A 113,810-nucleotide genomic window follows, 5' to 3' on the forward strand; every position below is an offset into this window, starting at 1 on the left:
CCGCTCCGGTCAGTACCCCGGAAGCGATGCCCTCACGGAGCGATGGGTTTCGTGCGGGCAAGGACGGCAGGAAAGTGTCTGGGGCCGGCGATAGCGGGTCGCAGCGTGCTGGAAGGAAAGTGATATGAGCAAGGTCAGCGGCAGCAACGGCGGCGACTCGAAGAACACCCTCTATTGTTCATTCTGCGGCAAGAGCCAGCACGAAGTCCGGAAGCTGATTGCCGGGCCGACCGTGTTCATCTGCGATGAATGCGTCGAATTGTGCATGGACATCATCCGCGAGGAGAACAAGTCCTCCATGGTGAAGTCCCGTGACGGCGTTCCCACGCCGCAGGACATCATCAAGATCCTGGACGAATATGTCATCGGCCAGAAGCAGGCGAAGAAGATCCTCTCCGTCGCCGTGCATAACCATTACAAGCGTCTGTCGCACTCCTCCAAGGGTGGTGAAGTCGAACTTGCGAAGTCGAACATCATGCTGGTCGGCCCGACCGGTTGCGGCAAGACCTACCTTGCCCAGACGCTCGCCCGCATCATCGACGTGCCGTTCACCATGGCTGACGCGACGACGCTGACGGAAGCCGGCTATGTCGGTGAAGACGTCGAAAACATCATCCTGAAGCTTCTGCAGTCCGCCGACTACAATGTCGAGCGCGCCCAGCGCGGCATCGTCTACATCGACGAAGTCGACAAGATTTCGCGCAAGTCGGACAATCCGTCCATCACGCGCGATGTGTCGGGCGAAGGCGTGCAGCAGGCGCTTCTGAAGATCATGGAAGGCACCGTCGCTTCCGTGCCGCCGCAGGGTGGCCGCAAGCATCCGCAGCAGGAGTTCCTGCAGGTGGATACGACGAACATCCTGTTCATCTGCGGCGGCGCATTCGCCGGCCTCGACAAGGTCATCTCCGCCCGTTCGGAAAAGACGTCGATCGGCTTCGGCGCCAAGGTTGCCGCCCCCGATGAACGTCGCGTCGGTCACATCCTGCGCGATCTCGAGCCGGAAGATCTGGTGAAATTCGGTCTCATTCCGGAATTCATCGGTCGTCTGCCGGTTATCGCGACGCTGGAAGACCTCGACGAGGATGCGCTGATCCAGATCCTGTCCGAGCCGAAAAACGCGCTCGTCAAGCAGTATCAGCGCCTGTTCGAGATGGAAGACGTCGAACTGACCTTCCACGAGGACGCCCTGCGCGAGATCGCCCGCCGGGCCATCATCCGCAAGACCGGTGCGCGCGGCCTGCGTTCGATCATGGAAAAGATCCTGCTCGACACGATGTTCGAGCTGCCGACGCTGGAAGGCGTGCGCGAAGTGGTCATTTCCGACGACGTGGTCAAGGGCAATGCCCGTCCGCTCTACATCTACGCGGACCGTGCCGAGGAAAAGGCCAACGCTTCGGCCTGATAAGAAACAAGGGCAGGGGCGACCGTTATGTCGCCCCACCTGCGGCGCTCCTCTTGCGAGTGACCGGTGTGAGTTGCGCGCGTTCTGGCGCATCGCCGGCTAAAGCCGCCGCCTCTAAAGGCAAACTGTTTTCTCGCGTATCTCCCGTATCGTGTATGACGCAAGCTCGGCTCACGTCTTTTGTGACAGGCTTGAAAACCGCGTTGCGGCACTCCACTTTGATGAGTGGAAACGAAATGCGCCAAGGACTTGGGTCACTCCCTCCGGCTCAGGTTCACGGCAGGCAGGTCCCGGCAAACGGGACGTTGGAAAGGAAATATCATGACGAATGTTACGTCTGCGGATGCCGGCTCGAATCTCTACCCGGTCCTGCCGCTTCGCGACATCGTGGTCTTCCCGCATATGATCGTTCCGCTCTTCGTTGGGCGTGAGAAATCGATCCGCGCTCTGGAAGAGGTCATGGGGTCCGACAGGCAGATCATGCTCGCGACGCAGACCAATGCGAGCGATGACGACCCGACCCCGGATGCCATCTACAAGGTGGGCACGGTCGCGAATGTGCTCCAGCTCCTCAAGCTTCCCGACGGTACCGTCAAGGTGCTGGTGGAAGGCAAGGCGCGCGCCAAGATCGGTGCTTACAGCGAGCGTGAGGAGTTCTACGAAGCCACCGCTGAAGTGCTGGACGAGCCCGAAGAAGACCCGGTCGAAATCGAGGCCCTGTCGCGGTCTACCGTGTCGGAGTTCGAAAACTATGTGAAGCTGAACAAGAAGATTTCTCCGGAAGTCGTCAGCGTCACCGGCCAGATCGACGATGCCTCCAAGCTCGCCGATACGATTGCCTCGCATCTCTCCATCAAGATCACCGAAAAGCAGGAGATGCTTGAGACGGTGAGCGTGAAGGGCCGGCTTGAAAAGGCGCTCGGCTTCATGGAAGGCGAGATTTCGGTTCTTCAGGTCGAAAAGCGCATCCGCTCGCGCGTCAAGCGCCAGATGGAAAAGACCCAGCGCGAGTACTACCTCAACGAACAGATGAAGGCGATCCAGAAGGAACTCGGCGATGGCGAGGACGGCCGTGACGAGATGGCCGAACTGGAAGATCGCATCTCCAAGACCAAGCTGTCCAAGGAAGCCCGTGAAAAGGCGGATGCGGAGCTGAAGAAGCTGCGCCAGATGAGCCCGATGTCGGCGGAAGCCACCGTCGTGCGCAACTATCTGGACTGGCTGCTCGGCCTGCCCTGGGGCAAGAAGTCGAAGATCAAGAGCAATCTGATCCATGCCGAGAAGATCCTCGATGAGGACCATTTCGGTCTCGACAAGGTCAAGGAGCGTATCGTCGAATACCTCGCTGTTCAGGCGCGCGCCACGAAGATCAAGGGCCCGATTCTTTGCCTCGTCGGCCCGCCCGGCGTTGGCAAGACCTCGCTCGCCCGCTCGATCGCCAAGGCGACCGGTCGCGAATATGTCCGCATGGCCCTCGGCGGCGTGCGCGATGAGGCTGAAATCCGCGGTCACCGCCGCACCTATATCGGCTCGATGCCCGGCAAGGTCATCCAGTCGATGAAGAAGGCGAAGAAGGCCAACCCGCTCTTCCTGCTCGATGAAATCGACAAGATGGGCATGGACTTCCGCGGCGATCCGTCGTCGGCTTTGCTTGAGGTGCTCGATCCGGAACAGAACGCAACTTTCATGGACCATTATCTGGAGGTGGAATACGACCTGTCCGACGTGATGTTCATCACCACGGCGAACACGCTCAATATTCCGGCTCCGCTGATGGACCGCATGGAGATCATCCGCATCGCCGGCTACACGGAGGACGAAAAGCGCGAGATCGCTCGTCGTCACCTGCTGCCGAAGGCGATCAAGGAACATGCGCTGCGTGCCGGCGAGTTCTCGGTGTCGGATGATGCGCTGATGGCTGTCATCCAGCGTTACACCCGTGAGGCTGGCGTCCGTTCCTTCGAACGTGAGCTGATGAAGCTCGCCCGCAAGGCGGTCACGGAAATCCTGCGCGGCAAGGTCAAGTCGGTCGAGGTGACGGCGGAGAACATCGAGGACTATCTCGGCGTTCCGCGTTACCGCCACGGCGAAGCCGAGCGCGAGGATCAGGTCGGTGTCGTTACCGGTCTGGCATGGACGGAAGTGGGCGGCGAACTGCTGACCATCGAAGGCGTTCAGATGCCTGGCAAGGGTCGAATGACCGTGACGGGTAACCTGAAGGACGTGATGAAGGAATCGATTTCTGCCGCGGCTTCCTATGTCCGCTCGCGCGCCGTCGATTTCGGCATCGAGCCGCCGCGCTTCGATACGTCGGACATCCACGTTCACGTTCCCGAAGGTGCGACCCCGAAGGACGGTCCGTCTGCTGGTGTCGCCATGGCCACCGCCATTGTTTCGATCATGACCGGCATTCCGGTTTCGAAGGATGTGGCGATGACCGGCGAGATCACCTTGCGCGGTCGGGTTCTGCCGATTGGCGGTCTGAAGGAAAAGCTCCTTGCGGCTCTTCGTGGCGGCATCAAGAAGGTGCTCATTCCGGAAGAAAACGCCAAGGATCTGGCGGAGATTCCCGACAACGTGAAGAACGGTCTGGAAATCGTTCCGGTTTCGCGCATGGGCGAAGTGCTGGCGCATGCTCTGCTGCGCAAGCCTGAGCCCATCGAGTGGGACCCTGCCACGGCGGCCCGCACCGTAGCTGCGGTGGAGGGTGCCGAGGACGGTCAGCCGGGCTTGGCCCACTGAAACGGTGCGGTGTTTCCGCGACTTTTTCTAAAAATGTGTGAAAAAGGCCGGCGTTTACGCCGGCCTTTGTGTGAAAAAAGCCGAAGACCCCTTGTTTTCTGGCGTTTCCAAGCGCTTTTGAAGTTGCAGCGGGCAGGCGGATTCGTATTCTGCCCCGCGACTTCAATCCGAGTCGTTTCATACCGATAGAAAGGGGTGGAAACATGAACAAGAACGAGCTGGTCGCCGCAGTTGCCGAAAAGGCTGGCCTGACCAAGGCCGATGCGGCCTCTGCCGTCGACGCCGTTTTCGAAACGGTGCAGGGCGAACTGAAGAACGGTGGCGACATTCGCCTGGCCGGCTTCGGCAGCTTTACCGTTTCGCGCCGTGAAGCCACCACGGGCCGCAATCCTTCGACTGGCGCTGCCGTTGACATTCCGGCGCGCAACGTGCCGAAGTTCACGCCCGGCAAGGGCCTGAAGGACGCCGTTAACAGCTAATGTTCCGGACACCCTTCGGGTGTTCGCATGGCTGAAATTCGAGAGCCCGGCCACCCAGCCGGGCTTTTTCTTTGTCATCCGCCTGTCACGCAGCTCACGCAAAACCCTCCGGTCACAAATAGCGAATTTGGAGGTTTCATGTCGTTCCGTCTTTCCCGCGCCGCGCTCACTCTGGCCCTGCTGTCTTCAACGGGCGTCGCCATGGCTGCCGACCCGGTGTTCAACCGTGTTGCCGCCTTTCCGGTGGCTGCCAATCTGCCGGCGGACAAGGATGCGAAAACCGTTACCTCCGCCGAAATCGTCACCGCCTCAACAGACGGCAAGGTTCTGATCTATTCCGACAGCCCGCTGGGTGGCATCGGCTTCATCGACATTGCCGACGCAAAGGCCCCGAAGCCGCTCGGCGCACTCACCCTCAGGGGTGAGCCAACCTCTGTTGCCGTCGCCGGCACCAAGGTTCTGGCTGCCGTCAACACCTCCGAGAGCAAGGCCAAGCCGTCGGGCTTCCTCGCCACCGTCGATCTCGCCACGAGGAAGATCGAGAACCAGTGCGATCTCGGCGGTCAGCCGGATTCGGTTGCCGTTGCCAAGGATGAGAGCTTCGCGGCGATCGCCATCGAAAACGAGCGCGACGAAGAGGTGAACGATGGCGCGCTGCCGCAGATGCCCGCCGGCTATCTCGTCATCTTGCCGCTGAAAAATGGCGTCGCCGATTGCGCTGGTCTGAAGAAGGTCGATGTGACCGGCCTTGCCGAGATTGCGCCGGAAGACCCGGAGCCCGAATTCGTTTCCATCAACGATGCCGGCGAGATCGCGCTGACGCTCCAGGAAAACAATCATATCATCATCATCGACGGCAAGACCGCCAAGGTGACCGGTCACTTCTCCGCAGGCAGCGTCGATCTCGCCGGCATCGACACCAAGACCGATGGCAAGCTCGACTTCTCCGGCAAGCAGGAAAAGCGCCTGCGCGAACCCGACAGCATCAAGTGGCTGGGCAATGACCGTCTGGTCGTCGCCAATGAAGGCGACTGGAAGGGTGGCGCACGCGGCTTCACCATCTTCTCGAAGGACGGCAAGGTTCTCTATGAGAATGGCGCGGAATTCGAACATGCCGTCGCCCGCATGGGGCACTATCCGGAAAAGCGTTCCAAGGCCAAGGGTATCGAGCCCGAGGGTCTCGAAGTCGCGACCTTCGGCGACCAGCGCTACATCTTCGTGCTTGCCGAGCGCGCTTCCGTGGTCGGCGTGTACAAGGACACGGGTGCCGAACCGCAGCTCGTACAGATCCTGCCTTCGGGCATCTCGCCGGAAGGTGCTGTCGCCATTCCCGGTCGCAACCTGCTCGCCACCGCCAATGAAGCCGATCTCATCGAAGATGGCGGCGCGCGCTCGCATGTGATGCTTTACGAACTGGCTGCCGGCGAAGCGGCCTACCCGACGTTGGTTTCCAGGGACAAGGACGGCCAGATCATCGGCTGGGGCGCGCTCGGCGCGCTGACCGGCGATCCGGAGAAGGCCGGCACGCTCTATGCCGCGTCCGACAGTGTCTATTCCATGCAGCCGTCGATCTTCAAGATTGACGCCACGAAGAAGCCTGCGGAAATCACCGATGTCATCCGCATCACCCGCGAGGGGCAGGCCGCGCAGAAGCTCGATATCGAAGGTCTGACGACCGATGGCAAGGGCGGCTTCTGGCTGGCGTCTGAAGGTGACAGCGCCAAGCTTGTTCCGCACGCGCTTTATCAGGTCGATGCCAAGGGCGCGATCAAGAAGGAAATCGGCCTGCCTGCCGAACTGCTGGCCGGCGAAACCCGTTTCGGCTTCGAAGGCATTACCCGCATCGGTGAAGGCGACAACGAAACGCTGTGGATGGCCGTCCAGCGCGAATGGAAGGACGATCCCAAAGGCACGGTGAAGCTCGTATCCTACACGCCGAAGACGAAGGAATGGGCGGCCGTCCGTTATCCGCTCGACAAGACGGAAGAGGGCTGGGTCGGCCTTTCGGAACTCGCGGTCAAGGGTGACAGCCTTTACGTTCTGGAACGCGACAACCAGATCGGCGACAAGGCGAAGATCAAGAAGCTTTATCGCGTTGCCCTGTCCGAATTGAAGGGGGCGAAGCTCGGTTCCGAGCTGCCGCTCGTCAGGAAGCTGGAAGTGCATGACTTCCTGCCGGAGCTGAAGGCCGGCAATGGTTATGTAGTCGACAAGATCGAGGGTTTCGCCTTCGATGCCGCCGGCAAGGCCTTCGCGGTGACCGACAATGACGGCGTGGACGACAGCTCCGGCGAAACCTTCTTCTTCCCGGTGGAATTGAAGACGACGAACTGAGCCTTTACCCTTAACGCCTGCACCGCCCGTAACCCTGTTGCGGGCGGTGTTGTTTTTGCGGATGGTGACGGTGCCAAAACGGGGAGGGCGCGATGCCGCAAGTGAGATTGAAGAGGTTGCCGGGCGTCTATGCCGTCTCCCGCCTTGCCTGCACGGCGCCGGTGCCGCAATGGGCGGATGGTCAGGGCTTCGTCAGTATTTCCCGTACCGATGACGAGCTTTCCATCGTATGCGTCGAAGAGCGCGTGCCTGCAGGCACCGAAAGGAGCGAAGGCGGCTGGGTCTGCTTCAAGTTTCAGGGACCGTTCGCCTTCGATGAAACCGGCATCCTCTCGTCCGTGCTGCGGCCGCTGTCGGAAAAGGGGATCGGTATCTTTGCCGTTTCCACCTTCGATACCGATTATCTGCTGATAAAGGCCGAGAACGTGGCGCGCGGGGTCGAGTTGCTGGCTTTGGCGGGACATATCCTGCTTTAGCGGCTGTCTTTTCTGTGCATGGCCGCCAACGCCGCCATGCAATTGCACCCTTCTCGACTAGAGTGCGAATCGATGACCGCTTTTCGCTTTATCCACGCCGCCGACCTGCATCTCGGCAGTCCCTTTCAGGGGCTGGCACTGAAGGATGCGGCGCTCGCCGCCCGTTTTGCCGAGGCAAGCCGCGAGGCTTTCGCCGCACTCGTCACCCGCGCCATCGAGGAAAAGGTCGATTTCCTGATCGTGGCCGGGGATGTCTATGACGGTGACTGGAAGGACAATTCCATCGGCCTGTTCTTCAACCGTGAAGTGGCGCGTCTCGGCCGCGCAGATATTCCGGTCTTCCTCATCAAGGGCAATCACGATGCCGAGAGCGTGATCACCAGGACGATCACCCTGCCGGAGAATGTACACGAGTTTCCGGTGGCCAAGCCCGGTACGTTCAGGCTGGACCGGCTCAAGGTGGCGCTGCATGGTCAGGGCTTCGCCGAACGCTCTGCGCGCGAAAATCTGGCGCTCAATTATCCGAAGCCGGAGCAGGGCTGGTTCAATATCGGCCTGCTGCACACCTCGCTGACCGGCCGCGAGCCGCATGCGCCCTACGCGCCCTGTTCGGTCGAGGATCTGCGCTCGCGCGGTTATGATTACTGGGCGCTCGGCCATGTGCACGAGTTCGAAGTGGTGGCGCAGGACCCGCTGGTGATCTTCCCCGGTAATATTCAAGGCCGCTCCGTGCGCGAGCAGGGGGCGAAGGGCGCGGTTCTCGTCAGCGTCGAGGATCACCGCATTCGCCATGAGCGGATCGTTCTCGACCGCGCCCGCTTCCACGAGATTGCCGTGATGGCTGCGCTGGAGGACGATCTGGCCGCACTGGCGAACCGTGTCGCGGCTGCCGCCGACCCGTTGGCGAAATCGGCGGACGGTCGGGTTGTGGCGCTCAGGCTGCGGCTTTCCGGCGAAACGCCGCTGGCCCGTGATTTCATGGCGCGCGCTGCCGATATGCGCGACGAGATGCAGGCAGCCTTGCACCGGGCCGGCGAGGATGTCTGGCTGGAAAAGCTCGACCTTCGCCTTACCCTGCCGAAAAAACCGGTGGCGGCCGAAGGCATGGCCGATCTCGAAGCGCTGCTTCCTGAAAGGAACTGGAGCCCGGCGATGATCGAGGAGGCGGATGCCCGCATCCGCGAAATCGCCGCCAAGCTTCCCGGCGGGATCGGCGCCGGCGATCTGCCGCTCGGTGCCGATGCGGCGGAACTTCTGGCCGAGGCGCGGGCGCTGCTTCTCGCGCGCAGCGGGGGAGGCGTTTGATGCGTTTTGCCCGGATCAACCTTCTCCGCTATGGGGCACTGACAGAGACCGCGCTGACCTTCCGTCCGGATGCCGCGCTGCATGTGGTCTATGGACCAAACGAGGCCGGCAAGAGTTCCGCGCTCTCGGCTTTTTCCGATCTGCTGTTCGGCTTTCCCGACCGCACGGATCAGGGCTTTTTCCACGATGCGAAGGATCTGCGCATTGCAGCAGAACTGACCGGGCGCGATGGCAGGAGCCTGGCGTTTCGCCGTCGCAAGGGGCGCAAGAACACGCTTCTGGCCGATGACGACAAGGAGGCCGCGCTTTCCGACGATGCGCTGGTTCCCTTCCTCGGGGGGCTCGACCGGCTTGTGTTCGAACGCGCCTTCGGGCTGAACTCCGAGCGGCTGCGCAAGGGGGCCGATGAAATGCTGGAAGCAGGCGGCGAGATCGGCAGCCTGCTGTTTTCGGCGGCGTCCGGCATGATGGGGCTGACCAAGCTGCGCCGGTCGCTCGAAGAGGATGCGGATGCCGTCTACGCTCCGCGCCGCGCTTCCAACCGCAGCTTCTATCAGGCACTCGACCGCCATGAGGAAGCCCGTCGCGCCGAGCGTGACAATGAATTGAAATCTGCCGACTGGAAGCGCCTTGTCGGAGCCATCACCAACGCCGAAACCGATCTGGAGACCCTGCGCAAGACGCGGGAGGAGACCCGTCGCGAACTGGAGCGCCTGCGTACCCTGGGCAAGCTTGCCCCGCTGATTGCCGAAATCGATGGCGAGATCGCAGCGCTTTGTGCCTTCGATGATCTGGAGGCGCTGCCTGCCAGCTTTGCCCAGACCTTGGCGGAGGCGATGGACAAGGCTCGTCTGGCCGCGGTAGCCGAGGAGAAGGCGACGGAGGAGCTGGCGGGACTGAAAAGTGCGCTGGCGGCGCTTTTCGTGGATGAAGCGCTGTTGCGGGAGGCGGCGGCGGTGACGGCGCGCTTTTCGGAAATGGGCGCCTATCAGCAGACCAGCCGTGATTTGCCACGCATCGCGGCCGAGGCTGACGGATTCGATCAGAATCTCATTGAACTTGGCCGTCGTCTCGGGCTGGAGAAAGACGTCGATCCTGCGAGTGTCCAGCCGCCCGAAACCGCGCTGGCGCGCCTGCGCAAGCTGCTGGAGGAGGGCAAGGCGCTGGAGAGCGAGCGGGTGGGCGATGCCCGCCGTCTGGCCGAGGAACGTGATTACCTGCGTTCGCAGACCAGAAAGGATACCGGCGCTCTCATCGACACCGGGCGTCTCTCCGAGCGTTTGAGCGCCTGCCGTCCGGAACTCGGCGATCTCGCCCGCATCGAAAGCCTTTCGGTGCAGCGTGACCGTCTGGCCGAAACGCTGATGGAAAATTCCGCCCGGCTTCGCCCGGAGGTACGAGACCTGAACGTGCTTGCCGCCGCGCCGATGCCGGATGAGGCGACCATCATGCGCCACCGCGACAGGCTGGCCCAGCTTGAGGGCGAATTGCGCGATGCCGGCAAGACGCTGGCTCAGGTCGATGCCGAACGAGCCGAGCTTGCGCAGCAGCTTCTGGCGCTGGAAGGCGGCGTCGAAATCGTTACCCGCGAGGACATCGCTGCCGCCCGCAGCACGCGCGATGCAGCGCTGGCCGACCTCCGCCGTGGTAAGACTGTGCCCGATCTGGAACGGCAAGTGGCTGTCGCCGACGATCTTGCCGATCGCGCGTTGACCGATGCCGACCGGGTCTCCCGCCACATGAGCCTGCGCCTGCGGGCACGGGAATTGCAGGCCGCGCAGGAGCGCGCCGCCCTGCAGCATGAGGTGCTGACAGAAAGGCTTGCCGCTGAAAAGAACGAATATCGCGGGCTGTTTGCCGAATGCGGCGTCACGCCGCTTGCGCCCGATGTGATGGTGGAATGGCGTCGCGATGTGGAGCGCCTGCTGAAGGAGCGTATCCGCTTGCAGGCGGTGGAGGACGAGCGCGCGGCGCTGAAGCGCCGGGAGGCTGCCCTTCGTTCCGTTCTGGAGGACATGGCTGCCACGATCGGCCTCATGGATTGCGACGGCCTGCTTCTTTCCGTGCTACATCGTGAACTGGAGCAGAAGGTCGCGGCGCTGTCCGAGCGCTTCCTCAAGGCCCGTGCGCGGGAGGACGAGTTGCGCAAGACCGAGGAGCGCATCGAGGCGCTGGAGGCACGAGCGGTGGAAATGGACGCGCGTTACGCGGCCTTCCGGGCTCGCTTCGCCGAAGCCTGTCACGCCATCGGCCTTGATGAACATGCCGAACCGGTGGTGGCGGAGACGGCGCTTGATCTCTGGCGCGAAGTGCCCGGCCTCGTCAGCGAACGTGATAACCGCCGCCGCCGCGTGACCGGTATGCGCCGCGATCTCGGGACCTTCGAGGCGGGCGTGGCCACGCTTGTGGATGCACTGGCACCGGATCTCAAGCGCCTTTCCGCCGATGCCGCCATCAGCCTGTTGCAGGAACGCGCCGGTGAGGCCAAGGCCGCAGGCGAGCGCCAGCGGGACCTGCGACAAGCGCTGGCAACGGCGGAGGCCGCCGGCGAACGCGCCAGCCAGGCCGTGGCGGAGGCAAGCGAGCGCCTGGCCGCGCTGATGCCGGAAGGTGGCGATGCCGCCGCAATTGCCACGCGACTTCAGGAGCGGGAGCGGCTGCGCATGCGTCTTGCCGAATCGCGGGCGCGGCTTGCGCTTCAGGCGGAAGGACGGGCCGAGATTGACGTCCGTGCGGCGCTGAAAGGCTTCGACCGGGTGGCCGCCGGGCTCGATATCGAACGACTGGAAGCGGATGACAACGCCGCATTGGAGCAGTTCGGTGACCTGAACGTGCGTCTGGCCGATCTGCGCCGCGAGCGCGAGGTGCTTGAACAGGGTGTGGGGGCAGAGCGTGCCGCCCTTGAACGGTTATCTGCGGAAGTGGAGGCCAAGGACCTTGCCCGGCAATGGGTGGTCCTGAAGCTCGCCGCCGGGCTGCTCAACGCCACCATGGACGGTTACCGCGAGAAGCAGGCCGACCCGGTGATGCGCCGGGCCGGCGATCTGTTTTCCGAAATCACCGGTGGCCGGTTCCGCCGTCTGGTGCAGCTTTACGACGAGAATGATGCGTTGCAACTGCTGGCCGAACGCGCGGGCGGCGAACAGGTGCCGCTAACCGGGCTTAGCGAAGGCACGGGCGACCAGCTTTATCTAGCCCTCAGGCTAGCCTTTATCGAGGATTTTGCCCGACGTAACGAGCCGGTGCCGCTGATTGCCGACGACATTTTTCAGACCTTTGATGAGGAGCGCACCGCTGCCGGACTGTTGACCCTGGCCGATACCGGCAAGGCCTTCCAGACCATCCTCTTCACCCATCAGAAGAGTGTGGCAGACGCGGCCAAGCGCCTTCTGGGCGAGAGGGCGGATGTGATCGCCTTCGGTGCGGTTTGACGCATCCTTAGACCAATAGGCAAGCGCGTCACGAAGCGCTAGGCTTCTCCCGTTCTTTCGCTCCACCCCGCCGGAGTGGAGGGGCAGGGAGGAAATACGCATGCTCATTGCCATACTGTCTGACATCCACGCTAACCGCGAGGCTTTCGAGGCATGCCTTGACGCCGCCCGGGCAGCGGGTGCGGAACGCGTCGTTCTGCTCGGCGATATCGTCGGTTACGGGCCCGATCCCGTCTGGTGCGTCGAGAAATCCCGGGAACTGGTGGCTGCCGGCGCCATCTGCCTTCGCGGGAATCACGACGATGCCGCTGCCGGCGGCACGGTCTCGCTGAACGAGACGGCCCGCGCCGTTATCGACTGGACGAAAGAGCGGCTGGATGCGGCCCAGATTGCCTTTCTGGCAAGCCTGCCGCTGACGGTGGAAGACCAGGACCGACTTTACGTTCACGCGGATGGAAGCAGCCCCGCGCGTTGGCATTACGTTACGGACTCCGAGAGCGCGGCGCTGCATTTCAACGCCACGCAACAACGTGTGAGCTTTTGCGGCCATGTGCATCTGCCCGCGCTCTACAGCCGGTTGGCGCAGGGTCACGTAACGGCATTCACACCGTCTTCCGCAGCGCCGATCCCGCTTCTGCCGCAGCGCCGCTGGCTGGCGGTGATGGGCGCGGTCGGCCAGCCGCGCGACCGAAACCCGACGGCGGCCTTCGGGCTTTACGACGATACGCGCAACGAATTGCGTTACATGCGGGCCGCCTATGACATCGAGGCGACGGCGGCAAAGATAAGGGCGGCGGGCTTGCCTGAAAGCCTTGCGACCCGCCTGTCGACGGGGAGGTGAACATGGCAAGGGCAAAACTCAATCCGGGCGACGTGATCGACGGCTTCACGCTGGTGGAAATGGCGCACAAGGGCGGCATGGCCCGGCTGTGGCGGGTGACGCATCCCGACCACGATTTTCCGATGCTTATGAAGATGCCGGAACTTGGAGAGGGGGCGGACCCCGCCACCATCGTCGGCTTCGAGATGGAGCAGATGATTCTGCCGCGGCTTTCCGGCCCGCATGTGCCGCGCTTCGTAACGAATGGTGATTTCGCGGTGCAGCCCTATGTCGTCTTCGAGGAACTGCCGGGCAAATCCCTTTACCCGCGTCTCGAAAGCCTGCCGCTTTCGCCGGAACAGGTGGCCGATCTCGGTGCGCGGATCGCCACCGCGCTCGTCAGCCTGCATCACCAGAAGGTGGTGCATCTCGACATAAAGCCGTCGAATGTGATGTTCCGCGAAACGGGGGAAGCGGTGCTGATCGATTATGGTCTGGCACGGCATCTGGAACTGCCGGACCTGATGGACGAGGAATTCCGGCTGCCCTATGGCACGGCCCCTTATATGGCGCCCGAACAGATCCTTGGCCATCGAAGCGATTTTCGCTCCGATATCTTCGCGCTCGGCGCGCTGATGTATTTCTTTGCCACAGGCAAGCGCCCCTTCGGCGATCCGCAGCGGCTGAAAGGCCTCAAGCGGCGTCTGTGGCGCGATCCTTATCCGCCGCGGGCGCTGAACCCGATCGTTCCGGCGGCCCTTCAGGAGGTGATTCTCCGCTGTCTGGAAATCAACCCCGCCCGGCGCTATCCGACGGCGGCACAGCTTGCCATGGACCTGCAGAATCTCTCCGGCGTCGCGCTCACGCCACGGGCGACGAAGCTGAAGCGCGATTCGTTCAGCGTGGTGCTGAAGCGCCGCTTCAACCCCGATCCCATGGACATGGTGAAGCCGGAAAACGCTACCGAACAGCTTTTCGATGCGCCTATCGTCGCCGTAGCGATCGATCTCAACGGCTCGACGCCGGAACTGCTGGACAAATTGCGTATCGTCGTGGGCAAGACGCTGGATACCACCCCCAATGCCCGCGTCGCCTGCCTCAACGTGCTGAAAGTGAATCGTCTGACGCTGGATAGCGCATTGGACGAAGAAGGGCGCAACAAGCACGTTCGCAAACTGGTGGAATTGAAAAACTGGGCTTCGGCCCTCGATATGCCGCCGGGTGGCGTCACCTTCCACGTTCTGGAAGCCGTATCGCCGGCACAGGCCATCCTCAATTATGCCCGCGAGAATCATGTCGATCACATCGTCATGGGTGCTCGGGCGGAGGCCGCGATGCGCTCGCTGCTAGGCAGTGTTTCCGGGGAGGTGGCGGCCCATGCGCCGTGCACGGTCACAGTGGTGCGCAACCGGGTCTGGCCTGCGACAGAGTGAAAGCGGTCAGCGGCGCTTGACAGGAATGGGCAAAGGGGAGTGCATAGCGCTTCCCGCAAGGACCATTCAGGACCCCAATCCATGTTCGAAAAGCTTCAGGCTCCGCCGCCCGACAAGATTCTCTCGCTGATCTCCGCCTATGCGGAGGATACGCGCCCCAACAAGATCGACCTCGGCGTCGGTGTCTATCGTGATGAAACCGGCGCCACGCCCGTTCTCGAGACGGTGCGTGAGGCCGAACGCCGCCTGCTCGCAACGCAGAAGACGAAGTCCTATTTCGGCATGGGGGGCGACCCTGCCTTTTGCCGAGCCATCGTGCCGCTCATTTTCGGTACGGATGCGCCTTCTGACCGCATCCGCGCGCTCCAGACGCCCGGCGGTTCCGGCGCATTGTCCATCCTTATGGGCTTTGCCGCCAAGCTCACGAAGCGCATCCATATTCCCGATCCGAGCTGGGGAAACCATGCCGCGATCGCCAAGCATTCACGCCTCGAAATCCTGCGCTATCCCTATTTCGACGCGGCCACCAGTCGGGTGAACTTCCCGGCGATGAAGGCAGCGCTGGAAAAGGCCGAAGCCGGGGATCTCGTGCTGCTGCATGGCTGCTGCCATAACCCGACCGGCGCCGACCTTAGCCGGGAAGAGTGGAGCGAACTGGCCGACCTGCTGATCGAGAAGAAACTTCTGGCGCTGGTCGATCTTGCCTATCAGGGCTTCGGTGACGGGCTGGACGAAGATGCCTGGGCTGTGCGCCATCTGGCGAGTCGCTTGCCGGAAATGCTGGTGGCCTCTTCCTGCTCCAAGAATTTCGGCATTTATCGCGACCGCACCGGTGCGGCCTTCGTGCTGGGCAAGACATCACAGGAAGCGGCCGTGGCCGAGGCGCAGGTGATGATGGAAGCTCGTACCGGCTATTCCATGCCGCCGGACCACGGCGCTGCGGTCGTTCGCATCATTCTGGAAGACGAGGCCCTTTATGCCGCCTGGCGGGCAGAGCTTGAAACCATGCGCAGCCGTATCGCGGACCTGCGCCGGGGGCTCGCCGAATCGTTTCGTCGCCGCACGAATTCCGCAGCCTATGACTTCCTGATGGAAAGCCGTGGCATGTTCTCGCTGATCGGCGTCACGGAAGAGCAGGCGAAGCGCCTGCGCAGCGAATTCGGCATATACCTCGTCGATGACGGCCGAATCAACATTGCCGGCCTCAAGGAAGACCAGATCGACACCTTCGTCGAAGCGGTCGTTACCGTGAAGGGCTGAACGCATAAAGCCGGCGGAGCAATTCGCCGGCATCTCGGCCCGAGTGATTCTAGATGGAAACTTCAGGGGGAATGGTGGGCGATGAGGGATTCGAACCCCCGACTTCTTCGATGTGAACGAAACACTCTACCGCTGAGTTAATCGCCCATTCCTGTAATTGCAGCCCGAACCATGATAAATGGTGGGCGATGAGAGACTCGAACTCCCGACATCCTCGGTGTAAACGAGGCGCTCTACCAACTGAGCTAATCGCCCTTCGCGTTTCGTGCGAGCCGTGAGGTTCGCCGCGTCGGTTGCGGTCATCTAGGCGGAACAGCGAAAAACCGCAAGAGGGATTTCAACTTTTTTCCGGAAATTTGAAATCGCGTGCCGGGGCGCTTAAAAAAGCTGCCTGTGGAAAACACTGAATTCCGAGGCGGCGGGCAGGGGGCAATCGCGCATTTGCGGGGCTTTTTATGTGCTGGCGCGCGATTGTCAGTCGTCTGCTGCGGACTTAGGTATTTTTTGTCGCTGAAAGTCGCTTGACACCTCAGGCTGAACCCCTTAGTTAGCCGCTCATCGAACGGCGAGGCCGCTTCGACGGAGCGCTTCGGTGCTTCGGATCAAGAAAAGTGCGGGTGTAGCTCAGTCGGTTAGAGTGCCGGCCTGTCACGCCGGAGGTCGCGGGTTCGAGCCCCGTCACTCGCGCCATTTCTTGAACCGGTCTCGAACGTATTGATAAAATGCGCGGGTGTAGCTCAGTCGGTTAGAGTGCCGGCCTGTCACGCCGGAGGTCGCGGGTTCGAGCCCCGTCACTCGCGCCATTTCTTCCTTTCTCCTGAGAATGTTGAAATGCCTCGCGGCAACGGCTCGCGTGATTCCCTTTCGTCTGTCCCGCTTCGGATCGGTCTCTTTTCGCATCTGCGTCATTCCCCGGCCTATTGTTTCTTGTGATTCATTTTATTGGGAAATTGTGCGTAGCGGCATGGAATGTGTGTTTAATCAAGACTCTTGAATGTGGCGCTGCTACACTGACCACCGTCAATTGGTCGAAAAGGCGCCACAATCACTTGCGCGCCGACGCGGCCTGCGCTAACCACGGCTCGTTGCAACACGTTTTTTCGGCTTGTCGGTTCGACTAATCCGACCGAGGTGCCGCCCGGCGCCATGCGCAAGCAGGGATGAAAAAGATGACTGAATTGCTCAGTTCCTACATTCCGATCGCTATCTTTATCGGTATTGCCCTTGTTATCGGTCTGGCGCTGCTCATTGCGCCGTTCGCGGTGGCATTCAAGGCGCCCGATGCGGAAAAGCTTTCGGCTTACGAGTGCGGTTTCAATGCGTTTGACGACGCCCGCATGAAATTCGATATCCGCTTCTATCTGGTCTCGATTCTCTTCATCATCTTCGACCTCGAAGTGGCTTTCCTGTTCCCCTGGGCGGTTTCGTTCGGTGAATTGGGCTGGTTCGGCTTCTGGTCCATGATGGTGTTCCTCGGTGTTCTGACCATCGGCTTTATCTATGAATGGAAGAAGGGGGCTCTCGAATGGGAGTGAGCCAGGGCAATACGACGCTCGTCGCGCCGCAGCCGAAGGGCATCATCGATCCGAACACGGGCAAGCCCGTCGGTTCGGACGATGCTTTCTTTGGCGAGATCAACAACGAGTTGGCCGACAAGGGCTTCCTCGTGACCTCGACCGACGAGCTGATCACTTGGGCCCGTACAGGCTCGCTGATGTGGATGCAGTTCGGTCTGGCCTGCTGCGCCGTTGAAGGTCTGATGCAGGCGTCCGGCCCGCGTTACGACATGGAGCGCTTCGGTGTTGCTCCGCGTGCTTCGCCGCGCCAGTCGGACGTGATGATCGTTGCCGGCACGCTGACCAACAAGATGGCGCCCGCGCTTCGCAAGCTCTACGACCAGATGCCCGAGCCGCGTTACGTGATCTCGATGGGTTCCTGCGCCAACGGCGGTGGCTACTACCATTATTCCTATTCGGTGGTGCGTGGCTGCGACCGTGTGGTTCCGGTCGATATCTACGTTCCGGGCTGTCCCCCCACGGCCGAGGCGCTGCTTTACGGCGTGCTTCTGCTGCAGAAGAAAATCCGCCGTACCGGCACGATCGAGCGCTAAGGCGAGGGGAGAACGGCAATGAGTGAAGCTCTCAACGAACTTTCCTCCTATATCGGCGAAGTCGCCGGAAAGCTCATTACGGGTTCGGAAATCCGTTATGGCGAGCTGACGCTGACGACCGAAGCCGGCAAGCTGATCGAACTGATCACCTTCCTGCGCGAAGACGTGCAGTGCGGTTTCGTCAGTTTCATCGATCTGTGCGGTGTCGATTACCCGAAACGGGCCGACCGTTTCGACGTCGTCTATCACCTAATGTCTCCGCGTCAGAACCTGCGCGTGCGCGTGAAGATCACGACTGACGAGGCAACGCCTGTTCCCTCGATCATCGGCATCTTCCCCGGCGCCGGTTGGTTCGAGCGTGAAGCGTGGGATATGTACGGCATTCTCTTCTCCGGTCATCCGGACCTGCGCCGTATTCTCACCGACTACGGTTTCGAAGGTCATCCGTTGCGCAAGGACTTCCCCGTTACGGGTTTCGTCGAGGTTCGCTATGATGACATTGCCAAGCGCGTGGTCTATGAGCCGGTCGAACTGAAGCAGGAATTCCGCAGTTTCGATTTCCTGTCGCCGTGGGAAGGCACCGAATATGTGCTGCCGGGCGACGAAAAGGCAGCGGGGTGAGGGGTATGCTTTCCTTCACCTGCCGTCCCGTAATTTGCTAAAGCGCGGAGCGCGTCGCGATGACAGAACATAACGTCCGCAATTTTACCATCAACTTCGGCCCGGAACACCCGTCCGCGCACGGCGTTCTGCGTCTCGTGCTCGAACTGGACGGTGAAATCGTCGAGCGCGTCGATCCGCATATCGGTCTGCTGCATCGCGGCACCGAGAAGCTGATCGAATCGAAGACCTATCTCCAGGCGGTTCCGTATTTCGACCGTCTCGACTACGTCGCGCCGATGAACCAGGAGCATGCCTATGCGCTGGCCGTCGAAAAGCTGATCGGCGTCGAGATTCCGAAGCGCGGCCAGTTGATCCGCGTTCTCTATTCCGAAATCGGCCGTATCCTGTCGCACATCATGAACGTGACGACCCAGGCCATGGACGTCGGCGCCATGACGCCGCCGGTCTGGGGCTTCGAGGAACGCGAAAAGCTGATGGTGTTCTACGAGCGTGCCTGCGGCGCGCGCATGCACTCGGCCTATTTCCGTCCGGGCGGCGTCCACCAGGACCTGCCGCCGGAACTCGTCGAGGATATCGGCAACTGGTGCGATCCTTTCATCAAGGTTCTGAACGATATCGAGAGCCTGCTGACCGACAACCGCATCTACAAGCAGCGTAACGTCGATATCGGCGTGGTGAAGCTGGAAGATGCCTGGGCCCATGGGTTCTCGGGTGTCATGGTGCGCGGTTCGGGTGCTGCCTGGGACCTGCGTCGCTCGCAGCCCTACGAGTGCTACTCGGAACTCGACTTCGACATTCCGATCGGCAAGAACGGCGACTGCTATGACCGTTACCTGATCCGCATGCAGGAAATGCGCGAATCGGTGAAGATCATGAAGCAGTGCGTCGAGCGTCTGCTCGGCAAGGAGCGTGTCGGTCCCGTCTCCTCGCTGGATGGCAAGATCGTGCCGCCGAAGCGTGGCGAGATGAAGCGCTCGATGGAAGCTCTCATCCACCATTTCAAGCTCTACACCGAAGGCTATCACGTTCCCGCTGGCGAAGTTTACGCCGCAGTGGAAGCGCCGAAGGGCGAGTTCGGGGTCTATCTCGTGTCGGACGGCTCCAACAAGCCGTATCGTTGCAAGATCCGCGCGCCGGGCTTCGTGCACCTTCAGGCCATGGAATTCATGTCGAAGGGCCACCTGCTCGCCGACGTGACGGCCGTGCTTGGTTCGCTCGACATCGTGTTCGGCGAGGTCGACCGCTGATGCTGCGTGCCGCTGCCCACGAGATCGCCCGTTCTCACTGTCCCGCCTTCGTGCGGGCCGTGAAGAGTGGTGGTCTTCAGGCAACCGGCGTTGAATGTGAATTGTCCAGTCGGAAAGACCGGCGGACCTTGGCTGCATCCCTGATGTATGTGGCGGGTCGTCCGTTTCAAGATAAGGCGTGAGGAAGAATGTCCGTTCGTCGATTAGCCGAAGAGAATGTCCAGCCCGCGAGCTTCGCTTTCAGTGCGGAGAATGCTGTCTGGGCTCAGGCCACCATCAAGAAGTACCCGGAAGGCCGCCAGCAGTCGGCTGTCATTCCGCTTCTGATGCGGGCACAGGAACAGGAAGGCTGGGTTTCCCGCGCCGCCATCGAAACCGTCGCCGACATGCTCGGCATGGCCTATATTCGTGTGCTGGAAGTCGCGACCTTCTACACCCAGTTCCAGATCAAGCCGATCGGCACGAAGGCCCATGTTCAGGTTTGCGGCACCACGCCTTGCATGCTGCGGGGTTCCGAGGACCTGATCAACGTCTGCAAGAAGAAGATCCACCACGACCCGCTGACGCCGAACGCGGCTGGCACGCTGTCTTGGGAAGAGGTCGAATGTCAGGGCGCCTGCGTTAATGCGCCGATGGTCATGATCTTCAAGGATGCCTATGAGGACCTGACGCCAGAGCGCCTCGAGGAAATCATCGATCAGTTCGAGGCCGGTAACGGCGAAAGCGTTCCGACCGGTCCGCAGAACGGTCGCCATTTCTGTGCGCCGGAAGGTGGTGTCGTCACGCTGCTGGACGGCGATGCGGCTCCCGTGTCCGCCGCCAAAGGCGCTGACAAGCCTTCGCTGAATGACCCGAACCGCCCTGCTGCCATCGCGAAGCCGGCCACGCCGGACGATCTCGAACTGATCGCTGGCATCGGCCCGAAGATTGCGGCGACGCTGAACGAGCTCGGCATCTTCACCTTTGCCCAGGTCGCGGCTTTCACGCCGGCGCAGGTCGAGTGGGTGGATGCCTATGTCAGCTTCCCCGGTCGCATTGCCCGCGATGAGTGGATCAAGCAGGCCGATGCGCTGGCGCGCGGCGGCGAAGAAGAATATGTCCGTGTTTTCGGCAAGAAGCCGCGGTGAGGAGGTAAGGTATGTTGAAGGATCAGGATCGCATCTTTACCAATATTTACGGCCTCAAGGACAAGTCGCTCAAGGGCGCCATGGCCCGCGGTCATTGGGATGGCACCAAGCAGATCATCGAAAAGGGTCGCGACTGGATCATCGATGAGATGAAGGCGTCCGGCCTGCGTGGTCGCGGTGGCGCCGGCTTCCCGACCGGCATGAAGTGGTCCTTCATGCCCAAGCAGAATGACGGTCGTCCGCACTATCTCGTCGTCAATGCCGACGAATCCGAACCCGGTACCTGCAAGGACCGCGAAATCCTGCGCCACGATCCGCATACGCTGATCGAAGGTTGCGTGATCGCCGGTTTCGCCATGGGTGCGCATACCGCCTACATCTACGTTCGTGGTGAATATATGCGCGAGCGTGAAGCCCTTCAGGCCGCCATCGACGAATGCTACGATGCCGGCCTGCTCGGCAAGAACAACAAGAACGGCCACGATTTCGATATCTACGTTCATCACGGCGCGGGTGCCTACATCTGTGGCGAGGAAACGGCGCTGATCGAAAGCCTTGAGGGCAAGAAGGGCCAGCCCCGCCTCAAGCCGCCGTTCCCGGCCAATATGGGCCTCTATGGCTGCCCGACCACGGTCAACAATGTCGAATCCATCGCCGTTGCCCCGACCATCCTGCGTCGCGGTGCTTCGTGGTTTGCCGGCATCGGCCGTCCGAACAATGTCGGCACCAAGCTGTTCATGGTTTCCGGCCACGTCAACAAGCCCTGCACCTTCGAAGATGCGCTCGGCCTGACGTTCAAGGAACTGATCGACTATCACTGCGGCGGCATTCGCGGCGGTTGGGACAATCTGCTGGCCGTGATCCCCGGTGGCGCCTCGTGCCCCATCGTCAAGGGCGAAGAAATGCAGAATGCCATCATGGACTTCGACGGCATGCGTGACGTCAAGTCGTCCTTCGGCACCGGCGGCATGATCGTCATGGACAAGTCGACCGACGTCATCAAGGCCATCTGGCGTATCGCTGCCTTCTTCAAGCATGAAAGCTGCGGCCAGTGCACGCCTTGCCGCGAAGGCACGGGCTGGATGATGCGCGTTCTCGAGCGCATGGTCACCGGCCATGCCCAGAAGCGCGAAATCGACATGCTGTTCTCGGTGACGAAGCAGATCGAAGGGCACACGATCTGTGCGCTCGGTGACGCTGCGGCCTGGCCGGTGCAGGCGCTTATCCGCAATTTCCGTCCGGAAATCGAAAAGCGCATCGACCAGTATACGCACAAGTCGACGTCGGAAGGCGCCGTTCTCGAAGCGGCAGAATAAGGCGGTCGGGCTGCGGCGCAAAAGGATGCGCCCGGCCATGACGGCTTGAAAGAAATTGAAGACTGAAGGTGGACGATGGCAAAGCTGAAAGTTGACGGTGTAGAGATCGAAGTCCCCGACCATTTCACGCTGCTTCAGGCGTGTGAGGCGGCGGGTGCCGAAGTTCCGCGCTTTTGTTTTCACGAGCGTCTCTCGGTGGCCGGTAACTGCCGCATGTGCCTGATCGAGGTGAAGGGCGGTCCGCCGAAGCCGGCAGCCTCCTGCGCCATGGGTGTGCGCGACGTGCGCGGCGGCCCGAATGGCGAACCGGCGGAAATCTTCACGAAGACACCGATGGTCAAGAAGGCCCGTGAAGGCGTGATGGAATTCCTGCTGATCAACCATCCGCTGGATTGCCCGATCTGCGACCAGGGCGGTGAATGCGACCTGCAGGACCAGGCCATGGCCTATGGTATCGCCGGTTCGCGTTATGCCGAAAACAAGCGCGCCGTCGAAGACAAGTATATCGGCCCGCTCGTCAAGACCGTGATGAACCGCTGCATTCACTGCACGCGCTGCGTCCGCTTCACGACGGAAGTCGCCGGTATTTCCGAACTTGGTCTGATCGGTCGCGGCGAGGATGCCGAGATCACCACCTATCTCGAGCAGGCCATGACGTCGGAGCTTCAGGGCAACGTCGTCGATCTTTGCCCGGTCGGCGCGCTGACGTCCAAGCCCTTCGCCTTCACGGCCCGCCCGTGGGAACTGAACAAGACCGAAAGCATCGACGTGATGGATGCCGTCGGTTCCGCGATCCGCGTCGATACCCGTGGCCGCGAAGTGATGCGTGTCATGCCGCGCGTCAACGAAGCGATCAACGAGGAGTGGATTTCCGACAAGACCCGCTTCATCTGGGATGGCCTGCGCACTCAGCGCCTCGACCGCCCCTATGTTCGCGTCAACGGCCGTCTGCAGCCGGCAAGCTGGGCAGAAGCCTTCTCGGCCATCCGCAACGCCGTGACCGGCGTCAGCGGTTCGAAAATCGGCGCCATTGCAGGCGATCTCGCTTCCGTCGAGGAAATGTTCGCGCTGAAGTCTTTGCTCGCCTCGCTGGGGTCGACCAATATCGACTGTCGCCAGGACGGGACGGCGCTCGATCCGTCGAACGGCCGCGCTTCCTACCTCTTCAATGCCACCATCGAAGGCATCGAGCAGGCCGACGCGCTTCTGATCGTGGGTTCCAACCCGCGCCTCGAAGCCGCCGTTCTTAACGCCCGTATCCGCAAGCGGTTCCGCCGTGGCGGCTTCCCCATCGGCGTGATCGGCGAAGGTGGCGAACTGCGCTACGAATACGACTATCTCGGCGCTGGCACCGATACGCTGACCGATCTCATCAACGGCAACGGTGCTTTCCTCGAAAAGCTGAAGGCTGCTTCCAGGCCGCTCATCATCATCGGTCAGGGCGCTCTTGCCCGTCCGGATGGCGCTGCGGTTCTCGCCGGTGTCGCCAAGCTGGCAAACGATGTCGGCGCCGTTTCGGCCGAATGGAACGGATTCTCCGTGCTGCACACGGCGGCTTCGCGCGTCGGCGGTCTCGATCTCGGCTTCGTGCCGGCTGACAAGTCGGCCAATGCCGCTTCAATCGTCGCTTCCTCGGATGTGCTCTTCCTGCTGGGTGCCGACGAAATCGATCTGTCGAAGAAGGGTGCTGCCTTTACCGTCTATATCGGTAGCCATGGCGATGCCGGTGCCCATGCCGCCGACGTCATTCTGCCGGGTGCGACCTACACCGAAAAGTCGGGTATCTGGGTGAACACGGAAGGCCGCGTCCAGCAGGGCAACCGCGCCGGCTTCGCGCCCGGCGATGCCCGCGAAGACTGGGCCATCCTGCGTGCCCTGTCCGATGCACTGGGTCACAAGCTGCCGTTCGATTCGCTCGGCGCGCTGCGAGCGAAGCTCTTTGAAGCCTATCCGCACTTTGCCGGCCTTGACGAAATTGCCGCTGGCGATGCCGGTGAGGTGGTGAAGCTGGGCAGCGCTCTGGGTCTTCTGGACCGGGCGGCCTTCGCCTCGTCCGTCAAGGACTTCTATCTGACGAACCCGATTGCGCGCGCTTCTGCTGTCATGGCGGAGTGCTCGGCTTTGGCACGTAACAACTTCAAGGCCGCCGCAGAGTAAGGGCAGGGGACCATGGACACTTTCTTTTCGACTTACCTCTGGCCGGTTCTGGTCATGGTCGTTCAGTCGCTGCTGCTGATGGTGGCACTGCTGATCTACATCGCCTACGTCCTGCTGTTCGACCGCAAGATCTGGGCGGCGGTGCAGATGCGCCGTGGTCCGAACGTCGTCGGTCCCTGGGGCCTTTTCCAGTCCTTCGCCGACCTTTTGAAGTTCGTGCTGAAGGAACCGGTCATTCCCGCAGGCGCCAACAAGGGCGTGTTCCTGCTGGCGCCGCTCGTCGCCGTGACGCTGGCGCTCGCAACCTGGGCCGTTATTCCTCTGGCCGATGGCTGGGTGATCGCCAATATCAATGTCGGCATCCTCTACGTCTTCGCGATCTCGTCTCTTGAAGTCTACGGCATCATCATGGGTGGCTGGGCATCGAACTCGAAGTATCCGTTCCTCGGCGCGCTGCGCTCGGCGGCGCAGATGGTGTCCTATGAAGTGTCCATCGGCTTCGTCATCGTCACGGTTCTGCTCACGGTCGGTTCGCTGAACCTGACGGATATCGTCTACGCCCAGAAGGATGGTCTTGGAACGATGCTCGGCCTGCCGAACACCTTCCTCGACTGGAATTGGCTCGCCCTGTTCCCGATGTTCATCATCTTCTTCATCTCGGCGCTGGCTGAAACCAACCGTCCGCCCTTCGACCTTCCGGAAGCGGAATCGGAACTCGTGGCCGGCTTCATGGTGGAATATGGCTCCACGCCGTACATGATGTTCATGCTCGGCGAGTATGCGGCTATCGTGCTGATGTGCTCTCTGACGACGATCCTCTTCCTTGGCGGCTGGCTGCCTCCGGTTGACATCGCCATCCTGAACTGGGTGCCGGGTATCATCTGGTTCATCCTGAAGGCGACCATGGTCTTCTTCATGTTCGGTCTGGTGAAGGCTTTCGTGCCGCGCTACCGCTATGACCAGCTCATGCGTCTCGGCTGGAAGGTGTTCCTGCCGCTGTCGCTCGCCATGGTCGTCATCGTTGCATTCGTTCTCAAACTGACGGGGTGGGCATAATGGCCAGTCTCTCCCAGGCAATCAATTCGCTGTTCCTCAAGGAATTCGTCTCGGCCATCGGGCTGACGGTGAACTACTTCTTCCGCCCGAAGGCGACGGTGAACTATCCGTTTGAAAAAGGCCCGGTCAGCCCGCGCTTCCGCGGCGAGCACGCCCTGCGCCGTTATCCGAACGGTGAGGAACGCTGCATCGCCTGCAAGCTTTGCGAGGCCATCTGTCCCGCTCAGGCGATCACCATCGAAGCCGGTCCGCGCCGCAATGATGGCACTCGTCGCACGGTGCGTTACGACATCGACATGGTGAAGTGCATCTATTGCGGTTTCTGCCAGGAAGCTTGCCCGGTCGATGCCATCGTGGAAGGCCCGAACTTCGAGTTCGCAACCGAGACCCGCGAGGAACTTTACTACGACAAGGCGCGGCTTCTGGAGAATGGCGACCGCTGGGAGCGCGAAATCGCGCGCAACCTCGCACTCGACGCTCCGTATCGCTGATTCATGCATAAGAGACCGCGTGGGAAAGACGTTCCGCGCGGAAAGGAAAACAGGGGGCGCGGCTTCGACTAGACCGCGCAGTACCCCGAAGGGCAGGGAACCCGCCCGAGGGAAGACGAAAAGGCACCAACATGGGTCTGCAGGCTCTTTTTTTCTATATCTTCGCCTTTGTCGCGGTGGCGTCGGCGTTGATGGTGATTTCCGCGAAGAACCCGGTTCATTCCGTGCTGTTCCTCATCTTGACCTTCTTCAACGCCGCCGGCCTGTTTCTTCTGACGGGCGCAGAGTTTCTGGCGATGATCCTGCTGGTCGTCTATGTCGGCGCCGTGGCGGTTCTCTTCCTTTTCGTCGTCATGATGCTTGATGTCGATTTCGCGGAGTTGCGGTCGGGCGTGCTGAAATATGCGCCGGTCGGCTTCCTTGTCGGTGTCATTCTGGCGGTCGAACTGGTTGTCTTCGTCGGTGGCAACATCATTTCGCCGGAAGCGGGCAAGGCAATCACGATGCCGATCCCGGCTCTGACGGAACGCACCAACACGGCCGCCCTCGGCGACGTGCTCTATTCCAACTACATCTACTTCTTCCAGTTGTCCGGCCTCGTGCTGCTGGTGGCCATGATCGGCGCGATCGTGCTGACGCTCCGTCACCGGACCCATGTACGTCGTCAGGACATTGCAACCCAGGTTGCCCGGTCGCCGGAGACTGCCATCGAGGTGGTCAAGGTCAAGCCCGGTCAGGGCATCTGAGGCACAGAGCGAGGTCAAGGAACCACCACTATGGAAATCGGTCTCTCCCATTATCTGACGGTCGCCGCCGTCCTGTTCACGCTCGGTGTCTTCGGTATCTTCCTGAACCGCAAGAACGTCATCGTCATCCTGATGTCGGTCGAACTCATCCTGCTTTCGGTGAACCTCAACATGGTCGCCTTCTCGCACTTCCTGAACGACCTCGTCGGCCAGGTGTTTGCGCTGTTCATTCTGACTGTCGCTGCTGCTGAAGCCGCCATCGGTCTGGCGATCCTCGTCGTCTTCTATCGCAACCGCGGTTCGATTGCCGTGGAAGACGTCAACATGATGAAGGGCTGAGGCGGTCATGATCTACAAGCTTATCGTCTTTCTTCCGCTCCTCGGTGCGATCATCGCCGGCCTGTTCGGCAACCGGATCGGCGCGAAGGCATCGGAATACGTTACGTCCGGCCTGATGATCATCGTGGCGATCCTTTCGTGGATCGTGTTCGTGAATGTCGGTTTCGGCGCCCATGAAGGCGAAGGGGTGATCAAGGTCACCGTGCTGCGCTGGATCCAGGTGGGCGGCATCGATGTGGAGTGGGCGCTGCGTGTCGACACCCTGACGGCAGTGATGCTCGTCGTGGTCAATTCCGTTTCGACGCTGGTGCACCTCTATTCCATTGGTTACATGCACCACGATCCGCATCGTCCGCGGTTCTTCTCCTATCTCTCGCTCTTCACCTTCGCCATGCTCATGCTGGTGACCTCGGACAACATCGTGCAGATGTTCTTCGGCTGGGAAGGCGTGGGTCTGGCGTCTTACCTGCTGATCGGTTTCTGGTTCAAGAAGCCGTCGGCAACGGCTGCGTCCATGAAGGCCTTCATCGTCAACCGCGTCGGTGACTTCGGCTTTCTGCTCGGTATCGGTACGGTCTTCGTCCTGTTCGGTTCGCTGAACTACGAAACAATTTTCGCCGCAGCGCGCACCTATCTTGAAGGCGACAACGCCAACCAGGTTGTCATGAACCTCTTCGGGATGACACTGGATCGTTCGCATGCCGTCACCGCCGCCTGCATCCTGCTGTTCATCGGCGCCATGGGTAAGTCGGCGCAGTTCCTGCTCCACACTTGGCTTCCGGACGCCATGGAAGGCCCGACGCCGGTTTCGGCGCTCATTCACGCCGCAACCATGGTCACCGCTGGCGTTTTCCTCGTCGCCCGCATGTCGCCGCTGTTCGAACTGTCCCATGATGCACTGACCGTCGTCACCATCATCGGCGGCATCACGGCCTTCTTCGCCGCGACCGTGGGTCTGGTGCAGAACGACATCAAGCGCGTTATCGCCTATTCGACCTGTTCGCAGCTTGGTTACATGTTCGTGGCGCTCGGCGTCGGCGCCTATGGCGCGGCCGTGTTCCACCTCTTCACGCACGCCTTCTTCAAGGCGCTCCTGTTCCTTGGCGCGGGCTCGGTTATCCATGCCGTCGACGGCGAGCAGGACATGCGTCACATGGGTGGTCTGCGCAAGCATATCCCGATCACCTTCTGGGTGATGACGATCGGCACGATTGCGCTGACCGGTGTCGGGATTCCCGGTACCCTCATCGGCACCGCCGGCTTCTTCTCCAAGGATGCGATCATCGAGTCGGCCTTTGCTGCCCATGGCGGCGCTGCTCGCTTCGCCTTCGTGCTTCTCGTTGTCGCCGCTCTGTTCACGAGCTTCTACTCCTGGCGACTGGCCTTCCTCACCTTCTTCGGCAAGCCGCGCGCTTCCGCAGACGTGATGCACCATGTCCATGAATCGCCGCCGATCATGACCATCCCGTTCCTGCCGCTCGCCCTCGGTGCGCTGTTTGCGGGTGTGGTCTTCCACGGCGCCTTCATCGGCGAAGCCTATGAAGAGTTCTGGAAGGGCGCGCTGTTCACGGGTGCTGAAAACCATATCCTGCATGCGATGCACGACGTGCCGCTGTGGGTGAAGTGGAGCCCGTTCGCGGCCATGCTGGTCGGTTTCGTGACCGCCTGGTATTTCTACATCGCTTCGCCGGAAACGCCGAAGCGCCTCGCAGAAAGCTTCCGGCCGCTCTACCTGTTCCTCCTGAACAAGTGGTACTTCGACGAGCTCTACGACGTCCTGTTCGTTCGTTCGGCCAAGGCACTCGGCAAGTTCCTGTGGAAGAAGGGCGACGTCGCCGTGATCGATACCTACGGTCCGAACGGTGTTGCTGCCCGGGTTGTCGACGTGACCAACCGCGTCGTTCGTCTGCAGACCGGTTATCTTTATCATTATGCGTTTGCGATGCTGATCGGTGTCGCCGCGCTCGTTACCTGGATGATGCTTGGGGGTGCGAAGTAAATGACCGATTGGCCCATTCTCTCAACGGTCACGTTCCTACCGCTGGTCGGCGTGGCGCTGCTGCTCTTCACCCGTGAAGACGGTGCGTTCGGCCGCCGCAACATCCTGAACGTTGCCCTGCTGACGACGGTCTTCACTTTCCTCGTGTCGCTTTTCGTCTGGATTGGCTTCGACAACTCGAATGCCGGCTTCCAGATGGTCGAAAAGCACGACTGGCTCGGCACCGGTATCGCCTATCACGTCGGCGTGGACGGCATTTCGATGCTCTTCGTCATCCTGACGACGTTCCTTATGCCTTTCTGCGTGCTGGCAAGCTGGAACGCCATCGAGAAGCGTATCAAGGAATACATGATCGCCTTCCTCATCATGGAAACCATGATGATCGGCGTCTTTGTCGCGCTGGATACTGTGCTGTTCTACGTCTTCTTCGAGGCGACCCTCATCCCGATGTTCATCATCATCGGCGTGTGGGGCGGCAAGGATCGCGTCTACGCCAGCTACAAGTTCTTCCTCTATACGCTGCTCGGTTCGGTGCTGATGATGCTCGCCATCATGGCCATGTACTGGCAGGCCGGCACGACGGATGTGCCGACGCTGATGAAGTATTCCTTCCCGGCTGGCCTGCAGACTTGGTTGTGGCTTGCCTTCTTCGCTTCCTTCGCGGTGAAGATGCCGATGTGGCCGGTCCACACCTGGCTTCCGGATGCGCACGTTCAGGCACCGACGGCAGGCTCGGTCATTCTGGCCGGCGTCATGCTGAAGCTGGGCGGCTACGGCTTCCTGCGCTTCTCGCTGCCGATGTTCCCGCTGGCGTCCGATCTCTTTGCACCCTTCGTGTTCACGCTGTCGGTCATTGCCATCGTCTACACGTCGCTGGTCGCGCTGATGCAGGACGATATCAAGAAGCTGATCGCCTACTCGTCGGTCGCCCACATGGGTTATGTGACCATGGGTATCTTCGCGGCCAACAGCCAGGGTGTGCAGGGCGCCATCTTCCAGATGCTCTCGCATGGTATCGTCTCGGGCGCGCTCTTCCTCTGCGTCGGCGTCGTCTACGACCGTCTCCACACCCGCGAGATCGCGGCCTATGGCGGCCTCGTGAACAACATGCCGAAATATGCGGTTGCCTTCATGGTCTTCACCATGGCCAATGTCGGCCTTCCGGGCACGTCGGGCTTCATCGGTGAATTCCTGACGATTATCGGCGTGTTCCGTGTCAACACCTGGGTTGCGCTCTTTGCGGCCACGGGCGTCATCCTCTCGGCCTCCTACGCACTCTGGCTCTATCGCCGGGTCATTTTCGGTGCGCTCGAGAAGGATAGCCTCAAGGCGCTGCTCGACCTTTCCGGCCGGGAAAAGCTGATCCTCTATCCGCTGCTTGCCCTCACCATCTTCTTCGGGGTCTATCCGGCTCCGGTGTTCGATGCGACGGCCGCTTCGGTGGATCTGCTTCTCAACAACTACGAAGCGGCCCTCAAGACCGCTCAGCAAGTGGCGCTTTCGCTGAATTGACGACAGGACGTGATCATGACCGTTGAAACTCTTCTCGCAAGCCTCCATCTTGCCGTTCCTGAATTGATCCTGGCCGTCGGCGCGCTTGCGCTCCTGATGATCGGCGTGTTCAATGGCGACAAGTCCGCACCAACGGTGACGGGCCTTGCCGTGGCGCTCCTCATTGCCTCCGGCCTCTGGCTGCTGATTGCTTCGCCGGAAGGCGAGGCGTTCGGCGGCGCCTACCTCGCGGATCCCTTTGCGCGCTTCATGAAGGTGCTGGCGCTTATCGGCTCCATTGTCGCGATGATCATGACGGTCGGCAACGCCCGCTCGGAACATCTCGATCGCTTCGAATATCCGGTGCTTCTGCTGCTCGCGACCCTCGGCATCCTGCTGATGATCTCGGCGAATGACATGATCTCGCTTTACATGTCGCTCGAACTGCAGTCGCTGGCTCTCTATGTGATCGCCGCCATCAACCGCGACAGCCTGCGTTCGACGGAAGCCGGCCTCAAGTATTTCGTGCTGGGCGCTCTGTCCTCGGGCATGCTGCTTTACGGCATGTCGCTGGTCTACGGCTTCACGGGCAACACCGGCTTCGATGAGATCGCCAAGGTCCTGGCAGGTGAAACCCGCTCGCTCGGCGTTGTGATCGGTCTGGTCTTCGTGCTGACGGGCCTGTGCTTCAAGATTTCGGCCGTGCCGTTCCACATGTGGACGCCGGACGTCTATGAAGGGGCCCCGACACCGGTCACGGCCTTCCTGGCCGCTGCCCCGAAGATCGGCGCGATGGCGATCCTCGTTCGCGTCGTATCCGATGCCTTCCAGCCGGTGATTGCCGACTGGCAGCAGATCATCGTCTTCATCTCGCTTGCTTCCATGTTGCTCGGTTCCTTCGCAGCCATCGGTCAGAAGAACATCAAGCGCCTGATGGCCTATTCCTCCATCGGTCACATGGGTTATGCGCTGGTCGGTCTTGCCGCCGGCAACCAGTCGGGCGTCTCCGGCGTCATCATCTACATGACGGTCTATATGGTGATGACGCTCGGCACGTTTGCCTGCATCATCGCCATGCGCCGCAAGGAAGGTGAAACGGTCGAAGGTATCGACGATCTCGCCGGCCTGTCGCAGACCAACCCCTTCATGGCGGTCGCGCTGACGGCGTTGATGTTCTCGCTGGCCGGCATTCCGCCGCTGGCAGGCTTCTTCGGTAAGTACTTCGTCTTCCTGGCAGCAATCGAAGCCAAGCTCTACGCGCTGGCTATCATCGGTATCCTGTCTTCGGTCGTTGGTGCCTACTACTACCTGCGCGTCGTCAAGGTGATGTGGTTCGACGAACCGAAGGGCGAGTTCGACCGCGTATCCACGGAACTGCGTCTGGTCTTCGGCCTGTCCGGCCTGTTCGTCCTAGCCTACCTGTTCTTCGGTGGTCCGGTCGGTACCGCGGCTGAAGCAGCGGCCAAGTCGTTCTTTTGACCGGGTTGAACAAGGTGGGGCGGAAGTCGCTGTCTGGCTTCCGCCACGAAGCCATCGACGAGGTTGGCTCCACCAACGAGGAATGCCTTGCCCGGGCGCGGGCGGGGCAGGGCGGCGATCTCTGGATCACCGCCGCTCGCCAGACGGGCGGGCGTGCCCGGCGTGGACGGACCTGGGTATCCGAGCGCGGCAATCTCTATGCTTCCCTTCTTCTGATTGACCCGGCGCCGCTGCAGCGGCTCGGGTCATTGCCGCTTGCTGTTGCGGTTGCCTTGCGTTCGGCCGTTCGGCGTGTCTTGCCCGTCGGTGCTCCGCCGCTTGAGGTGAAATGGCCGAATGACCTGTTGATCGGCCGCAAGAAGATGAGCGGCATTCTCATAGAAGGCGAGTTTCTGCCGGATGGCCGGCACGCGGTGGTCGTCGGTATCGGCGTCAACGTGCGCTTCAAGCCGGATAATCCGCTTTATCCCGTCACCTGCCTTTTGGATGAGGGTGCAACGGTTTTCCCCGAGGAACTGTTCGCGCATCTGTTTGAAGCCATGGTAGACGTGTTAAACATATGGAACGAAGGCCTTGGTACCGCCGAGGTGACGGCACTCTGGCGCGATATGGCATGCGGCATTGGCGAGGCGATCACGGTAAATCTCTCGGATCGCGTTCTGCGGGGCCGCTTTGCCGGAATAGACGATCAGGGGCTTCTGCTGCTGGAAACGGATGACGGCCGTCGGGAAACGATTTCCGCCGGTGACGTCTTCTTTGGATGATTGGAAATGTGACTGTAATGGCGAAACAAGAAGAACTGGTGTTCCTGCCGCTGGGCGGCGTTGGCGAGATCGGCATGAATCTCGCGCTCTATGGTTACGGGACGCCGGGCAAACGCCAATGGATCATGGTCGATTGCGGCGTGACTTTCGCCGGGCCGGACCTGCCGGGTGTCGATCTGGTGCTGCCGGATATCCGCTTCCTGGCGGAGGAGCGCAAGAATCTCAAGGGCATCATCATCACCCACGCCCATGAGGACCATTACGGCGCGCTGAACGACCTCTGGCCCGGCCTCAATGTACCGGTTTACGCCAGCGCCTTTACAGCAGGTTTGCTGGAGGCCAAGCGTAATTACGAAGGAAGCCGCGCGGAAATTCCGGTTACACCCTTTAAGGCCGGCGACCGTATCAAGGTCGGACCGTTCGATATCGAAGCCATTGGCGTCAACCACTCGATCCCCGAACCCATGTCGCTGGTCATTCGCACCCCGCTCGGCAACGTGGTGCACACCGGTGACTGGAAAATCGATCTGGAGCCGACGCTTGGGCCGTTGACGGACGAGAAGCGTTTCCGCGAAGTCGGCGATGAAGGTGTGCTGGCACTGCTGTGCGACAGTACCAACTCCATGCGCGAAGGCGTTTCCCCCTCCGAACGCGAAGTGTCGGAAGGCTTGCGGGAAGTGATCGAGAAGGCGGAAGGTCGGGTTGCCATCACCACCTTCTCCTCCAATGTCGGACGTATCCGCTCGATTGCGGAAGCAGCGGAAGCCGCAGGCCGTGAGGTGCTTCTGCTTGGTTCCTCGCTAAAGCGTGTGGTGGCGGTTGCCTCGGAACTCGGCATGATGGACGGGCTGAAGCCCTTCATTGCGGAAGATGAATACGGTTACATTCCGCGAGACAAGGTGGTCGTGATCCTGACCGGCAGTCAGGGTGAGCCGCGGGCCGCACTCGCCAAGCTGGCGCGTGACGAGATGCGCAACGTGGCGCTGACGGCAGGCGACACAGTGGTCTTTTCCTCCCGCGCCATTCCCGGCAATGAAAAAGCCATTCTCGACATCAAGAACGGCCTGATTGAGCAGGGCGTGAAGGTGGTGACCGACAGCGACGCGCTGGTACATGTCTCCGGCCATCCGCGTCGCAGCGAACTCGTGCAAATGTATGAATGGGTGCGCCCGCAGATCCTCGTGCCCGTGCATGGTGAAGCCGCGCATCTGACGGCGCAGAAGGAGCTGGGGCTGAGCGCCGGCATTGCCGAGGTACCGCGCGTGCGCAATGGCGATATGCTGCGTCTTGCGCCCGGTCCGGCAGAAGTGATCGATCAGGCCCATTGCGGTCGCATCTATCGCGACGGCAAGCTCATCGGCGATTTCGACGAGATGGGCATCGGTGAGCGCCGCAAACTCTCCTATGTCGGCCATGTCGCGGTCAATGTCGTTCTGGATGAGCGTTATGATTTCCGCGATGACCCGATCGTCGTTCTGAACGGTTTGCCGACCTACGACGACGAAGGCGAGGACATGGCCGATACGGTCTATGACTGCGTTCTCGGCGCCATTGAAAGCATTCCGCGCGCGCGCCGCAAGGACCTCGACATGCTGCGTGAGGCCGTGCGTCGCGCCGTGCGCGCCACGGTGAACAACGCCTGGGGCAAGAAGCCGCTTGTGACGGTTTTCGTGACCAAAGTCTGAGAAGACACCGGCTCGCCCATAGGTATAGGAAGAGCCGAACGAAACGAAAGTCTTAAGGAGCTTGTCATGCTTGGACGTGTCAACCATGTGGCCATCGCCGTACCGGATCTCGCAGCCGCGACCGCAGCCTACAATACGACGCTCGGCGCGAAAGTGACGGCGCCGCAGGCCCTGCCGGAACATGGCGTGACAGTGGTTTTCGTCGAACTGCCGAACACCAAGATCGAATTGCTGGAGCCGCTCGGTGAAGGCTCGCCGATTGCTGCGTTCCTTGCGAAGAACGCATCCGGCGGCATTCATCACATCTGCTATGAAGTCGAGGACATCATTGCCGCCCGTGATGAGTTGAAGAAGAACGGCGCTCGCGTACTGGGCGATGGCGAACCGAAGATCGGTGCGCATAACAAGCCTGTCCTGTTCCTGCATCCGAAAGATTTCTTCGGCACGCTCATCGAGTTGGAACAGGTCTGAGCGTTTTCTCTTCAAGCCTGAATGTCAGGGCCGCTTTCCCTTGGGGAAGGCGGCTTTTTCACATCAGGCACCTTCATCCGACTGTCATGATTTGCGGTTAAGACGCGGCCAGCGGAAGATGGCTACCGCCTTGGGGGCGGTTGAGAAAGCAAAAAAAAACAAGGCCGAGAGGGCCTTGTTTTCAAGTATCGCGTGATCCTTTTCCGTCGCCGGGGCAGCGAATGAACGCGCCTAAGATCTGATCCTCCCAAGACTTGACCGCGAAGTTTGGCAGAAAATTTAAGCTCTCTGCCTTTTTTGTAAGCTAACGCTACCGTAGTCTCGGGCCGTTGTCACTGGAATTTTTTGCAAAAATGCTACAGTCGAACAAAAAAATCATGTTGACAAAAATGTCGCAACATTGTGGCTCGCTTTTGTGCCAGCCCTGCGACGGTTTTCGCGCCGGTGAAGGTGATTTGTTTGCCTTCGAATAAGCCGGGCACCGGCCTTGCCTAAATTTTAATCAGTAAGTCTTGTGGCTGCAGGCGCCGTTCAATCAGCGCAAACGCGCATGTGGGCAATGGTCGAAGGCCCTGCGGCTTCGGGTTTCCTTCTGTGGCCGAAACGTTTATGAACGCTTCCACAATCGTTCTTGGCTGCCCGATTCCCGCTCGCATGCGCGAATGGCAGGGCACAAAACTGGAAACCCCCATGCGCCTGTCTCGTTTCTTCCTGCCCATTCTAAAGGAAAACCCCAAGGAAGCGGAAATCGTCTCGCACCGCCTGATGTTGCGCGCGGGCATGATCCGTCAGCAGTCCCAGGGCATCTATTCCTGGCTGCCACTCGGCAAACGCGTGCTCGACAAAGTCTGCGACATCGTGCGTGAGGAGCAGAACCGAGCCGGCGCCCAGGAAATCCTGATGCCTACGCTGCAGACCGCCGAACTGTGGCAGGAAAGCGGTCGTTACAACGATTACGGTGAGGAGATGCTGCGCATCACCGATCGCAACAAGCGCGCCATGCTCTACGGCCCCACCAACGAAGAAATGGTGACGGACATTTTTCGGTCCTACGTCAAGAGCTACAAGGATCTGCCGCTCAATCTCTACCATATCCAGTGGAAATTCCGTGACGAGCGCCGCCCGCGCTTCGGCACCATGCGTTCGCGAGAATTCCTGATGAAGGATGCCTATTCCTTCGATCTTACCAAGGAAGACGCGATTCACTCCTACAACAAGATGTTCACGGCATACCTGCGCACCTTCGACCGTCTCGGTCTGCGCGCCATTCCGATGCGCGCCGATACCGGCCCGATCGGCGGCAATCACAGTCATGAATTCATCATTCTGGCCGAGACCGGCGAGTCTGAAGTTTTCTGCCACCGCGATTTCGTGAACTTTGATATTCCCGCCGATAGCACCGATTTCGATAGTGTCGATGGCCTGCAGTCGATCTTCGACAAGTGGACGTCGCTGTATGCTGCGACATCCGAAATGCACGATGAAGCGGCGTTCGACGCCATTCCGGAAGGCGATCGGCTATCTGCCCGCGGCATTGAGGTCGGTCATATCTTTTACTTCGGCACCAAATATTCCGCACCGATGGGTGCCAAGGTGCAGGGGCCGGATGGCAAGGAACACGAAGTGCAGATGGGCTCCTACGGTATCGGCCCGTCGCGCCTTGTTCCGGCCATCATCGAAGCTTCTCATGATGAGAACGGAATCATCTGGCCGGAATCGGTCGCTCCCTTCGATGTGGTGGTCATCAACATGAAGGTGGGTGACGCCGCCGTCGATGCGGCGAGCGGCCGGATTTACGAGGCGCTCTCCAACGCTGGCAAGGATGTTCTCTATGACGACCGTGACGAGCGTGCCGGTGCGAAGTTCGCTACCGCCGACCTGATCGGCGTGCCGTGGCAGGTGATCGCCGGACCGCGCGGCATTGCCAATGGCGAGGTTGAACTGAAGAACCGCCGGACGGGTGAACGCGTGACGCTGTCCGTAGAGGCCGCGATCAACAAGCTCGCTGGCTGAGGAAGGGTGTGAAGGCATGACGGAAGCGGATGCGGGCGCTGTTGCGGTGGCGGAAAAGAACAGGGCGGCACGTCCCTTTTCCACCTTCGAACGGATGGTGGCCTGGCGTTATCTGAGAGCGCGCCGCAAGGAGGCGTTCATTTCCGTCATCGCCGGCTTTTCCTTCGCCGGTATCATGCTGGGCGTTGCCACGCTCATCATCGTCATGGCGGTGATGAACGGGTTTCGCACCGAACTGATTTCGCGCATTCTCGGCATCAACGGTCATATCATCCTGCAGCCGATCGATTCTCCGCTGTCGGATTACCCCGAACTCGCCAAGAAGATTTCAGCCGTGCCCGGCGTTACCATGGCCATCCCCATGGTTGAAGGACAGGTCTTTGCCTCCGGCAAGGTGGGGGCGGGGACCGGCGCTATCGTGCGTGGCGTTCGGGCCGATGATCTGCTTAAGCTCAAGGAAGTCGCCGACAACGTCAAGGCGGGCGATCTGCTCGGCTATGCAGCGGGCGATGGTATCCTGATCGGCACGCGCATGGCAAACTCGCTGGGTGTGACTGCGGGCGACCAGATATCGCTTCTGGCTCCGGAAGGCGACGTGACCCCGATGGGCACGAACCCGCGCATCAAGAGCTACCGCATTTCGGGTGTCTTCGAGGTCGGTATGTCGGAATATGATTCCGGCATCATCTTCATGCCGCTGGAAGAATCCCAGCTCTATTTCAATGCCGATGGCATCGTCCAGCAGATCGAGATTTTCGTCACGCATCCCGATCTGGTCGATGATACGCGTGACGCCATCGAACAGGCGGTCGGTCGGCAGATATATCTGACCGATTGGCGACAGCGCAACCAGACGTTCTTTTCCGCCCTCCAGGTGGAACGCAACGTCATGTTCATGATCCTGACGCTGATCGTGCTGGTGGCCGCGCTCAACATCATTTCCGGCCTCATCATGCTGGTGAAGGACAAGAGCAGCGACATCGCCATTCTGCGCACCATGGGGGCCACCTCGGGTTCCGTCATGCGCATTTTCTTCATGACGGGGGCGGCGATCGGCATTGTCGGCACATTCGCCGGTTTCGTTCTGGGCGTGATCGTCTGTCTGAATGTGGAAAGCATCCGCCAATTTTTCACCTGGCTTTCCGGTACCGTCATCTTCGACCCCGAGCTTTATTTCCTCAGCCAGTTGCCGGCTGAAATGAATGTCGGCGAAACGGTTTCCGTCATCGTCATGGCGCTGAGCCTCTCCTTCCTCGCCACCATATTTCCGGCCTGGCGTGCGTCGCGCCTCGATCCGGTTCAAGCCCTGCGTTACGAATAGAAGCCGAGTTGCCGATGACCTCCGTTCCAGCGCTGAAACTCACCGGGATCGACCGCCATTACGGCGAGGGTGAAACGAAGCTTTCCATTCTGACAAAGGCCGATTTCGCGCTTTCGAGCGGTGAAATGGTGGCGCTCGTGGCGCCTTCGGGAACGGGCAAGTCCACCCTGTTGCACATCGCTGGCCTGTTGGAGCATCCGGATGGCGGCGAGGTCTATCTGAACGGCACTGCCTGCGGCCATCTTCCCGATGAGCGGCGCACGGCGATCCGGCGTACGGATATCGGTTTCGTCTACCAGTTTCATCACCTGCTGCCCGAATTCACCGCGCTCGAGAATGTGATGATGCCGCAGCTTATCGCCGGTCTGACGCGCAAGGAAGCGGCGGAACGCGCGGCAGCCCTGCTCGATTACATGCGGGTTGGGCACCGGGCCGATCACCGCCCGGGCGAACTCTCGGGCGGGGAACAGCAGCGTGTTGCCATTGCCCGCGCGGTGGCCAATGCGCCGCTTCTGCTTCTTGCGGATGAACCCACCGGAAATCTCGATCCGCAGACCGCGCATTATGTTTTCGATGCGCTCGAGGCACTTGTTCGCCAGTCCGGTCTGGGTGCCATGATTGCGACCCACAATCATGAACTTGCAGCGCGCATGGATCGCCGTGTGACGATCTCAGACGGCAAGATCGTCGAGCTCTGAAACTTCCTGACATCGCTGTTCACGAACCGCCGCCAAAAACGGCGAATGCATACCTGCGCCTTCTGCGCAAAAATCCTGTTGACAACGAAACATAATGAGAACAAAATAAAAACATAAGAGAACAGGAGATCGAAATGACTGCCCTTCTTCGTGACGTAGCCGCATTTGCCTCGATTCTCACCTTCATCGCCAGCGTGTCGGTTATCGCGCTTTCCATCTGACCGTCAGCCCGCATGCTCTGGACAGGACCGCTCTGAACGGGAAAACTGGGGAGCGAGTCTCAGGAAGGCTGTGTTCCTCTTGCAGACATCTTTCCAAGGGTTGAAAGACAAGGGTTGAAGGCGCTCCTCGCGGCTTCGCTCGAAAGTGGAGGTTCCGATGGCCGATCTCGGCAAGGCGCAAGCTGACGCAAAGCAGGCGAGCCCTGAATTCGTGCATTTGAGATTGCACTCGGCCTATTCGCTTCTCGAGGGGGCTCTGCCTCTGAAGAAGGTTCTCGGCAAGGCGGTTGCCGATAGCCAACCGGCCATTGCCATTACCGATACGAATAATCTCTTCGTTGCCCTTGAGTTTGCCCAGAAGGCCATTGATGATGGTCTTCAGCCGATTATCGGCTGTCAGCTTTCCATCGATATGGAAGATGACAGTGCCGACCGCCGTTCCGGCGGGCAGGGCCTTGCCAAGCTTCCGGCGATCGTTCTTCTGGCGGCGACAGCGGCGGGTTATGAACGACTGACAAGCTTGGTCAGCCGTGCCTATCTTGAGGGTGAGGGAGGAGGCGTCGTCAAAATTACGGCCACATGGCTGCGTGATGGCGACAATGACGGCCTGATAGCCCTGACCGGTGCGCTGAGCGGTCCGGTGGACATGGCCTTCAAGGAAGGGCATGCGTCGCTTGCCGAGAGCCGGCTTCTGTTTCTGAAGGAGATGTTCGGGGATCGGCTTTATGTCGAGTTGCAGCGTCACGGACGTTACGATCGGCGTCACGAAGCCCGAATGGTGGCGCTCGCCTACGAACACGATCTGCCGCTTGTCGCGACGAACGAGGCCTTCTTCCCGTCGCGCGGCGATTATGAGGCACATGACGCATTGATGGCGGTGGCGCATAACGCCATTGTTTCCGATGATACGCGTTTTCGCCTGACGCCGGATCATTATCTGAAAAGCCGCAAGGAGATGGCGGAGCTCTTCGCCGATCTGCCGGAGGCGCTGGAAAGTACGGTCGAGATTGCCCGCCGCTGCTCCTTTATCCTGAAGACCCGCAAACCGATCCTGCCGCGCTTCACTGGCGGCACCGGTGACACGGAAGAGGCCGAGCAGGCCGAGTCCGACGAATTGAAGCGGCAGGCGTGGGAGGGGCTTGAAGAGCGCATCCGTACGCTCGGCATCGCGCCCGGATACGAAGAGAAGGAATACCGGGATCGGCTCGAATTCGAGCTCATGATTATCGAACGTATGAAATTTCCGGGTTACTTCCTGATCGTTGCGGACTTCATCAAATGGGCCAAGAGTCAGGATATTCCAGTGGGGCCGGGGCGCGGCTCGGGTGCGGGCTCGCTTGTCGCCTATGCACTGACGATTACGGACGTTGATCCGTTGCGTTTCTCGCTGCTGTTCGAACGCTTCCTGAATCCGGAACGCGTTTCGATGCCTGACTTCGATATCGACTTCTGTCAGGATCGACGCGAAGAGGTGATCCGCTACGTTCAGCGAAAGTACGGGCGCGAGCAGGTGGCGCAGATCATCACTTTCGGTTCGTTGCAGGCCCGTGCGGCGTTACGCGACGTCGGCCGCGTGCTCGAAATGCCTTATGGTCAGGTCGACAAGATCTGCAAGCTGGTGCCGAACAACCCGGCCAATCCGACGCCCCTTTCGAAGGCCATCGAGGAAGAGCCGCGACTTCAGGAAGAGGCGGAGAAGGAACCGGTCGTCGCGCGGTTACTGGATATCGCCCAGAAGATCGAGGGTCTCTACCGGCATGCGTCGACGCATGCGGCGGGTATCGTGATCGGCGACCGTCCGCTCTCCCGGCTTGTGCCTATGTACCGAGACCCGCGGTCGGACATGCCGGTCACCCAGTTCAACATGAAGTGGGTCGAACAGGCCGGGCTGGTGAAGTTCGACTTCCTTGGCTTGAAGACGCTGACCGTGCTGAAGACGGCGGTGGATTTCATCGCGCGCAAGGGCATCGAGGTCAATCTGGCGGCGATACCGCTGGATGACAAGAAGACCTACGAAATGCTGTCGCGCGGCGAAACGGTCGGCGTGTTCCAAGTGGAAAGTGCCGGCATGCGCAAGGCGCTGATCGGCATGCGGCCCGACTGTATCGAGGACATTATCGCGCTCGTGGCGCTTTATCGTCCGGGTCCGATGGAAAACATTCCGGTCTATAATGCTCGCAAGCACGGTGAGGAGGAAATCGAATCGATCCATCCAAAGATCGATTACCTCCTCAAGGAGACACAGGGCGTTATCGTCTACCAGGAACAGGTGATGCAGATCGCTCAGGTTCTCTCCGGCTACTCGCTTGGCGAAGCCGATCTTCTGCGCCGTGCCATGGGCAAGAAGATCAAGGAGGAGATGGACAAGCAGCGTGAACGCTTCGTCGACGGCGCGATGAAAAACGGCGTTTCGAAGAACCAGGCGGATATCATCTTCGATCTGCTCGCCAAGTTCGCGAATTACGGCTTCAACAAGTCGCATGCCGCAGCCTATGCCATCGTGTCCTATCAGACGGCGTACCTGAAGGCGCATTATCCGGTCGAGTTTCTGGCGGCGACCATGACGCTTGATATGGCCAACACCGAAAAGCTGAACGACTTCCGGCAGGATGCGCAGCGGCTTGGGATCGAAATCGTGCCGCCATCCGTCCAGAGTTCATTCCGGCATTTCGAACCGGGCGAGAACAAGATTTTTTACGCGCTCGCGGCCGTGAAGGGCGTTGGTGAATCGGCGGTGGAACACATCGTTGCGGTGCGTGGCGACAAGCCCTTCGCCAGCATTGAGGATTTCTGCCAGCGCATCGACCCCAAACAGGTGAACCGACGCGTTCTCGAAAGCATGATGTATGCCGGTGCCTTCGATTGCTTCGGGCGCGATCGCGCCGAAATGGTCGGCGGGCTTGATCGCATTCTCGGTTTTGCGCAACGGGCGCAGGAAAACCGAGTCAGCGGCCAATCGGATATGTTCGGGATGGGTGGCGGGGGCAGTACCGGGCCTGAGGCCATCGTGTTGCCTGCATTCACGCCCTGGCTGCCATCAGAAAAGCTGATGCGTGAATTCGCCGTGCTTGGCTTCTACCTTTCGGCTCATCCGCTCGATTCCTACCGCAACATTCTGGCGAAGATGCGTGTGCAGACCTTTGCCGATTTCTCGGCGGCGGTAAAGCATGGTGCAACGGCCGGACGCCTTGCCGGCACGGTGACGTCGAAACAGGAACGCAAGACGCGGACCGGCAACAAGATGGGCATCGTCACCTTCTCGGATTCGTCGGGTCAGTATGAAGCCGTGCTGTTCTCCGAAGCCCTCAACCAGTATCGCGACCTGCTCGAACCCGGCCAGTCCCTGGTCATCACGGTTGCTGCCGACGAACGCCCGGAAGGGATCGGCCTTCGCATCCAGACGGCGCAGTCGCTGGAAGAGAAGTCGGTTCAGATGCAGAAGGAGCTTCGCGTCTATGCGCGTGATAGCAGCCCCCTCAAGGCGGTCGAAAAGCATTTGGGCGCCAAAGGGGATGGTGTCGTGTCTTTCATTCTGATCAAGGACGAAGGCCGGTGCGAGATCGAAGTCGGCCTGCCGGGCCGCTATCGGATTTCCCCGGAAATTGCCGCTGCGCTCAGGGCCTCGCCGGGCGTGCTGGATGTGGAACTGGTTTGACGCGTTCGCCCGGTATCTCAACGCTCCGGGTGAAGCGGCTGAATCGACTCCTGTTTTGGCAAGCGCATGTGGCCGCAAAACAAGTGGTGGTGATGGCCGGGGCGAACGGCGCGGCTGACCGCATCCCAGTTCAGGCTTGATTGCGGAGAAATTCCCGATTTATCAATGAGTTGACCTGATTGCATGAATCAATATCGCAATGCGGGTGTCAGCTCTTTCGGCCTGCCGCGTCTGGCTTTGTCAGCGTGATGAAGTCCGTTCCCTGTCCGGTCTCCGGCGAGATGCCGTTATCGGTAATGGTGATAGAGGAGCCCTTGCCGAGGCGGCGTTCAATACGTTCGCGCAGGTCGTCGGGGATATCGATGCGATCAAGAGTGTGACCTGCCGCATCCAGGTCGGTGGTATCGGCCCGTTGTGTTATGCCGAGCCGTTTCAGGGTGGCTTCAGGCAACCGGTTCTCCAGCGTCATCGCGGTCCAGTCTGCTGATCCCGTTTGGGCGTCAGCTTCCGTCGCGATGAAGAAATGGGTGCCGAGTTCCTTTTCAGGGTCACGAATGCTGACGGGCCCCTCGAAAAGCGGTTTGAAATTCTGGCGTACGAAAAGCTGACCGTTCGGGAAATCGGCCTTGCCCGCGGCGCTGTAAAGCGCTTGCAGGAACGCTGGGTCCAACACGGTTTTGCCCGCTGGCAGATCGTGCGCAAGCCGGAATTCTGCAATGGCGCGCAACGTGGCTTGTCCCGCGTGGCCATCCGGGATGCCGGCATCGAAGCCAAGCTGGTTGAGCAGGGTCTGCATGTCTAGAATGCGTTCGCGGTCGCCGCGCCGGGTGATGAGAATGCGGATCGGCTCTTCCTGCTCCCTTGGTGCAGCAACTGTGGTTTGCGGCAAGGTCGTCGTCTCGTTCATGGCGACCTCAACCGCCCGTTCGCCGGCCTGCGGACGCGTGGAACGCAGCGGCGTGTCGGTCAGAAGCAGTATGTCGGGTTGCGCCTGGCGGGGGATAAACAGGTTGTTATGGCTGATGTGGACGGGAACGACCGGGGCCTCGGAAATCACGACATGGACGCCCCGCGCTGTCATGCCGAAGAGTTCGCGGGCGAACTTTGCCGGAAGCCGGATACAGCCATGGGACGCCGGATAGTTTGGAACGCGACCTTCGTGCAACGCGATCCCCGACCAGGTGAGCCTCTGCATGAACGGCATGGGTGCGTTCGAATAGATGTTGGATTCGTGATACTTGCGCTTCTCCAGAATGGAGAACACGCCCGTTGGCGTGGAATGCCCCGCCTTGCCGGTGGATACGCGGGTGGTGGCAATCTCTGTCCCGTCACGATAGACGGCCAGCGATTGCTGCGCCTTCGAAACGACGATCTGGAGAATGCTGTCGTCGCCTGCCAGTGCGAGCGACGAAAACGCCACGCCCGGCAGAAGCGCCAGACAGAATACGAGACGCGAAACCATACGAAACTGTCCCTACGCAATACAATGCCGGCCAGTTTAGCCAGGAATGCTTAAGGAAGATTTTCGGGCGTTCGGGCCGGTCAGCGGCGCGGTCTTGTGTTTCCGAACGTGTAGCCTGTCTCGATGGCTTTGTTGCCGAATTTGTTGCGCAGAAGGTCCATTGCGCCTTCGGCGCGCGCGCGCCGGGTGGCCTGTTCGTCCACGAGATCGGGCGGGTCTGCCCGCGCTGGATCGGTGAGATCGCTGACGCCGATGCCGATCAGCCGAAAGGCGTCCGCGCCGGTTTCCTTTTCCAGAAGCGTGACGCCGGTGCGGAAAATGCGGTCGGCAAGCTGGGTCGGGTCTTCGAGACGGCGATTACGGGTGCGCTGTCGAAAATCGCCGGTCTTGAGTTTGAGGACAACGGTGTGCCCCGCCACGCCGGATTTCTTCAGGCGCGCCGCGACCTTTTCGCTGATGCGGCGCAACACGCGGACAAGCTCGTCATGGTTCGAAACGTCGTCGTCGAAGGTTGTTTCGGCGGAAATGCTGCGGGCTTCCTCATCCGGCTCCACACGCCGGTCGTCCTTCCCGCGCGAAAGACGGTAGAGGCGCTGGCCAAGCGTGCCGTAGCGGCGCATCAGATCGCCTTCTTCCATCGTCTGGAGTTGGCCGATGGTGCGGATGCCATCGGCTTCCAGTTGGGCGGCAAAGGCCTTGCCAACACCCCAGATAGAGGTGACGGAGCGTGGCGCCAGAAAGGACAGTGCTTCCGTTTCACCGATGACGGCAAAGCCACGTGGCTTCCTGAGATCCGAGGCGATCTTGGCGAGGAATTTGCAGTAGGACAGCCCGACCGAGACGGTGATACCGACTTCCGCCTCGATGCGCCTCGCAAGCCGCGCCAGTACCCTTGCGGGCGGCTCGTGATGCAGCAGTTCCGTGCCGGACAGGTCCAGGAAGGCTTCATCGATGGAAAGCGGCTGCACAAGCGGGGTGAGTTCCTGCATCATGGTGCGCACTTGCCGGCCGACGCGGGCATATTTGTCCATGTCGGGTTTGATGACGACCGCCTCCGGGCATGCCTCCAGTGCCTTGAACATGGGCATGGCCGAGCGCACGCCGTGGATACGGGCAATGTAACAGCAGGTGGAAACCACGCCACGCTTGCCACCGCCAATGATGACCGGCTTGTCGGCAAGAGTCGGATCGTCGCGTTTTTCAACGGAAGCGTAGAACGCGTCGCAATCGATATGGGCGATGGCAAGACGGTCAAGCTCGGCGTGATAGACCAAGCGCGGACTGCCGCAGCGTCCGCAACGCTTGCGCTCCTCGGATTGCGGGGTCAGACAATCCCGACAGAAGCCGGGCGGAGAGGGGATGCTGGTGCTCATGGCCCGCTGGAACATAAGTTGAACATCGCCACCTTATGCCGCTTGGTCAGCACCTGCAAGATGGGCTACGCGGATATGCAGCCTTGCGCCGTTCAAGGATGCGAGGCGAAATGGGTGTCGATCAGGCGCGCCGCTTCCTGCCAGTCGCAAAACCGGGCCAGATTTTCCGGTGCGCGCGGCGCATGGCGGTGGATTGGTGATTCGGGCAGCATGTGAAGAAGCAGGCTCTGCGGCGCATGTTCCGCGACGGATTGAAGATTGCGCACCATGTCGTCGGCAAAGACAAGCGGCAACGGGCGCCCCTTGTGCAACCGTTCGACCACCGGTCCCTTGGGGCTTTCGGTGGCAATCAGCGGATAGGGCAGGTCGAACCGATCGAGCAGGCGACGCCGCTGGGCGCTGTAGAGCGGCGGCATCGCCGTGAGGAAAACAATATCCGCCTTTCGCGCAAGCGTGTTCAGAACGCTTGTCGCTTCGGTGAAAGGTGTTTGCCAGACCTCTTGCTCGTCGAAGAAGCGCAGAATGGCGGCAGTCACGTCGGCCTCGGAGAGCGGTTCGCCGGTGGCCGTTGAGACGATGTTGCCGAAGAGGCGGAACGAGCGGGGCAAAAGCGCAAGCTCTTGGCCGGCGAGATAAGTCTCGAAGGGAGCAATGAACTGCAGCACGACATCATCGACATCGAACACGGCAAGCGGGCGGTCGCCAAGGTGGATGTGGGCGATGAGATCGTCTTCGCTCATGATAGGTCAGTATTGCCCTGAATCGAGGCCGCCGCCGTAAAGACGCTGCCAGGCATCAGCGATAGCTTCAGGTGCAACACCGGTTGCCGTTGCAAAACGCAGCAGATCAGGTTCATTGCCCATTATAAAGTCGAGAACGCCGCCGAGAAAGCCGCGATCACGGGCAGCATCGGCGATCTGCGTCATCTGCAAGCCGGACAGCGCCAGAAAGCGCGCCAGAAGATCCGGCTCTTCCGACAGCCAGGCAAGTACTGTCAGCGCCAGGATTTCGGGTTCGGCTTCGGCCGGACGGGGTTTTTTGAAGTTGCCGATCATGTACTTGCCGGAATTACCGTTTTCGAAACCAAATGAATGTACTGTCTGCCCGTGGGGACGCGCGATGCTGCGCGAGTGAAGGACATCAGGTATGCCCAAGCAGGTTTTGATTGTAGAGGACAACGAGCTTAATATGAAGCTCTTTCGCGACCTCATCGAGGCATCGGGCTATCGCACGATCCAGACCCGCAACGGCATGGAAGCCCTTGATCTTGCGCGCAAACATCGTCCCGATCTCATTCTCATGGATATTCAGCTTCCTGAAGTATCCGGCCTTGAAGTGACCAAATGGCTGAAGGAAGACGACGAACTGCATGTCATCCCCGTTATTGCCGTCACCGCCTTTGCGATGAAGGGCGACGAGGAGCGCATCCGGCAGGGCGGTTGCGAGGCCTATGTCTCCAAACCCATATCCGTTCCGAAATTCATCGAAACGATCAAGACTTATCTCGGAGACGCATGATGAGCGTCAAGGTAGGACCATGACGGCACGAATTCTGGTCGTAGACGACATTCCCGCAAACGTGAAACTGCTCGAAGCACGGCTTCTGGCAGAGTATTTCGATGTCCTGACGGCTGAAAATGGCTATCAGGCGCTCGAGCTTTGTGAATCGACACAGGTCGATGTCGTCCTGCTCGACATTATGATGCCGGGTATCGATGGCTTCGAGGTTTGCGAGCGGCTGAAGGCCAATCCACGCACCATGCATATTCCGGTCGTGATGGTCACGGCGCTCGACCAGCCGTCCGATCGCGTGCGTGGCCTGAAAGCCGGCGCTGATGATTTCCTGACCAAGCCTGTCAACGACCTTCAGCTCATCTCGCGCGTGAAGAGCCTCATGCGCTTGAAGACATTGAGCGATGAACTGCGCATCCGCGCCGAAACCGCCCGCAAGATGGGGGGCGAGGACGTGTTGAAGGCCTTCGAGGAGCGGCTGGACGAGGCAGCCCAGGTGCTTCTGGTCGATGGTCGCGGAACCTCCCAGGAACGTCTCATCAAGACCTTGAAGCCGGTAGCCAACGTCATGGCGATGTCGGACCCGCAAGCGGCGCTGTTCGAAGCGGCTGAGACGAACTTCGACCTTGTGATCGTCAACTCGAATTTCGAGGATTATGATCCCCTGCGTTTGTGTTCGCAGCTTCGCTCGCTTGAGCGCACCCGTTTTATTCCGATCCTGCTCGTCACGGAGCAGGGCAACGACGATATTGTCGTGCGCTCGCTCGATCTGGGCGTGAACGATTATATCTCCCGCCCCATCGATCCGAACGAACTGATTGCGCGCTGCCTCACGCAGATCAAGCGCAAGCGTTACAATGACCGTCTTCGGGCGAGCCTTGAACAGACGATCGAACTTGCCGTGACCGACCCGCTGACGGGTTTGAACAACCGCCGTTATCTGGATAACCATATCAAGACCTTGTTCGCGCGGGCCGCCGCCAGGGGACGGTCGCTCTCGATCTGCGTTGTCGATATCGACCGGTTCAAGAGCATCAATGATACCTATGGGCACGATGCCGGTGACGAGGTGCTGAAGCAGTTCTCGAGCCGCATTCGGGCGGCGGTGCGTGGCGCTGATCTGGCTTGTCGGTTTGGTGGCGAGGAATTCGTCGTCGTCATGCCGGATACCGATGCGCCATCGGCTGTGGCCATCGCGGAGCGGCTACGCATGGGCATCGAAGGCGAGACGTTCATCCTGCGGGGCAGGGAACAGCGTCTCACCATCACCGCCTCTCTCGGTATCGCTTCCATTGGCCCGGACGTTTGCACGCCCGAACAACTGTTCAAGCAGGCGGATCTGGCGCTTTATGAAGCGAAGAACCGCGGACGCAACATGGTTGTCGCGGCAGCAGCCTGATATCGGCCCGTTGGCAGAATCACTTTTATTGATGAAAAGCGGTTTTATCGGCAGTGAAAACCCGACTTATGGCAGCTTTGGTTGTGGATAATGTTGGTTTTGCCCCAGAACTCGTCAGAATGGCGGATTTCATTCGGGAAATGACGTTCTGATGAAAAAGTCAGTTTTCCGAGCCACGGAATCAATCCTGAAAAGTTACCCTCGATATATTGGCACGTATAGTTCGTGCCACCGTGCTTTCGCATAGGGTGCATCAAGTTGAAAAGACATCGCTTTCGCGCCCTGTTTTTCTGCGCGCGGGCTGTAAACTATTGAAATTGCCGGAATGGACACATTTTGCGCCGCAAGAAATTATGATATACTTTTAATAGTACGAATTCAAATCGGAAATATACTTAGAGAAAAAAGCCACGTTCTTTTGGGTACGATAGAAACGTGTCCCATTTTTAACCATGAGCAATGATTAATTTTTTCGAACGTTAAGAAAATGTTGATTTCTTTTTTGAAATGCGCGACTTTCTAGTCACACAACGTCTCGCATACGCGAGGTGTTCCAGTTACCCCATGATGCTCAGGTCCGCCGCATCTCCTGGGTCGTGGGGCTGGTCGGCTGGTTCGCAGATTATACATGGTTCCTCGTGCCATGATGCGCATCGGTCGACCCCTTATCAAGCGCCGCGCCTTCGGGTTGCGGCGCTTTTTCTTTGCGCAAGCGTCACCGCCGTATCGCCTGGTTCGCCATGCGGGCGGGGACCCGCCTGGCAGGCAAAGCAAAGGGCGCGGCCCGAAGGCGCACGCCCTTGGCGAATGTCCTAAGATCAGGAATTACTTGATCTTGGTTTCCTTGAACTCGACGTGCTTCTTGACGACCGGATCGTACTTCGTCTTGGTCATCTTGTCGGTCATGGTGCGGCTGTTCTTGGTCGTCACGTAGAAGAAACCCGTGTCGGCCGTCGAGAGCAGCTTGATCTTGATGGTCGTTGCTTTCGCCATGGTCGTTCTGCCTTTAGCTAAAAATGAAGCCGTGGACGGCGTGTGGTCCACGGCGAAATCTGGCCGGAAACTACAAATCGCGCCCAAAAAGTCAAGTCTGTTTTGGTCGGAAAAGCAAACGGCCCAAGGAAACCAGCACATACAGGGCAAAAAATCCGGCAATTGCCCATGCAAATCCGTGATTGCCACTTACATCCATGGCCGCGCCGATTCCCTGTGGCCCGCCCACCGTACCCATTGCGTAGCAGAAGACGAAGGCGGCGTTGGCGTTGGCGAGGTCCGAGCCCTTCAGGCGCGAACCCAGATGCGTCAGGCCGATCGTATAGAGACCGGAGACACTGCCGCCCCAGAAGAGCAGGGTAATGGCCATCAGAACCCAGCTCACGCTTAGCAGCGGCAGACAGAGGGCGCCGATGAGGCCAACCACGGCCATGGCCGCCAGAAGCGGCCTGCGGTCGTGCATGCGGTCAGAAATCATGCCGAGCGGGATCTGGAAAACCATGTTGCCGACGCCCATGACGGTGAGCAGCAGCGCGGCCTGCGTTTCCGTGAAGCCTTCGCGGGTGGCGTAGATGGGAAAGAGCGACAGGCCGCCGGCTTCCACGGCGCCAAACACGAAGGCGGCGACGGTCGCAGTCGGCACGAGCAGGATGTAGCGCAGGAAGTGGTGTTCGGAGCCTTCGCCGAGATCGGGGCTTTCGTTGCGGGCAAGGAAGATCGGGATGGCGGCGCAAAGGATGGCGCCGCCGGCAATCAGGAAGGGCACGATGCCCTCGCTGCCGGTCAGGGAGAAGATCAGCGGCCCCATGGCAAAGCCGATGGACAGCACGGTCGCGTAAATGCCGAGCACCAGTCCCCGGCGCGAGGGCGGAGCAGCGGCGTTGATCCAGAATTCGGAGAGAACGAAGAGCGTGGTGATCGCACCGTGGAAGAACAGGCGCAGCGGGAACCAGTACCAGAAGTTCTCCGCGTAATAGAAGCCCATGCCGCTGGCGGTAGCGATGACGACGGCCCAGAGCATCGTGGTGGCCACGCCGAACCGGTGGGCGAACCAGGTGGTCATGGGGGCGGCAATCATGGCGGCAATGCCGGCCATTGCGGAGTTCAGCCCGATCAGCGTGGAGGAGATGCCGCGCTTTTCCAGAATGATCGACAGGAGCGGCAACCCAAGACCGATCGCGATGCCGACGGCTGTGATAGCCGAGATGGCAGCCGCCAGGGAAGGCCAGTGGATACTTTCCGCATGCCCGTGATCGTCAGGCGTCTTCGCCTCATTCATTGCCTGAAATCCTCACAGGATGCTGCGCAGTGCACGACCGTGGAGCGTGCGATAGAAGGGAACCGGGTCTGGGACGGAAAGCGTCGGGCGCGTGGTCAGAAGCGTTCTCACATCCGTGAGTACGGAGCGGGTAATCTTCGGGATGTTGAGACTTGGATCGCCCTCGATGTCAAGCCAGCGCACGTCGTGCAACTCGTCCGAATCCCGTGCCATTGCGGGATCGACCGCCGCTTCGTCGGCGAATGCGACGAAGAACCGCGTATCGTAGCGTCGCACGCGGCCGGGCGGTGTGATGGCGCGTACCGCAAAGCGCAGGCACGACAGGTCGGGGGCCGCACCGGCTGGAACGAGCCCTGTCTCCTCCGTAAGCTCACGCAGGGCGGCCAGCGCCATGGCGCGTGCCCGGGCGGCGGAAAGCCGGGCAGGTGGCCCGATCCGGAGCTTTTCAAGGACGGACGGACGCAGATCGGCGGAAAAGGGCAGGGCATGATCGCCGGGGTCGCAGCGGCCACCGGGAAAGACATAGGATTCCGGCATGAAGACGTGGCGGCTCGAACGCTTGCCCATCAGAACGCGCCAGCGTTCGGCAGATCGGTCGATCAGCACGATCGCCGCCGCGTCCCGCGGTCGCAGATAGGCGCTTCTGCCGCCGGCATCCATTTCATTGGTGTCGATGGTGTTGTTGCCCTGCAAACCTGCCCCCCTTTGCAGTTGCCGCCGTTAGCGCCGCCCGCGCGGTGGCCTTGTGCCGGGCCGCTTCGGGCCGCCGCGACGGGCGGTCTTGTGGAACGAGCGCATGGCCGGCGGCATCTTGCGTCCTTCGCTCAGCATTTCAAAACGCAGAGCGCCAGCCAGCGGCAGCGCCTCCGCCAGCTTCACCTCGACGCTGTCGCCCAGCCGGTAGCCAAGGCCGGTTCGTTCGCCGGTCAGAGCCTGATGGGCTTCGTCATAGATGAAATAGTCCATGCCGAGTGTCGAAACCGGCACGAAGCCGTCTGCGCCATATTCCGGCAGGGCCACAAAGAGCCCGGCTTTGGTGACGCCGGACACACGGCCCTGGAAGCTTTCGCCGATGCGACCCGCCAGATGGTGGGCCACGAGACGGTTGACGGTATCGCGCTCGGCCGCCATGGCGCGGCGCTCGAAGGTGGAGATTTCGGCGGCGATATCGTCGAGCGCCGATTCTTCATCCGGTGTGATACCGCCTTCGCCCAATCCAAGAGAACCGACCAGCGCCCGATGCACGATCAGGTCGGCATAACGGCGAATCGGCGAGGTGAAGTGAGCGTATTTCATGAGGTTAAGGCCAAAATGGCCGATATTCTCCGGGCTGTAGACGGCCTGGCTTTGCGAGCGCAGCACCATTTCATTGACCATGGTCTGGTGCGGCGTTCCCTCGGCCTTCGCCAGAATGCCGTTGAAGGAGTTGGAGCGTACCTGTCCACCCTTGGCCATGGAAATGCCGAGCGTTGCCAGAAACTCGCGCAGGGTTTCCTGCTTGGCAAGCGAGGGCGCGTCGTGCACGCGGTAGATCAGTGGCTGACGCTTCTTCTCCAGCGTTTCGGCGGCGCAGACATTCGCCTGAATCATCATCTCTTCAATAAGCTTGTGCGCGTCGAGCCGTTCCGGCACGAACACCCGGTCGACGGTGCCATCCGGCTTCAGCAGGATCTTGCGCTCGGGCATGTCGAGTTCGAGCGGCTGGCGGCGGTCACGACCTGCCTTCATGATCGCATAGGCGGCCCACAGCGGCTTCAGGATGGGTTCGAGCAGTGGTCCGGTCTTGTCGTCGGGGTTGCCGTCGATTGCCGCCTGTGCCTGATTATAGGAGAGCTTAGCCGCACTCTTCATCATGACGCGGTGGAAGGTATGGCTGGCTTTGCGGCCTTCCTTCGAAAACACCATGCGCACCGCCATGGCCGGGCGGTCCTCGCCCTCGCGCAGCGAGCAGAGGTCGTTGGAAATGCGCTCCGGCAGCATCGGCACGACGCGATCCGGGAAATAGACGGAGTTGCCGCGCTTCAGGGCCTCGCGATCGAGCGGTGAGCCCGGCCGAATGTACCAGGACACGTCTGCAATCGCCACCGTCACGATCACGCCGCCCGGATTGTCGGGCGAGGGGTCCGGTTCGGCATAAACGGCGTCGTCATGGTCCTTGGCGTCCGCCGGGTCGATAGTGACGAGGGGGACGTGGCGCCAGTCCTCGCGGTTCTTCATCGGTGCCGGCTCGGCGGCTGCCGCCGCATCCATCACCGGCTGCGGGAAAATGTAGGGAATGCCGTGATCGTGGATGGCGATCATCGAGATCGCCTTTTCCGAATCGACCGAGCCGATGACGTTCAGCACCTTGGCGCGGGCAAGCCCGTAGCGCCCGCCGCGCGTCACTTCGACCGAAACGAGATCGCCGTTCTTCGCGTCACCGGTGAAATCCGGATCGATCGCCATTTCCTCGCCGCGCCGGTCGATGGGGATGAGACGGCCGGCACCGCCCGGCATGGGCCGGAAAACGCCGAGCGAGGCATTGCGGTTCTTGTCGATGATCTTGATGACCCGGGCCGTATAGGCCGGGCCGGAACGATCCTTCGACGGGAAGATCTTGGCGACGATCCGATCGCCGAGGCCGGCGGTCGGCACCTTGGCGCGGTCGCCGCGATTGGTGGACGATTGGCGGATCAGCACGGCGGGGGCCACGCCATTCTCTTCCGACCACTCCGCCGGGCGACCGATGAGTTCGCCATCCTTGTCGCGGGTGGTAATGTCGAGAACGGTGACGGGCGGCAGCGCGCCAGGGCGGATCAGCGACTTGCGGCTTTTCTGCAAAAGGCCTTCGCTTTCGAGATCGCGCAACAGATCCTTGAGTTCGACGCGGGCGTCTCCCTTCAGGCCGAACGCCTTGGAAATCTCGCGCTTGGACGCCTGTTCCGGATGGTCGGCGATGAAGCACAGCAGCACTTCGCGCGGCGGCACTACGCCATGAACGATCTCGTCCTTGCCGGCGGAGATGTCGGCATCCGCGCGGCCTTTGCGACCGGCCTTGCGATCGGTGCGGTGAAAAGGGTCGCGCGGTAGCTTGCTCACTGGTCGGTCTTCTTCTTTGTTGTGGCGGCCTTGGACTTGGCCGGGGCCTTCGCCTTGGCGGCGGCCTTGGGCTTGGCGGCCTTCTTGGCCTCACCATCCGCGCTGGCCGCCTTCTTGGCGGGGGATTTCGTGGCCGTTTTCGCCGGTGCGGCCTTGCCGCTCTTTTCGGTAATGAGCGCCAGCGCCTCCTCGACGGTCACGCTTTGCGGGTCCTTGCCACGGGGCAGGGTGGCATTCACCTTGCCCCAGTTGACATAGGGTCCATAACGCCCGTCGCGCACGGTGATTGCACCGCCGGAAGGGTGTTCACCCAGCTCCTTGAGTGCGGCAGCGGCCGTGCGGGCACGGCCCGGACCCTTGGACTGCTTTTCGGCCAGAACGGTGACGGCGCGGTTGAGGCCGATGGTGAACACGTCCTCGACCGATTCGAGATTGGCATAGGTGCCGTCATGCAGGATGAACGGTCCGTAACGTCCGATACCGGCGGAAATCATCTTGCCCGTTTCCGGGTGCTGGCCGATGTCGCGCGGCAGCGATATGAGCGCCATCGCCTTTTCGTAGTCGATATCCTCCACCTTCCAGCCGCGTGGCAGGGAGGAGCGTTTGGCTTCCTTGCCATCGCCGCGCTGCACGTAGGGTCCGAAGCGGCCGGAGCGCAGGGTGATTTCCTCGCCGGTCATCGGGTCGGTACCGAGCGCCTTCGGCTCGGTACCGATGGCCTCTGCTTCCGCGCCGCCTTCGTTGGAAAGCTGGCGGGTGTAGCTGCATTCCGGATAGTTCGAACAGCCGACAAACGCGCCGTACTTGCCGAGCTTCAGCGAAAGCTGACCGGTGCCGCAGACCTGACAGACGCGCGGATCGGACCCATCCTCACGTTTCGGGAAGACGAGCGGTGCAAGCGCGTCGTTCAGCGCATCAAGCACGTTGGTGACGCGCAGTTCTTTCGTATCCTCGATCTGCTGGAAGAAGTTCTGCCAGAATTCGCGCAGCACCTGCTTCCAGTCGAGTTCACCGGCGGAAATCTTGTCGAGCTTTTCCTCGAGATCGGCGGTGAAATCGTATTCGACATACTTCGTGAAGAAGTTTTCGAGGAACGACGTTACCAGCCGACCCTTGGTCTGCGGCATCAGCTTCCGCTTGTCGATGGTCACGTAATCACGGTCGCGCAGCGTGGCGAGCGTCGCGGCATAGGTCGAGGGGCGGCCGATGCCGAGTTCTTCCATCTTCTTGATGAGCGAGGCTTCGGAGTAACGCGGCGGCGGTTCGGTGAAATGCTGGGCGGCGTCGATCTTCTGCTTTGCCAGCGCTTCGGCCTGGTTGATCTGCGGCAGGCGTGCGCCGTCCTCGCTGTCGTCGCCCTGTTCGCCATCTTCCTTGGCGTCGGTATAGGCGGCAATGAAACCATCAAAGCGGATGACGGAGCCAACGGCGCGCAGGCCTGCCTTCTCGCCCTTGTTGTCGGCGAGGATTTCCACCGTGGTGCGCTCGATTTCGGCAGAGGCCATCTGGCTGGCGATGCCCCGCTTCCAGATGATGTCGTAAAGGCGATACTGGTCGCTATCGAGGAAGCGCTTCACCTGATCCGGCGTACGGGTGAAGTCCGTCGGGCGGATGGCCTCGTGGGCTTCCTGGGCGTTCTTGGCCTTGGTGGAATAGAAGCGCGGCTTTTCCGGCAGGTAGCGGTTACCGAACTGCTCGCCGATGGCGGAACGGGCGGCATCGATCGCTTCGGGCGCCATCTGCACGCCGTCGGTACGCATATAGGTAATAAGACCGACGGTTTCCCCGCCGATGTCGAAGCCTTCATAGAGCTTCTGGGCGATTTGCATGGTGCGGGAGGCGGAGAAGCCGAGCTTGGAGGAGGCGGCCTGCTGTAGCGTGGAGGTGGTGAAGGGTGGCGAGGGATTGCGCTTGACGGGCTTGGCCTCGACGGTATCGACCACATAGGTCGCTCCTTCGAGCAGCGTCTTGATGCGGTTGGCGTCGTTGCCGTTGGAAATGGAGTTGCGCTGCAGCTTCTTGCCGTCGGCAGAGACAAGCCGTGCCTCGAACTCGTCGCCGCGCGGGGTCTTGAGGAGGGCGGCAATCGTCCAGTATTCTTCCGAAACGAAACGCTCGATCTCGCTTTCGCGGTCACAGACGAGGCGAAGCGCGACCGACTGCACGCGGCCGGCCGAACGGGCGCCCGGCAGCTTGCGCCAAAGAACCGGCGACAGGTTGAACCCGACAAGATAGTCGAGGGCACGGCGGGCCAGATAGGCATCGACCAGCGGCTCGTCGATATCGCGTGGATTGGCCATGGCATCGAGCACGGCCTTTTTGGTGATGGCATTGAAGACGACACGCTTCACCGGCTTGTCGCCGATCACCCGCTTCTTCTTCAATACGTCGAGCACATGCCAGGAAATCGCTTCACCTTCGCGATCCGGGTCGGTCGCGAGAAACAGGGCGTCGGACGATTTGACCGCGTCCGCAATATCCTTGATTCGCTTCTGCGAGGCGCTGTCGACCTCCCAGACCATCTCGAAATCCTGGTCCGGAAGCACGGAACCGTCCTTGGCGGGCAGGTCTCGCACATGGCCGAAAGACGCCAGCACCTTATAGCCCGGACCGAGATATTTGTTGATTGTCTTGGCCTTGGCAGGCGATTCTACCACTACGACGTTCATACGTGCTTCTCTAAGGATACGGAACCGGGAGGGCGGGCTGCGTTCGACATGGCCGCAGGGTTGTAGCCGTGACAGTCTTCCGAAATGGACAGGGATTCGCCTGCGGTCAAGTGTTTTCCGCTATTTTCCCGTTCTCTAAACCTAACGCAACCAAAAAGAGTGGTATTGTAGATTGCAATTGGTGGTGTTTGCGCTATGCTTTTTATGTTGAGTATAAAGGGCGACTCTTGAGTTGCCTGCCAGCATACGGGCGAGAATTGACCATGGTTTCGAAGAAAACGGACGCCGAGACGAACAAGCAATCGGTGCGCGAAAACATCGCCTATATCCGCCAGATGCTCGGCGAACTGAGGCAGGTGGCGCGCGCCGAAGGTGCCGACATGCTCTGCTATCTCATCGAAATGGCCTATGAGGAGGCCGGCGATATCCAGTCCGGTCGTCGCGGGCTGTCAATCGGTCATGGAAAGCGAAACAAGACCCCCGGCGTGTCGCTGTAGGCGACCGGCCAGATCAAGCTCCAGAAGAATGAGATAGACCGCCTGGGCGGCAAGCCCCGTGTGTCGGATGATGTCATCGGTTTCCACCGGCGAGGCACCGAGCGAATCGATCACGCGGGCGCGGTCGCTGTCATCGGGCGGGGCGCTGCCGGGCCGCGCCGTTTCGTATTCCGGTTCCTCGGCGCGGGTGACGCTGAACAGGTCACGTCTTGTGAGCGGCGCAAGCGCGTCCAGAATATCGCCCGCTTCGGTCGTCAGAATGGCGCCGTCCTTGATGAGCCCGTTCGTGCCCTGACACCTCAGATCGAGCGGTGAGCCGGGCACGGCAAAAACGAGCCGCCCGAAATCGCCCGCCAGCCGCGCGGTGATCAGCGAGCCCGAACGTTTCGCGGCTTCGACAATGACGACGCCCAGCGCGATGCCGGCAATCAGCCGGTTGCGGCGGGGAAAATCCCGCGCGCGTGGTTCCCAGCCAAAGGGCATTTCGGAAACGGCCAGTCCATCACCGTTCCAGATTTCATCGAGCAGCCCGAAATTTTCCGGTGGGTAGGGGCGGTCGAGCCCGCCGGCCAGTGCGGCAATGGTGCCGGTTTGCAGGCTGGCCCGGTGGGCAGCCGCATCTATGCCACGGGCAAGACCGGAAACGATGGTGTAGCCGGCGCGTCCGCAATCGCGCGCCAGCATGGCGGCAAATTTCGCGCCATGGATGGAGGCATTGCGCGAGCCAACGATTCCAACGGCCGGCGGTGCGGTGACTTTCGTGTTGCCGCGAACAGCCAGAAGCGGAGGAGCGCCATCGATCTGGCGCAGCGCATCGGGGTAATCCGGTTCGCCTATGCCAACGAACCGTGCGCCGAAGCGCGTGGCGACCTCGATTTCACGCTCGGCTTCTTCCCGGCTTGCCACCCGGACCTGACGGGAGGAGCCACCCCGGCGGGACAGTTCCGGCAGCATGTCGAGTGCGGTTTCGGCGGAACCGAAATGATTGATGAGATCGCGGAAGGTGACGGGCCCGACATTGTCGGAACGAATGAGCCTCAGCCAGGCGATCCGTTGGCGGTCGGTCAGCGCTATGCCCTTGCGATGCGCGCCGACCGTTTCCATCCTACCCCTTCTGACCGATCTTGCTTTCGGTCCCGGCCAGAAGCCGCTTGATGTTATCCTTGTGCTTCACCCAGGAGATGATGGTCATGGCGGCCATCGTCATGGCAAAGGCGTGCTCGGGCAGTATCCACAATACAACCGGAATGACAAGTGTCGCAACCAGAGCGGATAGGGAGGAGTATTTCGTCAGCTTGGCGCAGCCGATCCAGATGACGGCGAAGACCAGTACGGTCCAGGGCATGACGCCCAGCAGAACGCCGATATACGTCGCCACACCCTTGCCGCCCTTGAAGCCCAGCCAGACCGGGAAGAGATGGCCGAGAAAGGCGAAGAAGCCTGCCACCAGGCCGGCCTCGAAGCCCCACACATATCGCGCGATCACCACCGCTGCCGTCGCCTTCAGGGCGTCGAGCAGCAGCGTGGCGGCGGCCAGCTTCTTGTTGCCGGTGCGCAGCACATTGGTTGCGCCGATATTGCCGGAGCCGATCTTGCGAACGTCACCCAGACCCGCAGCGCGCGTCAGGATGAGCCCGAAGGGAATGGTGCCGAGCAGATAACCGAGGACCGCCGCGAGCGCGGCAGTTCCGGCTGAAATGGTCCATGCGTCGAAAACGCCCATGGGAGGCCCTTTGGGTTAGAGGGTGAAGACCGGCTTGCCGGCGACATAGGTCGCCACCGCCCGGCCGCTGAAACGGGCATCCTCGAACGGCGTGTTCTTGGAGCGCGAGGTCAGCGCGTCGCGGGCCACGAGCCAGGGCTCATCGAGGTCAATCAGCGTAATGTCGGCCTTTGCGCCCGGCTTCAGCGTACCGGCGTCGAGGCCGAAGATCTGCGCGGGGCGGGTGGACATGGCGTCGATCAACCGCATCAGCGACACATGGCCGGCATGGTGCAGGCGAAGAGCCGCCGAAAGCAGGGTTTCGAGGCCGATCGCGCCTTCTTCCGCCTCCGGGAAGGGCAGGCGCTTGGTGTCGACATCCTGCGGATCGTGCGCGGAAACGATGATGTCGATTTCGCCCCGGTTCAGCGCCTCGACCATGGCGAAACGGTCGTCCTCAGCCCTGAGCGGCGGCGCCAGCTTGAAGAAGGTGCGATATTCGCCGATGTCGTTCTCGTTGAGCGTGAGGTTGTTGATCGATACGCCCGACGTGACCCTGGCGCCGCGTTCACGGGCAACCTTCACGGCCTCAGCCGATTCGGGCACTGAAATAAGGGCGGCGTGATATTTGCCGCCGGTCAGCGCCGCAATCCGCAGGTCCCGCTCCAGCGGAATGAGTTCGGCTTCCTTCGGAATGCCCGAAAGGCCGAGCCAGCTTGCAAACAGGCCTTCGTTCATGGCGCCGTTGCCGAGATATTTGTCGCGCGGGGCAAGCGAAATCACGGCGCCCAGTTCACGCGCGTAGCTCATGACCCGGCGCAGAACGAGCGAATCGGAAAGCGGCTTGCGGCCGTTGTCGAACGCGACAGCCCCGGCCTGCGACAGAAGACCGATCTCGGTCATCTCGACGCCGGCCAGCCCCTTGGTCAGCGCCGCTGCCGGATGCACGTTGACGATGGCCTGATCGCGCGCGGTCTTGCGCACGAATTCGACCAGCGCGATGTCATCAATGACAGGGTCGGTGTCGGGCATCATGATGAATGAGGTGACGCCGCCGGCCGCCGCCGCGCGGGCGGCGGAGGCGATGGTCTCGCGGTGTTCGGCACCGGGTTCGCCGACATGCACGCGGGCATCGACCAGGCCGGGCGTGGCCACGAGGCCCTTGCAGTCTCTGACGGTCGCGCCTTCGGGAGCGCCCTGGTTCAGCGCGGAGACCCCGGCTTCGACAATCACGCCGTCCTTGATGACGATCGAACCGGTTTCATCCAGGTTGCGGGAGGGATCGACGATCCGGACATTCTTGAGAATGGTGACGCCGCTCATGCGCGTTCTCCATTGTTCTGCGAAAGAAGAAGGGCTTCCATCACGGCCATGCGCACCGCCACGCCCATTTCCACCTGACGTTCGATAACGCTCTGCGGACCGTCCGCCACTTCCGAGGCGATTTCCACACCCCGGTTCATCGGGCCGGGATGCATGACGAGTGCGCCATCCTTGGCCGCTTTCAGCTTTTCGGCATCGAGACCGTAATAATGGAAGTATTCGCGCACCGAAGGTACGAACGAGCCGGACATGCGCTCGCGCTGGAGGCGCAGCATCATCACCACATCCGCGTCCTTCAGGCCCTCCTTCATGTCGTGATAGACCTCCACGCTCATGTCGCGGATGCCGGATGGCAGAAGCGTCGGCGGCGCGACGACACGCACCCGCGCGCCCATGGCGTTGAGCAGGATGATGTTGGAGCGGGCGACGCGCGAGTGCAGCACATCGCCGCAGATGGCAACCGTAATGCCTGACAGCGTGCCGAGCGCGCGGCGGATGGTGAGCGCATCGAGCAGCGCCTGCGTCGGGTGTTCGTGCTGGCCGTCGCCGGCATTGACGACGGAGCAGGAGACTTTCTGTGCGAGAAGGGCGGCGGCACCGCCGGAAGCGTGGCGAACCACCAGCACATCCGGGCGCATGGCGTTCAGCGTCATCGCGGTATCGATGAGCGTCTCGCCCTTCTTGACCGATGAATTGCCGACCGACATGTTCATCACGTCCGCGCCGAGGCGTTTGCCCGCGAGTTCGAAGGATGACTGCGTGCGGGTGGACGCCTCGAAGAACAGGTTGATCTGCGTGAGGCCCCTCAGCGTGGAGGTTTTCTTCTCCCGCTGCCGGCTGATCTTGACGGCTTCGTCAGCCTTGTCGAGAAGGAAGGTGATGTCCTCTTGAGTGAGGCCCTTGATGCCAAGCAGATGGCGGTGGGGAAAAAAGACCATATGACGGCCCTCCTGAGTGGTCCGCCTCTCTTAATCAGGGACGTGGACAAGGGCAAGTAATATGCTGTTAAGAGTTTGGTGCGGTCCCCTGCATTTTCGTGCTAGACGGGCTAAGACGCAGGAATGACCAATATGACCCGGACTGAAGACAAACTGGCCGATCTGAACCAGCCTCCGCTGTGGTCCGGCATCAACGCCTACCGCTCCGATCCGCTGATTGTCGACCTGACAAGCAGCCTCAACCGCAGCGTTCGCGATGAACTGGATACGCTGGGCCGCTACGTGACCTCGCATGAGGCGCAGGAACTGGCGCGCATGGCCAATGAAAGCGCACCGAAGCTGAGAACCCACGGCCCGCGCGGTGAACGTATCGACCAGGTGGAATTCCATCCTGCCTGGCATGCGCTCATGCGCCGCTCAATGGCGGCGGGCCTTCATTCCTCGGCGTGGGAAAGCAACACCGAATCGCGTGGTCGGGAGCATCTTGGCCGCGCAGCGCGCTTTTATCTCACCGCCCAGCTCGAATGCGGCCATCTGTGCCCGCTCACCATGACCAGCGCCTCCGTGGCTGCGATCATGGCGTCGAACCCGGTGCAGAAGGACTGGACGCCGCGCATCCTTGCCCGCAAATACGACAGCACCAACCGCCCGGCCCAGACCAAGAGTGCCGTGACCATCGGCATGGGCATGACGGAAAAACAGGGCGGCACGGATGTGCGCGCCAACCGCACCGCCGCCGAGCGGGTGGGCGAGGGCATCTATCGCCTGTCCGGCCACAAGTGGTTTCTCTCCGCGCCGATGAGCGATGCCTTCGTGATGCTGGCTCAGACCCGCGAGGGCATGGGCTGCTTTCTCGTGCCGCGCCTTCTCGAGGACGGCTCCTCCAACGGCCTGCATCTGCAACGCCTGAAGGACAAGCTCGGCAACCGCTCCAACGCCTCCGCCGAAGTCGAGTTTTCCGATGCTTTCGGCTATCTGCTCGGCAAGCCGGATGCCGGCATCGCCACCATTCTCGACATGGTGACGCTGACGCGCCTCGATTGCTCGCTGGCTTCCGCCGGCATCATGCGGGCCTCGCTGGCCGAGGCAGTTCATCATGCGCGCGGCCGCAGCGTGTTCGGCAAGATGCTGGTGGCGCAGCCGATCATGACCCGCGTTCTCGCCGATATGGCGCTGGACGTCGCCGCCGCCACGGTTCTTTCCTTCCGGCTGGCGTCGGCCTTTGACAAGGCCCGTATCAGCGCCGAGGATGCGGCCTACGCCCGCCTGATGACGCCGATCGTCAAATACTGGACGACCAAGATCGCACCCGCCCTCATCTATGAGGCGATGGAGGTGATCGGCGGTTCCGGCTATATCGAGGAACGCCCCATCGCTCGCCATTACCGGGAGGCGCCGGTGAACGCCATCTGGGAAGGTTCCGGCAACGTCATGGCGCTCGATGTACTGCGCGTCCTCGGGCGCGGCAAGGAACTGTTCGAAACGGTCTTTGCCGGTCTGGAGCGCGATCTCGGTTCCGCCGGGCGCAAGACTGTAGATGTGCTGCGCGCCGCCATGGCGTTGTGCGAGCGCGACGAGGGGGCTGCCCGTCTTCTGGTCGAGCAGATCGCGCTGGCCGCTGCCGCTGCCGAGCTTTATCGACTAGGGGCGGGGCGTATTGCCGATGCCTTCATCGAAACCCGTCTTGCGGGCGGATGGCGCTCGACCTACGGGATGCTCGATAGCCGCTTCGACGCCGGCTACATCGTCGATCTGCTTTACCCGCCGGCAAACTGACGCAGAGTCAGGCGCTGTCCTGAGGCAACCCGGATGAAACAGGCCCGCTTGCAGCGATGCAGGCGGGCCTTTCGTTATCCACACCTGCCGCCCGGCCGTTAACCATAGCCACGGGTTTCCGTTGCGGCAGGCGGGTTAACCGGGCATCTTGGCGTTAATGAATTGTTAACCATCATTCGACTGGACCCGGACATGCATGAAACGCTGTCGCACCGAGCGCCGTTGATCATCATGACGATGTTCTTCGCGGCGCTGGCCATGAACATCGCCGTGCCAGCCTTCGTGCTGGCGGCGATGGGTCTGATCCGTTGGATGATTCTGAGAGGCGGCGAGGGGCCGTTTCTCACTGGGAGGACCGCATGAAGTGGCTTCTTTTCCTCTGGGCCGGGCCGGTTGCGCTGCTCTTTGGCTGGTATTTCCTGTCGCTGAACGACATGAGCTTCGGCATCTTCATGCTGACCCGTGAAGCGCATGACCTGGTCTTCCGGATCTACGGCAATATTCTCGGCATCGATCCCGCGCTGTTGCCGCCAATGGTGCTGCGCGCCATTGCGGTGGACTCGCTGTTCGTTCTGGCGCTGGTGGCGTTCCGCCGTCGCCGGAAGATCGCGGCATGGTGGCGTGCACGCCACGCCGGGTCGGTTGACGAGCCGGTCGTGACCTCGCTGAACGACAACTTGCCGGTCGTTCCCGAACGCGTCCTGACGCGTTAATCCTGCCGTTGCATCGCCGTCAGGCGGTCCAGCGCGCCCTGTAGAATGAAGCTTGCGGCAGCGGAATCGATCCGCTCCTTGCGTTGGGCCCGTGAAACATCCATTTCCAGCAACGCCCGTTCGGCGGCGACGGTAGAAAGCCGCTCGTCCCAGTAGACGAAGGGAAGGTCGGTCTTTTCCGACATCGAGCGCACGAAAGCCCGCGTCGCCTGAACGCGCGGTCCCGCAGAACCATCCATGTTCATGGGCAGGCCGATCACGAAACCGGCGACCTTTTCCTTTTCCGCAAAAGCCAGCAGAAGCTCGGCATCCTTGGTGAACTTCACCCGCTTGAGAACCGGCCGCGGCGTTGCGAAACGTCGCGAAAGGTCCGACATCGCCAGCCCGATGGTCTTGGTGCCGAGGTCGAGCCCGGCAATAGCCTGACCGGGCTTCAGAAACGCGGCCAGTTCCTCTATGGTCAGCGTTGCCATCGGTGGCTCAGCGCTTGCGAACGAATTCGGTGCGCAGCACAAGGCCCTTTACCGCATCGTGCTTGCAGTCGATTTCTTCCGGATTGCCGGTGAGGCGGATCGACTTGATGACCGTGCCCTGCTTGAGCGTGGTCGAGGTGCCCTTGACCTTGAGATCCTTGATGAGCGTGACGGAATCGCCGTCTTCCAGCACGTTACCGGCGGCATCGCGCACTTCCGATGCCTTGGCGGCTTCGGCAGCCAGTTCGGAAGCCGGACGCCATTCGCCGCTCACTTCGTCGTAAACATAATCGTCGTCGGCCATGGTCAGCCTCCTTTTGCGCTCTGTGCGGTTGTCTGGCGCGTCCTATGTCATATATTCCGCGAGAATCCAAAGGGAGAGACCCATGAAAATCACCTGGCTCGGCCATTCTGCCTTCCGCATTGAGACCGCGCAGTCGAAAATCCTCATTGATCCCTTCCTGACCGGCAATCCCGGTTTTGCCGGTCTGGATCTCAAGGATGCGACTGCCGGCGTCACCCATATCCTTCTCACCCACGGCCACGGCGACCATGTGGGCGACGCCATCGCGCTGGCGAAGGAAAGCGGCGCGACGGTGCTGGCCAATGCGGATCTTGCGGCATGGATCGGCGCGAAGGGCGTCAGCCGGATCGAAATGGGCAATACCGGCGGCACGGTACACTTCGGCGATTTTACCGTGACGTTCACCAATGCGCTGCATTCCTCGGCGCAGATTACCGAAGACGGCGTGTCGCACGCGCTCGGCAATGCCAACGGCCTGATGCTGCATGTCGAGAATGGCCCCTCGGTTCTGCACATGGGCGACACCGACATCTTCTCCGACATGGGGCTCATCAACGAGTTGCACCAGCCGGATATCGGTATCGTTCCGATCGGCGATCGTTTCACCATGGGCGGTGCCGTGGCCGCACTCGCCTGCCAGCGCTATTTCAATTTCGCGACTGCCATCCCCTGCCACTACGGTTCCTTCCCGATCATCGATGCCACGCCGGAGAAGTTCGTGACCGGAATGGAAGGGGCAAAGACGAAGGTCGCCGCCCCGAAGGCAGGCGAGACGCTTTCCTTCTGATTACCGTTGCACGGCGCGGGCATGGACATTATAGCGGGTAGGAAACGTCCCATCCGGAGAATGCCATGTCCGTCGATCTCGCCACCGTGAAGCGCGTTGCGCGCCTTGCCCGCCTTGCCGTTACCGAAGAGGAGGCCGAGCGCATGACCGGCGAACTCAACGGCATTCTCGGCTTTGTCGAGCAACTCTCGGAGGTCAATGTCGAGGGTATCGAGCCCATGACCTCCGTGACCCCCATGCAGATGAAGAAGCGCGCCGATATCGTGAATGACGGTGACAAGGCAGACGATATCGTCGCCAATGCACCGTTGACCGACCGGAATTATTTCCTCGTCCCCAAGGTCGTTGAATAAACCGCCTTCGCCTTGCCCGCGCCCCTGATTTCGAAAGCCGTCCACCCATGACCGAACTGACCAGTCTCACCATTGCCGAAGCCCGCGACAAGCTGAAGGCGAAGGCATTTTCCGCCCTTGAACTGACCGAGGCCTATATCGCCGCTATCGATGACGCGAACGAGAAGATCAACGCCTATGTGGCCGTCACGCCGGAGAAGGCCCGCGAGATGGCGAAAGCCTCCGATGCCCGCATCGCTGCCGGCAAGGCGGGCGCACTGGAAGGCATTCCGGTTGGCGTCAAGGATCTCTTTGCCACCGAAGGCGTCCACACGCAGGCTTGCAGCCATGTTCTCGACGGCTTCAAGCCGAGGTATGAGTCGACCGTTACCCAGAACCTGTGGAACGATGGCGCCGTCATGCTCGGTAAGCTGAACATGGACGAATTCGCCATGGGTTCGTCCAACGAAACCTCCTATTACGGCAACGTCATCAACCCCTGGCGCGAGACCGGTTCAGATCGCGCGCTTGTTCCCGGCGGTTCCTCCGGCGGTTCGGCTGCGGCCGTTGCCGCGCATCTGTGCGCCGGCGCCACCGCCACCGATACCGGCGGCTCCATCCGTCAGCCTGCCGCTTTCACCGGTACGGTCGGTATCAAGCCGACCTATGGTCGCTGCTCGCGTTGGGGCATTGTCTCCTACGCCTCGTCGCTCGATCAGGCCGGCCCGATTGCTCGCGACGTGCGCGACGCCGCCATCCTTCTGAAGTCGATGGCCTCCGTCGATGCCAAGGACACGACCTCCGTCGATCTGCCGGTGCCGGATTACGAAGCCGCCATCGGCCAGTCGCTCAAGGGCCTGAAGATCGGTATCCCGAGGGAGTACCGCGTCGAAGGCATGCCGGAAGAAATCGAAAAGATGTGGAATCAGGGCATCGCTTGGCTGAAGGCGGCCGGTGCCGAGATCGTCGATATCTCCCTGCCGCACACCAAATACGCGTTGCCGGCCTATTACATCGTTGCCCCGGCGGAAGCCTCTTCCAACCTCGCCCGCTATGACGGCGTTCGCTACGGCCTGCGCGTTGACGGCAAGGATATTGCCGACATGTACGAGAAGACCCGCGCTGCGGGCTTCGGCATGGAAGTCAAGCGCCGCATCCTGATCGGTACCTATGTGCTGTCGGCCGGTTATTACGACGCCTATTACCTGAAGGCCCAGAAGGTGCGCACGCTCATCAAGCGCGACTTCGAAAATGTCTTCCATGACGGCGTCGATGCCGTTCTGGCGCCGATCACGCCTTCTTCCGCTTTCGCCATCGGCGATGAGGAACTGGCGGCCGATCCGGTCAAGATGTACCTGCAGGACGTGTTCACCATCACCGTCAACATGGCGGGGCTGCCGGGTCTGTCCGTGCCAGCCGGTCTGGACAGCAAGGGCCTGCCGCTCGGCCTTCAGCTCATCGGCAAGCCTTTCGAGGAAGAAACGCTGTTCAAGACGGCCTATGCCATCGAACAGGCGGCAGGCAAGTTCACGCCGGCCAAGTGGTGGTAAACCGACCTGATTGAACGAGAAACGGCGCCCATCGGGCGCCGTTTCCATTTTTCGCCTAGCGATTGTCGGGCTGGGCCCGAACCAGTTCGAGGCCACGCGAGGTGATGCGGTAGGGCTTGCCGCCGGATGAGGCGATGGCCCGCTTGCGCTTCAGCTTGCGGAAGGTGATGAGATCGAGCTGGCTGAAAATCCAGCCCTCCCGTGTATGTAGGAGAAGCCGCTCGATCTTGCGGTCTTCATTGCGGATGAGTTCGATATTGCCGCCCTGGGCGAGCAGGTGGAGAATGCGCTGTTCGGCGCTGGAGATGTCCATGGTTGTAAAGTCCGGATAGCGTCCTGAGGACGCATGAAAACGTATCCGATACCGCATTCGGCATCAGGGTCGATTTCAACAGGGCCCGGCACGCAAGCAGACTTGCGGGCAGGGCCTTTACCGGGACTCCGACAGACTGAACATCCACACTCCTTTGTGTGCACCCAAAGTATGGAGGTGCAACTGCAAGGTCAAGGCGACGTTTTGATGCACGATACGCTAACAGTAGTTATTGCTGGCAGAATCGTGATGCGGGTGTTTAAATTCGCAAACACAAGTCGGGGGTGCAATGATCACAGTCCGCAGTGCGCGACAGGATGAAGCCGCGGTTCTTGCCGAAATCGGCCTGAAGGCGTGGGAATCGGCGATGAGCACGATTGAAGACAGTTCCGTTTTACGGGATGCGGCGGAAGCGGCATTTCTGAGCTTCACCAGCCAGCACTGGCTGACGATAAGTGTCATTGAAGAGGACGGTGTCATTGCCGGCTGGGCGGCGCGGGAACGGTTGGACGAGACGGTGACCGACTTCTGGATCGACCCGCTCTGGCAAAGCCGGGGGCTTGGCACGGCGCTTCTTGCCTCTCTGGAAGCCGATATCCGCCATCAGGGCTTCGACACGGCGCGGCTGGAAACCCACGCCCGCAACGAGGCCATCGCCTTCTTCGAGAAGCACGGCTACACCATCCACTGGCTTACGGTGTCCTATTCGCCGAAACTGGACCGCGACGTCGAGACGGTCGGTCTTTCGAAGCGGCTGGACGACGGCGATGATGATGGATTGCACGGACGCCAAGCCACACTTCAGTGAGAAAGCCTGACGATTATCCTGAATGCCGCGCCAATCCACGCGGATGGCGCGAAGAGCCAGAAGAGCGCCAGCGATAAATGGAGCAGGGCGATGGCAAGAAGTTGGGAACGAAAAGGCTCCTTGCGCGTCTTGTGACGAAAGATTTGCTGGGCGAGTACCGCGCCACTGCTCCCGCCGAGAAACGCGATCCAAAGAAGCGTCGATTCGCGGATGCGCCATTCGCCACGCATGGCGGCCTGTTTGTCCAGCCAGAAAGTCAGGAAGGCGATCAGGTTAAGAGCAAGCAACAGGAAGGCAACGTGTTCGTCGGACATGCCGTTGCCTAGCACGACGCGGTTGACAAAAGCTTGCGCCATGGCGGCAATTGCTCTACCTCAGCAGAATATCCCTTTCAGTCGAGACAAGAGCATACCATGACCCTCGTTGACGTTCGCACCCCCGACCCGAAACGCTTCATTCCCGGTGCCACCGGCGATTGGGAAGTCGTGATCGGTATGGAGGTTCACGCGCAGGTCACCAGCAATTCCAAGCTGTTTTCCGGCGCGTCGACCCTGTTCGGCAATGCGCCGAATGCGAATGTGTCGCTCGTCGATGCTGCCATGCCGGGCATGCTGCCGGTCATCAACGAGGAATGCGTGAAGCAGGCTGTGCGCACGGGTCTTGGCCTGAAGGCGCAGATCAACAAGCGTTCGATCTTCGACCGCAAGAACTACTTCTATCCCGACCTGCCGCAGGGCTATCAGATCTCGCAGTTCAAGGATCCGATCGTCGGCGAGGGCACGATCATCATTTCGTTGGGTCCGGATCGTCAGGGCAATTTCGAAGATATCGAAATCGGCATCGAGCGTCTGCATCTGGAGCAGGATGCGGGCAAATCCATGCACGACCAGCACCCCACCATGTCCTTCGTGGACCTGAACCGTTCGGGCGTGGCGCTGATGGAAATCGTTTCCAAGCCGGACATGCGCTCGTCTGACGAAGCCAAGGCCTATCTGACCAAGCTGCGCTCCATCGTGCGCTATCTCGGCACCTGCGACGGCAACATGGACGAGGGCTCCATGCGCGCCGACGTCAACGTTTCCGTGCGCCGCCCGGGTGGCGAATTCGGCACGCGCTGCGAAATCAAGAATGTCAACTCGATCCGCTTCGTCGGCATGGCCATCGAATACGAGGCCCGCCGCCAGATCGCCATTCTGGAGGATGGTGGCGAGATCGATCAGGAAACCCGTCTTTACGATCCTGGCAAGGGCGAGACGCGCTCCATGCGCTCCAAGGAGGATGCGCATGATTATCGCTACTTCCCCGATCCGGACCTCTTGCCGCTCGAATTCGATGACGCGTTCATCGAAGCGTTGAAGGCCGATCTTCCGGAACTGCCGGATGACAAGAAGGCGCGTCTGGTGGATAGCCTCGGTCTGTCCGTCTACGATGCTTCGGTTCTGGTTTCGGAAAAGGCGATTGCCGACTATTTCGAGGCCGTTGCCGAGGGACGTGATGCCAAGGCGGCGGCAAACTGGGTCATCAACGACCTCATGGGCGCTCTGAACAAGGCCGGAAAAGCCATTGAAGAGACTCCGGTTTCGCCCGCCCAGCTCGGTGGCATCATCGACCTCATCAAGGATGGCACCATCTCCGGCAAGATTGCCAAGGATCTGTTCGAGATCGTCTGGAACGAAGGCGGCGATCCGGCTGAACTCGTCGAAAGTCGCGGCATGAAGCAGGTGACGGACACCGGCGCCATCGAGAAGGCCGTGGACGACATCATCGCCGCAAACCCGGATCAGGTCGCCAAGGTCAAGGCCAAGCCGACACTCGCCGGCTGGTTCGTCGGTCAGGTGATGAAGGCCACCGGCGGCAAGGCCAATCCGCAGGCCGTTCAGGCGCTGGTCAAGGTCAAGCTCGGCATTGAGGAAGAGTGAGGGACAAGCGATGTTCTTTGTCCGCACAGCTTCCAGAAGTGACTTGGAAAAGGTGCGGGCATTGCTCGCGGCCTCGTTTCACGCCACCTATGACGACCTCTACGGGCCGAAAAAGGTGCAGGAACTGATCGACGCCTGGCACAGCACCGCCACGCTCGAAAAGCATCTGGAAGCCAAGGGCGCCGAGTTTCTCGTCGCCGACGACGGCAAGCGCATTGGCGGCATGGCCTATGCGCGCCGCAAGGACGACCGCCCCGAAACGGTCGTTCTGCACCAGCTCTATGTTCACCCGGATTGCCACCGGCAGGGGATCGGTCGGGATATCTTCGCCGAACTCGAAACCTGCTTTCCGGGTGTCGATCTGATGGAGCTTGAGGTGGAGCCGCGAAACACACAAGCCGTCGCCTTCTACTCCGCCCACGGCTTCGTGCCGGTGGAGGAGGTGGAGATCGAAAGCGGCCCTGCCAAGGGGCTGAAGGCGCTCATCATGCACAAGCCGCTCGAAACCTTCTGAGGCGACGATGACCGACAGGCTGCTGATTCGTATCGCGCAGGAAAAGGATGTTCCCGCGCTGGTCGCTATCTATGCCGCCGATGAATTCGGTCACGGCGACAGCACCGATCCCGCACTGTTGCCGGTCTATCAGGCGGCCTTCACCGCCATCACGGCATCCACGGCCGAAACGCTTTATGTCGCCGAAATCGGTGACGTCATCGTTGGCACGTTCCAGACGCTGTCGACCGTGACGCTGACCGGGCAGGGAACGCTGTCGATGATCGTCGAGGCCGTCCAGACCCATCCAGATCATCGTGGCAAGGGCATCGGCGCGAAGATGATGGCCTTCTGCATCGAGGATGCGCGCAAGCGCGGGGCGAAGATTATTCAACTGACGTCGAATGCCTCACGCACTGATGCGCATCGCTTCTACGAGCGGCTTGGCTTTGTCAAATCGCACGCCGGCTTCAAGATGAAACTGGCGTGAATTGAGGACCGGATTCCGCTTTGGAATCACTGGACAACGGGCCTTCGAGGCGGCATAAGCAAAGGGAAACATTCGCGTTGCGCGACTGCGTTGCGCCTTCGAGGACGGGATATGGCAAAGCTTCTCTTGCAGATTTTTACCTGGTGGAATGGCCAGACGATCGGCACGCGCTTCTTCACCTGGCGCAAGGGCACCAAGGTGGGTGAGGACGAGTTCGGCAACGTCTATTACGAAGGCCCCAAGACCACTTGGGGCGAGCCGCGTCGCTGGGTAATCTATAACGGTTACGCCGAGGCGAGCGCCATTCCGCCCGGCTGGCATGGCTGGATGCACTATCGCACCAACACGCCGCCCTCCAAGGAAAACTATGTCGCGCGCGACTGGCAGAAGCCGCATCGCGCCAACCCGACCGGTGGCCCGAATGCCTACCGTCCGGCGGGTTCGCTTGCCGTTCCGGGCGAGCGTCCGCGCGTGACCGGCGACTATGACGCCTGGACGCCCGGCAACTAATCCTTGCCATATTTGTCGGATAGACAAAAAAGAATGGCCGCCGGTAACGGCGGCCTTTGATTATCGAGACGAGGGCAAGATGAGCGCATTTTCCGGACGAACGGTGAAGCACACGGCGGGCGCGCTTGCACTGTCTCTTCTCTGTGCTCTGACATCGGCTATGCCTGCCAGCGCCGAACGGCTCACCAACCCGGTTGCCGTCTTTGCCGGTATCGACAAGATCACCGGTCGCATCACGTCCTTCGACGTCTATATCGATGAGACAGTGCAGTTCGGTGCACTGCAAGTGACGCCGAAGGTCTGCTATTCGCGCGATGACAGCGAAGCCCAGCGCATCGACGCTTTCGTGGAAGTCGATGAAATCACCCTCGACCGCAAGATCCGCCGCATCTTCACCGGCTGGATGTTTGCCGACAGCCCCGGCCTCAACGCCGTCGAGCATCCGATCTATGACGTGTGGCTGACCGGCTGCAAGCAGAAATCCGACGTTCCCGCGCCCGCGCCGTCGAACTGATCGCGACAGTTCTCAAAAATCGATATGCGGAGAGGTCATCGCCTGCTCTAGCAGCGCCAGATACTCATTCTTGGGAATATCGACGGCACCGAACGTATTGAGATGTTCGGTGGTAAACTGGGTGTCCAGCAGCGTGAAACCCCGTTCCCGCAACCGCTCCACCAGCGCCACGAGGCAGACCTTGGAGGCGTTCGTGCGGCGTGAGAACATGCTCTCGCCAAAGAAGGCCGAGCCGAGCGAAACGCCATAGAGCCCACCCACCAGTTCATCACCCTCATAGGCTTCGACACTGTGGGCATGCCCATAGCGATGGAGCGCGCAATAGAGTTCGTAGATCGTGCTGTTGATCCACGTACTCGGACGCTCCGGCGTCGCTTCGGCACAGGCGCGCATCACGGCCGGGAAGTCATGATCGAACCGGATTTCAAAGGGCCGTTTACGGATGAATTTCGCAAGGCTGTGGGAGACGTGAAAACCGTCATCGAGGGGCAAAATGCCCCGAAGCTCAGGGGAGACCCAGAAGATTTCCGGGTCATCCGCCGATTCCGCCATCGGAAACAGGCCGATGGAGTAGGCGCGCAGCAGGATGTCCGGGGTCAGTTCCTCCCGCCCGCTGCGCCGCCTTGCCATGGTCAGGCGTGATCGCCGGCCAGATAATGCTCCAGCCAGTGAATGTCGTAATTGCCTGTCTGGATATCCGGGTTCTTCACGAGGTCCTGGAACAGCGGCAGGGTGGTCTTGATGCCGTCCACGACGAACTCATCGAGAACGCGCGAAAGGCGCCTCAGGCATTCCTCGCGGGTCCGGCCATGCACGATCAGCTTGCCGATGAGGCTGTCGTAATAGGGCGGGATGCGATAGCCCTGATAGGCGCCGGAATCGACGCGCACGCCGAGACCGCCCGGCGTATGCCAAGTCTGGATCGTGCCCGGCGAGGGGACGAAGGTGCGCGGGTCTTCGGCATTGATGCGGCACTCAATGGCGTGGCCGTTGAAGACCACATCCTTCTGTTCCACCGAAATACCCTTGCCGGAAGCGACGTTGATCTGTTCATAGACCAGATCGATGCCGGTGATGGCTTCCGTGACCGGATGTTCCACCTGAAGACGGGTGTTCATTTCAATGAAATAGAACTCGCCGTTTTCGTACAGGAACTCGATGGTGCCAGCGCCGCGATACTTCAGCTTGCGCATGGCAGCGGCACAGACTTCGCCGATCTTCAGACGCTGTTCCTGCGTCAGGGCTGGGGAATTGGCCTCTTCCCAGACCTTCTGGTGGCGGCGCTGCAGCGAGCAGTCGCGTTCACCGAGGTGGATCGCGTTGCCTTCACCGTCGCCCAGAACCTGGATTTCGATGTGGCGCGGCTTTTCGAGGTACTTTTCCATGTAGACAGCGTCGTTACCGAAGGCGGCAGCCGCTTCGGAACGGGCCGTAGACACGGCTTCATCGAGATCGGCCTCGGTGCGGGCCACCTTCATGCCGCGGCCACCGCCGCCAGCGGTCGCCTTGATGAGCACCGGGAAACCGATGGACCGGGCGATTTCCATGGCGTTTTCCGGACGGACTTCGCCATCCGAGCCGGGAACGACCGGAATGCCCAGTTCGACGGCTGTCTGCTTGGCGGTGATCTTGTCACCCATCAGACGGATATGTTCGGCCGTCGGACCGATGAAGGTGATGCCGTGGGCATCGAGAATATCCGCGAACTTTGCGTTTTCCGAAAGGAAGCCGTAGCCCGGGTGGACCGCATCGGCGCCGGTGATTTCACAGGCGGCGACAATCTGGTGGATGTTGAGATAGCTGTCACGTGACGGCGGCGGGCCGATGCAGACGCTTTCGTCGGCGAGGCGCACATGCATGGCGTCGGCATCGGCTGTGGAATGGACGGCAACCGTCGCAATGCCCAGTTCCTTGCAGGCGCGCAGCACACGCAGCGCAATTTCGCCGCGGTTGGCTATGAGGATTTTCGAGACCATTGGCATTCCGCCTTACTCGATGATGACGAGCGGTTCGCCGAATTCGACCGGCTGGGCGTTCGCGACGAGGATGGCGGTCACCTTGCCGGCGCGGGGCGCCGGAATCTGGTTCATGGTCTTCATGGCTTCGACGATCAGAAGCGTCTGGCCTTCCTTCACCTGCGCGCCGATTTCGACAAAGTCGCGGGCGCCCGGAGCCGGAGCGAGATAGGCGGTGCCAACCATCGGCGAGGTCACGGCATTCGGATTGTCCTTGGCGGCAACCGGGGCAGGGGCGGCAGCGGGAGCCGCAGCAGCGGCTGCAACCGGTGCTGCCGGGGCCGGTGCATACACCGGTGCGGCGGCCTGAACGACGGTGGTGTTGCGGGACACGCGAATGCGCAGTTCGTCCTGTTCCACTTCGATTTCGGAAAGATCGGTATCGCGCAGGATGTTTGCGAGGTCGCGGATCAGCGACTGGTCGATGCCGGATTTCTTGTCAGCCATGAAATTCTCCCTGTTGTCTTATTATCCCGTAATGGAATGAAGCGCGGAGAGCGCCAGAGTGTAACTCGCAGGTCCGAAACCGCAGATCATGCCCTTGGCGGCGGGCGCGATCATCGAACGGTGGCGAAATTCCTCGCGAGCGTGAATATTGGAAATGTGAACTTCCACCACCGGCACCGAAATGGCGCGGATGGCGTCGTGAAGCGCAATCGAGGTGTGGGTATAGGCCCCGGCATTGATGGCAACACCGACAGCCTTGTCATTGGCTTCGTGCAGCCAGTCGACAAGGACGCCTTCGTGATTGGACTGTCGGAAGTCGATCTGGAATCCGAGTTCGCGACCCGCAGCGATACAATCCGCCTCGATGTCTTTCAGGGTCTTGCCGCCGTAAATGCCCGGCTCGCGCTTGCCCAACATGTTGAGGTTTGGGCCGTTCAGCACGAAGACTGTCTTCATCATCTGCTGTTCCGTTTCAATTCAGCGAACACCTATAGACCTCAAGGCCGCCAAGGGGAAGCCCCTAGCGGCCGGGCAAAATCTGTCCACAGAAGATGTCTTCAATCGATCTAATCCCGCGCTCAGCAGGTCGCCTTGCCGCAACTGCGGATATTGGCGATCTTCTGGTCAAACGCCTCGATGCCGTAGGCGCCCGGCAGCGTTTCGTCGCCGACGATATAGGCCGGCGTGCCGTTGAAACCGAGCTTCAAGGCCAGTTCGTGGGTTTCGGCCTGGGTCTGCGTGTTCGGGCTGTCCTTCATCGTCTGACGCAGCTTCGCCTCATCCACGCCGAGCGCCACGGCAGCGTCGATGGCCTTGGCCTCGTTGGTGCGGCTGCGAGAACCCATAAGGGCGAGGAAGAAGGCGCCATACTTGTCCGGCGAAACCTTGCGCACGGCATCGGACACGCGGTGAGCGGCATCGGAATCAGGCCCGAGGATCGGCCATTCCTTCAGCACGAAGCGGACATTCTTGTCCTTCTCCAGGATCTCGGTCATCGTGCCGAGACCCTGTTTGCAGTAGCCGCAATTGTAGTCATAGAATTCGACGATGGTGACATCGCCCTTGGGATTGCCAAGCACCAGATCGTTCGGCGACTGGAAGAGGGCGCTGCGGCTTTCATCCAGCACGGACTTTGCCTGCTGGGCGCGCATGTCGGCCACCTTTTTCTCAAGTGCATCCTGCACTTCGAGCATGATCTCCGGGTTCTCGATGAGATATTGCTTCACCAGTGCGCCGATTTCCTTCTTCTCGACATCGGTGAAGGCCTTGGCCGGCAGGGCGGGCAGAAACAGCGCCGTCGCCAGAAGCGGCGCAACAGCGAAGCGGGTGATTTTTCTCATGGGTCTTCCGATCTCTGTCCGAATCCAGTGTGCGGCAAATCTAGTGCAGTTACGAAACCGGCGGAACGGCAAAAAAACACAATTCCCCAGTGTCTCTCCATTGTGAAGACCGCGATAATGCGGCAATTGTCGGGCGAATTTCGTCCCACGGCGCCTGTCTCCAGCGGCTTGCGCCGTTTTTCAGTCTCGTCAGGAGAATTCCGTGATCAAGCCTTCCCTCCGTTCCGCCGTCGAGCCGTTTCACGCCATGGATGTGCTGGCTGAAGCCACCAAGGCACGGCAGGCGGGCCGTCCGGTCATATCGCTCGCCGTGGGTCAACCCTCAGCGCCGGCGCCGCGCGCTGCGCGGGAAGCCGCGCAGGCGGCCCTTGCCGACGGGCGGATCGGTTACACGGATGCGCTCGGCCTGCCGGAATTGCGCAAGGCGATTGCCGGCCATTATGCCCGCCGTCACGGCGTCGAGATCGATCCCGTCCGCATCGCGATCACGACCGGCTCGTCCGCCGGGTTCAATCTGGCTTTTCTCGGTCTTTTCGATGCGGGCGATCAGGTGGCGATCGCGCGCCCCGGCTATCCCGCCTACCGGGCCATCCTCGGTGCGCTCGGCCTGACGGTGATCGAGATCGAGGTCAATGAAGCAACGGGCTTCACCCTGACGCCGGAAAGCCTCGAGGCTGCCGAACGGGAGAGCGGCAAGCCGATCAGAGGCGTGCTTCTGGCAAGCCCGGCCAACCCGACCGGCACGGTGACGGGCAGGGCGCGCCTCAAGGCGCTGGCCGACTGGTGCCGGGCGCGCAACGCGGCTTTCATCTCGGACGAGATCTATCATGGATTGACTTTTTCCGGTGACGAGACGAGCGCGCTGGAACTGACCGATGAGGTCATCGTCATCAATTCCTTTTCCAAATATTATTGCATGACCGGCTGGCGCGTCGGCTGGATGGTGCTGCCTGAAAATCTCGTGCGCCCGCTCGAATGCCTGGCGCAGAGCCTGTATATTTCAGCACCGGAGCTGTCGCAGATTGCCGCGATTGCCGCGCTTGGGGCCGGCGAGGAACTGGACATCTACCGCCAGACCTACGCCGCAAACCGCGAGTTCCTGATCCGCTGTCTGCCGGAAATCGGCCTGCCATTGCTCTCGCCCATGGATGGCGCCTTCTACGCCTATGCGGATGTGAGCGCCTACACCAACGATTCCATGGCGTTTGCCAAACGCATGCTGGCCGAGATTTCAGTGGCGGCAACGCCGGGCCTCGACTTTGATCCGCTGGAAGGCAACCGGGCGCTGCGCCTTTCCTATGCCGGTTCGCAGGCCGAGATTGCCGAGGCCGTCAGCCGCATGGAAGGCTGGCTGAAGCGCTGATAAGACTCTGCATTCAATAGATTGGGCGCTTTTCCGGATTCAGTCTGGCAGGCTCTTGAATCAGTTTGTGAGGGAGGGGCGAATGTCGCGAAAAGGTCTTCTGGGTCTGTGGGTTGTGTCGGTCGCGGTTACCGTCGGAGCGATCCGCTGGAACACGGCGCATTATGCGGCAGATGCGGCTTCACCTTTCCTGACGGCCGTGATGATGGTGGCCCTGCTGGCCTGCCTGTTGCTGACCTTTCTGGTCATCGTTTGCGGGATGGCGGAGCTCACCGTCCACTTCATCGGCGCAGGCTGGCTTTCGCGCCTGACCGGGACGCCCTTTGCCGTCTTGCTGTGGGACGAGTTGCGGCCCGACCGCCGGAACCGGCGTTGATCTTCCCCTGAAACGAAAACGGCCGCCTCGAAAGGCGGCCGTTTCTCCATTTTCTTGCGAAATCCTCAGAGGAAGCCGCGGCGCTGCCACCAGCCGGCCTTCTTGGGCTTGTTCGGGTCGTCACCGTCCTCGCCTTCCGGGCGGTTCGATACGACGACCGGCGCTGAGGATGCGATGTTCTCACCGCGGTTGCCACGCGAAGCCTTCGCCTCTTCTGCCGGGGCTTCGGGCTCTGCTTCTGCCGCCGGCGCCACTTCGGTCACGACGCTAGCACCTTCGACCGCAGCTTCCGCGGCGACGTCCGGAGCGGCTTCTTCGAGGCTGGCCTCGATTGCAGCTTCAGCGACCGCTTCGATGATCGGCTCTTCGACCGGCGAAGCTACGGCCTTTGCCTTGCGGCTACGGCGTGCCTTCGGGGCGGGAACCTCGGATGTCGCGGACTCGATGGCTTCCTGTGCCGTTTCCGGCTCGACGGGGGTTTCCGAAACCGCCTCGACGATCTCGGCTTCCGTCACGATAACGGCCTCGGCGGCTTCGGCACCGTCGTCTTCGCCCTCGGCCTCGCCATTCTCGCCTTCGGCATCGCCAGAGGCTTCCTGGGTTGCGTCACCCTCTTCGCCGAAACGATTGCGACGGCCACCGCGCTTGCCGCGACGACGGCGCTTGCGCTTCTGGTTCTCGTCCTTCTCGGCGGCAATGGCGTCGGCTTCGCCGGAGGTTTCCTCGGCGTCGCCTTCTTCGGCGTCGTCGTCATCCTCTTCGTCGTCTTCGCCGCGGGCAACACCCTGCGTTTCGCCATTCGGCTGGCCGTTGCGGTTACGACGGCGGCGGCGACGCTTGCGCTTGCGGCCCTGCTGGTCGTCACCGGAAGCGGCGTCCTCGCTCGAAGCGCGGGCAGCGGCAGCCGGCACGACCGCCTCTTCTTCTTCCTCGTCGATTTCCTCGGGAACGTATTCGTCCTCTTCCTCGACAATGGTGATCGACTGCAACAGGCTTTCGATCTTCACCGGGTTTTCAACCGGCTCGCCCTTATCGATGGCGAAGTGCTGCGAACCGATTCCATCGTCCGTCTCGATCAGGATCGAGACACCGAAGCGGTTTTCGTAATCGACAATGGTCGAACGCTTGTGGTTGAGCAGGTAAAGCGCTGTTTCCGGCGTCGAACGCACGAGAATGTCGTGCGTGGTGTTCTTGAGCAGATATTCCTCGATGCCGCGCAGCACGTGCAGGGCAACGGAAGACTGCGAACGGACATGGCCCGTGCCGCCGCAATGCGAGCAGATCTGCGTGGTGGATTCGAGCACCGAGGCGCGGATGCGCTGGCGCGACATTTCCAGAAGGCCGAAATGCGAGATACGGCCGACCTGAATGCGGGCGCGGTCATTCTTCAGGCAATCCTTCAGCTTCTTCTCGACAGCGCGGTTGTTGCGCTTTTCTTCCATGTCGATGAAGTCGATGACGATGAGACCGGCAAGGTCGCGCAGGCGAAGCTGGCGGGCGACTTCTTCTGCGGCTTCCAGGTTCGTCTGGAGCGCGGTGTCCTCAATGGAGTGCTCGCGCGTCGAGCGGCCGGAGTTCACGTCGATGGCGACGAGCGCTTCCGTCTGGTTGATGATGAGGTAGCCGCCGGACTTCAACGTCACCTGCGGCTGCAGCATGCGGTCAAGCTGCGCCTCGATGCCGGAGCGCGAGAAGATCGGGTGAATGTCGCGATAGGGCTGAACCACCTTGGCGTGGCTCGGCATCAGCATCTTCATGAAGTCCTTCGCTTCACGATAGCCTTCCTCGCCGGCAACGATGACCTCGCCGATATCCTTGTTGTAGAGATCGCGGATCGAGCGCTTGATCAGCGAGCCTTCCTCGTAAACGAGGCAGGGGGCCGTGGAGTTCAGCGTCAGTGTGCGGACGTTTTCCCACAGGCGCATCAGATATTCGAAGTCGCGCTTGATCTCGACCTTGGTGCGGTTAGCGCCGGCGGTGCGCAGGATGACGCCCATGCCGAGCGGCACGTCCAGGCTGCGAGCCACTTCCTTCAGGCGCTTGCGGTCCTGCGGATTGGTGATCTTGCGCGAAATGCCGCCGCCGCGCGCCGTGTTCGGCATCAGGACCGAATAACGACCGGCGAGTGACAGATAGGTGGTGAGTGCAGCGCCCTTGTTGCCACGTTCTTCCTTGGCCACCTGCACCAGCAGGATCTGGCGGCGCTTGATGACTTCCTGAATGCGGTACTGCTTGCGCGGCTTGCGCACGACACGATCCGGAACTTCCTCCATCGCATCTTCGGCGCCGACTGATTCAATCACTTCCTTTTCGTGGTGATTGTCATCGTCGTCATCATCGTCGTCGCGACCACGGCCGAGATCGGCTTCTTCGGAAATCGAATCCGCATCGACTTCGGCAGCCATGACGCCACCATCGGTCTCATCGTCCGAACCCTCGGTAGCCTCTGCGGCCGGCGCATCGGCATCCGCCTTTTTGGCGCGGGCGCGGCTGCGGCGCGGCTTCTTCGGCTTGGCCGGGGCCTCTTCGGCGGCTTCCACCAGGGTTGCCTCTTCCGCGCCCAGTTCAACGCCGTCCTCGATGGAAACCGGGGCGTCGTCTTCCTTGATTTCGATCACGCCGGCTTCGACGGTATCGTCCTCGTCACGCTCGTCGCGATCCGCGCGGCGATGCTCTTCCGCTTCGGCGCGGAGCAGGGCCTGACGATCAGCAAGCGGGATCTGGTAGTAATCAGGATGGATTTCCGAAAACGCCAGAAAGCCGTGGCGGTTGCCACCGTAATCGACGAAAGCGGCCTGGAGCGAGGGTTCGACCCGCGTCACTTTTGCCAGATAGATATTGCCGCGCAGTTGTTTCTTATGCTGGGATTCGAAATCGAATTCTTCTATCCGATTGCCGCGTACAACGACGACGCGTGTCTCCTCCTCGTGGGAGGCGTCGATAAGCATTTTATCTGCCATTGAAATTCAGCTCCTCGGCAGGAGGAAACGACGACGGGCCGACCGCTGAAAGCGGGAGGCCCGTGAAGAACGTTTGCCGTCATGCCGGATAATGTGTGTCTCGCTGACCGGGGGAGCGTCGGGAACGGAAACGCAGCGGGCCGGATGCTAGACACCCAGTCATTCGCTGTTTCTGAACAAGTCCGCTTCGCCAACATCCAAGACCAAACGAGAAGTCGATTAACCTAGGCCCGTGGGGCCCGATGAAATGCTCCACAGGGAGCGATGGCGGTTGTCCGCCTTCATTTTTCCGGCCACCGCCGGCTTGCGATCGTGTTTCCGGTCAAAGTCTGTTGACGTCGGATGAGGGGTTGGGAGTTCGGCGCCAATTCCTCGTTTCGTTGGCAGCCTGCCGTATCCTCTATCCCGTCGGCACTTTAACCTTATCTCGCCTTTTATGTTTTATCCTCATGAAGTGCAAGGGAAAAGCCGATCCGCCATATTATTGATGGAATTGCGGACATTAACAGAATCGCGGCATTGCATGGGCTCGGCGGGCAGATTCGGGCATGGTTCATCGGCAAAACATCGTAAACGATGCTTCGCCGGCTCAGTTTTCGGTCGGGCCGCGCGCTTTTCGCCGTTGATGACGGAAAGGATGGGAATGCGAAAAAAATCGCTCGATGGCACGGCTTGCGCTCAGGGATGCGTCTCTGGCCGGGTTTGGCGATTCGCAACCTGCGTCGCCCTGGCGCTTGGCGCGTTCATGGTGTTTGAAATTGGGCCGTCGCGGGCACAGGGCGGGGCGGAGCTGGTGGCCTCGGCCGCGCGCATGCTCGGTGACAGGGTGAAGACCCGCGTCGTCTTCGAATTCGACCGTGAATTCTCCTTTTCAACGCACTACGTCACGCAGCCCGACCGCATTGTCATAGATCTTCCCGCAACACGCTTTTCGCTCGATCCCGCAAGCCTGAAGGGCGTCGGGCTTTTTCAGGACGTTCGCTATGGCGCCATGGATGCAGACACCGCGCGCATCGTGCTGACTGGTATCAAGCCTGTGCGCCTTTCCTCCGCGAGTGTCATGAAGAACGAGGACGGCAAGGGTTACCGTCTTGTGCTGGAAGCTGAGGCGACCGATGAGAAGGTCTATCGTGACCTGGTCGCCAAGCAGAGCTGGAGCCGGCCCGAGGACGAGAACCAAGCCGAAAACGCATCCTTTTCCGAATTGTTAGACACGGTAAAGCCCTCGACGGAGGAGTTCATCATTGCCGTGGACGCTGGCCATGGCGGCATCGATGCGGGTGCAACCGGAGCGACGACGGCCACAGCCGAAAAGGAAATCACGCTTGCCGCCGCCAGGGAACTCGTGGAGCGACTGAACCGGGAAACCGGCGTGCGGGCCTTTCTGACCCGCCAGAACGACGAGTTTCTGTCGCTTTCCGAGAGGGTGCATCTGGCGCGCAAGGGGCAGGCCAATCTATTCGTGTCGTTGCATGCCGACATGCTGAAGCAGAAGGACATTCGCGGCGCGACCGTCTACACGATTTCCGACAAGTCATCCGACCGTATGGCCGCCGACCTGGCCCAGCGTGAAAACCTGTCCGATGAACTGGCGGGCCTCAGCCTGCCCGACGGCCCATCGGATGTGGCTGATATTCTGCTCGATCTGACACGGCGCGAAACGCAGGCATTTTCCATCGAGATGGCGCGCTCTGTCGTGTCGTCGTTCGAAGGGCAGGTGGGGCTGATCAACAATCCTCACCGCTTTGCCGGTTTCCGCGTGCTGCAGGCGCATGACATTCCCTCCGTGCTGCTGGAGCTGGGTTTTCTGTCCAATCCGGAAGACGAGAAGCTGCTTCTGGATGCCGAATGGAGAAAAAAAGTGGCCGATCTCCTTGCTGTCGCAATTGCGCGCTATCGCAAGACAGCGGTCGCCGGGGGTGGTTGAGGTTACGTCTCGTGTCCGGCAGGCGTGGAAAACTGGGGACAGGGTGCCAGGTTGAGCGCTTTGAGTCCTATTTTGCCCACATTCACAATGTTGGAAGGGTAACCTTCTTCCAAAGTGATACGCGTCAGATTCGACTTTGGGTCTTCGCTCCGGCATATGGCTTGCCAACGGGGACGTGACGTGCAAAACGCCGCAACACGCGGTATGGGATGATACGCGCCGGTCAAGGGCGGGGAAACGGTAGCACTGCATGATCAGATTGATTGGATACTTCTTCGGGCTGGCCAGCGTTCTGTTTCTGGGCGCAGCCGCCGCAGTTGCCATTTATCTGGCCGGCGTGATGCGCGACCTGCCGGACTACGCGGTCCTGAGCGCCTATGCACCGCCGGTGACGACGCGCGTTCATGCCGGTAACGGTGAATTGATGGCGGAGTATGCCAAGGAAAAGCGCCTGTTCCTGCCGATCCAGGCCATTCCGGATCGCGTCAAGGCTGCCTTTATCGCCGCCGAAGACAAGAACTTCTACACGCATCCGGGTGTCGACCCCTATGGTCTGGCGCGCGCCGTGGTCAACAACCTTCAGAACATCGGCTCTGACCGCCGTCCCGAGGGCGCATCCACCATCACGCAGCAGGTGGCCAAGAACTTCCTGCTGACCGCCGACCAGACGATGTCGCGCAAGGTGAAGGAGGCAATCCTCTCCTTCCGCATCGAGAAAGCCTATTCGAAGGACAAGATCCTCGAACTCTATCTGAACGAAATCTTCTTCGGCCAGAACGCCTACGGCATCGCCAGCGCTGCGCTCACCTACTTCAACAAGTCCGTGACCGAACTGACCATTGCCGAAACCGCTTACCTCGCCGGTCTGCCGAAGGGGCCGAACAACTACCACCCGTTCCGCAAGACCGACGCGGCCATCGCGCGTCGCAACTACGTGATCGACCGAATGGCCGAGGACGGCTACATCACGGTTGACGAGGCGACAGACGCCAAGAAGCAGGATCTCGGCGTCAACATGCGCCGCGGTGGCGCCTATCTCATGGCATCCGATTACTTTGCCGAGGAGGTTCGCCGCCAGATTATCGATCGCTACGGTGAAAAGGCGCTGTATGAAGGTGGCCTTTCCGTGCGCACGTCGCTTGATCCCCGTATTCAGGTGGCTGCCCGCAAGGTGCTTCAGGATGGTCTGGTCGATTACGACGAACGCCGCGGCTTCCGCGGTCCGGTCACCCGCCTCGACGGTGTGAAGGAGTGGGGCGAGGCGCTTGCCGAAGTGTCGGGTCTGCGCGACGTGCCGGAATGGCAGCTCGCGACAGTGCTCGATGCAACGCCAGAGGGCGTACAGATCGGTCTTCAGCCGTCGCGCGACGGCAGCGGTCGCGTCGTAGCCGAGCGAACGACCGGCACCATCGCGCCGGATGCCATGCGCTGGGCCTTCCGTTCCGCAACCGGTGCCTACAAGACCGCGAAGTCGCCCGAGGGCGTCCTGTCGCGCGGCGATGTCATCTATGTCGAGCAGGTCGGCGGCAAGACGTCGCGTCAGTGGCGCCTGCGCCAGCCTCCGAAGGTGCAGGGCGGCCTCGTGGCCATGGACCCGCATACCGGCCGTGTCCTGGCGATTGCCGGCGGCTTCTCCTACGCGCAGTCGGAGTTCAACCGCGCCACGCAGGCCATGCGCCAGCCCGGTTCCTCCTTCAAGCCCTTCGTCTACGCTGCGGCGCTCGACAATGGTTATACACCCGCCTCAGTCATCATGGACGCACCGATCGAGATCGTCTCCGGCGGCAAGGTGTGGAAGCCGGAAAACTATGGTGGCGGTTCGGCCGGCCCCTCGACCTTGCGTCTTGGCATCGAGAAATCGCGCAACCTGATGACCGTGCGTCTCGCCGATGACATGGGCATGAGCCTCGTTGCCGAATACGCCGAACGCTTCGGCATTTACGACAAGATGCTGCCGGTGCTCGCCATGTCGCTGGGTTCCGGTGAAACGACGGTCATGCGCATGGTTTCGGCCTATGCCGTTCTCGCCAATGGCGGCAAGCAGATCAAGCCGACACTGATCGACCGCATTCAGGACCGTTACGGCAAGACCATCTTCCGCCACGAGGAGCGCACCTGTGAAGGCTGCAATGCGCCGAGTTGGAGCGGGCAGGACGAGCCGCAGATCGTGGATAACCGCGAGCAGGTTCTCGATCCGATGACCGCCTACCAGATCACCTCGATGATGGAAGGCGTGGTCAAGCGCGGTACGGCGGCCGGCAAGGTCAATCTCGACCGCGACGTGGCCGGCAAGACCGGTACGACCAATGACGAAAAGGACGCCTGGTTCGTCGGCTACACGCCGGATCTCGTTGCCGGTCTCTATATCGGTTACGATACGCCCACGCCGCTCGGCCGTGGTGGTACAGGTGGTGCGCTGTCTGCGCCGCTGTTCAACAACTTCATGCAGGAAGCCGTGAAGGGCACGCCACCGTCGAAGTTCATCGTGCCGGAAGGCATGGTCATGATCCCGGTCAACCGCAAGACGGGCATGCAGGCATCGGAAGGCGACCCGGACATGATCATGGAAGCATTCAAGCCCGGCACCGGCCCGGCCGACAGCTTCTCGGTGATCGGCATGGAAGGCACGATGGCACCGGAGGAAATTCTCCGCACCTCGCCGCAGGCCCAGCAGGCCGTACAGTCCGGTTCCGGCGGCCTCTTCTGATTGGCCTCCGGTTTCTCGCGAAGATCGACAGAACCGCCACGGTCATGCCGTGGCGGTTTTCGTTTGGCGTCATGAAACGTCGATCTTTCTGAAAACCCTCTGTCACACATGGCGGATAAGTCCGGCGGGTCCACTTCAATCGGATGTGAGGAACCCCCCGATGTTGAAACGCGCCATTATGACCTCCGTTGCGCTTGCCGCACTCAGCCTGTCGGCTGCCGCCGAGGAGAAGGCCTTCCCGTCAAAACTTGCCGGCCATGTCTATCTGCCGGCCCTTTCGCTCATTGCCCCGCCGGCCGATGCGCCGCGTGATGCCTGGATTTCCGGCAAGTTCACCGGCAAGGCCCGCAACGACAAGCCGATGACCGTGCCGGGCGACGTCGGCAAGGCCTATGGCAGCCACCTGACGGGCATTTCGCTGCCGTTTATCGGCCAGCCCATGCAGGGCATGTCCGGTTTCGCCATGAACCGTGCAGAGGACGGCAGCGTCTTCACGTTGACGGATAACGGTTACGGCGCCAAGCTGAACAGCCCGGATGCGCTGTTGTTCTTTCATCGCATGAAGCCCGACTTCGCCGCCGGCAAGATCGAGCGCGCCGAGACCGTGTTTCTGCGTGATCCCGACCGCAAGGTTCCTTTCCGCATTGCCTATGAGGGTACGGACAGCCGCTATCTGACGGGTGCCGATTTCGACCCGGAAAGCATCCAGTATCTCAACGGCGAAATCTGGATCGGGGACGAGTTCGGGCCCTATATCATTCGCGCGAAGGCGGATGGCCGTATCGTGGCCGTTTATCCGACCCTGTTGGACGGCAAGGCCCTGACCGGTCCGGATACGCCCGGCACCGTCGTTCCCGCAGTTCCGGGCAAGGATTTCCGGGTGCAGCGTTCCGGCGGCTATGAAGGCATGGCGCTTCAGCCCGGAACCAACCTGCTCTGGGGCATGCTCGAAAAGCCACTGCTTGGCGACGACGGCAAGCCGGAAGGTGATTACCTGCGGGTCATAACCTTCGATACCGGCAAGGCCGAGTGGACCGGCCAGAGCTTCAAGTTCAAGCTGGCCGAAGGTGCCGCCGCCATCGGTGATTTCAACTTCATAGACGCCACGCGCGCGCTGGTGATTGAGCGTGACAATGGCGAGGGCGATGCCAGCCTTGCCTGTGCAGCGGATGCGCAGGACAAGTCTGCATGCTATCCGGTTTCCGCCAAGGTCAAGCACATCGTTCTGGTCGATACGTCCAGGATCGATGCCGACGGCTTCATTCACCGCATCGGTTATATCGACCTGATGGACGTGAACGATCCGGACGGCAAGGCGCTCAAGTCTGTGACCGGTCGTGAGCCGAACGGCAGGTTCACTTTCCCCTTCTTTACGATTGAAGATGTGATGCGCGTCGATGACACCCACATCATGATCGCCAACGACAACAACCTGCCATTTTCCGGCGGGCGGGAAATCGGCAAGGCCGCCAATAACGAGTTCATTCTGCTCGAAACCGGTGATTTCCTGAACGCGAAGTGATCGCCCTTCGACCGCTTTGAAGGAACTGAGGATACGGGCGGGGGTTTACATCCTCGCCCGTCGCTTTTATGCACGGGGCGTTTTCCGACGACAGGAAGAATGGAACCATGCGAGCTGAAATCGTAAACGTAACCGACGAAATCAAGCAGGCCATAAGCCTGCTGAGGAGGCATCTTTGACTGGGATCAGGCGGTAAGACGACTGGACTGGTTGAATAACAAGGCAGAGGACCCGAACCTCTGGAATAATGCTTCCGAAGCCCAGAAGCTGATGCGCGAGCGGCAGCAACTGGAAGAGTCGATCTCCGGCGTGCGTTCGCTCGAACAGCAGTTGAACGACAATGTCGAACTGATCGAGATGGGCGAGGAAGAGGGTGACGCCGACATCGTCACCGACGCCGAGAATGCACTGAAGGCGCTGCGCGCCGAAGCAAACCGCCGCCAGGTGGAAGCCATGCTCTCCGGCGAGGCTGACGCGAATGACACCTATGTGGAAGTGCATTCGGGCGCAGGCGGCACGGAAAGCCAGGACTGGGCGAACATGCTTTTGCGCATGTACACCCGCTGGGCGGAGCGGTCCGGCTTCAAGGTCGAACTGCTCGAGGTGAGCGATGGCGAAGAGGCCGGCATCAAGTCCGCGACGATCCTCGTCAAGGGCCACAATGCCTACGGCTGGATGAAGACCGAATCGGGCGTGCATCGCCTGGTGCGTATTTCGCCCTACGATTCGAACGCGCGCCGCCACACCTCGTTCTCGTCCATCTGGGTCTACCCGGTGGTCGATGACTCGATCCAGATCGAGGTCAACGAGAGCGATTGCCGTATCGACACCTACCGGTCGTCGGGCGCGGGTGGTCAGCACGTCAACACCACCGACTCGGCCGTGCGTATCACGCATATTCCGAGCGGCATCGTCGTGGCCTGCCAGCAGGAACGTTCGCAGCACAAGAACCGCGCCAAGGCCTGGGACATGCTGCGCGCCCGCCTTTATGAAGCAGAGCTGAAGAAGCGCGAGGAGGCCGCCAACGCCGAAGCCGCGTCGAAGACGGATATCGGCTGGGGTCATCAGATCCGGTCCTACGTGCTTCAGCCCTATCAGCTCGTGAAGGACCTGCGCACCGGTGTGGAAAGCACCGCGCCGGGTGATGTGCTGGATGGCGACCTGAACGAGTTCATGGAAGCGGCACTTGCCCACCGCATCAGCGGCAAGGCGGACGCAGCCGTCGCCGACATCGATTGAGTTCGAACGGTTTGACGAGACAAGAGCCCGGCCATCGCGCCGGGCTTTTTCGTCGCCGGAGTCGTGTCGCAGTCACATCGTCAAAAGCGCGATGCTGGTCTGGCTGACAAGTTCGCCGATGACGAAGACCATTATTGCCGCGAATATCGTGCCCGGCCAACCGAATTGCGCACGCCGGCGGAAAAAGACCATTTCGGCAAAGAGCAGCCACAGGATGGCGACCCCAAGCGCGCCCACGGCCCATACGTCACCACGGCCAGCAAGAATGAGGCAAGGGGAGGTGACGAGGGCGTAGGGCGCCATGATATAGCATTGTTGCGCGAAAGGCAGCCGGAGCGTGTCACGGTTGATGCTTCCAGGCGTAAAGAGATCGTAGATGACTGCGCCGGTGATGGGGAAGAATGTGAAGATCACCATGCGGAAGAGCAGCAGCGCCATCAGGCTTTCGGTAATCGCCTTTCCCATGCGTGAACTGGAGATGGCGGCCACCTCCTGCGGCGTAAGCGGCACGAAGAGAGCGCCGATGGCAAGCGATACGAGCAGGAAAAGCGCTGGCCGCATTGCATTCGCATAGGCTTCCTTTTCGTCCTTGAGGCTTTCGGTCGCCACATAGTCCATCATCCGGCCGGGATTGATGATGACCTTGATGACGGTGAGCGGGTAGAAGAGAACCCACAGCATGAGTTCATAGGCGAACTGCTCGATCGCTCTTGTCGCATTCAGAAAGTCCATACCACCCCCGTCAGCCGCGATAAGCCGAACCCGCGTGACCTGCCGCCTCAGTTGGTCGCCCGTTCAACCCGGATTTCGCCGAGGTCATCAATCAGCACGGTCCAGGTTTCCGGTTCGCGCTGGGCCGGGTCGGTCTTCAGAAACACGCTGGCGAAAAGGCCCGGCTGCGTGGTGACGCCGTTCGAACTTTCCGGACGAATATCGGTCACATAGGGCCGGAGTGCCGAAAGCTCTTCCAGCTCGACGCTTTCGACCAGAGCAAGGCCGGTGTCGGATACCGCAACCTGTTGCAGATAGACCTTGGCCGTGCGGTCTGGCTGGCGCAGTGCGATGAGCTTGTAATAGCCCTTGCGAGGCCGGCTGTCTTGCGCGACATCCGCCGGCGATTCCTCCCAGAATCCGCTGCTCGTTGCAAAAATCGCCTCGACCGGTACGCTTTCGATATCCGCTGCCCGCACTGGCAGGGTGAGCATCACGAGGCTTGCAGCCAGAAATCCGGATGTCATGCGCTGCATTGGCGTCTCCATGGGAGGCTCAGGTTGCGAACTGTTCCGCGAGAATGCGATCGGACCAGGAGCGGTTGGGGTCGGACAGGATGCGAGCCGTCGTTTCGCGCGATTGTTCGATGCGAACCTTGAGGACCGATTTGACCTCGGTGTGATCGGCAACAGCGTTGACGGGGCGCTTGCCGGGTTCGAGGATCTGGATATCCACAACCGCGGTTTCAGGCAGCAGCGCGCCACGCCAACGCCGCGGACGAAACGCGCTGACCGGCGTCATGGCCAGAAGTCGCGATTCCAGTGGCAGGATAGGGCCATGAGCGGAAAGATTATAGGCGGTTGACCCAACGGGGGTGGCGACCATCAGGCCATCGCAGATGAGTTCCTCAAGCCGCACGGTGCCATCAACCTCGACCCGCAGCTTGGCGGCCTGATAGGACTGACGAAACAGCGACACTTCGTTGATGGCGAGCGCAGAGCGCAGAATCCCTTCGCTGTCCTCCGTAATCATCCGCAGAGGATGGAACTTGTTTTCCACGGAGGCGGCGATGCGTTCAATGAGATCGGTCGTGCGGTATTCGTTCATCAGAAAGCCGACGGAGCCGCGGTTCATGCCGTAAACGCTTTGGCCGCTGTTCATTGTGGCATGCAGCGTCTGCAACATGAAGCCATCGCCGCCAAGCACGACGATCACATCGGCTTCATAGAAAGAGGCGTCGCCATATAGACGGACCAGTTCCTCACGCGCTTCCTGTGCCTCCGGCACAGCGGAGGCCACGAACGAGATGGTCTGGAACGGCTGGGGCATGCCTTCGGTCCTGCAAACTGAATGGGTCGGTTATAGGCGAAAGAGGCGAAGTCTCAAGCCGTTTTACTCATATAGGGTTCGCCTGCGTCATTTGAGCGACGCAGCCTGCCCATCAATTTTCCCTTTACACAGCGGCAGAATATGCTACTTGCCAACCCAAGTGCCCTTGTAGCTCAGTTGGTAGAGCACCTGATTTGTAATCAGGGGGTCGCGGGTTCGAATCCTGCCGGGGGCACCATAAATTCCCAGTTGAAATGAGAGATTTAGCAGGCGCTGGCGATTGGGCTGGCGGACGTGCTTGCCGTCGTACATTCAAGGGTAAATGCTGAAAGCGGCTTTGCGCCGAATTTATAGAGCTAACCTTCTCGTATTGGCTTTTCTCACCGCTGGTTTGCGGTTGAAATTTGTCAATAATCGCTCACATGCGCGTGGCACATCTCTCTGAATTCGAAATAAATTATTGATTTTTGAATTATTGCATTTTTTTAAAATGAAGATATTTGCGTTTTGATGAATTTGTATCAATTTATACTCTATATTTTTGTGTCGATGTGATTTTTATTTTGAATAATACATTGTCTTTGCGCCGACCGGGTCGCACGGCGGCGGGTCGATGATACCGGCTGTGAACTTGACGTTTCTCAGGTAAAATATCGGCATATCGGACTGTGTTTTGATTTCGATCAAAGTTGACCGGTAGTGAGTTCTCCTATGATCAGGGCAACCACCAAACAGGAGGAAACATGTCCAATACCCCGCACACTCTCGGTGAAGAATTCCCCGACCAGCTTGACGCCATCCACGCCCTCAAGGTTTCGGATGCACGTTTTGCCAAGGTTCTCGAGGAATATGACGATGTGAACGACCAGATTCACCGGTCTGAAACGCGCGTGGATATGCTTTCGGAAGAAGCCGAAAGTGCCCTTCGCCGTCGCCGTCTGGCGCTCAAGGATGCGATTGCCCAGGCGCTGTCCGCCGCGAAGTAATCCGCTTTCCCATCGACTGCAGAGCAACGCGGATAGCCTCCGCGTTGCTTTTCTGTTTTGGGTGATCAGCCTTCCTCGCTGTCGAGACGGACGGCGGTCTGGATCTCGTCAAGCAGATCGGGCAGGGCGCTTTGCACCCGGTTCCAGCTTGGCATGAAGGGTGTTGCATCCGGCTGGTCAAGAAAGACATTGCCGGCTTCCAGAACATTGGCCGCGAAAAGCTCGACCGCCTGCTCTTCGCGATGCCGGTCTGTCGTCAGGCCGTTCATGCGCGAATCATTATGGTAGATTTCCACGAGATCGAGCGCCGTGCGGTAATAGGTTGCCTTCAGGGAGCGCAGCGATTCCTGGCTGAACACCACGCCATCGGTGGCAAGCTTGCGGAACAACGCCTTGGCGATATCGGTGGACATGCGAGAAAGCCCGGTTGAAGCATCCTCGGGTGAAAGCGGCTGATGCTTGTGGTCATAGGTGTCGGCAATGTCCACCTGGCAGATCGACTGATTCGAATAGTTCCGCCACAGCTCCGAAAGCACACCGATTTCCAGCCCCCAGTCGGAGGGGATGCGCAGATCGGCGAGCACATGCGCGCGCATCGCAAACTCGCCCGCCAGCGGATAGCGGAAAGCCTTGAGATAATCGATATAGGGGTGGTGGCCGTAGACGCGCTCCAGACTGAGCAAAAGCGGCGTAACCAGCAGGCGCGAGACGCGGCCGTTCAGTGTGCGCCGCGCGACGCGTGGATAATAGCCCTTGGAAAAGAGGAAGCGGAAATCCGGATGCGTGACGGGATAAACGAGGCGGGCGAGCATTTCGCGGGAGTAGGTGGTGATGTCGCAATCATGCAGAGCCACCACGCCGGCATTGCGCGCACCCAATACATAGCCGATGCAGAACCACACATTGCGGCCCTTGCCCGGCTGGTCGGGTGAAAGGCTGGCGGCTTTCAGCTTTTCATCCACCGCGCGCAATCTTGGTCCGTCGTTCCATAGAATGCTGTGGCGGTGGGGCAGACGGGCAAAATAGGCCTTGGCGTACCGATACTGATCCCGGTCGGCCTGATCGAGCCCGATGACGATGTGCGAGAGATAGGGAACAAGGCTCAGTTCATCGACGATGTTTTCCAACGCCGGCGCCTCCAGTTCGGAAAAAAGCGAAGGCAGGATGAGTGTGATGGGGCGTGTCTGGGCGAAATGGGCGAGTTCTCGCTCGATTTCGGCGATCGGTCTTTCCCTGAGATTGTGAAGGGTGGCCACGACGCCGTTCTGGTGGAAATCCGCCATGCAAATCGTCCTTTCTTCTTCGCGCCGCAGCGCTGCCTGAATTGCTCCATCCGGAAGATCGACCCGGTTCGGGCCTGTGAGTTGGTATCGATGTCAGAGTGTGCCTGCATCAATACAGGCAAGGCAGACCAGCATGACCTCGTTCCAGCCGGCCGGGCCGGCCAATGTGGAACGCAGGATCGCGCCATTCCGTTCCCGTTCGGTGACGGGCAGGGGGTTGTGATGCGGGTTGGCGATGATGATGCCGCGGTCTGCTGCTTTCAGCATGGCCAGATCGTTCGGCGCATCGCCAAGCGCGATGGTGAAGACGGGCTCTCCGCGGGCTTTTGCAAATGCCCCGGCGACACGCATCATGGCGTCTGCCTTCGAACCATGCGGCATGATGGTGAAGAAGCGTCCGCCCTGAATGGCGGTGAACCCTTCCTGCTCCATCAACGCGATAAACTCATGCCGCTCCTCTTCGGATCCCAGCCACAGGCCGGGTTCGGAAAAGCGCCGTTGCCGGGCAAGGCGGGCATTTTCATGTGGCAAGCCCGTCTGTCGGGAAACCTCTTCGACGCTCCATTCGCCAAAGCCGCTGAAACGGTCCGATAGAGAGGCGGGCAGGGAGCCGAGGGCTTGTCTGATTCGCGCATAAACCGGCGCGTCGTTCACTGAATCATCGCCGAATCGCGCGATCCCGGCTCCATTCTCCACGATCATCGGTGTATCGAGGCCGAGTGCATTAGCAATCGGACGCATCTCTGCCTCTGTTTTGGATGAGGCAAGGATGAGTGGGATAGACCGTTCGCGCAACAAGCCGATGGCCGGAAGCGCCGCGTCGAACCGATAGGTGTGGTGATCGAGCAGCGTTCCGTCGAGATCTGTGAAGACGGCAATCATGCCCTCATCTTGTCAGATGAAGCTTGGCTGCGTAAAGCGAAATGGCGCAGGCATTGGAGACATTGAGCGATTTGATGGCGCCCGGCATATCCAGTCGTGCGAGCGCGCTGACGGTTTCACGGGTCTTCTGGCGCAGTCCCTTGCCTTCGGAACCCAGCACAAGCGCGATCTTGTCGCCCTTGAAGGTGGTTTCGAGTGGCTGCGGCCCTTCCGAATCAAGGCCGATGGAATAGAAGCCGAGCTTGTGCAGTTCGTTCAGCGTATCCGCCAGATTACCAGCCTGAATGTAGGGAATGAGTTCCAGCGCACCGGAGGCGGATTTGGCAAGAACGCCGGATTCCGTCGGGCTGTGACGCTGCGTCGTGATGACGGCACCGGCATCGAAGGCGACGGCAGAACGCATGATCGCGCCGACATTATGCGGATCGGTGACCTGATCGAGCACCAGAAGCAACGGGCTATCCTTCAGCGCATCGAGGCGACGAACGGGCAGGGGCCGGGTTTCCAGCATCACGCCCTGATGGATGGCGTCGGGTCCAAGAACCTTGTCGATCTCCTGTGGCGAGACGATTTCCACAGGAAAGCCGATATCTGCGCCTTCCTCAATCCCGAGCCTGGCGAGCGCGTTGCGCGTTACCGAAAGTTTCACCAGTTTGCGGGCGGGATTGTCCAGTGCAGCGCGCACGGTGTGCAGACCGTAGAGCAAGACCTGATCCGGCTGAAGCTGCGGCGGTTTGAAATTACTGTCCCGGGACGATTTTCCCCATTTTCCCTGCTGCGGCGTGGGGATTTCTCCCCGCTCGCGCTTGGAATCGCGCACGGCGCGGCGCAGCGTCGCATAGTGGGTGTCACGGGCGGAACGGTCGTTGTCGTTATCTTTGCTCATGCGCCTCTTATAGCTAGTCCCGCAGGCGGGGCATAGGGTCGACCCGGAATAGCCCCGGCTGTGGACGAAATATTTTTCGCGAATTTTCTGAAATCGGCGTGTTGACATCACGCCGTGGGGCCGTCATATAGCCGCCCAGATCACGAGGCGCTTCAAACGCTTCGGGGTCGCAAGGATGTCGATCCGGTCGGATACTGGAGGGATGCCCGAGTGGTTAAAGGGGACGGACTGTAAATCCGTTGGCTCAGCCTACGTTGGTTCAAATCCAACTCCCTCCACCATCCGTCATCGGATCGATCATACCCCCGCGGGTATAGCTCAATGGTAGAGCAGCAGCCTTCCAAGCTGAATACGCGGGTTCGATTCCCGCTACCCGCTCCATCCTCAAACATCGTTTTCCGGCTTCGGCACCATCAGCGTGGTGTGCGTTTCCCTGCCGCGTAGTTGTTCGCGGGAAAACACGCGCCAGCTACCTTCTGCCTTGGCTGCCTTTACGACATCCCCGGATGCGAGGAGACAGACATTGGCCGGTCGGGTTGCCGCCTCGATTCGCGCCGCGACATTCACCGGGTCGCCGATGACCGTGAATTCTCGCCGATCCTCGTTGCCGATGACGCCGCAAAAAACCTCGCCATAGTGAATGCCAACACCGACGGAGTAGCGTTCCGCTTCCGGTCGTGTCTCCTGCAACTCGGCAATCATGCGAACGATATCGAGGCCGCATTGCAGGCCGTGGGCGGCATCCGCCCCGTTCATTTCAGGGACGCCGAACAGCACCAGGGCACCATCGCCGATGAATTTGTCGATCATGCCGCCATTGCGGCGGGCGGCTTCCTGAACGACCGTGCGGAAGGAGGCGATGATCTCCGAGACGGCGAAGGGGTCGAGCCGCTCAGCCATGCGGGTCGAATCGCGCATGTCGGCGAAGAGGATCGCAACCGTTTGACGCCGGCCCTTTGCCTGTTCATCGCCCGATGTCACCAGCGGCACGATCTCCGCCGGCAGGAAGCGCACCAGCGCCGCCTTCGACAGGGCTTCCGATTCGACCCGCATCAGAAGCGACCGGCTGCGCCGCATGATGGAAACCGTCGCCCCGCCAATCGCCAGAATCAGTAGGAGACGCGTCACGGTCGGTGCGATACCGGCCAGGTGTTCCGGTTCGGCGGTTGCGGTGGCGAGGCTATCCGCCGGCGCCTCGGGTGAGAGCAGGATGACCGCCACCAGCGCGACGATGAACAGCAGTGTCGAGGTGAGCTGAATACCGGGGTGGTAGCGCATGGCGCCGGTGGCAAGCAGCACCGGTATCGTCCAGGCCGTCGGGGTCGCAAATACCCAAACGCCGGAAAGGCCGCTGAACTGGAGAGAAAGATAGCAGATGGCTGCCACCATGGCCGCATCGAACACCGCCAGAAGATACTGTGCCCATACGCCGTAGCGGTTCCTCGCGATGAGAACGAGGGTTGTAACACCACTGAAGAGCAGCATGGCCAGAAGCAGCAGGCTCTGGATGCGGATCCCGCCGTGATGGTCAGGCCCGAGGGACAGGAAACGCACCACATGCGGAATCGTCATGACGAGCGCCGCGTAGATGCGCAGCCGCGCCAGCGTGCTTTCGGCGCCGATTTCGGCGGCCCGGAGAGCCGCTCCCAATGCCGTTTCCTTCGTTTGCGACTGAGCCATGATATCTCTTTTGTGAAACAATACGTCGTGGCGACCCTATCCTGAAGCAGCGCTGACCGGCAATTCGTCGGGCTGCCTCCTGCCGTCGCAGGGCAGGTGATTTTCCTCCGGCGATGCAGGTGTCACAAAATCCTCGCATACGCGGTGTTAAGGGCAAACGCCCGTCGCGCGCTTTAAGGCTTGCGCATTGCTTGCGAAAGCCTTAAAGGGCCAGACCAAACCGGTTCGCCGGGTCAACCACCTTACGGATCATAGGAAAAGTATTCATATGGCAAAGAGCAAGTTTGAGCGGACGAAGCCGCACGTTAACATTGGTACGATCGGGCACGTTGACCACGGCAAGACGTCGCTGACGGCAGCGATCACGAAGTTCTTCGGCGAGTTCAAGGCATACGACCAGATCGATGCCGCTCCGGAAGAAAAGGCCCGTGGTATCACGATCTCGACGGCTCACGTCGAGTATGAGACGGCCAACCGTCACTATGCGCACGTTGACTGCCCCGGCCACGCCGACTACGTCAAGAACATGATCACCGGTGCAGCGCAGATGGACGGCGCGATCTTGGTTTGCTCGGCTGCTGACGGCCCGATGCCGCAGACCCGCGAGCACATCCTGCTCGCCCGTCAGGTTGGCGTTCCGGCTATCGTTGTGTTCCTGAACAAGGTCGACCAGGTTGACGATCCGGAACTTCTGGAACTCGTCGAACTCGAAGTTCGCGAACTTCTTTCGTCCTACGACTTCCCGGGCGACGATATCCCGATCATCAAGGGCTCTGCTCTTGCTGCTCTGGAAGACTCGGACAAGAAGATCGGCGAAGACGCGATCCGCGAACTGATGGCCGCTGTCGACGCCTACATCCCGACGCCTGAGCGTCCGATCGACCAGCCGTTCCTGATGCCGATCGAAGACGTGTTCTCGATCTCTGGCCGTGGTACGGTTGTGACCGGCCGCGTCGAGCGCGGTATCGTCAAGGTTGGTGAAGAAGTCGAAATCGTCGGCATCCGTCCGACGTCGAAGACGACGGTGACCGGCGTTGAAATGTTCCGCAAGCTGCTCGACCAGGGCCAGGCCGGCGACAACATCGGTGCACTGGTTCGCGGCGTTACCCGTGACGGCGTCGAGCGTGGTCAGATCCTGTGCAAGCCGGGTTCTGTGAAGCCGCACAAGAAGTTCATGGCTGAAGCCTACATCCTGACGAAGGAAGAAGGCGGCCGTCATACGCCGTTCTTCACGAACTACCGTCCGCAGTTCTACTTCCGTACGACGGACGTGACGGGCATCGTGACGCTGCCGGAAGGCACGGAAATGGTTATGCCGGGCGACAACGTGACCGTTGCCGTTGAGCTGATCGTTCCGATCGCGATGGAAGAAAAGCTGCGCTTCGCTATCCGCGAAGGCGGCCGTACCGTCGGCGCCGGCATCGTCGCATCCATCATCGAGTAATCGGTGATTGGGCGAGGCCTCTGGCCTTGCCCTGAGACGGCTTCGTCATCTGAATGGAAAAGGCCCTGCCAGAAATGGCGGGGCCTTTTCTCGTTGATGCAAGACGCCCATTAAAAAACCCCGCAGGGGCGGGGTCGTGTCAGGGCGGGGTGCTCGTCGATGCGGCGTGCGGGGGGGGGGTAGGAGGGAGGTCAGGCCGTGTCGGAGGACCGGCGGCAACAGCCGCTCTTGTCGCGAATGCGGCCGGTCACGCAGCCGTAAATTTCGACATTGGCTCCTTCCTCAATGTCGACGTCGCCAGCGACAATGCCGCGCAGAACGACCCGAGCGCCCTTCTGGACGCGAAGATAGCCGCCGACGAGGCCGCGGATGAAGAAGGTGGCTCCGGGCCGCACGGTGGCACCGACATCAATCTGTCCGCCAAGCTCCACCGTATCCCGAACAATGAGTGGGCCTGCGATTCTTCCGTTCAAGACGTCCATACCAACATTCCCCTTATTTATTTTTGAGTAACCATAGTAGCGCGCTTTCAGGGTTTGCCAAGCGTTTCGATTTGCGTCGGTCAAATCGTCACAGCGTTAGGTTAATGTCAGTGATCCCGGGAAAAGTGGGGGGACGATGAAAAAACTGACAAATCGGTCTTGCCAACGGCGAAAAGCCGCCGTAAAGGAGCGCCATGTTCGCAACGGGCGGTGCAAACTGCTTCGTCAACGCGATAGGGGTATAGCTCAGTTGGTAGAGCGGCGGTCTCCAAAACCGCAGGTCGGGGGTTCGAGCCCCTCTGCCCCTGCCACTTCATCGCGGTAACTCGCTGACGAGTGGCCATGAAAAGCGAGGCGCCCTCTTGTGTAAAACAGAATCGGCGTTTATGTAGGGTTAAACAGACACGCGGTGCGTGGGGCTGAGCTAGTCAGCTTTACGCGCCGTAATGGCGTGGGCGGTCAATGGCATCCAAGGTAAATCCATTTGCGTTTCTGCAGCAGGTTCGCTCCGAAACGGCAAAAGTGACGTGGCCCTCGCGCCGCGAGACGGTGATCTCGACGGCCATGGTTCTGTTCATGGTTGTTCTGGCGGCATTGTTCTTCTTTGCTGCCGACCAGCTCATTGGCTGGCTGATCAGCCTCGTCCTCAGTGTTGGCAAGTAATCGGGTGGAATGAACATGGCCGCGCGCTGGTATATCGTCCACGCTTACTCCAATTTTGAAAAAAAGGTGGCAGAGTCCATCGAGGAGAAGGCGAAGCAGAAGGGTCTCGAGCATCTGTTCGAAAAGATCCTGGTTCCGACCGAGAAGGTCGTGGAAGTACGACGCGGCCGAAAGGTCGATTCCGAGCGCAAGTTCTTCCCCGGTTATGTTCTCGTTCGCGCACAGCTGACGGATGAGGTGTTTCACCTTATCAAGAACACGCCGAAGGTCACGGGTTTCCTTGGTTCCGACAATAAGCCGGTTCCGATTCCCGACAGTGAGGCTGATCGTATCCTTGGCCAGGTTCAGGCCGGTGTTGAGCGTCCCAAGTCTTCCGTCTCCTTCGAGATCGGTGAGCAGGTTCGCGTTTCCGACGGTCCGTTTGCTTCGTTCAACGGCACTGTTCAGGATGTGGACGAAGAGCGTTCGCGCCTGAAAGTCGAAGTTTCCATTTTTGGCCGCGCTACGCCGGTCGAACTCGAATACGGTCAGGTCGAAAAGATCTGACCGGAGGGGCATTGCCCCGACCGCGTGGGAGCAAGGTGACCTAAGCCGGGTCATGTGAGCGAACCACGCAACCGCAGCCGCCGGGTCCGCCCGGCAATTCATGGGCCGGAAATCCGGTCCGCATACGAAAGGCAGAGAGAAATGGCTAAGAAAGTTGCAGGCCAGCTCAAGCTGCAGGTGAAGGCCGGCTCGGCAAACCCGTCGCCGCCCATCGGTCCTGCGCTCGGTCAGCGTGGCATTAACATCATGGAATTCTGCAAGGCGTTCAATGCCGCCACGCAGGAAATGGAAAAGGGTATGCCGATTCCGGTCGTCATCACCTATTACCAGGACAAGTCCTTCACGTTCGCGATGAAGAAGCCGCCGGTCACTTACTTCCTGAAGAAGGAAGCGAAGATCCAGAGCGGTTCCAAGACTCCTGGCAAGGGCGCCAAGGCCGGCTCGATCACCCGTGATCAGGTTCGCGCTATCGCCGAAGCCAAGATGAAGGATCTGAACGCCGCCGACGTGGAAGGCGCAATGGCAATGGTCGAGGGCTCTGCCCGCTCCATGGGCCTGGAAGTGGTGGGTTGATCATGGCCAAGCTTGCAAAGCGTATTCAGAAGATCCGCGAAGGCATTGATGCCGAGAAGTTCTATGGCCTTTCTGAGGCTGTGACCCTCGTCAAGGAACGTGCTGTCGCCAAGTTCGACGAAACCATCGAAGTCGCCATGAACCTCGGCGTTGATCCGCGTCACGCTGACCAGATGGTTCGCGGCGTCGTCAACCTGCCGAACGGCACGGGCCGCGACGTTCGCGTCGCCGTCTTCGCTCGCGGCGTCAAGGCTGACGAAGCCAAGGCAGCCGGTGCAGACATCGTCGGTGCGGAAGACCTGCTCGAAATCGTCCAGGGCGGCAAGATCGACTTCGATCGCTGCATCGCAACCCCGGACCTGATGCCGCTCGTCGGCCGTCTCGGCAAGGTTCTCGGCCCGCGCGGCCTGATGCCGAACCCGAAGGTCGGTACCGTGACCATGGACGTCACCGGTGCGGTCAAGGCTTCGAAGGGCGGCGCTGTCGAGTTCCGCGTCGAGAAGGCTGGTATCATCCATGCCGGTATCGGCAAGGCCTCATTCGATGCCAAGGCTCTCGAAGAGAACATCCGTGCATTTGCCGATGCCGTCGTCAAGGCGAAGCCGGCCGGCGCGAAGGGTAACTACGTCAAGCGCGTAGCGATCTCTTCCACGCAGGGCCCGGGCGTCAAGATCGACCCGGCAACGATCAACGCTGCTTGATCGCAAGAATTCAGGGGTTTTCGATAAGGCCCCTCCAAAGCATTCCCGGCCTCACAAGGGCCGGGAGTAAATCCGGGTAAAACCGGATTTCCTGTCCGAGATTGCAGGTGGTCAGACCTTAATCAGTTTGCCTGCATGAGACGGGTAAGATCCAGATTTCGATGCTCAGGCATCCCAATCGGTTCGAGCCTTGTGAGCCTTGTGCCTAACGTCGGATGACGTGAGCGCGAGGGGGCAGGATCCTCAAGCGTCGCTCGGGGTCCTCTTTTCGAAGATGGCCCCTTGAGGCAAAGGCAAACCCGACAGGGGGGTGGTTACCTTCCTGTCTACTGGAGACAGACAGTGGAAAGAGCGGAAAAACGCGAATTCGTCACGGAACTGAACGAAGTCTTCAAGGCTTCCGGTTCGGTTGTCGTGGCCCACTATGCCGGTGTCACCGTTGCGCAGATGAACGACTTCCGTTCCAAGATGCGTACCGCTGGCGGCACCGTCAAGGTCGCGAAGAACCGCCTGGCCAAGATCGCTCTTCAGGGCACGGAAGCCGAAGGTATGTCGGACCTTTTCAAGGGTCAGACCCTCATTGCCTACAGCAATGATCCCATCACGGCTCCGAAGATCGTCATGGAATTCGCCAAGACCAACGACAAGCTCGTGGTTCTCGGTGGCGCCATGGGATCGACCACGTTGAACGCAGATGCAGTCAAGTCGCTTGCGACCCTGCCTTCGCTCGACGAGCTGCGCGCAAAGCTGCTGGGCCTTCTCGTTGCCCCGGCGACCCGCGTTGCAACGGTCACCGCAGCACCGGCAAGCCAGCTTGCTCGCGTGTTCGCGGCCTATGCCAAGAAGGACGAAGCCGCTTAAGGCGGTTTTTCGCTGTTGAAATCAAACCGGTTCGAACCGATATATTAAGGAACTAAGACAATGGCTGATCTCGCAAAGATCGTTGAAGAACTCTCCACCCTGACCGTTCTGGAAGCTGCTGAGCTGTCCAAGCTTCTCGAAGAAGCTTGGGGCGTTTCTGCCGCTGCTCCGGTTGCTGTGGCTGCTGTTGCTGGTGGCGGCGCTGCTGCTCCGGCTGAAGAAGAAAAGACCGAGTTCGACGTTATCCTGGTTGACGCTGGCGCCAACAAGATCAACGTCATCAAGGAAGTCCGCGCTATCACGGGTCTCGGCCTGAAGGAAGCCAAGGATCTCGTCGAAGGCGCTCCGAAGCCGGTCAAGGAAGCCGTTTCCAAGGCTGAAGCTGCTGACCTCAAGAAGAAGCTTGAAGAAGCTGGCGCTAAGGTCGACGTCAAGTAATGACGTTACCGGGGAAGGGCGAAAGCCCTTCCCCAACTCCATTTCTGTCAACTTATTACCCAAGAGCCACCTGAAAGCGGCTTTTGGGTAATGGGTTCTCAAGAGGATGGTTCTGATTCGGTGTCCCCGGCAATCCGGCCGGCCGCACCGCGGATGAACGAGATTGATGACCCATGACTTGACGGAGCCGACTGGCCAGCGGCCTCCGTCTGTTGCAGGCCCGGATGCAAACTTTTGAAGGAGCGACGATGGCTCAGACCCTTTCGTTCAACGGTCGCAGGCGCGTACGCAAGTTTTTTGGAAAAATCCCCGAAGTCGCGGAAATGCCGAACCTCATCGAGGTTCAAAAGGCTTCCTATGACCAGTTTTTGATGGTCGAGGAGCCGAAGGGCGGTCGTCCTGATGAAGGACTGCAGTCAGTCTTCAAGTCCGTTTTCCCGATCACCGATTTTTCCGGCGCCTCGATGCTCGAATTCGTGTCCTACGAGTTCGACCCGCCGAAGTTCGACGTGGATGAATGCCGCCAGCGCGATCTCACCTATGCTGCCCCGCTGAAGGTGACGCTGCGCCTTATCGTGTTTGATATCGATGAGGATACGGGTGCGAAGTCCATCAAGGACATAAAGGAGCAGTCCGTCTACATGGGCGACATGCCGCTGATGACGATGAACGGCACGTTCATTGTCAACGGTACGGAGCGCGTGATCGTTTCGCAGATGCACCGTTCGCCGGGCGTGTTCTTCGACCACGACAAGGGCAAGAGCCATTCGTCGGGCAAGCTGCTGTTCGCTGCCCGCGTCATTCCCTATCGCGGTTCCTGGCTCGACATCGAATTCGACGCCAAGGATATCGTGTTCGCCCGTATCGACCGTCGTCGCAAGATTCCGGTGACGTCGCTGCTGATGGCGCTGGGCATGGACGGCGAAGAAATTCTGTCGACCTTCTACACGAAATCCACCTACGAGCGTGATGGTGAGGGCTGGCGCGTTCCGTTCAACCCGCAGGCGCTCAAGGGCACCAAGATCGTCGCCGACCTGATCGACGCCGACACGGGTGAAGTCGTCATCGAAGCCGGCAAGAAGCTGACCCCGCGTCTGCTCCGCCAGCTTCAGGACAAGGGCCTCAAGGCTCTGAAGGCCACCAACGACGAACTTTACGGCAACTATCTCGCCGAAGACATCGTCAACTACGCGACGGGTGAAATCTACCTCGAAGCCGGTGACGAAATCGACGAGAAGACGCTTCCGATCATCCTGTCGAACGGCTTCACGGAAATTCCGGTTCTCGGCATCGACCACGTCAATGTCGGCGCCTACATCCGTAACACCCTGTCTGCCGACAAGAACGAAAACCGTCAGGACGCCCTGTTCGATATCTACCGCGTCATGCGTCCCGGTGAACCGCCGACCATGGAATCGGCTGAAGCCATGTTCCAGTCGCTGTTCTTCGACGCCGAGCGTTACGACCTCTCGGCTGTCGGTCGCGTCAAGATGAACATGCGCCTTGATCTGGATTGCCCGGATACGGTTCGTGTTCTGCGCAAGGAAGACATCCTGGCTGTGGTCAAGATGCTCGTCGAACTGCGCGACGGCAAGGGCGAGATCGACGACATCGACAACCTCGGAAACCGCCGTGTGCGTTCTGTCGGCGAACTCATGGAGAACCAGTACCGTCTGGGTCTGCTGCGCATGGAACGCGCCATCAAGGAGCGTATGTCGTCGATCGAGATCGACACGGTCATGCCGCAGGATCTCATCAACGCCAAGCCGGCGGCCGCTGCTGTTCGCGAATTCTTCGGTTCCTCGCAGCTTTCGCAGTTCATGGACCAGGTGAACCCGCTTTCGGAAATCACCCACAAGCGTCGTCTTTCGGCTCTTGGCCCGGGTGGTCTGACGCGCGAACGCGCCGGCTTCGAAGTCCGCGACGTGCATCCGACCCACTACGGCCGTATTTGCCCGATCGAAACGCCGGAAGGTCCGAACATCGGCCTGATCAACTCGCTGGCCACGTTTGCCCGCGTGAACAAGTATGGCTTCATCGAATCGCCGTACCGCAAGATCATCGACGGCAAGGTGACGAACGACGTGCTGTACCTCTCCGCCATGGAGGAGGCCAAGTACTACGTCGCCCAGGCAAACGCCGAAATGACGCCGGAGGGCGAATTCGCTGAAGAATTCGTCGTTTGCCGTCATGCCGGTGAAGTGATGCTCGCACCGCGCGACACCATCAACCTGATGGACGTGTCGCCGAAGCAGCTCGTGTCCGTCGCGGCAGCGCTCATTCCGTTCCTCGAGAACGACGACGCCAACCGCGCGCTCATGGGCTCGAACATGCAGCGTCAGGCCGTGCCGCTCCTGCGTGCCGAAGCTCCGTTCGTGGGCACCGGCATGGAGCCGATCGTCGCGCGTGACTCCGGTGCTGCCATTGCGGCTCGCCGCGGCGGTATCGTCGACCAGGTCGACGCGACCCGTATCGTTATCCGCGCCACCGAAGACCTCGATCCGTCGAAGTCGGGCGTCGATATCTACCGCCTGATGAAGTTCCAGCGTTCGAACCAGAACACCTGCGTCAACCAGCGCCCGCTGGTCAACGTCGGTGACATCCTGAACAAGGGCGACATCATCGCTGACGGTCCGTCGACGGATCTGGGTGACCTGGCTCTCGGCCGCAACGCGCTCGTCGCGTTCATGCCGTGGAACGGCTACAACTACGAAGACTCCATCCTTCTGTCCGAGCGTATCGTGGCCGAAGACGTCTTCACCTCGATCCATATCGAGGAGTTCGAAGTCAACGCCCGCGACACCAAGCTTGGTCCGGAAGAAATCACGCGTGACATTCCGAACGTTTCGGAAGAAGCGCTGAAGAACCTCGACGAAGCCGGTATCGTCTATATCGGTGCTGAAGTTCAGCCGGGCGACATTCTCGTCGGCAAGATTACCCCGAAGGGCGAAAGCCCGATGACGCCGGAAGAAAAGCTTCTACGCGCCATCTTCGGTGAAAAGGCCTCCGACGTTCGCGACACCTCCATGCGCATGCCTCCTGGCACGTTCGGCACGGTCGTGGAAGTCCGCGTGTTCAACCGTCACGGCGTCGAAAAGGACGAGCGTGCGATGGCTATCGAACGCGAGGAAATCGAACGTCTGGCCAAGGACCGCGACGACGAACAGGCTATTCTGGACCGTAACGTCTACAGCCGTCTCATGGACATGCTGCGCGGTCAGGTCGCTGTGGCCGGCCCGAAGAGCTTCAAGAAGGGCACTGAGCTTTCCAACGCCGTCGTCTCCGAATATCCCCGCTCGCAGTGGTGGATGTTCGCCGTCGAGGACGAGAAGGTCCAGGGCGAGATCGAAGCACTCCGCGGCCAGTACGACCAGTCGAAGTCGCGCCTTGAGCAGCGCTTCATGGACAAGGTCGAGAAGGTCCAGCGCGGCGATGAAATGCCTCCGGGCGTCATGAAGATGGTCAAGGTCTTCGTCGCTGTTAAGCGCAAGATCCAGCCGGGCGACAAGATGGCCGGCCGTCACGGCAACAAGGGTGTCGTTTCGCGCATTCTGCCGATCGAGGACATGCCGTTCCTTGAGGACGGTACCCATGCCGATATCGTGCTGAACCCGCTCGGCGTGCCTTCGCGCATGAACGTCGGCCAGATTCTTGAGACGCATCTTGCCTGGGCTTGCGCCGGCATGGGGCGCAAGATCGGCCAGCTTCTCGAGGACTACAAGAAGACGCAGGACATCGCTCCGCTGAAGAAGGAACTGACCGAGGTCTACGCTTCTGACGCCAAGGATGAAGTTTCACGCTTCGATGACCAGTCCCTGGTCAAGCTTGCCGAAGAAGCCAAGCGCGGCGTTTCCATCGCGACGCCTGTCTTCGACGGTGCGCACGAGCCGGATATCGCTTCGTTGCTGGAACGTGCCGGCCTGCATCCGTCGGGTCAGTCGGTCCTGTACGATGGCCGTACCGGTGAGCCCTTCGACCGCAAGGTCACGATGGGTTACATGTACATGATCAAGCTCAACCACCTGGTTGACGACAAGATCCATGCACGCTCCATCGGTCCGTACTCGCTCGTGACGCAGCAGCCGCTGGGCGGCAAGGCCCAGTTCGGCGGTCAGCGCTTCGGGGAAATGGAAGTCTGGGCGCTGGAAGCTTACGGTGCAGCCTACACGCTGCAGGAAATGCTCACCGTGAAGTCGGACGACGTCGCGGGCCGCACCAAGGTGTACGAAGCCATCGTTCGTGGCGACGACACCTTTGAGGCGGGCATTCCGGAAAGCTTCAACGTTCTGGTCAAGGAAATGCGTTCGCTCGGTCTTTCGGTCGAGCTGGAGAATTCCAAGGCCGAAGACGTTTCCACGGCTGGCGAACTGCCCGACGCGGCGGAATAACAGAACAGAAAGGCGCGCGCCCACTCCGGCGCGCGCTTCACCCGTCAAGGGCAGGGGCGACGGTCCCGGTTCGAAGGCGGGAAGTTTTGCCGCAATTTGCGGTTACATTCGTTTTAGAGCGCCGGTCTGGCTCCCGGGTATCAGCCGGACCAGAGCGCCAATCTCGGGCCAATGGCCCTTAAGGAGACAGGCATGAACCAAGAGGTCATGAATCTTTTCAACCCGCAGGTGCCGGCACAGCACTTCGATTCCATCCGGATTTCGATTGCCTCTCCGGAGAAGATTCTTTCCTGGTCCTACGGCGAGATCAAGAAGCCGGAGACGATCAACTACCGTACGTTCAAGCCGGAGCGCGACGGTCTGTTCTGCGCCCGCATCTTCGGGCCGATCAAGGACTATGAATGCTTGTGCGGTAAGTACAAGCGCATGAAGTACAAGGGCATCATCTGCGAAAAGTGCGGCGTTGAAGTCACGCTGTCGCGCGTTCGCCGCGAGCGTATGGGCCATATCGAGCTGGCTGCGCCCGTTGCCCATATCTGGTTCCTGAAGTCGCTTCCCTCGCGCATTTCGACCCTGCTCGACATGACGCTGAAGGATGTCGAGCGCGTTCTCTATTTCGAGAACTACATCGTGACCGAACCGGGCCTGACCGCGCTCAAGGAAAACCAGCTTCTTTCCGAAGAAGAATACATGATTGCCGTCGATGAATATGGTGAAGACCAGTTCACGGCGATGATCGGCGCGGAAGCCATCTATGAAATGCTGGCCTCGATGAATCTTGAGCGCATTGCCGGCGAACTGCGCACGGATCTGGCGGATACCACGTCCGATCTGAAGCAGAAGAAGCTGATGAAGCGCCTGAAGATCGTGGAAAACTTCATCGAATCCGGCAACCGTCCGGAATGGATGATCATGAAGGTCGTACCGGTGATCCCGCCGGATCTGCGTCCGCTGGTGCCGCTGGATGGCGGCCGCTTCGCGACGTCGGATCTGAACGATCTCTATCGCCGCGTCATCAACCGTAACAACCGTCTGAAGCGCCTCATCGAGCTTCGCGCGCCGGGCATCATCATCCGTAACGAAAAGCGCATGCTTCAGGAATCCGTTGACGCCCTGTTCGACAACGGTCGCCGTGGCCGCGTCATCACGGGTGCGAACAAGCGTCCGCTGAAGTCGCTGTCCGACATGCTCAAGGGCAAGCAGGGCCGCTTCCGCCAGAACCTTCTCGGCAAGCGCGTCGACTATTCCGGCCGTTCGGTCATCGTGACCGGCCCGGAACTGAAGCTGCACCAGTGCGGCCTGCCGAAGAAGATGGCGCTCGAACTGTTCAAGCCGTTCATCTACGCCCGTCTCGACGCCAAGGGTTACTCCTCGACCGTCAAGCAGGCCAAGAAGCTGGTTGAAAAGGAAAAGCCGGAAGTCTGGGATATCCTCGACGAGGTCATCCGCGAGCATCCGGTTCTCCTGAACCGCGCGCCGACGCTGCACCGCCTGGGCATCCAGGCCTTCGAACCGACGCTGGTCGAAGGCAAGGCCATCCAGTTGCATCCGCTCGTCTGCACGGCCTTCAACGCCGACTTCGACGGCGACCAGATGGCTGTTCACGTCCCGCTGTCGCTTGAAGCCCAGCTTGAAGCGCGCGTGCTCATGATGTCGACCAACAACATCCTGCACCCGGCAAACGGCGCACCGATCATCGTGCCGTCGCAGGACATGGTTCTCGGCCTCTACTACCTCTCGATCGTGAACCAGAACGAACCGGGCGAAGGCATGGCCTTCTCCGACATGGGCGAACTGCATCACGCGCTCGAGAACAAGGTCGTGACGCTGCACGCCAAGATCCGTGGCCGTTTCAAGTCGGTCGACGAACAGGGCAATGCCTATTCGAAGATCTACGAAACGACGCCGGGCCGCATGATCATCGGCGAGCTTCTGCCGAAGAATGGCAAGATCACCTTCGATATCTGCAACCAGGAAATGACCAAGAAGAACATCTCCAAGATGATCGACACGGTCTACCGCCATTGCGGCCAGAAGGAGACGGTCATTTTCTGCGACCGCATCATGGCTCTCGGCTTCAAGCATGCGTGCAGCGCCGGCATTTCGTTCGGCAAGGACGACATGATCATTCCGGATTCGAAGGCGAAGATCGTCGGCGACACGGAAGCGCTGGTGAAGGAATACGAACAGCAGTACAACGACGGTCTGATCACCCAGGGTGAGAAGTACAACAAGGTCGTCGACGCCTGGGGCAAGGCCACCGAAAAGGTCGCCGAAGAAATGATGGCGCGCATTAAGGCTGTGGAATTCGATCCGGCAACGGGTCGCCAGAAGCCGATGAACTCCATCTATATGATGTCCCACTCGGGCGCCCGCGGTTCGCCGAACCAGATGCGTCAGCTTGGCGGCATGCGTGGCCTAATGGCCAAGCCGTCGGGTGAAATCATCGAGACGCCGATCATCTCGAACTTCAAGGAAGGCCTGACCGTGAACGAGTACTTCAACTCGTCGCACGGTGCCCGTAAGGGGCTGGCCGACACGGCTCTGAAGACGGCAAACTCCGGCTACCTGACCCGTCGTCTCGTCGACGTCGCGCAGGACTGCATCGTCACGCATGTCGACTGCGGCACGGATACCGGCCTCACCATGACCGCCATCGTCGATGCTGGTCAGGTCGTGGCTTCGCTCGGCGCCCGTATCCTCGGCCGCACGGCGCTTGACGACATCGACAACCCGGTCACCGGCGAGAACATCGTCAAGGCCGGCACGATGATCCTTGAGCCCGATGTCATCGAGATCGAAAAGGCCGGCATCCAGTCCGTCCGCATTCGCTCGGCGCTGACCTGCGAAATCCAGACGGGCGTCTGCGGCGTCTGCTACGGTCGCGACCTTGCACGCGGTACGCCGGTCAACATGGGCGAGGCGGTGGGCGTTATCGCGGCTCAGTCGATCGGTGAACCGGGTACCCAGCTCACCATGCGTACCTTCCACCTTGGCGGTACGGCAAACGTGGTCGACCAGTCGTTCCTTGAGGCATCGTATGAAGGTACGGTTGCGATCAAGAACCGCAACATCATCCGCAATTCGGAAGGTGTTCTGGTGGCGATGGGTCGTAACATGGCCGTCACCATTCTGGACGAACGCGGTGTCGAGCGCTCCTCGCAGCGCGTTGCCTACGGCTCGAAGATCTTCGTCGATGACGGCGACAAGGTGAAGCGCGGCCAGCGTCTCGCCGAATGGGACCCCTACACCCGTCCGATGATGACGGAAGTGGAAGGTACCGTTCACTTCGAAGACGTGGTCGATGGTCTCTCGGTTCTGGAATCCACCGACGAATCCACGGGTATCACCAAGCGTCAGGTTATTGACTGGCGTTCGACCCCGCGCGGTTCGGACCTGAAGCCGGCGATCGTCATCAAGGATGCGTCCGGCGCTGTTGCCAAGCTTTCGCGTGGTGGCGAAGCCCGCTTCCAGCTCTCGGTCGAAGCCATTCTCTCGGTCGAGCCGGGCCAGAAGGTCAGCCAGGGTGACGTGCTTGCGCGTTCGCCGCTGGAAAGCGCCAAGACGAAGGACATCACCGGTGGTCTGCCGCGCGTTGCCGAACTCTTCGAAGCCCGTCGTCCGAAGGATCACGCTGTCATCGCCGAAATCGATGGCACGATCCGTCTCGGCCGCGACTACAAGAACAAGCGTCGCGTCATCATCGAGCCGGCGGAAGACGGTGTGGAGCCGGTCGAATACCTGATCCCGAAGGGCAAGCCCTTCCACCTTCAGGAAGGCGACTATATCGAAAAGGGTGAATACATCCTCGACGGTAATCCGGCCCCGCACGACATTCTGGCAATCAAGGGCGTGGAGGCACTCGCTTCCTACCTCGTGAACGAAATCCAGGAAGTCTACCGTCTGCAGGGCGTGGTCATCAACGACAAGCACATCGAAGTGATTGTTCGCCAGATGCTCCAGAAGGTCGAAGTCACCGATGCTGGCGATAGCCATTACATCGTTGGCGACAACGTCGACCGTATCGAACTGGACGACCTGAACGAGCGTCTGATCGAAGAAGGCAAGAAGCCGGCCTACGGCGATCCGGTCCTCCTCGGTATCACGAAGGCTTCGCTGCAGACCCCGTCCTTCATCTCGGCCGCATCCTTCCAGGAAACGACCAAGGTGCTGACGGAAGCCGCGATTGCCGGCAAGACCGACACGCTGCAGGGTCTGAAGGAAAACGTCATCGTCGGCCGTCTGATCCCGGCCGGTACGGGCGGCACGATGACCCAGATCCGCCGTATCGCAACGGCGCGCGACGAGATGATTCTCGACGAGCGTCGCAAGTCGACCGGTGCTTCGGTTGCAACCCCCATGCTGCAGGAACTGTCCGGCGGCGATGCGGTTCCGGCTGGCGAATAAGCCCGCTTCGGATAAGTGAATGAAAAGCCCGGCCTTATGGCCGGGCTTTTTGCGTTTCAAGCGGGACAAGGCTGTGAAGCATTACCCCGGCGCTATGGCTAAAAAGGCCCAATACCCGGCAAAAGTGCCAGATTTGCGCTTTGATAAATCGGCAAAGACAGAAAGTTGCACGGGAATTCATTGAAAAAATCAATTAATAGGACCGTTTGTTGATCTGGCGCAAGGGGATTGTTTGCAACGGTTCTAGGCTGGGTTCGTAACGAGAGTTCAACGAACGGAGGCCGTTATGAAATCTCTCCTCACTACCATGGCCGCACTGCTGGTTGCCGGTGTCGCGACTGCCGCTTTTGCGGCGGACCCGACCCCGGTGGATTTGCGCAAGTCGGCTCTGGAACTCTTCAAGCCGCTACCGTCGACGGTACCGGCCGTGAAGGACAACCCCATCACGGCAGAAAAGATTGCACTCGGCAAAGCGCTGTTCTTCGATCCGCGCATGTCGGCGTCGGGTGTCTTCTCCTGCTACTCCTGCCATAACCTGACGACCGGCGGGGATGACAATCTGGAAACCTCGATCGGCCATGGCTGGCAGAAGGGGCCACGTAACGCGCCCACCGTGTTCAATGCCGTGTTCAACGTTGCGCAGTTCTGGGACGGTCGCGCGGATGACCTGAAGGCGCAGGCCAAGGGGCCGGTTCAGGCCGGTGTCGAAATGGCCAATACGCCCGTCAATGTGGTCGCCACACTGAAGTCGATGCCGCAATACGTCACCTGGTTCAAGGCGGCCTTCCCGGGCGACGCTGATCCGGTGACCTTCGACAATTTCGCGAGGGCGATCGAGGCCTTCGAGGCAACGCTGGTGACGCCGGCGCCGTTTGATGCGTTCCTGAACGGGGACGACGCTGCCCTGTCCAAGGAGGCGCAGGCCGGTCTGAACCTGTTCATGGATAAGGGCTGTGCCTCCTGCCACAACGGTATCAACGTTGGCGGCGAAGGCTACTATCCCTTCGGGCTGGTGGAAAAGCCCGGTGCGGACGTGTTGCCGGAAGGAGACAAGGGCCGCTTTGCCGTGACGGCCACCGCGGACGACTCCTACGTCTTCCGCGCCGGCCCGCTGCGCAACATCGCGCTGACGGCACCCTACTTCCATTCGGGTAAGGTGTGGGATCTGAAGCAGGCCGTCGAGGTCATGGCCCAGTCACAGCTCGGCGAGAAGGTCACGGACGATGAGGCGACCAAGATCGTCGCCTTCCTCGACTCACTGACCGGCAAGGCCCCGGAAATCGCATTGCCTGTCCTGCCGGCAGAAACGGTTTCGACGCCGCGTCCGTCTGGTCAGGTCAACAAGTAAGGGGCGGGCCTGAAACGCGCCGGGTGGCGTCTCTCCCCTAAGTCACCGGACGCGGACGGTTCCCCCAACCCGTCATATGGCAAGCCGGCAGGCCGCCCGGGCAACCGGGCGGCTTTGCCGTCGTCTCAGGCATCGTCGATCACCGGGTTGCCAGGTCTGGCGCTGACATAGCGCGCACGTCCGGCCCGCTTCGCTTCATAAAGGAAGACATCCGCCTCTTTCATCGTCGCTTCCAGCGAGCGGCTCTTGTCGTGTTGGGCAACGCCGATGCTGACCGTGATGCCGAGCGGATGATCGGCAACGGTCGCGCACTGCGCCCTGACTGTTTTGCCGATGGTATCGGCCATGGCCTCGGCTACCGTCAGCGAGCAGGCGGGCAGGAAGATGGCGAATTCTTCGCCGCCCAGCCGTCCGACGATCCCTTGACCGGCCAATGCCACCGATATTGCACTTGCGATCGCTTGCAGTGCTTCATCCCCGATATCGTGACCGTGGGTGTCGTTTATTGCCTTGAAGTGATCGGCATCCACCATCAGAAAGGCGCCGCCGCGGGGCAGGGCCGCGCGCACCGAATCGAGGAAATAACCGCGTGACAAGAGCCCGGTCAGCCGGTCGAATTTCACGTGGTTGTTCACCTGATCGACTGTCGCGGTCATCAAGTAGAGCAAGTAGAGAACAATGAATGAAAGCGGCGGTGCGATGATGAGGGGAATGGCGGTCGCAAGCGCAAGCGCAAAATAGAGCGGCGGACCGCCGATGCCAAACACGAAATGAAGGCTGACATAAACAACCGCGACGGGGACCGCGATGGTGAAGAGAGTGCAGAGCAGGGTCAGCAGCACCACCTGCCGAACTGACTGCACCCTCACGAGGCCAAGAAGCTGAATGACTGATTCCTTCATGCTTCCAGCCTAAGGGCTTCCGGTTAAGAAAGCTGGTTTCGGCTTGTTGCCCGGCTCAGCCGAAGCGAATGATAGACACTTCGCCCTGTAGCGCGCCCTGATAGGCGGAGGCATGCGGCTCTTCTTCAGGTGTGCCCATGAGGACGCCGATCTGGTCGAGATCCGCCTCGAGGAAACCTTCCTCCGACAGTGCGTTGAGTGCTTCGCGAACAGCGGTGTCCTCATCGGGCGCCGACATCAGGATGTGCAGGTCCACGCCTTCGGAGCCTTCGGCTTCGTAACCCTTGGCGATGATGATGAACACCATCGGGCCATCATTGGCATTGTCATTGTCGGCTTCGGTGATCATCTGGAAATCCTGCTGTTAACATATTCAAGGGAATCGAACCGGGCCGGCCGTTGCGCTTCCTCGCCCGATTCTTTAATTTGGTTTTATGAAAAGCCCAAATCTTTCTTGTCGGCATCGTGGAATTGGCGGTGAATAGACGGGCAGGGGCCGTATATGGGGTCTGCCGAAGCGTGCGGGGCATAATCTTGGCCTGCGGACTTGACGCGCGGGCGGTAAAACAGTAAACGCCGCACATCAAAATCCGTCTGAGGCTATGGCTTTTCAGGACCAAGCGTCCCAGCCTTTGTTTCAAGCAGGATTTTCGCACGTGGAAATACGAATGCCATACGCATGACGTAGACAATACGTCCTCTGTTTTTATGGTCCTTCCGCAGAAAAGCGGCAGGGCCATATTTTGCGCATGAGAAAATAGGCGTGTGGCAACGGATGCCGGTCAAGGCCGTCAGCCGTGAAGAATTTGCCGGAAACGGCGAAAAGTGGGGCCCGCAAGGGTATTGTGACAAGATTTTGCAAGGGATGGTTATATGCCTACCGTAAACCAGCTGATCCGTAAGCCGCGCCAGGCGCAGGTAAAGCGCAACAAGGTTCCTGCCCTGCAGGAAAATCCGCAGAAGCGTGGCGTTTGCACGCGCGTTTACACGACGACCCCGAAGAAGCCGAACTCGGCTCTGCGTAAGGTTGCCAAGATCCGTCTGACCAATGGCTTCGAAGTCATCGGCTACATTCCCGGTGAAGGCCATAACCTGCAGGAGCACTCCGTGGTCATGATCCGCGGAGGCCGCGTCAAGGACTTGCCGGGCGTTCGCTACCACATCATCCGCGGCGTTCTCGATACCCAGGGTGTCAAGAACCGTAAGCAGCGCCGTTCGAAGTACGGTGCGAAGCGTCCGAAGTAATTCGGCCTGAATCCATTCCGGCGCCGCGCGAGGTTCTCCGCGTGATAAGGTGCCAATAACGTATGAGAGACAACGAATATGTCCCGTCGCCATAGTGCAGAAAAGCGTGAGATCAATCCGGACCCGAAGTTCGGCGATCTGATCGTCACGAAGTTCATGAATGCCATCATGCTCCACGGCAAGAAGTCCGTCGCCGAAACGATCGTTTACGGTGCCTTCGATGCCGTTCAGACCAAGACGAAGCAGGAACCCCTGGGCGT

Annotated in this window: 99 protein-coding genes and 8 tRNA genes (1 of these 107 only partly in view); 72 read left to right on the forward strand and 35 right to left on the reverse strand. The window is 60.5% G+C overall.

Going from position 1 to position 113,810, the window contains the following annotated elements; translation table 11 throughout:
* The first annotated feature begins 124 nt into the window (after positions 1-124).
* The 10 genes from clpX to GGQ66_RS06635 all read left to right on the forward strand — a co-directional run bounded on the left by clpX (position 125) and on the right by GGQ66_RS06635 (position 15,682).
* Entirely contained in the window at positions 125-1,402 is a 1,278-nt protein-coding gene (clpX, locus tag GGQ66_RS06590; protein WP_183790704.1) for an ATP-dependent Clp protease ATP-binding subunit ClpX, read from the forward strand.
* A 321-nt stretch (positions 1,403-1,723) separates the two neighbouring features.
* On the forward strand, positions 1,724-4,144 hold the full coding sequence (gene lon, locus GGQ66_RS06595; RefSeq protein WP_183790706.1) for an endopeptidase La: 2,421 nt from the start codon (positions 1,724-1,726) through the stop codon (positions 4,142-4,144).
* 203 nt (positions 4,145-4,347) lie between these two features.
* Positions 4,348-4,623, forward strand: coding sequence for a DNA-binding protein HupB (hupB, locus tag GGQ66_RS06600; RefSeq protein WP_183790708.1), 276 nt, complete (start codon positions 4,348-4,350; stop codon positions 4,621-4,623).
* Between the two features lie 138 nt (positions 4,624-4,761).
* Positions 4,762-6,957 (forward strand): esterase-like activity of phytase family protein, encoded by a 2,196-nt coding sequence (locus tag GGQ66_RS06605; protein ID WP_183790710.1) that lies wholly within the window; start codon positions 4,762-4,764, stop codon positions 6,955-6,957.
* Positions 6,958-7,049: 92 nt separating this feature from the next.
* Positions 7,050-7,433, forward strand: coding sequence for an ACT domain-containing protein (locus GGQ66_RS06610; protein ID WP_183790712.1), 384 nt, complete (start codon positions 7,050-7,052; stop codon positions 7,431-7,433).
* A 72-nt stretch (positions 7,434-7,505) separates the two neighbouring features.
* The gene (locus GGQ66_RS06615) at positions 7,506-8,738 is read left to right on the forward strand and encodes a metallophosphoesterase family protein (RefSeq protein WP_183790714.1); all 1,233 of its coding nucleotides are present in this window, start codon (positions 7,506-7,508) and stop codon (positions 8,736-8,738) included.
* Positions 8,738-12,169, forward strand: coding sequence for an ATP-binding protein (locus GGQ66_RS06620; RefSeq protein WP_183790716.1), 3,432 nt, complete (start codon positions 8,738-8,740; stop codon positions 12,167-12,169). Before GGQ66_RS06615 ends, GGQ66_RS06620 begins: the two co-directional genes overlap by 1 nt.
* 100 nt (positions 12,170-12,269) lie before the next feature.
* On the forward strand, positions 12,270-13,010 hold the full coding sequence (locus GGQ66_RS06625; protein WP_183790718.1) for a metallophosphoesterase family protein: 741 nt from the start codon (positions 12,270-12,272) through the stop codon (positions 13,008-13,010).
* 2 nt (positions 13,011-13,012) lie between these two features.
* The gene (locus GGQ66_RS06630) at positions 13,013-14,422 is read left to right on the forward strand and encodes a bifunctional serine/threonine-protein kinase/universal stress protein (RefSeq protein ID WP_183790720.1); all 1,410 of its coding nucleotides are present in this window, start codon (positions 13,013-13,015) and stop codon (positions 14,420-14,422) included.
* Positions 14,423-14,503: 81 nt separating this feature from the next.
* Complete coding sequence (locus GGQ66_RS06635) at positions 14,504-15,682, forward strand: amino acid aminotransferase (protein ID WP_183790722.1); 1,179 nt, start codon at positions 14,504-14,506, stop codon at positions 15,680-15,682.
* A gap of 72 nt (positions 15,683-15,754) precedes the next feature.
* Here GGQ66_RS06635 and GGQ66_RS06640 read toward each other — a convergent pair.
* Positions 15,755-15,829: transfer RNA gene (locus tag GGQ66_RS06640), tRNA-Val, on the reverse strand.
* A 32-nt stretch (positions 15,830-15,861) separates the two neighbouring features.
* Positions 15,862-15,937: transfer RNA gene (locus GGQ66_RS06645), tRNA-Val, on the reverse strand.
* A 358-nt stretch (positions 15,938-16,295) separates the two neighbouring features.
* Here GGQ66_RS06645 and GGQ66_RS06650 point away from each other — a divergent pair.
* The 23 genes from GGQ66_RS06650 to dnaE all read left to right on the forward strand — a co-directional run bounded on the left by GGQ66_RS06650 (position 16,296) and on the right by dnaE (position 42,692).
* Positions 16,296-16,372 (forward strand) — tRNA-Asp (locus GGQ66_RS06650).
* A 36-nt stretch (positions 16,373-16,408) separates the two neighbouring features.
* Positions 16,409-16,485 (forward strand) — tRNA-Asp (locus GGQ66_RS06655).
* Between the two features lie 366 nt (positions 16,486-16,851).
* Positions 16,852-17,217 carry an NADH-quinone oxidoreductase subunit A gene (locus GGQ66_RS06660; protein WP_183790724.1) on the forward strand — a complete coding sequence of 122 codons (366 nt, stop codon included), beginning with the start codon at positions 16,852-16,854 and terminating at the stop codon, positions 17,215-17,217.
* On the forward strand, positions 17,208-17,792 hold the full coding sequence (locus tag GGQ66_RS06665; protein ID WP_183790726.1) for a NuoB/complex I 20 kDa subunit family protein: 585 nt from the start codon (positions 17,208-17,210) through the stop codon (positions 17,790-17,792). The genes GGQ66_RS06660 and GGQ66_RS06665 overlap by 10 nt, the downstream gene beginning before the upstream one ends.
* An 18-nt stretch (positions 17,793-17,810) precedes the next feature.
* Positions 17,811-18,413 carry an NADH-quinone oxidoreductase subunit C gene (locus GGQ66_RS06670; protein ID WP_183790728.1) on the forward strand — a complete coding sequence of 201 codons (603 nt, stop codon included), beginning with the start codon at positions 17,811-17,813 and terminating at the stop codon, positions 18,411-18,413.
* A gap of 59 nt (positions 18,414-18,472) precedes the next feature.
* A complete protein-coding gene (locus GGQ66_RS06675) occupies positions 18,473-19,663 on the forward strand; it encodes an NADH-quinone oxidoreductase subunit D (protein WP_183790730.1) in 1,191 nt (396 codons plus the stop codon).
* Positions 19,664-19,851: 188 nt separating this feature from the next.
* Positions 19,852-20,790, forward strand: a complete 939-nt coding sequence (gene nuoE / locus GGQ66_RS06685) for an NADH-quinone oxidoreductase subunit NuoE (protein WP_183790733.1) — start codon at positions 19,852-19,854, stop codon at positions 20,788-20,790.
* 11 nt (positions 20,791-20,801) lie between these two features.
* Positions 20,802-22,106 carry an NADH-quinone oxidoreductase subunit NuoF gene (gene nuoF, locus GGQ66_RS06690; protein ID WP_183790735.1) on the forward strand — a complete coding sequence of 435 codons (1,305 nt, stop codon included), beginning with the start codon at positions 20,802-20,804 and terminating at the stop codon, positions 22,104-22,106.
* Positions 22,107-22,181: 75 nt separating this feature from the next.
* On the forward strand, positions 22,182-24,263 hold the full coding sequence (gene nuoG / locus GGQ66_RS06695; RefSeq protein ID WP_183790737.1) for an NADH-quinone oxidoreductase subunit NuoG: 2,082 nt from the start codon (positions 22,182-22,184) through the stop codon (positions 24,261-24,263).
* 12 nt (positions 24,264-24,275) lie between these two features.
* Entirely contained in the window at positions 24,276-25,319 is a 1,044-nt protein-coding gene (gene nuoH / locus GGQ66_RS06700) for an NADH-quinone oxidoreductase subunit NuoH (RefSeq protein ID WP_183790739.1), read from the forward strand.
* Entirely contained in the window at positions 25,319-25,810 is a 492-nt protein-coding gene (gene nuoI / locus GGQ66_RS06705; protein ID WP_183790741.1) for an NADH-quinone oxidoreductase subunit NuoI, read from the forward strand. The genes nuoH and nuoI overlap by 1 nt, the downstream gene beginning before the upstream one ends.
* Before the next feature lie 131 nt (positions 25,811-25,941).
* Positions 25,942-26,556 (forward strand): NADH-quinone oxidoreductase subunit J, encoded by a 615-nt coding sequence (locus GGQ66_RS06710; protein WP_183790743.1) that lies wholly within the window; start codon positions 25,942-25,944, stop codon positions 26,554-26,556.
* A gap of 30 nt (positions 26,557-26,586) precedes the next feature.
* Positions 26,587-26,895, forward strand: coding sequence for an NADH-quinone oxidoreductase subunit NuoK (gene nuoK / locus GGQ66_RS06715; protein WP_183790745.1), 309 nt, complete (start codon positions 26,587-26,589; stop codon positions 26,893-26,895).
* Positions 26,896-26,902: 7 nt separating this feature from the next.
* Entirely contained in the window at positions 26,903-28,894 is a 1,992-nt protein-coding gene (gene nuoL, locus GGQ66_RS06720) for an NADH-quinone oxidoreductase subunit L (protein ID WP_183790748.1), read from the forward strand.
* A complete protein-coding gene (locus GGQ66_RS06725) occupies positions 28,895-30,406 on the forward strand; it encodes an NADH-quinone oxidoreductase subunit M (RefSeq protein ID WP_183790751.1) in 1,512 nt (503 codons plus the stop codon).
* 15 nt (positions 30,407-30,421) lie between these two features.
* Positions 30,422-31,864 (forward strand): NADH-quinone oxidoreductase subunit NuoN, encoded by a 1,443-nt coding sequence (gene nuoN / locus GGQ66_RS06730; protein WP_183790753.1) that lies wholly within the window; start codon positions 30,422-30,424, stop codon positions 31,862-31,864.
* A 5-nt stretch (positions 31,865-31,869) separates the two neighbouring features.
* Positions 31,870-32,628, forward strand: a complete 759-nt coding sequence (locus tag GGQ66_RS06735) for a biotin--[acetyl-CoA-carboxylase] ligase (RefSeq protein ID WP_183790976.1) — start codon at positions 31,870-31,872, stop codon at positions 32,626-32,628.
* Positions 32,629-32,645: 17 nt separating this feature from the next.
* Entirely contained in the window at positions 32,646-34,313 is a 1,668-nt protein-coding gene (locus tag GGQ66_RS06740) for a ribonuclease J (protein WP_183790755.1), read from the forward strand.
* Between the two features lie 66 nt (positions 34,314-34,379).
* Complete coding sequence (mce, locus tag GGQ66_RS06745; protein ID WP_183790757.1) at positions 34,380-34,784, forward strand: methylmalonyl-CoA epimerase; 405 nt, start codon at positions 34,380-34,382, stop codon at positions 34,782-34,784.
* A gap of 690 nt (positions 34,785-35,474) precedes the next feature.
* The gene (gene proS, locus GGQ66_RS06750; RefSeq protein WP_183790759.1) at positions 35,475-36,797 is read left to right on the forward strand and encodes a proline--tRNA ligase; all 1,323 of its coding nucleotides are present in this window, start codon (positions 35,475-35,477) and stop codon (positions 36,795-36,797) included.
* Positions 36,798-36,813: 16 nt separating this feature from the next.
* Entirely contained in the window at positions 36,814-38,118 is a 1,305-nt protein-coding gene (locus GGQ66_RS06755) for a lipoprotein-releasing ABC transporter permease subunit (protein WP_183790761.1), read from the forward strand.
* 14 nt (positions 38,119-38,132) lie between these two features.
* On the forward strand, positions 38,133-38,816 hold the full coding sequence (locus GGQ66_RS06760; protein WP_183790763.1) for an ABC transporter ATP-binding protein: 684 nt from the start codon (positions 38,133-38,135) through the stop codon (positions 38,814-38,816).
* Between the two features lie 378 nt (positions 38,817-39,194).
* On the forward strand, positions 39,195-42,692 hold the full coding sequence (gene dnaE, locus GGQ66_RS06765; RefSeq protein WP_183790765.1) for a DNA polymerase III subunit alpha: 3,498 nt from the start codon (positions 39,195-39,197) through the stop codon (positions 42,690-42,692).
* 208 nt (positions 42,693-42,900) lie between these two features.
* Here the strand turns inward: dnaE and GGQ66_RS06770 are convergent, their stop codons facing one another.
* The 4 genes from GGQ66_RS06770 to GGQ66_RS06785 all read right to left on the reverse strand — a co-directional run bounded on the left by GGQ66_RS06770 (position 42,901) and on the right by GGQ66_RS06785 (position 46,582).
* Positions 42,901-44,154, reverse strand: a complete 1,254-nt coding sequence (locus GGQ66_RS06770; protein ID WP_183790768.1) for a L,D-transpeptidase family protein — start codon at positions 44,152-44,154, stop codon at positions 42,901-42,903.
* Positions 44,155-44,234: 80 nt separating this feature from the next.
* The gene (locus tag GGQ66_RS06775) at positions 44,235-45,527 is read right to left on the reverse strand and encodes a DNA polymerase IV (protein ID WP_183790770.1); all 1,293 of its coding nucleotides are present in this window, start codon (positions 45,525-45,527) and stop codon (positions 44,235-44,237) included.
* Between the two features lie 92 nt (positions 45,528-45,619).
* The gene (locus GGQ66_RS06780; protein WP_370686307.1) at positions 45,620-46,270 is read right to left on the reverse strand and encodes a hypothetical protein; all 651 of its coding nucleotides are present in this window, start codon (positions 46,268-46,270) and stop codon (positions 45,620-45,622) included.
* Positions 46,271-46,273: 3 nt separating this feature from the next.
* Complete coding sequence (locus tag GGQ66_RS06785) at positions 46,274-46,582, reverse strand: DUF3572 domain-containing protein (protein WP_183790775.1); 309 nt, start codon at positions 46,580-46,582, stop codon at positions 46,274-46,276.
* A gap of 91 nt (positions 46,583-46,673) precedes the next feature.
* Here GGQ66_RS06785 and GGQ66_RS06790 point away from each other — a divergent pair, with 91 nt between their 5' ends.
* Entirely contained in the window at positions 46,674-47,045 is a 372-nt protein-coding gene (locus tag GGQ66_RS06790) for a response regulator (RefSeq protein WP_183790777.1), read from the forward strand.
* A gap of 19 nt (positions 47,046-47,064) precedes the next feature.
* Entirely contained in the window at positions 47,065-48,438 is a 1,374-nt protein-coding gene (locus GGQ66_RS06795; RefSeq protein ID WP_183790779.1) for a PleD family two-component system response regulator, read from the forward strand.
* 825 nt (positions 48,439-49,263) lie between these two features.
* Here the strand turns inward: GGQ66_RS06795 and rpmG are convergent.
* The 5 genes from rpmG to topA all read right to left on the reverse strand — a co-directional run bounded on the left by rpmG (position 49,264) and on the right by topA (position 56,457).
* A complete protein-coding gene (rpmG, locus tag GGQ66_RS06800) occupies positions 49,264-49,431 on the reverse strand; it encodes a 50S ribosomal protein L33 (protein ID WP_023512792.1) in 168 nt (55 codons plus the stop codon).
* Positions 49,432-49,522: 91 nt separating this feature from the next.
* Positions 49,523-50,710, reverse strand: coding sequence for an MFS transporter (locus GGQ66_RS06805; protein ID WP_183790781.1), 1,188 nt, complete (start codon positions 50,708-50,710; stop codon positions 49,523-49,525).
* Positions 50,711-50,722: 12 nt separating this feature from the next.
* Positions 50,723-51,370 (reverse strand): NUDIX hydrolase, encoded by a 648-nt coding sequence (locus GGQ66_RS06810; RefSeq protein WP_183790978.1) that lies wholly within the window; start codon positions 51,368-51,370, stop codon positions 50,723-50,725.
* 60 nt (positions 51,371-51,430) lie between these two features.
* Entirely contained in the window at positions 51,431-53,788 is a 2,358-nt protein-coding gene (rnr, locus tag GGQ66_RS06815) for a ribonuclease R (protein WP_183790783.1), read from the reverse strand.
* Positions 53,785-56,457 carry a type I DNA topoisomerase gene (topA, locus tag GGQ66_RS06820; RefSeq protein ID WP_183790786.1) on the reverse strand — a complete coding sequence of 891 codons (2,673 nt, stop codon included), beginning with the start codon at positions 56,455-56,457 and terminating at the stop codon, positions 53,785-53,787. The genes rnr and topA overlap by 4 nt, the downstream gene beginning before the upstream one ends.
* Before the next feature lie 263 nt (positions 56,458-56,720).
* Here topA and GGQ66_RS06825 point away from each other — a divergent pair, with 263 nt between their 5' ends.
* Positions 56,721-56,954 (forward strand): hypothetical protein, encoded by a 234-nt coding sequence (locus tag GGQ66_RS06825; protein ID WP_183790788.1) that lies wholly within the window; start codon positions 56,721-56,723, stop codon positions 56,952-56,954.
* Here the strand turns inward: GGQ66_RS06825 and dprA are convergent.
* Genes dprA through GGQ66_RS06845 form a run of 4 tightly spaced genes read right to left on the reverse strand, consistent with a single transcriptional unit; the run spans position 56,907 to position 60,917 of the window.
* Positions 56,907-58,058 (reverse strand): DNA-processing protein DprA, encoded by a 1,152-nt coding sequence (gene dprA, locus GGQ66_RS06830; protein WP_183790790.1) that lies wholly within the window; start codon positions 58,056-58,058, stop codon positions 56,907-56,909. The two genes, GGQ66_RS06825 and dprA, sit on opposite strands and share 48 nt — an antisense overlap.
* A 1-nt stretch (position 58,059) precedes the next feature.
* On the reverse strand, positions 58,060-58,677 hold the full coding sequence (gene plsY / locus GGQ66_RS06835; RefSeq protein WP_183790792.1) for a glycerol-3-phosphate 1-O-acyltransferase PlsY: 618 nt from the start codon (positions 58,675-58,677) through the stop codon (positions 58,060-58,062).
* 15 nt (positions 58,678-58,692) lie between these two features.
* Positions 58,693-59,979, reverse strand: coding sequence for a dihydroorotase (locus GGQ66_RS06840; RefSeq protein WP_183790794.1), 1,287 nt, complete (start codon positions 59,977-59,979; stop codon positions 58,693-58,695).
* A complete protein-coding gene (locus GGQ66_RS06845) occupies positions 59,976-60,917 on the reverse strand; it encodes an aspartate carbamoyltransferase catalytic subunit (protein WP_183790796.1) in 942 nt (313 codons plus the stop codon). The genes GGQ66_RS06840 and GGQ66_RS06845 overlap by 4 nt, the downstream gene beginning before the upstream one ends.
* 123 nt (positions 60,918-61,040) lie before the next feature.
* On the opposite strand from GGQ66_RS06845, the gene GGQ66_RS06850 reads away from it, so the two are divergent.
* The 3 genes from GGQ66_RS06850 to GGQ66_RS06860 all read left to right on the forward strand — a co-directional run bounded on the left by GGQ66_RS06850 (position 61,041) and on the right by GGQ66_RS06860 (position 63,406).
* Complete coding sequence (locus GGQ66_RS06850; protein WP_183790798.1) at positions 61,041-62,693, forward strand: acyl-CoA dehydrogenase family protein; 1,653 nt, start codon at positions 61,041-61,043, stop codon at positions 62,691-62,693.
* Between the two features lie 192 nt (positions 62,694-62,885).
* The gene (locus tag GGQ66_RS06855) at positions 62,886-63,056 is read left to right on the forward strand and encodes a hypothetical protein (protein ID WP_183790993.1); all 171 of its coding nucleotides are present in this window, start codon (positions 62,886-62,888) and stop codon (positions 63,054-63,056) included.
* On the forward strand, positions 63,053-63,406 hold the full coding sequence (locus GGQ66_RS06860; protein ID WP_237358808.1) for a DUF6105 family protein: 354 nt from the start codon (positions 63,053-63,055) through the stop codon (positions 63,404-63,406). The genes GGQ66_RS06855 and GGQ66_RS06860 overlap by 4 nt, the downstream gene beginning before the upstream one ends.
* On the opposite strand, the gene ruvX is transcribed toward GGQ66_RS06860, so the two are convergent.
* Both ruvX and GGQ66_RS06870 read right to left on the reverse strand, forming a co-directional pair.
* Positions 63,403-63,879, reverse strand: coding sequence for a Holliday junction resolvase RuvX (gene ruvX / locus GGQ66_RS06865; RefSeq protein WP_183790800.1), 477 nt, complete (start codon positions 63,877-63,879; stop codon positions 63,403-63,405). The two genes, GGQ66_RS06860 and ruvX, sit on opposite strands and share 4 nt — an antisense overlap.
* A 7-nt stretch (positions 63,880-63,886) precedes the next feature.
* The gene (locus GGQ66_RS06870) at positions 63,887-64,183 is read right to left on the reverse strand and encodes an alkylphosphonate utilization protein (protein ID WP_370686305.1); all 297 of its coding nucleotides are present in this window, start codon (positions 64,181-64,183) and stop codon (positions 63,887-63,889) included.
* An 82-nt stretch (positions 64,184-64,265) separates the two neighbouring features.
* Here GGQ66_RS06870 and GGQ66_RS06875 point away from each other — a divergent pair, with 82 nt between their 5' ends.
* The 3 genes from GGQ66_RS06875 to gatA all read left to right on the forward strand — a co-directional run bounded on the left by GGQ66_RS06875 (position 64,266) and on the right by gatA (position 66,852).
* Positions 64,266-64,970 (forward strand): metal-dependent hydrolase, encoded by a 705-nt coding sequence (locus GGQ66_RS06875; RefSeq protein WP_183790802.1) that lies wholly within the window; start codon positions 64,266-64,268, stop codon positions 64,968-64,970.
* A 65-nt stretch (positions 64,971-65,035) separates the two neighbouring features.
* Entirely contained in the window at positions 65,036-65,323 is a 288-nt protein-coding gene (gene gatC, locus GGQ66_RS06880) for an Asp-tRNA(Asn)/Glu-tRNA(Gln) amidotransferase subunit GatC (protein WP_183790804.1), read from the forward strand.
* Positions 65,324-65,370: 47 nt separating this feature from the next.
* A complete protein-coding gene (gene gatA / locus GGQ66_RS06885) occupies positions 65,371-66,852 on the forward strand; it encodes an Asp-tRNA(Asn)/Glu-tRNA(Gln) amidotransferase subunit GatA (RefSeq protein ID WP_183790806.1) in 1,482 nt (493 codons plus the stop codon).
* A 55-nt stretch (positions 66,853-66,907) separates the two neighbouring features.
* Here the strand turns inward: gatA and GGQ66_RS06890 are convergent, their stop codons facing one another.
* Complete coding sequence (locus GGQ66_RS06890; protein ID WP_183790808.1) at positions 66,908-67,165, reverse strand: YjhX family toxin; 258 nt, start codon at positions 67,163-67,165, stop codon at positions 66,908-66,910.
* A gap of 289 nt (positions 67,166-67,454) precedes the next feature.
* On the opposite strand from GGQ66_RS06890, the gene GGQ66_RS06895 reads away from it, so the two are divergent.
* The gene (locus tag GGQ66_RS06895) at positions 67,455-67,973 is read left to right on the forward strand and encodes a GNAT family N-acetyltransferase (protein ID WP_183790810.1); all 519 of its coding nucleotides are present in this window, start codon (positions 67,455-67,457) and stop codon (positions 67,971-67,973) included.
* On the opposite strand, the gene GGQ66_RS06900 is transcribed toward GGQ66_RS06895, so the two are convergent.
* The gene (locus GGQ66_RS06900) at positions 67,967-68,287 is read right to left on the reverse strand and encodes a DUF1294 domain-containing protein (protein WP_183790983.1); all 321 of its coding nucleotides are present in this window, start codon (positions 68,285-68,287) and stop codon (positions 67,967-67,969) included. The genes GGQ66_RS06895 and GGQ66_RS06900 overlap by 7 nt on opposite strands.
* A 99-nt stretch (positions 68,288-68,386) precedes the next feature.
* Here GGQ66_RS06900 and gatB point away from each other — a divergent pair, with 99 nt between their 5' ends.
* From gatB to GGQ66_RS06925, 5 genes are all read left to right on the forward strand, one after another.
* Positions 68,387-69,892 (forward strand): Asp-tRNA(Asn)/Glu-tRNA(Gln) amidotransferase subunit GatB, encoded by a 1,506-nt coding sequence (gene gatB / locus GGQ66_RS06905; protein ID WP_183790812.1) that lies wholly within the window; start codon positions 68,387-68,389, stop codon positions 69,890-69,892.
* Positions 69,893-69,902: 10 nt separating this feature from the next.
* Positions 69,903-70,406: a GNAT family N-acetyltransferase gene (locus GGQ66_RS06910; RefSeq protein ID WP_183790814.1), complete on the forward strand. Its 504-nt coding sequence runs from the start codon at positions 69,903-69,905 to the stop codon at positions 70,404-70,406.
* Positions 70,407-70,413: 7 nt separating this feature from the next.
* Positions 70,414-70,875, forward strand: coding sequence for a GNAT family N-acetyltransferase (locus GGQ66_RS06915; RefSeq protein WP_183790816.1), 462 nt, complete (start codon positions 70,414-70,416; stop codon positions 70,873-70,875).
* Positions 70,876-70,986: 111 nt separating this feature from the next.
* Complete coding sequence (locus tag GGQ66_RS06920) at positions 70,987-71,385, forward strand: NADH:ubiquinone oxidoreductase subunit NDUFA12 (protein WP_183790818.1); 399 nt, start codon at positions 70,987-70,989, stop codon at positions 71,383-71,385.
* 79 nt (positions 71,386-71,464) lie between these two features.
* On the forward strand, positions 71,465-71,899 hold the full coding sequence (locus GGQ66_RS06925) for a DUF2155 domain-containing protein (RefSeq protein ID WP_183790820.1): 435 nt from the start codon (positions 71,465-71,467) through the stop codon (positions 71,897-71,899).
* A gap of 12 nt (positions 71,900-71,911) precedes the next feature.
* Here the strand turns inward: GGQ66_RS06925 and aat are convergent, their stop codons facing one another.
* The 5 genes from aat to GGQ66_RS06950 form a co-directional block, all read right to left on the reverse strand.
* Entirely contained in the window at positions 71,912-72,529 is a 618-nt protein-coding gene (gene aat, locus GGQ66_RS06930) for a leucyl/phenylalanyl-tRNA--protein transferase (RefSeq protein WP_183790822.1), read from the reverse strand.
* 2 nt (positions 72,530-72,531) lie between these two features.
* Positions 72,532-73,875 carry an acetyl-CoA carboxylase biotin carboxylase subunit gene (accC, locus tag GGQ66_RS06935; RefSeq protein WP_183790824.1) on the reverse strand — a complete coding sequence of 448 codons (1,344 nt, stop codon included), beginning with the start codon at positions 73,873-73,875 and terminating at the stop codon, positions 72,532-72,534.
* A 12-nt stretch (positions 73,876-73,887) separates the two neighbouring features.
* Positions 73,888-74,361: an acetyl-CoA carboxylase biotin carboxyl carrier protein gene (gene accB, locus GGQ66_RS06940; protein ID WP_183790826.1), complete on the reverse strand. Its 474-nt coding sequence runs from the start codon at positions 74,359-74,361 to the stop codon at positions 73,888-73,890.
* Positions 74,362-74,382: 21 nt separating this feature from the next.
* Positions 74,383-74,820: a type II 3-dehydroquinate dehydratase gene (gene aroQ / locus GGQ66_RS06945; protein WP_183790828.1), complete on the reverse strand. Its 438-nt coding sequence runs from the start codon at positions 74,818-74,820 to the stop codon at positions 74,383-74,385.
* 119 nt (positions 74,821-74,939) lie between these two features.
* On the reverse strand, positions 74,940-75,701 hold the full coding sequence (locus GGQ66_RS06950; protein WP_183790830.1) for a DsbA family protein: 762 nt from the start codon (positions 75,699-75,701) through the stop codon (positions 74,940-74,942).
* A 247-nt stretch (positions 75,702-75,948) separates the two neighbouring features.
* On the opposite strand from GGQ66_RS06950, the gene GGQ66_RS06955 reads away from it, so the two are divergent.
* Both GGQ66_RS06955 and GGQ66_RS06960 read left to right on the forward strand, forming a co-directional pair.
* Positions 75,949-77,064 carry a pyridoxal phosphate-dependent aminotransferase gene (locus GGQ66_RS06955; RefSeq protein ID WP_210287201.1) on the forward strand — a complete coding sequence of 372 codons (1,116 nt, stop codon included), beginning with the start codon at positions 75,949-75,951 and terminating at the stop codon, positions 77,062-77,064.
* 82 nt (positions 77,065-77,146) lie between these two features.
* Positions 77,147-77,440 (forward strand): hypothetical protein, encoded by a 294-nt coding sequence (locus GGQ66_RS06960; protein WP_183790834.1) that lies wholly within the window; start codon positions 77,147-77,149, stop codon positions 77,438-77,440.
* 65 nt (positions 77,441-77,505) lie between these two features.
* Here GGQ66_RS06960 and GGQ66_RS06965 read toward each other — a convergent pair whose 3' ends face one another.
* Positions 77,506-80,400 carry an Rne/Rng family ribonuclease gene (locus GGQ66_RS06965; RefSeq protein WP_183790836.1) on the reverse strand — a complete coding sequence of 965 codons (2,895 nt, stop codon included), beginning with the start codon at positions 80,398-80,400 and terminating at the stop codon, positions 77,506-77,508.
* A gap of 745 nt (positions 80,401-81,145) precedes the next feature.
* Between GGQ66_RS06965 and GGQ66_RS06970 the strand changes: the two genes are divergently transcribed.
* The 4 genes from GGQ66_RS06970 (at position 81,146) to prfB (ending at position 87,795) form a co-directional block, all read left to right on the forward strand.
* On the forward strand, positions 81,146-82,327 hold the full coding sequence (locus tag GGQ66_RS06970; RefSeq protein WP_183790839.1) for an N-acetylmuramoyl-L-alanine amidase: 1,182 nt from the start codon (positions 81,146-81,148) through the stop codon (positions 82,325-82,327).
* Between the two features lie 250 nt (positions 82,328-82,577).
* Positions 82,578-85,034: a penicillin-binding protein 1A gene (locus tag GGQ66_RS06975; protein ID WP_183790841.1), complete on the forward strand. Its 2,457-nt coding sequence runs from the start codon at positions 82,578-82,580 to the stop codon at positions 85,032-85,034.
* Positions 85,035-85,194: 160 nt separating this feature from the next.
* Positions 85,195-86,556: an esterase-like activity of phytase family protein gene (locus GGQ66_RS06980; protein ID WP_183790843.1), complete on the forward strand. Its 1,362-nt coding sequence runs from the start codon at positions 85,195-85,197 to the stop codon at positions 86,554-86,556.
* A gap of 107 nt (positions 86,557-86,663) precedes the next feature.
* A protein-coding gene (prfB, locus tag GGQ66_RS06985) for a peptide chain release factor 2 (RefSeq protein WP_183790844.1) occupies positions 86,664-87,795 on the forward strand; the annotation gives its coding sequence in 2 pieces (ribosomal slippage) (positions 86,664-86,732 and positions 86,734-87,795; 1,131 coding nt in all).
* Positions 87,796-87,867: 72 nt separating this feature from the next.
* Here prfB and GGQ66_RS06990 read toward each other — a convergent pair.
* The 3 genes from GGQ66_RS06990 to GGQ66_RS07000 are packed head-to-tail and all read right to left on the reverse strand — an operon-like array spanning position 87,868 to position 89,835.
* A complete protein-coding gene (locus tag GGQ66_RS06990; protein WP_183790847.1) occupies positions 87,868-88,527 on the reverse strand; it encodes a hypothetical protein in 660 nt (219 codons plus the stop codon).
* Between the two features lie 47 nt (positions 88,528-88,574).
* Complete coding sequence (locus GGQ66_RS06995; RefSeq protein ID WP_370686306.1) at positions 88,575-89,042, reverse strand: hypothetical protein; 468 nt, start codon at positions 89,040-89,042, stop codon at positions 88,575-88,577.
* A 19-nt stretch (positions 89,043-89,061) separates the two neighbouring features.
* A complete protein-coding gene (locus tag GGQ66_RS07000) occupies positions 89,062-89,835 on the reverse strand; it encodes an NAD kinase (RefSeq protein WP_183790849.1) in 774 nt (257 codons plus the stop codon).
* 162 nt (positions 89,836-89,997) lie between these two features.
* On the opposite strand from GGQ66_RS07000, the gene GGQ66_RS07005 reads away from it, so the two are divergent.
* Positions 89,998-90,073, forward strand: a tRNA-Thr gene (locus GGQ66_RS07005).
* 505 nt (positions 90,074-90,578) lie between these two features.
* Positions 90,579-90,821: an HP1242/YdcH family protein gene (locus GGQ66_RS07010; protein WP_183790852.1), complete on the forward strand. Its 243-nt coding sequence runs from the start codon at positions 90,579-90,581 to the stop codon at positions 90,819-90,821.
* A 65-nt stretch (positions 90,822-90,886) separates the two neighbouring features.
* Here GGQ66_RS07010 and GGQ66_RS07015 read toward each other — a convergent pair whose 3' ends face one another.
* From GGQ66_RS07015 to GGQ66_RS07025, 3 genes are all read right to left on the reverse strand, one after another.
* Positions 90,887-92,104 (reverse strand): glycosyltransferase family protein, encoded by a 1,218-nt coding sequence (locus GGQ66_RS07015; protein WP_183790854.1) that lies wholly within the window; start codon positions 92,102-92,104, stop codon positions 90,887-90,889.
* Positions 92,105-92,197: 93 nt separating this feature from the next.
* The gene (locus tag GGQ66_RS07020) at positions 92,198-92,986 is read right to left on the reverse strand and encodes an HAD-IIB family hydrolase (protein ID WP_183790856.1); all 789 of its coding nucleotides are present in this window, start codon (positions 92,984-92,986) and stop codon (positions 92,198-92,200) included.
* Between the two features lie 4 nt (positions 92,987-92,990).
* Positions 92,991-93,872: a TrmH family RNA methyltransferase gene (locus tag GGQ66_RS07025; protein WP_183790858.1), complete on the reverse strand. Its 882-nt coding sequence runs from the start codon at positions 93,870-93,872 to the stop codon at positions 92,991-92,993.
* Positions 93,873-94,068: 196 nt separating this feature from the next.
* Here GGQ66_RS07025 and GGQ66_RS07030 point away from each other — a divergent pair.
* Positions 94,069-94,153 (forward strand) — tRNA-Tyr (locus GGQ66_RS07030).
* Between the two features lie 26 nt (positions 94,154-94,179).
* A tRNA-Gly gene (locus tag GGQ66_RS07035) sits at positions 94,180-94,253 on the forward strand.
* A 3-nt stretch (positions 94,254-94,256) separates the two neighbouring features.
* On the opposite strand, the gene GGQ66_RS07040 is transcribed toward GGQ66_RS07035, so the two are convergent.
* Positions 94,257-95,552, reverse strand: coding sequence for an adenylate/guanylate cyclase domain-containing protein (locus GGQ66_RS07040; protein ID WP_183790860.1), 1,296 nt, complete (start codon positions 95,550-95,552; stop codon positions 94,257-94,259).
* Positions 95,553-95,820: 268 nt separating this feature from the next.
* On the opposite strand from GGQ66_RS07040, the gene tuf reads away from it, so the two are divergent.
* Positions 95,821-96,996 carry an elongation factor Tu gene (gene tuf / locus GGQ66_RS07045; protein WP_183790862.1) on the forward strand — a complete coding sequence of 392 codons (1,176 nt, stop codon included), beginning with the start codon at positions 95,821-95,823 and terminating at the stop codon, positions 96,994-96,996.
* A gap of 191 nt (positions 96,997-97,187) precedes the next feature.
* On the opposite strand, the gene GGQ66_RS07050 is transcribed toward tuf, so the two are convergent.
* Positions 97,188-97,478: a hypothetical protein gene (locus GGQ66_RS07050; RefSeq protein WP_183790864.1), complete on the reverse strand. Its 291-nt coding sequence runs from the start codon at positions 97,476-97,478 to the stop codon at positions 97,188-97,190.
* Positions 97,479-97,713: 235 nt separating this feature from the next.
* Between GGQ66_RS07050 and GGQ66_RS07055 the strand changes: the two genes are divergently transcribed.
* The 11 genes from GGQ66_RS07055 (at position 97,714) to GGQ66_RS07105 (ending at position 111,403) form a co-directional block, all read left to right on the forward strand.
* Positions 97,714-97,789: transfer RNA gene (locus tag GGQ66_RS07055), tRNA-Trp, on the forward strand.
* Between the two features lie 151 nt (positions 97,790-97,940).
* Positions 97,941-98,141 carry a preprotein translocase subunit SecE gene (gene secE, locus GGQ66_RS07060; RefSeq protein WP_183790866.1) on the forward strand — a complete coding sequence of 67 codons (201 nt, stop codon included), beginning with the start codon at positions 97,941-97,943 and terminating at the stop codon, positions 98,139-98,141.
* Between the two features lie 15 nt (positions 98,142-98,156).
* Entirely contained in the window at positions 98,157-98,687 is a 531-nt protein-coding gene (nusG, locus tag GGQ66_RS07065; RefSeq protein WP_183790868.1) for a transcription termination/antitermination protein NusG, read from the forward strand.
* Between the two features lie 141 nt (positions 98,688-98,828).
* Positions 98,829-99,260, forward strand: a complete 432-nt coding sequence (gene rplK, locus GGQ66_RS07070) for a 50S ribosomal protein L11 (RefSeq protein ID WP_183790870.1) — start codon at positions 98,829-98,831, stop codon at positions 99,258-99,260.
* Between the two features lie 2 nt (positions 99,261-99,262).
* Positions 99,263-99,961 (forward strand): 50S ribosomal protein L1, encoded by a 699-nt coding sequence (gene rplA / locus GGQ66_RS07075; protein WP_183790872.1) that lies wholly within the window; start codon positions 99,263-99,265, stop codon positions 99,959-99,961.
* A 342-nt stretch (positions 99,962-100,303) separates the two neighbouring features.
* Positions 100,304-100,822, forward strand: coding sequence for a 50S ribosomal protein L10 (gene rplJ, locus GGQ66_RS07080; protein ID WP_183790874.1), 519 nt, complete (start codon positions 100,304-100,306; stop codon positions 100,820-100,822).
* Between the two features lie 60 nt (positions 100,823-100,882).
* Positions 100,883-101,260 (forward strand): 50S ribosomal protein L7/L12, encoded by a 378-nt coding sequence (gene rplL / locus GGQ66_RS07085; protein WP_183790876.1) that lies wholly within the window; start codon positions 100,883-100,885, stop codon positions 101,258-101,260.
* A 248-nt stretch (positions 101,261-101,508) separates the two neighbouring features.
* On the forward strand, positions 101,509-105,648 hold the full coding sequence (gene rpoB / locus GGQ66_RS07090; RefSeq protein ID WP_183790878.1) for a DNA-directed RNA polymerase subunit beta: 4,140 nt from the start codon (positions 101,509-101,511) through the stop codon (positions 105,646-105,648).
* A gap of 192 nt (positions 105,649-105,840) precedes the next feature.
* Complete coding sequence (rpoC, locus tag GGQ66_RS07095) at positions 105,841-110,055, forward strand: DNA-directed RNA polymerase subunit beta' (RefSeq protein ID WP_183790880.1); 4,215 nt, start codon at positions 105,841-105,843, stop codon at positions 110,053-110,055.
* 19 nt (positions 110,056-110,074) lie between these two features.
* Positions 110,075-110,239, forward strand: coding sequence for a hypothetical protein (locus tag GGQ66_RS07100; protein ID WP_183790882.1), 165 nt, complete (start codon positions 110,075-110,077; stop codon positions 110,237-110,239).
* A gap of 102 nt (positions 110,240-110,341) precedes the next feature.
* The gene (locus tag GGQ66_RS07105; RefSeq protein ID WP_183790884.1) at positions 110,342-111,403 is read left to right on the forward strand and encodes a cytochrome-c peroxidase; all 1,062 of its coding nucleotides are present in this window, start codon (positions 110,342-110,344) and stop codon (positions 111,401-111,403) included.
* A gap of 125 nt (positions 111,404-111,528) precedes the next feature.
* On the opposite strand, the gene GGQ66_RS07110 is transcribed toward GGQ66_RS07105, so the two are convergent.
* Complete coding sequence (locus tag GGQ66_RS07110) at positions 111,529-112,248, reverse strand: GGDEF domain-containing protein (RefSeq protein WP_183790885.1); 720 nt, start codon at positions 112,246-112,248, stop codon at positions 111,529-111,531.
* A 112-nt stretch (positions 112,249-112,360) separates the two neighbouring features.
* Positions 112,361-112,654: a transcriptional regulator gene (locus GGQ66_RS07115; RefSeq protein ID WP_183790887.1), complete on the reverse strand. Its 294-nt coding sequence runs from the start codon at positions 112,652-112,654 to the stop codon at positions 112,361-112,363.
* A 524-nt stretch (positions 112,655-113,178) separates the two neighbouring features.
* On the opposite strand from GGQ66_RS07115, the gene rpsL reads away from it, so the two are divergent.
* Together rpsL and rpsG are read left to right on the forward strand one after the other, a co-directional pair.
* A complete protein-coding gene (rpsL, locus tag GGQ66_RS07120) occupies positions 113,179-113,550 on the forward strand; it encodes a 30S ribosomal protein S12 (RefSeq protein ID WP_003507760.1) in 372 nt (123 codons plus the stop codon).
* A gap of 78 nt (positions 113,551-113,628) precedes the next feature.
* Positions 113,629-113,810 carry the 5' end (the start) of a 30S ribosomal protein S7 gene (rpsG, locus tag GGQ66_RS07125; RefSeq protein ID WP_183790889.1) on the forward strand. Its footprint extends 289 nt past the window's final position, so 182 of the gene's 471 nt are visible here — the first part of the coding sequence; its start codon is at positions 113,629-113,631; the stop codon falls past the right edge of the window.

The sequence above is a fragment of the Allorhizobium borbori genome (assembly GCF_014196535.1).
GTDB classification, from domain to species: Bacteria; Pseudomonadota; Alphaproteobacteria; order Rhizobiales; family Rhizobiaceae; genus Ectorhizobium; species Ectorhizobium borbori.

What these genes read in the sequence shown, in the direction of transcription:
- clpX (WP_183790704.1), top strand. Translation starts at nt 125, where the DNA reads ATGAGCAAGGTCAGCGGCAGCAACGGCGGCGACTCGAAGAACACCCTC.
- lon (WP_183790706.1), top strand. Translation starts at nt 1,724, where the DNA reads ATGACGAATGTTACGTCTGCGGATGCCGGCTCGAATCTCTACCCGGTC.
- hupB (WP_183790708.1), top strand. Translation starts at nt 4,348, where the DNA reads ATGAACAAGAACGAGCTGGTCGCCGCAGTTGCCGAAAAGGCTGGCCTG.
- GGQ66_RS06605 (WP_183790710.1), top strand. Translation starts at nt 4,762, where the DNA reads ATGTCGTTCCGTCTTTCCCGCGCCGCGCTCACTCTGGCCCTGCTGTCT.
- GGQ66_RS06610 (WP_183790712.1), top strand. Translation starts at nt 7,050, where the DNA reads ATGCCGCAAGTGAGATTGAAGAGGTTGCCGGGCGTCTATGCCGTCTCC.
- GGQ66_RS06615 (WP_183790714.1), top strand. Translation starts at nt 7,506, where the DNA reads ATGACCGCTTTTCGCTTTATCCACGCCGCCGACCTGCATCTCGGCAGT.
- GGQ66_RS06620 (WP_183790716.1), top strand. Translation starts at nt 8,738, where the DNA reads ATGCGTTTTGCCCGGATCAACCTTCTCCGCTATGGGGCACTGACAGAG.
- GGQ66_RS06625 (WP_183790718.1), top strand. Translation starts at nt 12,270, where the DNA reads ATGCTCATTGCCATACTGTCTGACATCCACGCTAACCGCGAGGCTTTC.
- GGQ66_RS06630 (WP_183790720.1), top strand. Translation starts at nt 13,013, where the DNA reads ATGGCAAGGGCAAAACTCAATCCGGGCGACGTGATCGACGGCTTCACG.
- GGQ66_RS06635 (WP_183790722.1), top strand. Translation starts at nt 14,504, where the DNA reads ATGTTCGAAAAGCTTCAGGCTCCGCCGCCCGACAAGATTCTCTCGCTG.
- GGQ66_RS06660 (WP_183790724.1), top strand. Translation starts at nt 16,852, where the DNA reads ATGACTGAATTGCTCAGTTCCTACATTCCGATCGCTATCTTTATCGGT.
- GGQ66_RS06665 (WP_183790726.1), top strand. Translation starts at nt 17,208, where the DNA reads ATGGGAGTGAGCCAGGGCAATACGACGCTCGTCGCGCCGCAGCCGAAG.
- GGQ66_RS06670 (WP_183790728.1), top strand. Translation starts at nt 17,811, where the DNA reads ATGAGTGAAGCTCTCAACGAACTTTCCTCCTATATCGGCGAAGTCGCC.
- GGQ66_RS06675 (WP_183790730.1), top strand. Translation starts at nt 18,473, where the DNA reads ATGACAGAACATAACGTCCGCAATTTTACCATCAACTTCGGCCCGGAA.
- nuoE (WP_183790733.1), top strand. Translation starts at nt 19,852, where the DNA reads ATGTCCGTTCGTCGATTAGCCGAAGAGAATGTCCAGCCCGCGAGCTTC.
- nuoF (WP_183790735.1), top strand. Translation starts at nt 20,802, where the DNA reads ATGTTGAAGGATCAGGATCGCATCTTTACCAATATTTACGGCCTCAAG.
- nuoG (WP_183790737.1), top strand. Translation starts at nt 22,182, where the DNA reads ATGGCAAAGCTGAAAGTTGACGGTGTAGAGATCGAAGTCCCCGACCAT.
- nuoH (WP_183790739.1), top strand. Translation starts at nt 24,276, where the DNA reads ATGGACACTTTCTTTTCGACTTACCTCTGGCCGGTTCTGGTCATGGTC.
- nuoI (WP_183790741.1), top strand. Translation starts at nt 25,319, where the DNA reads ATGGCCAGTCTCTCCCAGGCAATCAATTCGCTGTTCCTCAAGGAATTC.
- GGQ66_RS06710 (WP_183790743.1), top strand. Translation starts at nt 25,942, where the DNA reads ATGGGTCTGCAGGCTCTTTTTTTCTATATCTTCGCCTTTGTCGCGGTG.
- nuoK (WP_183790745.1), top strand. Translation starts at nt 26,587, where the DNA reads ATGGAAATCGGTCTCTCCCATTATCTGACGGTCGCCGCCGTCCTGTTC.
- nuoL (WP_183790748.1), top strand. Translation starts at nt 26,903, where the DNA reads ATGATCTACAAGCTTATCGTCTTTCTTCCGCTCCTCGGTGCGATCATC.
- GGQ66_RS06725 (WP_183790751.1), top strand. Translation starts at nt 28,895, where the DNA reads ATGACCGATTGGCCCATTCTCTCAACGGTCACGTTCCTACCGCTGGTC.
- nuoN (WP_183790753.1), top strand. Translation starts at nt 30,422, where the DNA reads ATGACCGTTGAAACTCTTCTCGCAAGCCTCCATCTTGCCGTTCCTGAA.
- GGQ66_RS06740 (WP_183790755.1), top strand. Translation starts at nt 32,646, where the DNA reads ATGGCGAAACAAGAAGAACTGGTGTTCCTGCCGCTGGGCGGCGTTGGC.
- mce (WP_183790757.1), top strand. Translation starts at nt 34,380, where the DNA reads ATGCTTGGACGTGTCAACCATGTGGCCATCGCCGTACCGGATCTCGCA.
- proS (WP_183790759.1), top strand. Translation starts at nt 35,475, where the DNA reads ATGCGCCTGTCTCGTTTCTTCCTGCCCATTCTAAAGGAAAACCCCAAG.
- GGQ66_RS06755 (WP_183790761.1), top strand. Translation starts at nt 36,814, where the DNA reads ATGACGGAAGCGGATGCGGGCGCTGTTGCGGTGGCGGAAAAGAACAGG.
- GGQ66_RS06760 (WP_183790763.1), top strand. Translation starts at nt 38,133, where the DNA reads ATGACCTCCGTTCCAGCGCTGAAACTCACCGGGATCGACCGCCATTAC.
- dnaE (WP_183790765.1), top strand. Translation starts at nt 39,195, where the DNA reads ATGGCCGATCTCGGCAAGGCGCAAGCTGACGCAAAGCAGGCGAGCCCT.
- GGQ66_RS06770 (WP_183790768.1), bottom strand. Translation starts at nt 44,154, where the DNA reads ATGGTTTCGCGTCTCGTATTCTGTCTGGCGCTTCTGCCGGGCGTGGCG.
- GGQ66_RS06775 (WP_183790770.1), bottom strand. Translation starts at nt 45,527, where the DNA reads ATGAGCACCAGCATCCCCTCTCCGCCCGGCTTCTGTCGGGATTGTCTG.
- GGQ66_RS06785 (WP_183790775.1), bottom strand. Translation starts at nt 46,582, where the DNA reads ATGATCGGCAACTTCAAAAAACCCCGTCCGGCCGAAGCCGAACCCGAA.
- GGQ66_RS06790 (WP_183790777.1), top strand. Translation starts at nt 46,674, where the DNA reads ATGCCCAAGCAGGTTTTGATTGTAGAGGACAACGAGCTTAATATGAAG.
- GGQ66_RS06795 (WP_183790779.1), top strand. Translation starts at nt 47,065, where the DNA reads ATGACGGCACGAATTCTGGTCGTAGACGACATTCCCGCAAACGTGAAA.
- rpmG (WP_023512792.1), bottom strand. Translation starts at nt 49,431, where the DNA reads ATGGCGAAAGCAACGACCATCAAGATCAAGCTGCTCTCGACGGCCGAC.
- GGQ66_RS06805 (WP_183790781.1), bottom strand. Translation starts at nt 50,710, where the DNA reads ATGAATGAGGCGAAGACGCCTGACGATCACGGGCATGCGGAAAGTATC.
- GGQ66_RS06810 (WP_183790978.1), bottom strand. Translation starts at nt 51,370, where the DNA reads ATGGATGCCGGCGGCAGAAGCGCCTATCTGCGACCGCGGGACGCGGCG.
- topA (WP_183790786.1), bottom strand. Translation starts at nt 56,457, where the DNA reads ATGAACGTCGTAGTGGTAGAATCGCCTGCCAAGGCCAAGACAATCAAC.
- GGQ66_RS06825 (WP_183790788.1), top strand. Translation starts at nt 56,721, where the DNA reads ATGGTTTCGAAGAAAACGGACGCCGAGACGAACAAGCAATCGGTGCGC.
- dprA (WP_183790790.1), bottom strand. Translation starts at nt 58,058, where the DNA reads ATGGAAACGGTCGGCGCGCATCGCAAGGGCATAGCGCTGACCGACCGC.
- plsY (WP_183790792.1), bottom strand. Translation starts at nt 58,677, where the DNA reads ATGGGCGTTTTCGACGCATGGACCATTTCAGCCGGAACTGCCGCGCTC.
- GGQ66_RS06840 (WP_183790794.1), bottom strand. Translation starts at nt 59,979, where the DNA reads ATGAGCGGCGTCACCATTCTCAAGAATGTCCGGATCGTCGATCCCTCC.
- GGQ66_RS06845 (WP_183790796.1), bottom strand. Translation starts at nt 60,917, where the DNA reads ATGGTCTTTTTTCCCCACCGCCATCTGCTTGGCATCAAGGGCCTCACT.
- GGQ66_RS06850 (WP_183790798.1), top strand. Translation starts at nt 61,041, where the DNA reads ATGACCAATATGACCCGGACTGAAGACAAACTGGCCGATCTGAACCAG.
- GGQ66_RS06855 (WP_183790993.1), top strand. Translation starts at nt 62,886, where the DNA reads ATGCATGAAACGCTGTCGCACCGAGCGCCGTTGATCATCATGACGATG.
- GGQ66_RS06860 (WP_237358808.1), top strand. Translation starts at nt 63,053, where the DNA reads ATGAAGTGGCTTCTTTTCCTCTGGGCCGGGCCGGTTGCGCTGCTCTTT.
- ruvX (WP_183790800.1), bottom strand. Translation starts at nt 63,879, where the DNA reads ATGGCAACGCTGACCATAGAGGAACTGGCCGCGTTTCTGAAGCCCGGT.
- GGQ66_RS06870 (WP_370686305.1), bottom strand. Translation starts at nt 64,183, where the DNA reads ATGGCCGACGACGATTATGTTTACGACGAAGTGAGCGGCGAATGGCGT.
- GGQ66_RS06875 (WP_183790802.1), top strand. Translation starts at nt 64,266, where the DNA reads ATGAAAATCACCTGGCTCGGCCATTCTGCCTTCCGCATTGAGACCGCG.
- gatC (WP_183790804.1), top strand. Translation starts at nt 65,036, where the DNA reads ATGTCCGTCGATCTCGCCACCGTGAAGCGCGTTGCGCGCCTTGCCCGC.
- gatA (WP_183790806.1), top strand. Translation starts at nt 65,371, where the DNA reads ATGACCGAACTGACCAGTCTCACCATTGCCGAAGCCCGCGACAAGCTG.
- GGQ66_RS06890 (WP_183790808.1), bottom strand. Translation starts at nt 67,165, where the DNA reads ATGGACATCTCCAGCGCCGAACAGCGCATTCTCCACCTGCTCGCCCAG.
- GGQ66_RS06895 (WP_183790810.1), top strand. Translation starts at nt 67,455, where the DNA reads ATGATCACAGTCCGCAGTGCGCGACAGGATGAAGCCGCGGTTCTTGCC.
- GGQ66_RS06900 (WP_183790983.1), bottom strand. Translation starts at nt 68,287, where the DNA reads ATGTCCGACGAACACGTTGCCTTCCTGTTGCTTGCTCTTAACCTGATC.
- gatB (WP_183790812.1), top strand. Translation starts at nt 68,387, where the DNA reads ATGACCCTCGTTGACGTTCGCACCCCCGACCCGAAACGCTTCATTCCC.
- GGQ66_RS06910 (WP_183790814.1), top strand. Translation starts at nt 69,903, where the DNA reads ATGTTCTTTGTCCGCACAGCTTCCAGAAGTGACTTGGAAAAGGTGCGG.
- GGQ66_RS06915 (WP_183790816.1), top strand. Translation starts at nt 70,414, where the DNA reads ATGACCGACAGGCTGCTGATTCGTATCGCGCAGGAAAAGGATGTTCCC.
- GGQ66_RS06920 (WP_183790818.1), top strand. Translation starts at nt 70,987, where the DNA reads ATGGCAAAGCTTCTCTTGCAGATTTTTACCTGGTGGAATGGCCAGACG.
- GGQ66_RS06925 (WP_183790820.1), top strand. Translation starts at nt 71,465, where the DNA reads ATGAGCGCATTTTCCGGACGAACGGTGAAGCACACGGCGGGCGCGCTT.
- aat (WP_183790822.1), bottom strand. Translation starts at nt 72,529, where the DNA reads ATGGCAAGGCGGCGCAGCGGGCGGGAGGAACTGACCCCGGACATCCTG.
- accC (WP_183790824.1), bottom strand. Translation starts at nt 73,875, where the DNA reads ATGGTCTCGAAAATCCTCATAGCCAACCGCGGCGAAATTGCGCTGCGT.
- accB (WP_183790826.1), bottom strand. Translation starts at nt 74,361, where the DNA reads ATGGCTGACAAGAAATCCGGCATCGACCAGTCGCTGATCCGCGACCTC.
- aroQ (WP_183790828.1), bottom strand. Translation starts at nt 74,820, where the DNA reads ATGATGAAGACAGTCTTCGTGCTGAACGGCCCAAACCTCAACATGTTG.
- GGQ66_RS06950 (WP_183790830.1), bottom strand. Translation starts at nt 75,701, where the DNA reads ATGAGAAAAATCACCCGCTTCGCTGTTGCGCCGCTTCTGGCGACGGCG.
- GGQ66_RS06955 (WP_210287201.1), top strand. Translation starts at nt 75,949, where the DNA reads ATGGATGTGCTGGCTGAAGCCACCAAGGCACGGCAGGCGGGCCGTCCG.
- GGQ66_RS06960 (WP_183790834.1), top strand. Translation starts at nt 77,147, where the DNA reads ATGTCGCGAAAAGGTCTTCTGGGTCTGTGGGTTGTGTCGGTCGCGGTT.
- GGQ66_RS06965 (WP_183790836.1), bottom strand. Translation starts at nt 80,400, where the DNA reads ATGGCAGATAAAATGCTTATCGACGCCTCCCACGAGGAGGAGACACGC.
- GGQ66_RS06970 (WP_183790839.1), top strand. Translation starts at nt 81,146, where the DNA reads ATGGTGTTTGAAATTGGGCCGTCGCGGGCACAGGGCGGGGCGGAGCTG.
- GGQ66_RS06975 (WP_183790841.1), top strand. Translation starts at nt 82,578, where the DNA reads ATGATCAGATTGATTGGATACTTCTTCGGGCTGGCCAGCGTTCTGTTT.
- GGQ66_RS06980 (WP_183790843.1), top strand. Translation starts at nt 85,195, where the DNA reads ATGTTGAAACGCGCCATTATGACCTCCGTTGCGCTTGCCGCACTCAGC.
- GGQ66_RS06990 (WP_183790847.1), bottom strand. Translation starts at nt 88,527, where the DNA reads ATGGACTTTCTGAATGCGACAAGAGCGATCGAGCAGTTCGCCTATGAA.
- GGQ66_RS06995 (WP_370686306.1), bottom strand. Translation starts at nt 89,042, where the DNA reads ATGCAGCGCATGACATCCGGATTTCTGGCTGCAAGCCTCGTGATGCTC.
- GGQ66_RS07000 (WP_183790849.1), bottom strand. Translation starts at nt 89,835, where the DNA reads ATGCCCCAGCCGTTCCAGACCATCTCGTTCGTGGCCTCCGCTGTGCCG.
- GGQ66_RS07010 (WP_183790852.1), top strand. Translation starts at nt 90,579, where the DNA reads ATGTCCAATACCCCGCACACTCTCGGTGAAGAATTCCCCGACCAGCTT.
- GGQ66_RS07015 (WP_183790854.1), bottom strand. Translation starts at nt 92,104, where the DNA reads ATGGCGGATTTCCACCAGAACGGCGTCGTGGCCACCCTTCACAATCTC.
- GGQ66_RS07020 (WP_183790856.1), bottom strand. Translation starts at nt 92,986, where the DNA reads ATGATTGCCGTCTTCACAGATCTCGACGGAACGCTGCTCGATCACCAC.
- GGQ66_RS07025 (WP_183790858.1), bottom strand. Translation starts at nt 93,872, where the DNA reads ATGAGCAAAGATAACGACAACGACCGTTCCGCCCGTGACACCCACTAT.
- GGQ66_RS07040 (WP_183790860.1), bottom strand. Translation starts at nt 95,552, where the DNA reads ATGGCTCAGTCGCAAACGAAGGAAACGGCATTGGGAGCGGCTCTCCGG.
- tuf (WP_183790862.1), top strand. Translation starts at nt 95,821, where the DNA reads ATGGCAAAGAGCAAGTTTGAGCGGACGAAGCCGCACGTTAACATTGGT.
- GGQ66_RS07050 (WP_183790864.1), bottom strand. Translation starts at nt 97,478, where the DNA reads ATGGACGTCTTGAACGGAAGAATCGCAGGCCCACTCATTGTTCGGGAT.
- secE (WP_183790866.1), top strand. Translation starts at nt 97,941, where the DNA reads ATGGCATCCAAGGTAAATCCATTTGCGTTTCTGCAGCAGGTTCGCTCC.
- nusG (WP_183790868.1), top strand. Translation starts at nt 98,157, where the DNA reads ATGGCCGCGCGCTGGTATATCGTCCACGCTTACTCCAATTTTGAAAAA.
- rplK (WP_183790870.1), top strand. Translation starts at nt 98,829, where the DNA reads ATGGCTAAGAAAGTTGCAGGCCAGCTCAAGCTGCAGGTGAAGGCCGGC.
- rplA (WP_183790872.1), top strand. Translation starts at nt 99,263, where the DNA reads ATGGCCAAGCTTGCAAAGCGTATTCAGAAGATCCGCGAAGGCATTGAT.
- rplL (WP_183790876.1), top strand. Translation starts at nt 100,883, where the DNA reads ATGGCTGATCTCGCAAAGATCGTTGAAGAACTCTCCACCCTGACCGTT.
- rpoB (WP_183790878.1), top strand. Translation starts at nt 101,509, where the DNA reads ATGGCTCAGACCCTTTCGTTCAACGGTCGCAGGCGCGTACGCAAGTTT.
- rpoC (WP_183790880.1), top strand. Translation starts at nt 105,841, where the DNA reads ATGAACCAAGAGGTCATGAATCTTTTCAACCCGCAGGTGCCGGCACAG.
- GGQ66_RS07100 (WP_183790882.1), top strand. Translation starts at nt 110,075, where the DNA reads ATGAAAAGCCCGGCCTTATGGCCGGGCTTTTTGCGTTTCAAGCGGGAC.
- GGQ66_RS07105 (WP_183790884.1), top strand. Translation starts at nt 110,342, where the DNA reads ATGAAATCTCTCCTCACTACCATGGCCGCACTGCTGGTTGCCGGTGTC.
- GGQ66_RS07115 (WP_183790887.1), bottom strand. Translation starts at nt 112,654, where the DNA reads ATGATCACCGAAGCCGACAATGACAATGCCAATGATGGCCCGATGGTG.
- rpsL (WP_003507760.1), top strand. Translation starts at nt 113,179, where the DNA reads ATGCCTACCGTAAACCAGCTGATCCGTAAGCCGCGCCAGGCGCAGGTA.